This window comes from Streptomyces sp. NPDC001714, assembly GCF_042892755.1.
GTDB lineage: Bacteria > Actinomycetota > Actinomycetes > Streptomycetales > Streptomycetaceae > Streptomyces.
The window spans coordinates 402,950-518,292 of the sequence record NZ_JBIAUL010000003.1 but is presented as its reverse complement, the minus strand read 5'-3'; the positions used below and the strand labels follow the sequence as shown (position 1 = coordinate 518,292).

Genomic DNA, 115,343 nt, shown 5'->3' with positions numbered 1-115,343 from the left:
TTGCTGTTCGGCGCTTGCGCCGCCCGATGGTCGTGCCGCGAAGCGGCTCCTTCTTCACGCCCTGAGGCGCACCCAACCACCCCGAAACACCCCCTCTTTTTTCCTAAGTAGGGGAACGCTGCGTCACAGCGTCACACGATCTTGGAAAACGGCGAGTGACCTGCGCATAAGCGCGTGACGCAGACGGCCCGTCTCTGCGTCACGCCGCGTCACCTGCGTCACGCGTGACGAACGGCCTGCGTCACCCGTGACGCACCCCCGACGCTCTGCGTCACACCAAAACCGCAGGTCAGAAGCCTGGGTGACGCAGGTGACGCTGTGACGCAGAAATCCAGACCTCGGACAAACGCGTCGGCCCCTTCCTGAGGAGCCCCCGCGCCAACCAACCCCCGGCCCGCTTCTCCTCACCCCAGGGAGATCTCCGCATGACCACCGCCATGCCCCCGAGTCCCGAGGCGTTCAAGGTCCCCGAAGTCATGTCCGCGCTGCGCCTCAGCCGCAGCAAGGTCTACGACCTCATCCGCTCCAAGCAACTCGAAAGCTTCACGTCCGGGCGCGCCCGCCGCGTCCCGGTCGACGCCGTACGCCGGTACATGCAGACCCGCATTGAGGAGACCGACTGATGCCCAAGCGCCGCGCCAACGGTGAAGGAACGATCACGAGCCGTTCGGACGGTCGGTACCAGGCCGCCGCCTACGTCTACCGCCCCGACGGGACCCGCACCCGGAAGTTCGTCTACGGCCAGACGCGGCGAGAGGTCGCCGACAAGCTCACGGAGTTGCAGGAGAAGACCCGTCGGGGCATCCCGGCGGCAGAGTCCACGATGGCGTTCGGCGACTACCTGACCTACTGGCTCGCTGCCATCGCGTCGGGGCGGCTCAAGCCGTCCACGCTCAACAGCTACGAGGGTCTGACCCGTCTGTACATCCGGCCCGCACTCGGAAAGAAGCGCCTGAACCGGTTGTCGCCGGCGGACGTGCGCCGGTTCCTGTCGGAGTTCAAGGTCTCGTGCCTGTGCTGCCTCCGGGGCGCGGACCAGGAACGCCCGGAGGAGAAGCGCTCTTGCTGCGCGGTGGGGCGTTGCTGCGAGCGCCGCCCGTCGGCCCGCACCGTTCAGTACGTCCATGCCGTTCTGCGGTCCGCGCTCCAGCAAGCGATGCGCGAGGAACTGATCGCACGGAACGTCGCCCGGATCGTAGAGACCCCGACCGTCACCCCGAAGGAGGTACGTCCGCTGGACGGCGCCGAAGTCCGCCTGTTGCTCAAGACCGCCCGCCCCCACCGTCTCTACGCCCTGTGGTTGCTGCTCGTGTCCACAGGCCTGCGACGCGGCGAAGCTCTCGCACTCACCTGGGAGGACATCGACCTGAAGAACGGCCAAGTCCGCGTCCACAGGAACGTGCAACGAATCCGGCGTGAGCTGATCTTCGGCACCCCCAAGACGACTCGATCGATCCGCAAGGTGTCGCTCCCGAAGGCCTGCGTGCGGGCACTCGTCCAGCACCAGGCGCAGCAGGAGCAGGAACGCAAGGTCGCGGGGAAGAAGTGGCAGCCCGTACCGGGCCAGCCCGCCGGACTGATCTTCACCACGACAACCGGCCGCGTCACGGACCCCCGCAGTCTGAACCGAATGCTGACCATCCTGTGCCGGGACGCCGGCGTGCCGCGCGTACGCGTGCACGACCTCCGGCACACGTGCGCCTCGCTGCTGCTCGCCCAGGGCGCAGACGCTCGCACGATCATGGAAACACTCGGGCACAGCACCATCACCATGACGCTCGACACCTACGCCCACGTCATGAACACGACGCTCCGGGCCGCCGCCGATCGGATGGACGACGCTCTTGGACTGGATGAGCCGAAGGAAGATTCACCCGAAGAGCAGGAGCCGGGCACCGAGGAGTGATCGGCACTTTCACCCGCGTTGATGTCAGCGGTTGATGTCAAAGGCCCCCTGGAACAATCCCAGGGGGCCTTTGACCTGTGTGCACTCGGCAGGATTCGAACCTGCAACCTTCTGATCCGTAGTCAGATGCTCTATCCGTTAAGCTACGAGTGCTTGTTGTTTTGTTTTCCTGTCCTCGCTCCCGGCCCTTCCGGCCCGCTCGCGGCGACAGGAAGAACATTACATGACTGCCGCCGCCATGTGAAATCCGTTAGGCGCACCCCTTGTGAGCTGCGGAAACGCCGTATCGGGTGGGTTCGGGGAGCGGTGGCGGACCGGGGGGCGGGAGGGCGCGTGTGCCGTCCGGCTGACGGGTGGGTGTCGTGGCGGCGGGGCCGTGAACGCGAATCAGGGAGCCCAGACCGAAACGGTTGGACTCCCTGAGTCAGATGCGGAGGCGGAGGGATTTGAACCCTCGATGGGCTTTAAGGCCCAAACCGCATTAGCAGTGCGGCGCCATAGACCGGACTAGGCGACGCCTCCAGCACATCCGCTCGCGCGAGCGCGAGTGGTGCGTGCAGATGATGACACAGTCGAGCGTGCTGTCACCAATCGGCTCCCACGGTACTAGGCAGCCGGGCCGCAGGGCAAAGGCCTTCCCCTGGCGGGAGCGCCGCGCAACGTCCGGGTGGGCCGCGCGTTGGGCAGGGTATGTCTCACTTCGCCGTGCGGGGCGCCCTCGGGGCCGTCGCCGCCGTCCTCGGGTCCGTCCCCGCCCTGCCCGCCTCGGCCTCCGTCGGGGCCGACCACCTCACCGTCACCGTGCTCCACGCCGGGGACGGGCGGGACGGGACGTACGAGCTGTCCTGTCACCCCGGCGCCGGCAGTCACCCGGACGTGGGCGGGGCCTGCCGGGTGCTTGACCAGAACACCCGCTGGGGCCGGGACACCTTCGCGCCGGTCGCCCCGGGCACCGCCTGCACCATGCTGTACGGCGGCCCGGCCACCGCCCATGTCACCGGGAGCTGGGCCGGCCGCCCGGTCGACGCCACGTACGACCGCGGCAACGGCTGCGAGATCGGACGCTGGGACCGGATGGTGCCCCTGCTGCCCGGCCTCGGCTGACGGACAGGCGGCCGCCCCTATGGACGGCACAGGTGTTTCACGGGCGCGGCCGCGCTTCCGTAAAAGTCCCGCGAAGGGATGGCGGAGGTGAGCCCTGTCGGTCACATGTTCGCCGTCACTTCGTCGTGCGACCTCCCTCTCATCCGGCGTCGCGAGCGCAACCGGTGCCTTTAGACTCCCTCGCGTGACACGCCGCGGGCCGGTTGGCAAGATGGCCCGAGCGGTCGGCAAGGTGCGGTAACAGGGAGGAAGCGTCTCGTGAGCAGCAGGCCATCCCGAGGCGCTGCTCGCCTCGCAGCCATACTGGACGCGCTGCCGGATGCGTTGGTGCTGGTCAACGCCAACGGCACCGTCGTCAACGCGAACACCATCGCCCTGGAGGCCTTCGAGGCCCCGGGCACCGCGCTGGTGGGACGCGGGCTGCTCGATCTGCTCCCGCAGTTCGACTCCCGGCTGATCCCGGGCTCGATGCGGCGGCCCGATCACATGGATCCGCGTGGCCGGACGAAGCCGACGCGGATGATCGCGCGGCGCACCGACGGCACCGAGTTCCCGGTCGAGGTCACCAGCGCCAACCTGGAGAACGGGCAGCAGGCTTACGACGGTTACGGCTACAGCGGCGACGAGCTGCTGATGCTCGTCGTCCGCGACCTGACCGGCACCGTCGACACCGAGGCCGAGCTGGCCCGCTCGCAGCGGCAGACCGAGATGATCCTGCGGGCGGCGAGCGAGGGCGTCGTAGGGACGGACACCGACGGGCGGATCGTCCTCGTGAACCCGGCCGCCGCTCAGATACTGGGGTACCGGGCCGGTGAGCTCGGCGGCAAGGAGCTGCACAACCTCGTGCTGCACTCGCGTGCCGACGGCTCCCCCTTCCCGTACGCCGAGTCGCCGCTCGCCGACACCCTGCGTTCCGGGCGCAAGCACCGGGTACGCGGGCAGGTGCTGTGGGCCAAGGGCGACAAGAAGGTGCCGGTCGACCTGACGACCGCGCCGGTGCGCGACGGCGACCAGCTGGTCGGCGCCGTGATGACGTTCACCGACCGGCGGCCGTACGACTCCGTCGTCGACGAGAAGACGGCCCAGGAGAAGGCGCACGCCGACGAGCTGGAGCGGCTCTCCGAGGAGCACGCCTCCGACCTGACCGCGCTGCGCCAGAAGCACGTCACCGAGGTCGAGGAGCTGCTCGAACGGCACGCCGAGGAACTGGCGGCCGGCGAGGACCGGTACGCGGCCCTCGGCGAGCGCGAGAAGGACCGGTACGAGGCCCTCTCCGGGCGCCACGAGCAGCTGCTGACGCTGCTCGCGCAGTCGCTGCGCGGCCCCCTCGACGAGCTGCGCCGGGAGCTGGCCGCGCTCGCCGCCGACGACGCCGGGCAGCTGTGGCCCGAGGCCAACCAGGTGCTCCACCATCTCTCGGCCGGTTACTCGCGGATCACCCAGCTCATCGACAACGTCCTCGGCTACCAGCGGCTGGACGCGGGGTCGGAGGACATCAACCGCACGAAGGTCATGCTCGACGCCGTCGTCGCCGCCGGTGTGGACGGGGCGGTGGAGCTGATCGGACCCGGGCGGGTGCAGTTCGCCGTGCACGCGCCGCCCATCGAGGCCGAGGTGGATCCGCAGCGCCTCGCCGTCGCCCTCGCGCATCTCATCGCGGACGTGGCAGGAGTCGACGCGACCGGCAACGCGCCGGTCTCCGCGGGCGGCTACATGGACAACACCGTGGTGGTCGCGGCGGCGCAGCGCGGCGAGGTCGTCCGGATCGAGGTGCGCGGGCCGTACGCCGGGGGAGACCCGGTGCACGAGCCGATCGTGCGCGGGATCGTGCGGGCCCACGGCGGGGTGCTGCAGACCCATGAGGTGCCGGGCATGAGCGGCAGCGCGTTCGTGCTGGAGGTGCCGATCGGGGGCGGCGCCGGAGCGGTGCCCCCGCCGCCCGGTACCGAGGTGGCCATCGTCCCGGCCGCCGAGGAGACCGGTGCCGGCGGGCGGCGGCGGGCCCGGCGGTCCTCCGTGGACGCCTTCCTGGAGAGTGACGTTCCCGGCGAGGCGGGCGGCGAGGGCGACGCCCCGGTCGCGCCGACCGGGCGGCGGCGCAGGCGCGCCGCCGAGGCGGCCGGCCCGGAGAGCGGGCCCGCCGCGATCGAGAGCGCGGAGTCGGCGTCCGGCGGTACCGGACGGCGGCGCGGGCGCCCGGCCGACGGCGACGCGGGGGTCTCCGAAGGTGCCGTGATGACGGCCGCCGAGCAGGGCGCCGGGGCGGCCGCCTCGGGTACGGGGCTGGGCGGCACCGTTCCGCCGCAGGGCGTGCCCGTGCCGGCGTCGGGGCGGCGCGCCCGGCGTGAGCCCGACGAGCCGCAGGCGCTGCCGCCCGCGCTGCCCTCGGCGCCGTCCGGGCCTGCCGCCGACGAGAGCCAGTCCGGCGGACGCCGGCGCCGTGCGCTGGCCGCCGCGGCCGAGCGGGCCGAGCAGCAGCAGGCGGGCCCGCGCCCGGTCTTCGCGCTGCCGCCCGCCGAGGCCGACCGCGCCCCCGATCCGGTCGAGGCCGTCGAGGCGGTGGGCGACGAGGGCCGGCACGACGCCGTGGGGCACGACCAGGCCGAGGACCACACCCCGCCGCAGCCGCACCCCACCAGCGCGCCGACCGGCCGTCGGCGGCGGGCGGTGGGCCAGCCGCCGGCCGAGGACACCCCGGCCGCCGCGGCCGTACCGACGGTGCCCGCGCAGGCGGCCGCTCCCGGACAGCCGGTGCAGCCCCAGGGCGTCCCGGTGCAGGCCGGACAGCCTCAGGGCATCCCGGTGCAGGCCGGGCCGGCGGCCCAGGTCGCCGCGCCGGCCGGTATCCCCGTCGGCCCGGCGGCCGGCGGACAGCAGCCCGTTGCGGCGGGTCAGGGCCAGCCCGGCCTTCCGGTCCCGCAGGCGCTGCCAGGCGTGGCCGTACCGGCGCAGAACCAGCCACAACCGCAGGGCGCCGCTCCGGTGGCCCCCGGGCAGCCCGCCCCGGCCGCTGAAGCCGTCCCGGTTCCCGCCCAGCCGCTTCCGGCGGAGGCCACGCCGGTGGCGCCCGTACCGCAGCAGTGGCCGGGCGCCGACGACACCCCCGCCGCCCAATCGGCACGTGCCGCCCAGCCGTTGCCCGCCGAGGCCGCCGCGGCGACTCCAACACCGGCGCCGGTCGACCCGGACTCCACCCAGGGCCGGGCGTTCAGTGTGCGGACGCTCGGGCAGGGGGTGCCGTTCTCACGGCAGGCCGCACAGGTGCAGCAGCCGACGGCGACCCCGCCCCCGCACCAGCCGGGCGGCAACGGGCGGCGCCGCAAGCTGGGCACGCGCCCCGACCCGGGTGCCTCCGCCGAGCAGCCGGGGACCCAACAGTCCGCACAGTCCGCGCAGGCGGCCCGCCCGCATCCGGCCGAACAGCCGGTCGCCGGGCAGCCGCTGCCGCAGCCGTCGCTGGCCGGGCAGTCCCGGCTGGCGGGGGCCACCGAGGGCGGCGGACGGTCGTACGCGATAGGCGCACCGGACGTGAACGCCGCCGAGGGCCCGGAGCCGCTGGACGGTCCGGGCGGGGCGGTCGAGGTCGCGGACCCGCCGCGTCCGCAGCCGATGGACGACGAACTGCCCCCGGAGCCGCTGGACAACCCGCGCCGGCTGCTGGTGTGGCCCGCGCCGGACGTCACCACCCAGCAGGAGCTGAGCGACCGCGGCTACCGGCCGGTGATCGTGAACTCCCGTGAGGAGGTCGACGCGCAGATCGCCGCGTTCCCGGCGGCGCTGTTCGTGGACCCGCTGACCGGGCCGATCACCCGGACCGCGCTGCAGTCGCTGCGGCAGGCCGCGGTGGCGGCCGAGGTGCCGGTGATGGTCACGGCCGGGCTGGGACAGGCGACGCGCGAGGCGGCGTACGGCGCGGATCCCGCCGTACTCCTGAAGGCGCTCGCGCCCCGGGACAGCGAGCAGCATCCGCCGCGGGTGCTGCTGATCGAGGAGCACGCGGAGATCGCGCTCGCGCTGACCTCGACGCTGGAGCGGCGCGGGATGCAGGTGGCGCGGGCGGCGAGCGACGCGGACGCGGTGACGCTGGCCGGGCAGCTGCGGCCGAACCTGGTGGTGATGGACCTGATGCAGGTGCACCGCCGGCAGGCCGGGATCATCGACTGGCTGCGGGCGAACGGGCAGCTGAACCGGACGCCGCTGGTCGTCTACACGGCGGCCGTCGACCAGGCGGACCTGCCGAGGCTGGCGTCCGGTGAGACGGTGCTGTTCCTGGCGGAGCGGTCGACGAGTTCCGAGGTGCAGAGCCGCATCGTGGATCTGCTGGCCCGGATCGGTACGAACTAGGGCTCACGGAAGCGCCCCGAAAGGGGCGCTGGGGGTGCTCCCGGCCGAAGGCTGGGGGAGGAACTGCGCGACCAGCCACGACGAACCCGCGGCCGACCGACGGCAGTTCCCCGCCGTGGACCGAACCCCGTTCAGAGACTGGTGACGTCCAGCTGACCGTCGGCGTACTGCCTCCTGAGCACCTTCTTGTCGAACTTGCCCACGCTCGTCTTCGGCACCGCCTCGATCACCGTCCAGCGTTCGGGGAGCTGCCACTTGGCGATCTTGCCCTCCTCGGCGAGGAAGATGCGCAGGGTCTCGAAGGTGGCCGTGGAGCCCTCCCGCAGGACGACCGTGGCCAGCGGGCGCTCACCCCACTTGTCGTCGGGGACGGCCACCACCGCGGCCTCGGCGACGTCCGGGTGGGACATCAGCGCGTTCTCCAGTTCCACCGAGGAGATCCACTCGCCGCCGGACTTGATGACGTCCTTCGCCCGGTCGGTGAGGGTGAGGAAGCCGTCGGGGGAGATGGTGCCGACGTCGCCGGTCTTCAGCCAGCCGTCCTCGCTGAACTTGTCGTCGGGGCGCAGGGGTTCGGCGTCGGGGCCGTTGTAGTAGGCGCCCGCGATCCAGGGGCCGCGCACCTCCAGCTCGCCCGCCGACTCGCCGTCCCAGGGGAGGCGCTCGCCGCCGGGGCCGCTGAGCCGGGCCTCGACGCTCGCCGGGAAACGGCCCTGGGTGAGGCGGTACGCGAACTCCTCCTCGGTGCCCACCACATGGGCCGGCGGGCGGGCGATCGTGCCGAGCGGGGAGGTCTCGGTCATGCCCCAGGCGTGGCAGACCCGCATGCCCAGCTTGTCGAAGGCCGTCATGAGGGAGGGCGGGCAGGCGGCGCCGCCGATGGTGACCTGGGTGAGGGAGGAGACGTCCCGGGGGCGGGCGGTGAGCTCGCCGAGCAGGCCCTGCCAGATGGTGGGGACCGCGGCCGCGTGCGTGGGGCGCTCTCGCTCGATCATCTCGGCGAGCGGGCCGGGCTGGAGGAACCGGTCCGGCATCAGCAGGTTGACGCCGGTCATGAAGGTGGCGTGCGGCAGGCCCCAGGCGTTGACGTGGAACTGCGGCACGACGACCAGCGAGGTGTCCTGGTCGGTCAGGCCCATCGACTGGGCCATGTTGACCTGCATGGAGTGCAGGTAGATCGAACGGTGGCTGTACACCACGCCCTTGGGGTCGCCGGTGGTGCCGGAGGTGTAGCACATGGCGGCGGCCTGGCGTTCGTCGATCTCCGGCCAGTCGAACGTCTTCGGCTTGTCCGCGATCAGTTCCTCGTACTCGTGCACCTGCGCGGTGGCACCGGCGAGCGGCGACCGGTCGCCGGGACCGGAGACGACGATGTGCTCGACGGTCGGCAGCTTGGACAGCAGCGGCGCGATCATCGGGATCAGCGAGCCGTTGACGACGACGACGCGGTCGGCGGCGTGGTTGACGATCCAGACCAGCTGCTCGGCGGGCAGGCGGAGGTTGAGGGTGTGCAGGACCGCGCCCATGGAGGGGATCGCGAAGTACGCCTCGGTGTGTTCCGCGTTGTTCCACATCAGGGTGGCCACACGGTCGTCGCCCCGGACCCCGAGGTCGTCCCGCAGGGCGTGCGCCAACTGGGCGGCGCGGTCACCGATCTCGGCGAAGCTGCGGCGGTGCGACTCGCCCTCACCGGTCCAGGTGATCACCTGTGATGCGCCGTGAATCCTCGACCCGTGGGTCAGGATCCTGGAGATCAGCAGCGGTACGTCCTGCATGGTGCTCAGCACGGCGTCCTCCCGGGGGCGACATTGCCTACTCGGTGGTGAAGGGGCTGCGCTGATTCTGCTCACATACCAGGCGGTATGTCACTAGGAGAAAGCCAACAAAGCCTGTTCGGACGCTTCGAACGCTCCGGGCGTCCCGGCCGCTAACGGGCGAGGTCCAGCTCAGGGTCCTCGCGCAGCTTGCCGAGCGCACGCGACACGGCCGACTTCACCGTGCCCACCGACACCCCGAGCACCTCGGCCGTCTGCACCTCGCTCAGGTCCTCGTAGTACCGCAGCACGACCATCGCCCGCTGCCGGGCCGGGAGTCTCATGACGGCCCGCCACATCGCGTCGTGCAGTGCCTGCCGTTCGGCCGGGTCGTCCTCGCCGGGCACCGGCTCGGGCTCGGGCATCTCGTCGCAGGCGAACTCGTCGACCCGGCGCTTGCGCCACTGCGAGGTCCGCGTGTTGAGCAGGGCCCGGCGCACATAGCCGTCGAGGGCCCGGTGGTCCTCGATCCGCTCCCAGGCCACGTACGTCTTGGCGAGCGCGGTCTGCAGGAGGTCCTCGGCGTCGCTCGGGTTCGCGGTCAGCGACCGGGCGGTGCGCAGCAGGACGGGCTGGCGGGCCCTGACGTACGACGCGAACGACGGGTACGGTCGGGTGTGTGCGCGGGTCTGCCTCACCGAGACAGCGGCGTCCGAAGCGCTGGTGCAGACGGGTGTGGTCATGGCTCCACGCTATGAGCGGGCGGTGTCACGGCGGATCGGCCGCAGGTCCCGAAGCAGACTCCCCCTCAGGTTGTAGGGGTGGGGCTGCCTACACCTCCTGAAGGTGGAGTACCGGGTGCGGAACTCCTGCGGGTTTACCCCTGAGGGGGGAGGACACCAGGGGGCGCGACCTCACCCGTCCGAGGTCAGGACCAGCCCGGACGTCGGTACGCCCGTGCCCGCCGTCACCAGGATCCGGTCCGCCCCCGGTACCGGGTTCACGGCCGTGCCGCGCAGCTGGCGCACCCCCTCCGCCACCCCGTTCATCCCGTGCAGGTACGCCTCCCCGAGCTGCCCTCCGTGCGTGTTCAGCGGCAGCCGCGCCTCGGCCACGAAGTCCGCCGCCTCCCCCCGCCCGCAGAACCCGAACTCCTCCAGCTGCATCAGCACGAACGGGGTGAAGTGGTCGTACAGGATCCCCACGTCGATGTCGGCCGGGGCGAGTCCGCTGGTCCGCCACAGCTGGCGGGCCACCACGCCCATCTCCGGCAGCCCGGTCAGGTCGTCCCGGTAGAAGCTGGTCATCTGCTCCTGGGCCCGGCCGGCGCCCTGCGCGGCCGCCGCGATCACAGCCGGCGGATGCGGCAGGTCGCGCGCCCGCTCCACCGACGTGACGACGAGGGCCTGCCCGCCGTCCGTCTCCTGGCAGCAGTCCAGCAGACGGAGCGGCTCGACGATCCAGCGGGAGGCGGCGTGGTCCGCGAGGGTGATGGGACGGCCGTGGAAGTAGGCGGCCGGGTTGGTCGCCGCGTACCTGCGGTCGGTCACCGCCACGTGCCCGAACGCCTCGGGGGTCAGCCCGTACGTGTGCAGGTAGCGCTGCGCCGCCATCGCCACCCAGGAGGCCGGGGTGAGCAGCCCGAACGGCAGCACCCAGCCGAGCGCCGCCCCCTCCGCCGACGGCTCCCGGTGCTGCACCCCCGAGCCGAAGCGGCGGCCCGATCTCTCGTTGAAGGCGCGGTAGCAGACCACCACCTCGGCTACCCCGGCGGCGATCGCCAGTGCCGCCTGCTGGACGGTCGCGCAGGCCGCGCCGCCGCCGTAGTGGACGCGGGAGAAGAAGGACAGCTCGCCGATCCCGCAGGCCTGGGCCACGGTGATCTCCGGGCTGGTGTCCATCGTGAACGTCACCATCCCGTCCACGTCGGCCGGGGACAGCCCCGCGTCGTCCAGCGCGGCCCGCACCGCCTCCGCCGCCAGCCGCAGCTCGCTGCGCCCCGAGTCCTTGGAGAACTCGGTCGCCCCGATCCCCACGACCGCCGCCCGCCCGCCGAGCGAGTCCCGGCCCCGCACGCTCATGAGTCCGCCTCGTCGGTCACAGTGACGGTCACCAGGCGCCCGGTGAGTTCGACGGTCACCGTGCCGGTCACGTGGTTACCGATGCCGTTGGCGCCGACCACCCGGATCGTCGCCATGCGCGTCGCGTCGTCCAGCTCCTCGATCCTGCCGGTCAGCACCATGGTGTCACCGGGGTAGTTGGGCGCGCCTAGCCGGATGGCGACCTTGCGGAGCTCGGCCGTCGGGCCGAAGTAGTCGGTGATGTACCGGCCGACCAGGCCGTTCGTCGTCAGGATGTTCATGAAGATGTCCGGCGAGCCCTTCTGCCGGGCCAGTTCGGCGTCGTGGTGCACGTCCTGGTAGTCCCGGGACGCGATCGCCCCGGCCACGATCAGCGTCCGCGTGATCGGGATCTCCAGCGGCGGCAGCGCGGTGCCCACACCCGGCCGTGTCGTCTCAACTCCCACTCGCGATCAACTCCCCCAGCTCCTGGAGCACTTCGCCCCCGCTGCCCAGATACGCGTCCAGTTGCCTGCCCCACAGGAAGTGCCGGTGCACCGGATGCTCGACGTCGGCGCCCGCACCGCCGTGCAGGTGCTGGCCCGTGTGCACGACCCGCTGCCCGGCCTCGGACGCCCACCAGGCCGCGGTCAGCGCGTGCGTGGCGTACGGCAGCCCGGCGTCCCGCCGCCAGGCCGCCTCGTACGCCGTCACCCGTATCGCCTCGGTGTCCATGTGGGCGTCGGCCGCACGGAGTTGGACGGCCTGCCTGGTGGCGAGCGGGCGCCCGAACTGCTCGCGGGTGTTGGTGTGGGCCACGGCCCGGGCGAGGGAGCCCGCGCAGACGCCCGCCTGAAGACCGGCGAAGGCGGTGCGGGCGGTGGCCAGGACGTCGGGGCAGGCGTCCTCGCCGCCCAGGGTCTCGGCGGGGGCCTCGTCGAGCGTGAGGCGCCCCGCCGCCCAGGGTGCGGTCAGCTCGACCTCCTGGGTGCGGGTGCCCTCGCCGAGCGGCACCAGCCACAGCCGCCGGCCGGCGTCCGCGACCAGGACGTGCGTGGCGTCCCGCAGCCACGGGACGACGGGGACGGCGCCGCTCAGCCCGCCCCGCGCGGAGGGCCGTACCCCCGGCTGCGCGGGGAACGCCCCGGTCACCACCACCGACCCGTCCCCGATCCCCGGCAGCAGCCGCTCCCGCTGTTCGTCCGTGCCGTGCGTGGCGATCGCCAGCTGCCCGTACACACAGCTCGCCGCGTACGGCACCTGGGCCGTGGTACGCCCCTGCTCCTCCAGGAGGAGCACCAGGCCCAGCAGGCCCAGCTCCTCCACCGCGGCCACCAGTCCGGCCGCGCACAGCGCCTTCCACAACTCCGGGTCGCTGCCCGTGCCGGCCGCCCGCAGCCGCTCGTGGGTGGCGAGGTCGGCGAAGATCCTGGCGGCCAGGCCACGGGCCTCGACCTGGGCCTCGGTGGGCGTGAAGTCCATGTCAGACCTCCCCGCCGAGGACGCGGAAGACGGGCAGGGTCAACGCCCCGCCTTCGTCGTCGTACCGGCGGAACTCCACCCGTACCGGCAGCCCGATCCGCACCTTGTCGTACGGCACCCCCACCACGTTGCTCACCATCCGCACGCCCTCGGCGAGCTCGATCAGGCCGACCGCGTAGGGAGGGTCGAAGGCCGGGAAGGGCGGGTGGTGCATCACGACGTACGAACAGACCGTGCCCTCGCCGGACGACTCGACCGTGTCCCAGTCGAGACAGCCGCAGGCGTTGCAGCCCGGCAGCCAGGGGTGGCGCAGGGTGCCGCAGTCCGCGCACCGCTGGACCAGGAGGCGCCCCTCGGCCACGCCCTCCCAGAAACCGCCGTTGTCCCGGTTGACCACCGGGCGGGGGCGCGGCGGCCGCTTGCGTTCCCGGCCGCCCGGCGCGTACTTGAGGACGCGGAAACGGTGGGTGCCGACGAGGTCGTCCCCGACGCGGACGTCCGTGCGGGTGGTGACGAAGTAGCCGGTGCCCAGCTTGGTGGTCTTCCGGTCGGACACCGACTCGATCACCGTGTCGAAGGCGACCTCGTCGCCCGGCCGCAGGGGCCTGAGGTACTCCTGCTCGCAGTCGGTGGCGACGATCGAGGTGCACCCCGCCTCGTCGAGGAGGGTGAGCATCTCGTCGTACGCGCCCGTGCGGGACGTGTGGCCCGAGAGGCCGCCCATCGTCCAGGCCTGGAGCATGGTGGGCGGCGCGACGGCGTCCGGCCCCTCGTACGCCGGACTGGTGTCGCCCATCGCCTCGCACCAGTGCCGGATCATGGGCAGGTTGACCGGGTCCTTGCCGGTGCCGGCGCGGGCGGCCGGCTGCCCCTCGTAGACCTTGAGCCGCGCCCCCAGCTCATCGCTCGCCCCGGTCACGGCCACCGCCCCTCCGCATCCCGAGCCGCATCGTCGCGACGATCTCCCGCTGCACCTCGCTCACCCCGCCCCCGAACGTGTTGATCTGCGCCGCCCTGTTGAGCCGCTCCAGCTCGCCGTCCCCGAACGCCCCCGGCGAGCCGGACCGGACCAATGCCGCCTCGCCGACGATCTCCTGACACATGCGATACGTCGCGACTGCCGATTCCGTTCCCGCGAACTTCACCCCGCTGGCCTCCGCGGGGGCCACCCGGCCCGCCCCCGCATCCCCTACCAAACGCCAGCTGAGCAGGCGGTTCGCCGCCAGCCGGGCATGCGCCTCGGCCAGCCGGAGACGAATCCACGGCTCGTCAACGCGGCGCCGCCCGGTCACTGGATCGGGGGTGCGGGCGGCGGTGAGCGCGGCCGCGTAGAAGTCCTCGGCCTGCATGCCGGTCGCGGCGAGGGCGACCCGCTCGTGGTTGAGCTGGTTGGTGATGAGCGACCAGCCCTCGTGCTCGGTGCCGACCAGGTTGCCGGCGGGGACGCGGACCCCGTCGTAGTACGTCGCCGTCGTGACCTGGCCGCCCACCGTCTCGATCGGCGTCCAGGAGAACCCGGGCGCGTCCGTGGGCACCAGGATGATCGAGATGCCGCGGTGTCTGGGCGCCTCCGGGTCGGTGCGGCAGGCCAGCCAGATCCAGTCGGCGTGCTGGGCGCCCGAGGTGAAGATCTTCTGCCCGTCGATCCGCCAGCCGTCGCCGTCCCGTACCGCCCGGGTGCGCAGCGCGGCCAGGTCGGTGCCGGCCGAGGGTTCGCTGTAGCCGATGGCGAAGACGAGGTCGCCGCGGAGGATGCCGGGCAGGAAGCGGGCCTTCTGCTCCGCGCTGCCGTACTTCATCAGTGTCGGCCCGACCGTGTTCAGGGTGACCATCGAGACGGGGGCGCCGGCCCGGTACGCCTCGTCGAAGAACACGAACTGCTCGTCGGCGCCCCGCCCTTGACCGCCGTACTCGACGGGCCAGCCGAGGCCGAGCAGGCCGTCCGCGCCGATGCGGCGCAGCAGGGCACGGCGTTCGGCAGGGTCTTCGGGAGCCGGGGACGGGATCAAGGACCGGAAGTATGCGCGGAGTTCGGCACGCAGCCGCTGCTGGCGTTCGGTGGGGGCCAGATGCATGGTTTCTGACTGTCCGTCAGATAAGGCTCACTGTCAAGGTCGAACGGGCCGGCGGGAGGGTGGGCGGACGACAGAAGGGACGGCGGAGGGGACGGCAGAAGGACCGGCAGAAGGGCCGACGGAGGGGACGGCCGAAGGGGCGACAGAAGGACGGGCGGAGGGGACGACCGAAGGGACGGCAGAAGGACGGGCGGAGGGGACGACCGAAGGGACGGCAGAAGGACGGGCGGAGGGGACGGCAGAAGGACCGGCGGAGGGGACGGCAGAGGCGGCGGCGGAAGGGGCGACAGAGGGGGCCGGAAACGCCTGCGCGGCGGTGCCGAAGCACCGCCGCGCGAACGCACTGCCCATCCCCACAGACCACACCCCACCAGGGCTCAGGCGGGGCTTACCACAGCTGGGTGAAGTGGACGGCGACGTTGTCGTTGCCCTGCTGGATCGCGGTCCACACGGAGCCCTTGACCTGAGCGGTGTTGCTCTGGTTCGAGGCGCCGTTGCCCACCGCGTTCTGCTGGGTGGTGGAGGAGTTGCCGTTGTTGTCGTGACCGACCCCGCTGCCGATGATGCCGGCCGTGCCGACGTTGGCGCTCGATCCGTCGTCCGCGATCGCACCGTTGTCCGCGGCCGCTACACCGGTGAAGAGGGCGGCGGCGAGCGGGAGGGCGGAGACGGCGGCGAGAACGCGGGCGGTACGGATGCTTGCCATGTTGTTTCCTCTCAGAGCCCGGCTGTGCCGGAAGTACGTCAAGTAAGGCTTGTTCCGGGGCAGTTGGCCGACCGCCTCGGTGGGTGTCATCGACGTCGCGAGACCAGAGTTGCCCACCGAATCCCCGGCGAACCACCCCGGAAGCCGTTATTCGCCCTCAAGCGTGATGACAAGTCGATAAACCCCTTTCACCACCTTTGGTCGACTCCCACCCCAGTCGTGACCACTCGGGACATCAACCCCCATCAAGCCCGCCAAGGGAAAAACCGTTCCGGCCGCGATCCGCGACCAAGTCGCCGCCCTCGGCGTGTCACACCGGCCCCCTCTTCCCTTTTTCGAACGCACGTACGAACATGGAGGCATGGCCACCACCGATCGGCAGGCCACGACGCTGGCCCTCGCACACGCCCTGTCAGCCGCCGAGCGCGGCCTGGCCGTCATCCCCCTGTCCCGCACGAAACTCCCGGCCGTGCGCTCCCCGCACCGCCACGACCCGGAACCCGCGCTGCCGCCCTGCCACGGCGAGTGCGGCCGCCCCGGCCACGGGGTGTACGACGCGACCACCGACCCGACCCGCATCCGCGAGCTGTTCGCCGCGGCGCCGTGGGCGTCCGGCTACGGCATCGCCTGCGGGCTGCCCCCGCACCGCCTCATCGGCGTCGACCTCGACGTGAAGTGCGGGACGGACTCCACGGCCGCCCTGCGCGAGCTGGCCCTGCGGCACCTGTTCACCATCCCGCCGACGGTCGTCGTCCTCACCCCGAGCGGCGGCCGCCACCTCTGGCTGACCGGACCGCCGGACGCCGTCGTCCCCAACTCGGCCGGCCGGCTCGCCCCCGGCATCGACATCCGGGGCGCCGGCGGCTACCTGGTCGGCCCCGGCTCCCGCACCGACCACGGCGTCTACGCCACCGCCCCCGGCACCGAGCACCTGGTGCCCGCGCCCTGTCCCCCGGCCCTTCTCCGCCTCCTGCTCCCGCCGCCCCGTCCACCGCATCCCTCGACCCACCCCTCGGTCGGCAACCGCGGGCAGGGCCTGGTCCAGTTCGTCCTCTCCGCCCACGAGGGCCAGCGCAACACCCGCCTCTTCTGGGCGGCCTGCCGCGCCTACGAGAACGGCATCGGCCGGGCCCTGCGGGCCCCGCTGATCGACGCGGCGGTCCACACGGGCCTGACGGAACAGGAAGCCCGCGCCACGATCGCGTCGGCGGCCCGCATGACCGGCCGCCGCCCCTGAAAATCACCCATCGACCGCCGCGAGATCATGGAGACGACGGACGACAGGAAGTGGGAGAAGCGGATCAACGACTGGCTCCACGGCTGATCCCGCAGCGTTCAACCACTGGTGCCGGTACCGGTGCCAGTACTGGAACCGGTGCCGGTGCCGGTACCGGTACCGCTTTCCGGAGCGGCCGTCACGAAGTCGTACCCGGACCAGTCACTGAGCCGGACGTATCCGAGGCGCTGGTAGAGGGCGTTGCTGGTGGGGTTGGACAGGTCCGCGAACAGGACGACGTCCCGCGCGCCCGCGGCCAGCGCGGCCCGGCTCACCTCCGCCGCCACGGCCCCCGCGTAACCGCGACCGCGCAGGTGGGCGGGGGTGTAGACGACGTCCACCTGGATCTGGCCGCCGATCAGCGGGTTCAGGCCCGCGACGGAGACGGGAGTGCCGTCCGGGGTCTCCCAGAGCGTGTAGGTCTTGTCGGCGAAGCGCGTGCCGGCCCAGGTGCCGGCGTCGATGGCGACGTCCTCCCCGACGGCCTTGGCGAACTCGGCGCACCAGAACATGGTTTCCTCCAGATCCTGCTCACCCAGGACGCGGCCCCGGCCCGCCGGCAGCGGGTCCGGTGGCGTGAGCGTGCCGAGGCGGTACAGGCACAGCCGCGTGTCACGGAGTCTCGGCGTCGCGCCGGTGCGCCGCTGCCAGGCCTCGGCGAAAGCGGTGGCCGTGCCGTGGTCCGCGCTGACGGAGGGAAGGGAGTCCCCGAGGTCGGCCAGACGGTCGGCGAGGGAGTCGGCCTGCTCGGGCGTGAGCGGGGAGAGGCCGAACCCCCGCGGTGGAAGGCGGTAGAAGGTGGCGTGGACCTCGCCGTCCCGCTCCAGGAGCCCGAAGACGGGAACGTCGGTGCCGAACGCCGCGGCCCCCCGCGCCCGCACCCTCTCCGCCCACGTCGACTGCATGACGTGCGGGCCGGGACGAGAGCGCAGGAACTTCCCGGCCCTGGCGAGGAATTCGTCGACGTCGTGGGTCAGGTACCAGTCGGATGAGCGCATGCCCGATGCTTTACCACTCCCGCCGCGCGGGCAGTCGGATCCCGCCGGGCGAAGTGACGCGCGAACACCCGTTTCAGCCAACCGAGATGAAGCATTCTGTGGCGGGAACGCCGGTGACTTCGCACGCGGCAGCGCACTCCTCGCCCTCCGTTCGGTACTGCGCCCTCCGTTCGGTACTGCGCCCTCCGTTCGCCACTGCCGCAGATTCACCGCAGTCGCCCGGGTCCCCGCACCGAAGCGCGTCGGATTCCGCGCCACGATCAGACGTGCCACGGAGTGGAAGCCGTGTCCGTGACCATGCGCCTGCTGCTGTGCCACGAGCCCCGGTGCGCCGCGGGGTTCGCCGTCCTCGCACGTCGTCAGAGGCTGCTGAGAAGTGCCAGGCGCTCGGCGCTGGTGGAGCCCTGGTCGGCGTAGTAGACGACGATCAGTTGGCGGGCCTGCGGGCGCACCATCTTCTCGTAGTGCAGGTCGAGTTCGCCGACGAGCGGATGGACGAGCCGGGTGAGGCCGGTGTCGCGGCGGCGGACCTCGCGGCGGGTCCACAGGGTACGGAACCGCTCGCTGGCGACGGTGAGTTCGCCGATGGTCTCCAGTAGCTCCGGGTCGGCCTCGTCGACGTCGATCGTGGCGCGTAGTCCGGAGACGGCCTTCGCGGTCATGTCGTCCCACTGCGGATAGAGGCCGCGCATCTCGGGTTCGAGGAAGGCAGCCCGCAGCGGGTTGTGGCCGACGGCGAAGAAGGGGCACAGGAGCACGGCCAGCCGGTTCGCGGCGACGACCCGTCCGCTGGGCCCCTGGGCGTAGGCGGGGGTCTGCGGCCAGCTGTCCAGCAGTGGTTGCAGGTCGCCCTGGTTCGTACGGGCGCGGCTGCGCGGCCTGCGGGTGGGCGGGGCGGGGTGGGCGAGGCGGTGCAGGTAGGCGACGGCGTCCTCGTCGAGCTGGAGGGCGTTGGCCAGGGCGGTCAGGATGTGGTCGGAGGGGTTGAGGTTGCGGCCCTGTTCCAGGCGCAGGTAGTACTCGGGGCTGATCCCGGCGAGCTGGGCGACCTCTTCGCGTCGCAGTCCGGGGACCCGGCGCCGCTCGCCGGCGGGCAGCCCGACCTGGTGGGGGCTGATCTGTCCGCGCCGGGCCCGCAGGAACTCGCCGAGGGTGTCGGCCGTCTCGTGCGCCATGCTCTTGACGCTAGCCGTTCACCAGTCCGAGGCGGACCAGGCTCTCCGCGGTGGCCACGACGGCGTCCTCGTTGGACCGGGGGGACCAGTCCAGCGCCTTGCGGGCCTTCGCGTTGGAGGCGCGGCGCACCACGCCCAGCTGCGGCAGCGTCTCACGCAGCGCCGGGTTGATCGTGGCCAGCAGGCGCAGCAGCCAGGCGGGGGCCGAGCCCGTGGGGGCCTTGGCGGCGTCCTCGCCCAGCCGTTCGCGCAACGCCAGGGCGATGTGGTGGAAGGAGATCGGCTCGCCCGCGAGCGCCAGATACCGCTGCCCGGCCGCCTGAGGCGCGGTCATGGCACGGAGGTGAAGGTCGGCCGCGTCTCGGACGTCCACCGTGTTGGTCCAGATCGGAGGTGCGGCCCGCATTCCGCCGGTCAGCATCGCGTGGATGATCCGGATCGACGCGGAGTAGTCCGGTCCGAGGACCGGCCCGAAGATTCCCACCGGGTTGACGACCGTCAGCTCCAGGCCGTCGCCCTCGCTGTCGACGAAGTCCCAGGCAGCCCGTTCGGCCACCGCCTTGGACTTGACGTACGCGGAGACCCCCGGCCCGTCGGTCTGCGTCCAGTCGTCCTCGCTGAACATCTGTCCGGTCTGGCCATGCCCGTAGCCCACCGCCGCGAAGGAGGAGGTCAGCACGGTGCGACGGACACCCGCCTCCCGGGCGGCGCGCAGGACCCGCAGGGCCCCGTCACGGGCGGGGACGATCACCTCGTCCTCGTTCTTCGGCCGCGCTCCGGGAAACGGCGATGCCACGTGCAGGACGTAGTCGACTCCCGCCACGGCCCGGTCCCAGCCCCCGTCAGAGGTCAGATCCGCCTCCACATAGGAGACGCCGTCCGCGTTCGGGGATCCTGCCACCTTGAGCATCCGCTCGACGTCGGACCGCCGTGCCAGGGAGCGCACCGTGGTCGTGACGGTGTGCCCGGCGGTCAGGAGCTGCGCGATCGTGTGGGAACCCAGAAACCCGGTTCCGCCCGTGACGAGTACATGTGCCATACCTTCATGGTGGGCAGCCGGACCGACCCGTTCCAGATCTCCCCGATACCAGTACTCCCAGGGACAGGCTCGGCGACGCTGCCCCTCGAGTTTCGATGCACATGCTCAAGGTTCGGTTCGAAGGGACCCCACACGCCAACGGCCCCCGACCGTCTCACCTGGTCAGGGGCCGTGAACGTCACGCGGTGGGTGTGGGATTTGAACCCACGGTGACTCGCGCCACGACGGTTTTCAAGACCGTTCCCTTAGGCCGCTCGGGCAACCCACCCCGCGCCGACGGAGATCGGCGCGGGGAACAGAGTAACCGGTTCGCGCGGGCGGGTGCGGGTCAGTTGTCGCCGATGCGGGAGCCGAGGGTGACGGTGACCGTGTGTTCGCTGCCGTCCCGCTTGTAGGTGATCTCGACCTTGTCGCCGGGCTTGTGGGTCCAGATCTCCCCGATCAGGGTCGGGCCGCTGTCGATCACCGTGCCGTCCAGCTTGGTGATGACGTCGCCGGGCTTGAGGCCGGCCTTGTCCGCGGGGCCGCCCGACTCCACCGCGGCGGAGCCGCCCGAGCCGGAGTCGGTGATCTGCGCGCCGGAGGTGCCGTCATCCAGCGACACCGACGCGCCGATCTTGGCGTAGACCGGCTTGCCGGTCTTGATCAGCTGCTGGGCCACGTACTTGGCCTGGTTGATCGGGATGGCGAAGCCGAGGCCGATCGAGCCCGACTGCCCGGTGCTGCCCAGGCCGCCGCTGGAGGCGGACTGGATCGCGGAGTTGATGCCGATCACCGCGCCGGAGGCGTCGAGCAGCGGGCCGCCGGAGTTGCCGGGGTTGATGGAGGCGTCGGTCTGCAGGGCGCTCATGTAGGACGCCTTGCTGGTGGAGCTGCCGTCGCTGGAGGCGACCGGGCGGTTCTTGGCGCTGATGATGCCCGTGGTGACCGTGTTGGACAGGCCGAAGGGGGCGCCGATCGCGATCGTCTCGTCGCCGACGGCCACCTTGTCGGAGTCGCCCAGGGCGAGCGGCTTCAGATCCCTCGGCGGGTTCTTGAGCTTGATCACCGCGACGTCGTAGCCCTGGGCGTGGCCGACGACCTCGGCGTCGTACTTCTTGCCGTCCGGGAACGTCGCGGTCAGCTTGCCGCCGTCGAGGGAGTCCGCGACCACGTGGTTGTTGGTGATGATGTGGCCCTGCTTGTCGAAGACGAAGCCGGTGCCGGTGCCACCCTCGCCGTTGGTGCCCTCGGACTCGATGGTGACCGTGCTGGGCAGCGCGTTCTGGGCGACCGCCGCGATCGTGCCGGCGGCGCGCTTGACCTGGGTGGCGCCGCCGCTGGAGGACGCGGAGATGGTCGTGGAGCCGCTGTCGTCGTTGTTCTTCGCCAGCGTGTAGCCGAGGCCGCCGCCGAGGCCGCCCGCGACCAGCGCGGCCACCAGGACGGCGGCGATCAGACCGCCGCGCCCGCTGCCCTTCTTCGGCGCGGGCTGCGGCTGCTGGAAGGGCTGGTACTGCTGGTACTGCTGGTGCTGCTGGTCGTACGACGAGCCCCAGGCCGCGCCGGCGCCCGCGCCCGGGTCCGCGTAGGAGGGGGTCGCGGGGGGCGGGGGCGGCCAGGAGGCGTCGGGGGCCTGCGGTGCGGTCCCGTAGGGGTCGCCCGCGGACGCGCCGGGCGCGCCCTGGGACGCCGGCGGGATCGGGGCGGTCGGCGCTTCCCCGCCGTCGGACGTGGCTGCCTGCGGCGAGGCAGCGGGAGACGACGGCGGCACGGGAGGTGCGGACGGGGCCGGGGGTACCGGATTGCCCTCGTTCTCGGTGCTCACAGCTTCTCTCCTCGGTCCACGGCTTTTCTTCTCGGTCGCACTCGGTCACGCTCTTTCACGCTTGCTGTCGGTCCGGCGCGATTCAGCTGTGCATGTGCTTTTGTATGCCGTCAGCTTTTCCCACAGGCCGTCAGAGCACCATAAGCGGTGGCTGTGGGTACACGGACAACCTTTATATAGTGCTTGTCCGACAAAAGTTCTCTTTACCGGCATCCGTGATGCCCCCAGGTACCCCCGCTCGGTGGCACCATGTCGCGGTGACCCACGCACCACAGCATCGCATCCAGGTCGTCGCGCACCGCGGGGCCTCCGAGTACGCCCCCGAGCACACGCTGGCCGCGTACCGGAAGGCCATCGAGGACGGCGCCGACGCCCTGGAGTGCGACGTACGCCTGACCGCCGACGGCCACCTGGTGTGCGTCCACGACCGACGGGTCAACCGTACGTCCAACGGGCGGGGGGCGGTCTCGGCCCTCGAGCTCGCGGACCTGGCCGCCCTGGACTTCGGCTCGTGGCGGAAGGGGCCGGCCTGGCGCGGACGGGACGAGGAGCCCGACTGGGAGTTCCGGCCCGAGGACCGCGCGGACACCTCCGTACTGACGCTGGAGCGGCTGCTGGAGCTGGTCGCGGACGCCGGACGGCGGGTGGAGCTGGCGATCGAGACCAAGCACCCCACGCGGTGGGCCGGGCAGGTGGAGGAGCGGCTGCTGGTCCTGCTCAAGCGGTTCGGGCTGGACGCACCGGCCACCCCCGCCGAGTCGCCCGTGCGCGTCATGAGCTTCTCCGCGCGGTCGCTGGCCCGGGTGCGGGCGGCCTCGCCGACGCTGCCGACGGTCTACCTGCTGCAGTTCCTCTCGCCGCGGCTGCGCGACGGGCGGCTGCCGGCCGGGGTGGGGATCGCGGGCCCCTCGATCCGGATTGTGCGCAATCATCCGGCGTACGTCGAGCGGTTGCAGCGGAACGGCCACCGGGTGCACGTCTGGACGGTGAACGAGCCGGAGGACGTGGACCTGTGCGTGGAGCTCGGCATCGACGCGATCATCACCAACCGGCCGGCGGCGGTGCTGAGCCGGCTGGGGCGTTGAGGGTGCCGAAAGGCGGCGCACCGGGACCCGTCCTGACCAGGGCTCAGATAAAGAGTCGAGTAAGGACACTTCGTACCTCTTGACCCGACAGCCCGCCCACAGCATCCTCACTTCTCGGCCACACCATCGAAATTCAGCCATACGTCGCCTTATCTGGGGGATTCGGCGACGCCCCGTCACAGGGAGTGCTCCGGCGCGTTCGGCGCGTATTCGTTCGTTGCGAATGCGTCACCGGGCATTCATTGGCCGGTTTCCGGTTCAGGCCAATGGGGCATCCACACCGTGGCGTGGGGCAAAGGAGGTCTCGGGGGTGGCGTTGGTGGTGGCACAGGAGGTGCCCACGTCGTCGAGCATGGCCGTACCCCATGGCCCTGCGGGCGTGGGTAAGGCGAGACACCGTATGCGCGATCAGTTGCGCACGGGTGGAGTGTCGGAATCGGTCATCGACGATGCCGTACTGATCCTTTCCGAACTTTTGAGCAATGCCTGCAAACACGGGCGCCCCTTGGGGGACGCGCTCGCCGGGGACGGCGACGTCCGGGCCGCCTGGCAGGTCGACACGCGCGGCCGGCTGATCGTCGAGGTGACGGACGGCGGCGGCCCGACCCGCCCGGCCCCGATGACCCCGTCGGTCACGGCGCACGGCGGCCGCGGGCTGAACATCATCACGGCCCTGGCCGACGACTGGGGCGTCCGGGACGACGCCCGGGGCGAGGTGACCGTCTGGGTCGTGGTCCACAAGGACGTGCGCGGGCCGGGCACCCGGGACCGCCGCGACGCCTTCGCCACGCGCGTCATGGCGCCCTCGGTCCCGGAGATGGCCGACCTGGACTTCGCGGACGCGTTCGACGACATGGACTGAGCCTTCGACGGCCTGGACCGGCCGGACACGCGACGGCGGCTCCGTCCGCAGCGGGCCACGGCGGCCACCGAGTCCCCGGGCATACGGTCCGTGGCGGCGCCGTCGTCCACAGGTTCCCGTGGCCCAGGGTATGAACGGCTAGGCTCCCGCCCGTACGAGACGAGCCGTAACCGGGAGACACCCAGATGGCCAAGAAGCGACCCCAGACGACGGCCACGCGGCCGCAGCTCAGCGACGCCGAGATCCCGGTTGTCGGCGCCCGCGAGCCTTGCCCCTGCGGCAGCGGCCGCCGCTACAAGGCCTGCCACGGCCGCGCGGCCGCGCACGCGGCGACCGAGCTGGTGCACCGCCCGTTCGAGGGGCTGGCCGGCGAGGGCGACTGGGTGGCGCTGCGCGAGCTGGTCCCCGCCGCCACCGTCGAGCTGACCCTTAAGGACGGTCTGCCCGAGGGCGTCCCCTCGGTCACCCTCGCCACCGTGCTGCCGATGGCCTGGCCGGCGCTGCGCCGCGACGACGGCACGGTCCTGCTCGGCCTGCAGAACGACACGGCGTCCGGCGACATCAGCCGCGACCTCGCCGACACCCTCCAGCGCGCCCTCGCCGCCGAGCCCGGCACCCCGGTGCAGGGCCGCCGGGCCCCCGCCGACAGCCCCCGGCTGCAGGACCTGCTCGACCCGAAGGGCCCGTTCGAGCCAGTTGTGCACGACGGCTTCGAGTTCTGGGTGCAGGACGCGGAGAACGCCACCCCGGACGTGACCGCCTCCCTGGAGCGGGCCAACGCGGCGGCCATCCCGACGGTGAAGCTGACCGGCGTCGACTCGGCCTACTGGTGCGAGACGCCCGAGAAGAACCATCTGCGGTGGGTCATGCCGTACCCCGAGGAGCAGCTTCTGGACGCTCTCGCGCGGCTGCACGCGGCGGGCCGGTCCAGCCTCGGCGAGGGGACCCGGCTGGTCGGTTCTTTCCGTGCCCACGGCCTCACCGTGCCGGTCTGGGACCTGCCGAGCGGAGTCGGCGCGGAGGACGTGGAGAAGCCGGCCGCCGAGTTCGCCGAGCGGCTCGCGACCGCCCTGGCCTCGGAAGCACCGCTCACCGCGGAGGAGCGGCGGGCCCGCGGCGGACTGACCAACCGACAGGTCACGCTCAGCTGACGATCAGCGCGGACACAGGGGCGCGGCTGACCGGTCGGTCAGCCGCCCCAGGCGCGTCGACTCGGGTGACTCCTGTCACAACTTCCCTACACGGCAAGCAAATACGTGTCCGAATAGCCGAGATCGAATTTGCGAACCGCCGATCTCTTGTTACCGTCTCAGTAGCCCGGTTGCTGGTGCATCCCCCGTCGCCAGCAATCGGGTCTTTTCATGCCCGCGTCCGGTGTACGGACCGAAGCGACTCGTCAACTCCCGCTTGACCGCTGGGAGTTGTTGACGGAGGGGTCCCCGGAGCCGGCGTCCCCCGAGTTGCTCGCGGAGCGCAGCAGCAGGGGTCCGTCGCCGTCGCGTGCCGCGAACTCCGTGACGGCCGTGTAGGCGTCCAGCGTGCCCCGGGTGTGCTCCCGGGGCGTCTCACAGGTGGCGGGCTCGTCGTCGGCGTCCGCGGCGCAGTGCGTCTGGACGGTGCGGCCGTGCGGCCCCAGGAGGCTCAGCACGCCCTCCAGGCCCGCCCCGGTCGCGTTGCGGTAGTAGGTGCGCGCCCAGGTCTCCGCGCCCTGGGCCATCACACAGGTCTGCGCCTCGACGCCGTCGGGCGAGGTGAGTTCGGGGCCGCAGCGGGCGGCGGTGGCGAGGCCCAGGCCGAGCACCAGCGGGGACCGGACGGGCACCGGCAGCTTCTCGTCGTCGTGCCGGGCCGGGGGTACGGCGGAATCGCCCACCTGTCCTGCGGACGCCACGGCCAGCGGCAGCGCGACCGCGCACACCATGACGCCCGCGAGGGCGAGTAGACGCACGTTCATGTGCGGAGGGTAACCAGCCGGACGCGACAAGCCGGGTTCTCGCGCCCGACACCCCTACAACTCGGGTGCGCTCACACCCGTACGGGTGAGGGCGTCGACCACGGCGTCCACCACGGCCTCCACGTCGGGCACCCAGGGCTTGGCCGAGCCGGGCAGCGGGGCCCGCTCCCAGCGGATGGCGCCCTGGCCGGTCTCGGAGGGGGGCAGGGCCAGATAGCCGCCCTCGCCGTGGAAGCGGAGCGAGCCGGGGACGAAGTCCTTGGCGTAGAGCAGCTCGCCCAGTTGCTCCATGGAGTACGGCTTGACGAGCAGCGCCCAGCGGGTGGGCGCGGCGACCACCGGACCGAGGCGCATGCCACGGCGGTCGAGGAGGGTGAGGGCGCGGGAGGCGGCGAGGGCCGGCAGGCTGACCGCGCAGGGTGCCCTGCCGCCGGCGGCTCCGGTGGCGAGGACGATCGGGGCCGTCGGCCGGTTCCCCCACCACCAGCGGACCATGCGCTCGTCGGTGGTGGCGGCGAGCAGGCCGGGGTCGAAGGGGTGTGCACCGGGCACCGTGCACTCGGGGTCGGGGCACGCGCACCGGGCCCGGCCCTGAGGATCGGGAGCCACGCCCGGGAGTACGGGCCACTGCCATTCCGTCGCGAAGGTCAGGGCCGCGCCGAGAAACTCAAGCCCCTTGTCGTTCCGCCTGGACAGGAGCCTGCGTCGCCTTCCGAGGATCTCGCGCATGAGCGCTCGTTCCTTTCCGTTGCACCGCTGGCAACACCGTGGACCACATCACACCATGTGTCGATCACTTCACTGTGCGTACCTGTTGGCGCATCACACCCCTGCACCGGGCAAGGGGAACCCCATCGGGGTCGAGCGGGGGCCGCGCCCGCATTCACAAGAACTTCGTCGTACTGCTCGTACCGCGTACTGCTCGTACTACGTCTCGTACTGCGTCTATCAAAAGCACGGCCACGGCGTGGGGGTGGCGAAGTCTGGCGTTTTGCCGTTCCGAGTGTTTCTCTCCGCCTCCGCCACGGGAGGATGGGGCACGGTCGTCGGTGGTTAAGACGCCCGGGTCCGTCGCCAGGTTCCGGGTGGTCCCCAACCACCCCTGGCCTTCTCCGAGTACGTACCCATCACGACCGCTGTGACGCTCCGTGGAGCAAGGCCAGTCGACCGCAAGCAACCGTTGCCCGAGTCAGTTTTAAGCCAACTTTGCCTTTGTGCAAGTCGTCCGGGAGAACGCCTCAAGAGGCCCACGGACACCAGGAATCCCGGCAGGACAATGCTGGACATCCCCTCACGAGTGCGTGTACATGTGGAGACACTGCCAGCGGCGCAGAAGGACATGGGGGTTTGCGATGCTTTTGAGCAATACGCACAGGTCTGAAGGCCGGACGCGATGAACGCCCCGCACCCTCCGAAAGTGGCTGGAATCGATTCAACGGTCCCCACGCCCGCACACACTGTCGCGCCGGTTCCCCCCGCCCCGGCCGCACCACCCGTCCCGAAGACCCCCGCCGCCCCGGCGCCCGGCACCGTCCTCCAGGACCGGCTGGCCGGCTGGGTCTCCGACCTCACCACCCTCCACGAACTGACCGAACGGCTGGCCCGGACCGGCACACTGGAGCCGGCCCTCCAGGAACTGCTGCGCGCCGGTGCCGCCCTGGTGGGCGCCCGGCGCGGTCTCGTGGCACTGGAGCCCGCCGACGGGCTCGGCCCGCACACCACGCTCGGCCTCGGGCTCGGCCGCGCCGACCTCGGCCACCTGGAGACCGTCCCGCGCGGCGCGCTGCCCTACGACAGCGGTACCGCCGCCGAGACCGTGCACCCCGACCTGTTCGCCGAGGACGGCCTGGACCCGCGCCACCGCGAGGTCGCCGGCCGCCTCGGCTACGCCGCCAGCTACGGACTCCCCCTCGTCACCGACGCGGCCGACCTCCTCGGCGCGGTCGCCTGGCTGTACGACGAACCGGCCGAACCGCACGAGCGCCAGCGCCATCTCGTCGGCCTCTACGTCCGGTACGCGGCCGAGCACCTGGCCCGGCTGCTGGAGGTCGAGCGCACGCGTGCGTGCCTGGCGACCATCGCCGAGGAGCTGCTCCCCTCCCGGCTGCCCCGGGTGGCCGGCGTCCAGCTCGCGGCCCGGCACCGCACCGGCCCGCGCGGCGGCGGCGACTGGTACGACGCGCTGCCGCTGCCCGACGCCGCCCTCGGCCTCGCCGTCGGCTCGGTCACCGGCTCCGGACCGAGCGCGGTCGCCGCGATGGGCCGGCTGCGCGCTTCGCTGCGGGCGTACGCCGTGATGGAGGGCGAGGACCCGGTCGCGGTCCTCTCCGACCTGGAGCTGCTGCTGCGGCTGACCGAACCGGCCCGCTCCGCCACCGCTCTGTTCGCCTACTGCGAACCCGCGCTGCGCAAGGTCACCCTCGCCGGGGCCGGCCACAGCCCGCCGCTGCTGATCGGCGAGCACCGCACAGAGTTCGCGGAGACCTCGGTCTCCGCGCCGCTGGGCATGCTCGCCTGCTGGGAGGCGCCCAGCGTGGAGATCGAGGCGGAGGCCGGCGAGACCGTGCTCCTCTACACCGACGGGCTGCTGCACCGCACCGGCGACCCCATGGACCGCGCCTTCGCCCGGCTGCACACGGCCGCCGCGAGCATCCCGCGCGCGCTGCGCCACGACCCCGGGGCGATCGCCGACCACGTCCTGCGCACGGTGCTGCCGGACGGCCTGGACGAGGCCGACAGCGAGGAGGACGTGATCCTGCTGGCGGCCCGCTTCGACTGACCGGTCAGTCAGAAGGAGAGCCGGAGGACGGAGGCGGAGACACCTCACACGGCTGTGGGCCCCGAGTCCCTGGGACGCCGTTCGTTACGACCGTACGATGGACGGGATCCACTGCAGTGTCGAGGAGGATGACGTGTCCGACGAGCTCACCCCGGAAACTCCGGAGACCCCGGAGACCGAGTCGGAAGAGCCGATCAAGCAGCGCAAGAACGGCCTGTACCCGGGCGTGTCCGACGAGCTCGCCGAGAGCATGAAGTCCGGCTGGGCCGACACGGAGCTGCGCGATCTCAAGCCCATCGAGCAGGCCGGGCACACCGCCCGCCGCCGTGCCGAACTGTCCGCCCGCTTCCCGGGCGAGCGCCTGGTGATCCCGGCCGGCAACCTGAAGACCCGCTCGAACGACACGGACTACCCGTTCCGGGCGTCGGTCGAGTACGTCTATCTCACCGGCAACCAGACCGAGGACGGCGTACTCGTCCTGGAGCCGAAGGACGACGGCCATGTGGCCACCATCTACCTGCTGCCCCGCTCCGACCGCGAGAACGGCGAGTTCTGGCTCTCCGGACAGGGCGAGCTGTGGGTCGGCCGCCGCCACTCCCTCACCGAGTCCGAGGCGCTCTACGGCATCCCCGCCGCCGACGTGCGCGAGCTGGCCGACAAGCTGCGCGAGGCCACCGGCCCGGTGCGGGTCGTCCGCGGGTACGACGCCGGCATCCAGGCCGCGCTGACCGACAAGGTCACCGCCGAGCGCGACGAGGAGCTGCGGGTCTTCCTCTCCGAGGCGCGACTGGTCAAGGACGAGTGGGAGGTCGGCGAGCTGCAGAAGGCCGTCGACTCCACGGTCCGCGGCTTCGAGGACGTCGTGAAGGTCCTCGACAGGGCCGAGGCCACGAGCGAGCGCTACATCGAGGGCACGTTCTTCCTCCGCGCGCGCGTGGAGGGCAACGACATCGGCTACGGCTCCATCTGCGCGGCCGGCCCGCACGCCTGCACGCTGCACTGGGTCCGCAACGACGGCCCGGTGCGCTCGGGCGACCTGCTCCTCCTGGACGCCGGCGTCGAGACGCACAGCCTGTACACCGCCGACGTCACGCGGACGCTGCCGGTCAACGGGACGTACAGCGAGCTCCAGAAGAAGATCTACGACGCCGTGTACGACGCCCAGGAGGCCGGCATCGCGGCGGTGCAGCCGGGCGCGAAGTACCGCGACTTCCACGATGCCGCGCAGCGGGTGCTGGCCGAGCGGCTCGTCGAGTGGGGGCTCGTGGAAGGGCCGGTGGAGCGGGTGCTGGAGCTGGGCCTGCAGCGCCGGTGGACGCTGCACGGGACGGGGCACATGCTCGGGCTCGACGTCCACGACTGTGCTGCCGCGCGGACCGAGACGTATGTGGAGGGCGTCCTGGAGGCGGGGATGGTGCTGACCGTCGAGCCGGGGCTGTACTTCCAGGCCGACGACCTGACCGTGCCGGAGGAGTACCGCGGGATCGGCGTCCGGATCGAGGACGACATCCTGGTGACGGAGGACGGTAACCGGAACCTGAGCGCTGGGCTGCCTCGGCGGTCGGACGAGGTCGAGAGCTGGATGGCTTCGCTCAAGGGCTGACGTGTGCGGTGGATGGCCGGGTACCAAGGGGGTGCCCGGCCATCGTTGCGTTCTGCGGGTGGGTGGGGGCTGGTCGCGCCCACGCGGCGGCAGCCGCACATCGAATACAGCCCCGCGCCCCTAAAGGGGCGCTCCGGAGAGGGCGTCCAGAAAGAGTGCGCCGGCCATGAGTCCCGCACTACCCCTTGGGCTCCAGCCGCGTTCGCTCAGGTCGGTGTCGAGGGCTGTGAGCGCCGCGGCGCCCGCCTCCGTCGCCGTGCCGCCGGCCTCCAGTACTGCGCGGGCCCCTGCCTGGACCTGGCGGAGGCCCAGCGGGCCCGCCGTGTAGAGGAGTTCGGTGTCCTGGAGGGTGGACATCACGGTCAGTAAGGCGTCCAGGCGGGCCTGGTTCTCGGTGGCGCCCGCCTTGCGTGCCGTGGTCAGCGCGTCCAGCGCCCTGCGGACGTGCGGGAATCCGGCCCTCGCCTCGCCCCGGGCGCCGGCCGCGCCGTACTTGATGGAGATCGACGACCCCCGGGAGGGGCGCTTGGGGGCGCCCTTGTCGTTGAACGCGGCGATCTTCCGTGCGGTCACGGCGATCTCCCGGGCCTTGGCGCGGGGGTCCAGGGCGGCCGCGGCGACCAGGAAGCCGAGGGCCCACAGGGCGCCCTTGTGACCGCCGCCGGCCAGGCCGACCGAGTGCTCGGTGCACCGGCCGATCGCGCCCAGTTCCGCCCGCAGCACCGGCGTGGCTTCGCCGGTACGGCGGGCGGAGGCGGCCATCGCCGCGAGGCCGGGCGCCAGCGCCCTGGCCGACCAGCGCAGACTGTCGTGCTCCCGGCGCGTACTGCGCGCGTCCAGGTCACGCGGGTCGGGCAGGCCCGGCTTGGGGGCCAGTGCCAGCTGACCGGTGAGCGCGGCCACGGCGGCCTGCGCCAGCGCGTCGTCCTCGCGGCTTGTCATGTCCCTTACCTTATGAAGAGGTCGACGCCGAAGGGGAGGCGCTGTCGCTGGGGGCGTCGCTCGGCGGGGTGCCCGTCGGCGCGTCGCTCGGCGGGGTGCCGCCGCCACCGCTGCCGGCGCCCGTGCTCTCGGCGTCCGGGTCGACGGCCAGGGTCAGGGACCCCTTGAAGCCCTTCGAGGGATCCTTCTTGTGCACGGCCTTCAGGGTGAGCAGACCGCCGGCGGCGCCACCGCCGTCGTACACCATGTCGTCGGCGAGGACGGTGTAGTCGCCGGTGTGCTTCGCGTAGGGCTCGAGCGTGAAGATCTCCTCGGCGATGTCGTCGGCGAAGAACAGCTGGCCCGTGTAGTTGACCTTGCCGCCCTCGTAGGTGCCGTCCTCCTTCTCGCCGCCCGTGTGCACCTTCACGTGGATGTGGCAGGTGCGCGGGGTGTACCAGCCCGGGAAGATCGTCTCGAACTTGACGACCCCGTTGGCGTTGGCGATCTGGTAGCCGCGCAGATAGGTGCTGTCGTTGGCGGAGTCGCCCTCCTCGCTCTCCGCGGGGGCGGAGCCGCCGGGGTTGGCGGTGGTGTAGCCGGAGTAGTAGCCCCAGGCGTCGCAGTGCCAGATCTCGACCGCGGCGCCCTTGACCGGGGTGCAGCCGTCGGTGGCGTCCACGACGGTCAGGCGCAGGGTCAGCGGAACGCCGGCCTTGCCCTCGGTGATGTCCTTGCGCACCAAGGCACCATCCAGGTAGTACGGCCCTTCCGTGACGCTGCTCATCAGCGTCATGCACGCACTGCCGGCCGAACTCGCGGAGGCGGTGGCGTCCGCGTCGGCGCTGGTGTCGGTCGTGTCGGCGAAGGCCGACTGGAAGCCGGCGACCGCGAGGCCGCCGGCCGCCACCGTGCCGCCGGAGACCGCGAGGGCTCGGCGGCGGGTGATCGACGTGTTTTTGTGGTTTCCCGTCATGGCCGACGAAGCTAGGAACGCCGTTTGTCAGGAGCATGGGCAGAGGCTGGCAACGCCCTGTGAACGCCCAGGAAGCTGAACCAGTCGGGAAGCCGCTGGTCACAGAGCCGGTACCCGATCGTGCAGGACCCGCTGGAACAGCCGGCTGTCCCGCCATTCTCCATTGATGTGCAGATACTGCGGAGCATCCCCGATCGTCTCGAACCCGCATTTCTTCAGCACGCGTTGGGACGTCGTGTTCTCGATCAGGGTGGACGCCTCGATCCGGTGAAGTCCCACCACGTCTCGGGCGATCTCGCAGACCCGCTCCAGGGCGGCGGTGGCCAGACCGCGGCCCTGTTGATCACCGGCCACCCAATAGCCGACGTAGGAACTGCAGAAAGGACCCAGGGAAATTCCGGAAAGGGTGATCGCCCCGACGATCCGGCCGTCCTCGGCCGACTCCATGAGCCAGGGGGCCACGAGGCCGTCGGCAGCCTGTCCCAGCAGGCCTTCGATGCGCTCGGTCTGGCCCTCGACGGTGAAGAAGGACTCGGGTCTGACCGGTTCCCAGGGCTCCAGATGCCTTCGGTTGCCGACGTATGCGGCACACAGCGCTTTCGCGTCGCCGACGGCAATGGGACGCAATATCACGCCTGGGATGAGCAGGCTTTCTTTAATCTTTCTGAGAATCATGCGCGCACCCTAGCGCGGGTGTTATGCGGGGGCGAGGGTCATGCCGAAAGCAGGGAAGGATCTTTCTTCCACTTGAGAATCTTGTCGAAGCTGACCACGGTGCCGCCGCGGCCCGGCTTGTTGCCGATGTGGACGTGATCCGCGAGTTCTCTGATGAGACAGAGGCCTCTCCCGTTCTCGGCGTCGGGACGGGCGGGCCTTATGTCCTGGGTGCGGGCGAACCCCGGAGCGAGCCCCGGGCCCGAATCGGCCACTTCGATACGGCACTTCTCGCCGTCCAGATAGGCGGTCACCCGGTACGCCTCCGAGGGGCGGCCGGCCCCGCCGTGCTCGACGGCGTTCGCACAGGCCTCGCTGAGGGCGACGGAGAGGTCGTAGGAGACGTCGGGGTCGACGCCCGCCGTCTCCATCGTGCCGATCAGCAGCCGGCGGGCGAGCGGCACGCTGGCGGCCTCACGCCGCAGATGGAGTGACCACCAGATGCTCATGCTCCAGCCTCCTGGCCGCGGCTCGACATACCGATACCTATTGCCACCCGTGCGCGGGTGTAAGCACTCCGTTCATGTGAGAACGCCCATCCGGGGGATGCGTGTGTGGAGGTTTCGGTGTATGTGCGGGTGGTTCGTCACAAGGATGATCTTTCGGTTCTTTCTGTCGATCACCGCCCTCGGGCGCAACGGAATCTTCTGGACCTGGCGTCAAGCGGGTGTGGGTCCAGTGCGATGATGAGCGCGCCATGACTGCCCCCCACCCGCGCGCGGCGCGCACCGGAAGCGGACTGCGGCTCCTGCGGGCCGCGGTGTTCGCCGCGCTCTGTGTCGTACTGGCCGCGGCGGGGCACACCCTGGCCTCCTGCGCGACCGTTCCGCTGTGGACGCTCGGCGCGGGCTTCCTGGGCACCCTGGCGCTCGTCGCCCCGCTGACCGGCCGGGCCCGATCACTGCCGGGGATCGTGGCCCTGCTCGCGGTGGTGCAGACCGTGCTCCACACGCTGTTCGGACTCGGCCAGCACGCCGGCTCCGCGATGTCCGGCGGCTCGATGTCCCCGTCGTCCATGGCGTCGATGTCGTCCATGTCGTCGCTGTCTTCGCCGTCTTCGCTGTCTTCGCTGTCTTCGCTGTCTTCGCTGTCCACGAGTGACGCCTCGCTGGTGGAGCGGGCCGCACGGCTCGTGTGCGGGGCCGGGGCCGCGCAGATCAGCCCCGCCCACGCGTACAAGATCCTGACGGACGCGCACCTCAGCGCCACCGCTCCGGCCACCGGCACGAGCGAGGCGGCCCATGCCGCGGACACCACCGGGGCCTTCGGCTCGCTCCTGCCCACCGTGCCCATGCTGCTCGGACACGTGCTCGCCGCCGTCGTGGCCGGGTGGCTGCTGCGCCGGGGCGACCTGGCGCTGCTGCGGCTGATCCAGTTGTCGGCCGATTCGGCGCACGAGGTCGCCGAGGGGGCGCTGATCCGTTGCCTGCGCGGGGCGCTCGCGCTGGCGCGCGCCCTGTGCGCCGGGCTCGTGGCCGTACCCGAGGCACCCGCGCGTGGCCGTCGTAGCGCCTGGGACATACCGCCGGTCCCGCGCACCGTCGCACTCCAGCACTCCGTGATCCGGCGCGGGCCGCCGGTGGCCGCCGCCGTACTCGTTCTCGCCGCCTGACACGACGCGACCAGAGCACTCCCCGGGGTCTGCCCGGATCCGGAGGGGCCGGCCGCCGTCGTGCGGCACGCGCGCGTGCGCTTTCCGACGGCCGCTGTCGACTCTCGACTTTCGACTTTCGACTCTTGCCTTTCGGCTTTCGGCTCTCGGTTTCCCACGCGCCCCCTCAACGACAGAACTCACTCGGAGTGGAGTGCTCCCTGCCATGAAGGCTTCCGCCATGAAGGCCTCTCGCATCGCCGCCGTCGCCGCCGTCACGGGTACGGCCGTACTGGCCGTCTCCTCGCCCGCGTTCGCGCATGTCAGCGTGCAGCCCGAGGGCACCGCCGCCAAGGGCGGTTACGCGGTCATCGACTTCAAGGTCCCCAACGAGCGCGACAACGCCTCGACCACCGAGGTCGAGGTCAACTTCCCGGCCGACCACCCGATCGCGTCCGTGATGCCGCAGCCGATGGCCGGCTGGAAGATCGAGGTCACCAAGTCCAAGCTGGCCAAGCCGCTGGAGATGCACGGCGAGAAGATCGACCAGGCGGTCACCAAGGTCACCTGGACCGCCGAGGACAAGGGCATCGAGCCGGGCTACTTCCAGAAGTTCCCGCTCTCCGTGGGCGCCCTGCCCGAGAACACCGACGAACTGGTCTTCAAGGCGGTCCAGACGTACTCCAACAAGGAGGTCGTCCGCTGGATCGAGGTCCAGCAGGAGGGCCAGGACGAGCCGGAGAACCCGGCGCCGGTCCTCGCGCTGTCCGCCGCCACGGACGACCACCACGGGTCCACCACGGCCGAGGACACGGCCGAAGAGACCTCGGCCAAGACGGAGACCACCGCCTCCGACGACTCCGGCTCCGCCGGCGGCACCGACACCACCGCCCGCGTCCTCGGCGTCGTCGGCATCGTCGTCGGCGCGGCCGGGGTCGCCTACGGCGTCCTCGCCGGCCGCCGCCGGTCCACCACCGGCACCGAGGCCTGAATTCCGCGTCCGTAACGCGCACAGGGGGTCGTGCGACGCTGTCGCAGCTGGCGTACGGCTGTCGTACGGCCCCCGGAGCGCGCCGGATCTCTCACATCTGGGACATTTTCGTATGCGCAAGAAGACGTTCGCCGCGGCCGCGCTGCTCGCCGCCGCCACCCTGACCCTCTCCGCCTGCGGCAGCGGCGACGACGCGAAGTCACCCGTCACCGTGGTCTCCGGGGACACCTCGAACAAGGCCGCGACCATCCTGGACACGCCGTTCGAGAAGCCGGACCTGGTGCTCACCGACACCCAGGGCAAGAAGTACGACCTGCGGGCGGAGACCAAGGGCAGGCCGACGCTGATCTACTTCGGCTACACGCACTGCCCCGACGTCTGCCCGCTGACCATGAACAACCTCGCGGTCGCCAAGAAGGCGCTGTCCAAGGCCGACCAGGCGAAGCTGCGGGTCGTGTTCGTCACCACCGACCCGGCCCGTGACACCCCGTCCGAACTGGGCAAGTGGCTCAAGGGCATCGACCCGACCTTCGTCGGGCTGACCGGCGACTTCGCCACCATCCAGGCCGGCGCCCGCACCCTCGGCATCTCCATCGAGCCGACCCACAAGGACAAGAAGACCGGCAAGGTCGTCTCGGTGCACGGCACCCAGGTCATCGCGTTCTCGCCGAAGACCGACGGCGGATACGTCCTCTACGGCGAGAACGCCACCGTCGACGACTACACCAAGGACCTCCCCAAGCTGATCAAGGGGGAGAACCCGTGATGCCCATGAAGCCCATGGAGCCCGGGAAGCCCGGAAGGCACCTCGCCCTGACCGGGATAGCCGTCGCGGGGGCTCTTGCCCTCGCGGGCTGCGGCGGCTCGGGCTCCTCGGGCTCCTCAGGGGCCGAGCTGTCCGTCGGCGCCTCCTACATGCCCCAGCCGGTCTCCGCCGACATGGCCGCCGGATTCCTGACGATCACCAACAAGGGCGGCACGAAGGACGAGCTGACCTCCGTCACCAGTGACTCCGCCGGTGAGATCACCATGCACGAGACCAACGGCGGGGCGATGCAGGAGGTCACCTCCTTCGAGGTGCCCGCACACGGTCAACTCGTGTTCAAGAGTGGTGGCAACCATCTGATGTTCGAGAAGCTGAAGCGCCGCCCGGAACAGGGCGACACGATCACCTTGAAACTCAAGTTCGCCGAATCCGGTCCACTCACCGTCGAGATGCCGGTGAAGTCCGCCACGTACAACCCGTCGACCGGACACTGAGGGAGGACCGACCTTGACGCGGACCATCACCCCCCGCCTGCGCACCCTGGTGCTGCTGTTCCTCGCCGTCACCGGCGCGCTGCTGGCCGGCGCCGGGCCGGCCTCGGCGCACGCGGCGCTGACCGGCAGCGACCCCTCCCAGGGGGTGGTGGTCACCAAGGCGCCCGACCAGGTCTCGCTCACGTTCTCCGAGAACGTGTCGATGAACGACAACTCGATCCGGGTCCTCGACCCCAAGGGCAAGCGGGTCGACCTGGCCAAGCCGGACAACCTGAGCGGGACGACCTACGGCGTGCAGCTCAAGAGCGGGCTGGGCAAGGGCACGTACACCGTCGCCTGGCAGGTCGTCTCGGCGGACAGCCACCCCGTCGCCGGAGCCTTCACCTTCTCCGTCGGCGCCCCCTCCAGGACCGTCGCCTCGGTCGGGGACCAGGAGGCGGGCGGCGGGGTCGTCGGCTGGCTGTACGGCTTCGGGCGGTACATGTCGTACGCCGGGTACATCGTGCTCGTCGGCGGCGCCGCCTTCGTCCTCGCCTGCTGGCAGCGCGGCTCCGGAGTGCGGGCCATGCAGCGCCTGGTCGTCGGCGGCTGGCTGACGCTCACCGCCGCCACCCTCTGGCTGCTGCTCCTGCGCGGCTCCTACACGACCTCAGGCAGCGTCGGCGACATCTTCGACCTGAACCTCCTCGGCCAGGTCCTGCAGACCAAGACCGGCGCGGCCCTGGTCTCCCGGCTGCTGCTGCTCGCGGCGGCCGCACTGTTCATCGCCGTTCTCTTCGGCGCCTACGACAAGCGCGAGGAGGAGGAGAAGCGCGACCTGACCTTCGGGCTCGCCATCGGCGGGACCGTCGTGGCCGCCGGACTCGCGGCGAGCTGGGCCATGGCCGAGCACGCCTCCACCGGACTCCAGCCGGGCATCGCGATGCCGGTCGACGTCATCCACCTGCTCGCCGTCGCCGCCTGGCTGGGCGGCCTCACCGCCCTGCTGGTCGCCCTCTACCGGGCGCCCGCCGACACCCCGGTCGAGTCCACCGCCGTACAACGCTTCTCCCGCGTCGCCTTCGGGTCGGTGCTCGCGCTGGTCGCCACCGGCGTCTACCAGTCCTGGCGCCAACTCGGCTCCTGGTCGGCGTTCACCGACACGGCGTACGGCGAGCTGCTGCTGGTCAAGATCGGGCTCGTGGCGCTGCTCGTCGGCATCGCGTCCATCTCGCGACGGTGGACGGGGCGGCTCGCGGATGCGGCGGTGACGGAGACGGACACGGAGGCCGCCGAGGACGCGGGGAAGGCGAAGGAGGCGAAGGAGGTGAAGGAGACGGTCAAGGCGTCCGCCGCCACGAAGGAGGCCTCCGTCAAGGCCGCCGCGTCCGGCAAGGCCCGCAACGGCGTCTCCGGCTCGGCAGCGTCCACCGCGGAGGGCCCCGAGCGCGCCGCCCAGCTCGCCCGGCAGCAGTCCGCCATGGACACCGCCCGGCAGAAGCGTCTGCGGGACGCCGACCCGCACCGCTTCGGCCTGCGCCGCTCGGTGCTCGCCGAGGCCGGGGTCGCCGTCGCCCTGCTCGCGGTCACGACCGTGCTGACGCAGACGGAGCCGGGCCGTACCGAGCAGGACGCCAAGGCCGCCACCGCGGCCGCCTCGTCGTCCTCCACGTCGAGCTCGTCCTCGGGCGCGCTGACCCTCGACATGTCCTTCGACACCGGCGGCCAGGACGGCAAGGGTGTCGTCCGCGTCGACCTGGACCCCGCGACGGTGGGCAGCAACGAGATGCACGTCTACGTGCAGCGGCCCAACGGCCGGGCCTTCGACATCCCCGAGGTGAAGGTCGCCTTCACCCTCGACGCGAAGAAGCTCGGACCGATTCCCGTGAACCCCGACCATGTCACCACCGGGCACTGGGCGGCCAACGGGGTGCAGATCCCCATCGCCGGCGACTGGAAGATCTCCGTCACCGTGCGGACTTCCGACATCGACCAGGTGACCGTCTCCAAGAACGCGCAGATCGGCTGAACCGCACCATGCCCGAACAGTCCCAGTCCGTCACCGAGGCCCGTACCCCGACCGCCGAGGCTCCCCCGGCCGGGAGCGTGAGCCGCCGCGCGCTGCTCGGCACCGCCGGGGCCACCGGGCTCGTGCTCGGCGCGGCGGGCGCGGGCGTCGGCTATGCGGCCGCCCCCGCCCAGGCCACCCCGCTCAGCTCGGTGGGCTCCGACCGGGCGATGTTTCACGGGAAACATCAGCCGGGCATCACCGAGGGCCTCCAGGCGCGCGGCCATCTCGTCGCCTTCGACCTGGCGGCGGGCGCGGGCCGCACCGAGGCCGCCGCGCTGCTGCGCCGCTGGTCGACCACGGCCGAGCGGCTGATGGCGGGCGAACCGATGACGCAGGACGACACGGACGTGGCCCGGGACGCGGGTCCCTCGGCGCTGACGGTCACCTTCGGCTTCGGCAACAGCTTCTTCAGCCGTACCGGCCTGGAAAAGCACCGGCCGTCCGCGCTGGACCCGCTGCCCGACTTCTCCTCCGACCACCTCGACCGGTCGCGCAGCAACGGCGACCTGTGGGTGCAGATCGGCGCCGACGACGCCCTGGTCGCCTTCCACGCCCTGCGCGCGATCCAGAAGGACGCGGGCAGCGCGGCGAAGGTCCGCTGGCAGATGAACGGCTTCAACCGCACCCCGGGCGCCACCGCGCACCCGATGACGGCCCGCAACCTGATGGGCCAGTTGGACGGCACACGCAACCCGAAGCCGACGGACTCGGACTTCGACCAGCGGATCTTCGTACCGGCGAGCGGTTCGAGCGACCCTGCGTGGATGGCGAACGGCTCCTACGCCGTCGTACGCCGGATCCGCATGCTCCTCGACGACTGGGAGAAGCTGTCGCTCGCGGCCCAGGAGAACGTGATCGGGCGGAGGAAGTCGAACGGAGCGCCGCTGTCCGGGGGCACCGAGACGACGGCGATGGACCTGGAGAAGGCCAAGGCGGACGGGGAGTACGTCGTCCCGGTCAACGCCCATGCCCGGATCACCCGGCCCGACCAGAACGGTGGCGCGGCCATCCTGCGCCGCCCGTTCTCCTACCACGACGGCATCGACGCGGACGGGACGCCGGACGCGGGTCTGCTCTTCGTCTGCTGGCAGGCGGATCCGCTGCGCGGGTTCGTGCCGCTGCAGCGGAAGCTGGACCGTGGGGACGCGCTGTCGCAGTACATCCGGCACGAGGCGAGCGGCCTGTTCGCGGTGCCGGGCGGTGCGGCCGCCGGGGAGTATGTGGGGCAGCGGCTGCTGGAGGGCTGATGACCGGGTGATATCCATGTGGTCTCCGGTTACCACGGTGGTTTCTGATCACTATTGGTGCGTTTCCGGGTTTCAAACCACCCGGTCGAGTGGATCCGATGAGACAGGTGAGCCGCGTCTCTCTGCGCCCATTAGGGTGAGGGACATGCCAGCGAGCTATGCGTATCTCGGTCCCGAAGGCACCTTCACCGAAGTCGCCCTGCGCACGCTTCCGGAGGCCGCCACCCGGGAGCTGATCCCGTACGTCTCCGTGCAGTCCGCGCTGGACGCCGTACGCAACGGCGAGGCCGAGGCCGCGTTCGTGCCGATCGAGAACTCCGTCGAGGGCGGGGTCACCACGACCCTCGACGAGCTGGTCGCGGGCAAGCCGCTGATGATCTACCGCGAGGTGCTGCTGTCGATCACCTTCGCGCTGCTGGTCCGCCCCGGCACCAAGCTCTCCGAGATCAAGACGGTGACCGCCCATCCGGTCGCCCAGCCGCAGGTCCGCAACTGGCTGCGGGCCCACCTCCCGGACGCCGTCTGGGAGTCCGCCGCCTCGAACGCGGACGGCGCCCGCCTGGTCCAGGAGGGCCGCTACGACGCCGCCTTCGCGGGCGAGTTCGCGGCCGAGCGGTACGGCCTGGAGGCCCTGGAGACCGGGATCCACGACGCGGAGAACGCGCAGACCCGGTTCGTCCTGGTCGGCCGCCCGGCCCGGCCCGCGGCCCCGACCGGCGCGGACAAGACCTCGGTCGTGCTCTGGCAGAACGACGACCACCCCGGCGGCCTGCGCGACCTGCTCGGCGAGTTCGCCACCCGGGGCATCAATCTCATGCTGCTGCAGTCCCGGCCGACCGGTGCCGGCATCGGCAACTACTGCTTCTGCATCGACGCCGAGGGCCACATCTCCGACCGGCGGGTGGCGGAGGCCCTGATGGGGCTGAAGCGGGTCTGCCGCCAGGTGCGGTTCCTGGGCTCCTACCCGCGGGCGGATGTCACACCGGGCGAGACCGTGGGGCCCACCCTGCCGGGGACGTCGGACGAGGAGTTCGTGGCGGCCTCGGACTGGGTGGCGCGCTGCCAGGACGGCCGCTTCTAACCGGTCGTACCCTCACATCTTCGTTATCCACAGGAGTTATCCACAGGTGCCCATCTCGACCTGGGGACAAGTCGACAGCGGAGCATGAGTCTGTCGACAAATCGCCCTACAGACCTTCGGTGCGGCCCCACCCATCCACATCACCCTTCGTCCACTCGTTTCCCATGGTTCATCTTTTGGGGCGACGCCTTTCCACTCGAAAGAGGGTGTTGCCCCGGTTTGAGGTGGGAATTCCTCTCTTCACGCACCGCTCGGGGAGTGATCGATTCCGAAGTCCACATCTCTTCCACACACCCTGTGGATAACTCTCGCGAGAGTGCGGATCCCTGTGGACAACCCCACCCCCAAGTCCCGCTCCTCACAAGGAAATCCAGTCAACCTCGGGCCGCACGCTTGCCCCGTCCCGGGGAGTGAGACACTTTTTATTGACACACTCGGCAATTCCCCCATAACGGAGCGTAAGCCGCGATTCGGAACACGTGAGAATAGTGATTCGTGGGGGGCAACCCCGCACCGGTAGCCTTGGCTCTGTGATTGACCTTCGCCTGCTCCGTGAGGACCCCGACCGTGTGCGCGCGTCCCAGCGCGCCCGTGGAGAGGACGTCGCGCTCGTCGACGCCCTCCTCTCCGCCGACGAGCGGCGCAGGTCCTCCGGCGTCCGCTTCGACGAACTGCGCAACGAACAGAAGCAGCTCGGCAAGCTCATCCCCAAGGCCTCCGCCGACGAGAAGGCCGAGCTGCTGAAGAAGGCCGAGCAGCTGAAGGCCGACGTCAAGACCGCCGACGCCGAGCGCGACGCCGCCGACGCCGAGGCCCATGAGCTGCTGCTCAGGCTCGGCAACCTCGTCCACCCCGACGTGCCCGTCGGCGGCGAGGAGGACTTCGTCACGCTCGAGGAACACGGCACCATCCGTGACTTCGGCGCCGAGGGCTTCGAGCCCAAGGACCACCTGGAGCTGGGCCAGCTGCTCGGCGCGATCGACGTCGAGCGCGGCGCCAAGGTCTCCGGCTCCCGCTTCTACTTCCTGACGGGTGTCGGCGCCCTGCTGGAGCTGGCGCTCGTCAACGCGGCGATCGCCCAGGCCACCGAGGCCGGCTTCACGCCGATGCTGACCCCGGCGCTGGTCCGCCCGCAGTCCATGGCGGGCACCGGCTTCCTCGGCCAGGCGGCCCAGGACGTCTACCACCTCGACAAGGACGACCTCTACCTGGTCGGTACCTCCGAGGTGCCCCTCGCCGCGTACCACATGGACGAGATCATCGAAGCGGAGCGCCTGCCCCTGCGTTACGCCGGTTTCTCGCCCTGCTTCCGCCGCGAGGCCGGCTCGCACGGCAAGGACACCAAGGGCATCTTCCGCGTCCACCAGTTCGACAAGGTGGAGATGTTCTCCTACGTCGCCCCCGAGGACTCGGAGGCGGAGCACCAGCGTCTGCTGGCCTGGGAGAAGCAGTGGCTGACCTCGCTGGAGCTGCCGTTCCGGGTGATCGACGTCGCCACCGGTGACCTCGGCGCCTCGGCCGCCCGCAAGTTCGACTGCGAGGCGTGGATCCCGACGCAGGGCAAGTACCGCGAGCTGACCTCGACGTCGGACTGCACGGAGTTCCAGTCCCGCCGGCTGTCCATCCGGGTCCGCGACGGCAAGCAGGTCAAGCCGCTGGCCACGCTCAACGGCACGCTGTGTGCCGTACCGCGCACCATCGTGGCGATCCTGGAGAACCACCAGCAGGCCGACGGCTCGGTGTACGTGCCCGAGGTGCTGCGCCCGTACCTGGGCGGCCGGGAGGTCCTGGCGCCGGTGTCCCGGTGAGCTTCCCCTACGGGCTCATCGCCACCGACCTCGACGGGACGCTGCTGCGCTCCGACGAGTCCGTCTCCCCGCGCACCCGTGAAGCGCTCGCCGCGGCCACCGCGGCGGGCGCCGCACACATCGTGGTGACCGGCCGGGGGGTCCCCTGGACCCGGCACATCCTCGACGACCTCGGCTACGACGGCCTCGCCGTGTGCGGCCAGGGGGCGCAGGTGTACGACGCCGGCGCGCACCGCCTCCTCACCTCCGTGACGCTGGACCGGCAGCTGGCCGGGGTCGCCCTCGCGAAGATCGAGGCCGAGGTCGGACCGCTGTACCTGGCGGCGAGCCGTGACGGCCTCGACGGCGACGTGCTGGTGGGGCCGGGGTACGCGGTGACGGGCCGTCTCCCGTCGACCCCCTTCACGGACGCGGCCGACCTCTGGGCGGCCCCGCTGAACAAGATCTACATTCAGCACCCGGAGCTGTCCGACGACGAGCTGGCGGAGGCCGCACGGCAGGCCGCCGGGGGTTTCGTCACCGTCGCCATGGCGGGCGAGGGAATCGTCGAGCTGCTGCCGCTCGGCCTCTCGAAGGCGACGGGCCTGTCCCTGGCCGCGCGCCGGCTGGGCCTCAGGTCCGCCGACACGATCGCCTTCGGCGACATGCCGAACGACATCCCGATGTTCGCCTGGGCGGCTCGGGGGGTGGCCATGGCCAATGCTCATGAGGAGCTGAAGGCTGTGGCGGACGAGGTGACGTCTTCCAACGAGGAGGACGGGATCGCGGTGGTGCTGGAGCGTCTGCTCGGCTGAGCTTGTCAGTCGGCCGCGGGTTTGTGGGGGCTGAGCGCGCAGTTCCCCGCGCCCCTGACGGGCGCTCCAGTTCAAGTCTGTTCAATGCTCGCGGAGGATGCACGGATCGAACGTGCGCGGGCTTTCCAGGCCCGACCACGGCTTAGCAAGCCGGTGCCTTACCACTCGGCCAATCCTCCGGGTGGGCGGCCCACGCGAGAGCGACCATCGCGTGCTCGAAGCGGCCGCCCCGGGCAGCTACATGGCGATCCGCCGCAGGCTGCCCTGACGGGAGCGGGACGTACTGTCGTGCATGGACATCGTCCGGCTCCTCTCCCAGACGGTGGGGTGACACAACAACTGTGCCTTTGAGCCGAGTTGGCCGCCACTGATTAAAAAGAGGCCCGCTGAGGCGCCCCTTCGGGGGCGCGGGGAACTGCGCGACCGGCCCCCACCGGCCCGCAGTTCACAACGACGGCCTATCGCCGCCACCACTTGCGCCGGCCCTTGCTGAAGAACCACCCGGCAGGCGGCTCGTCCGACCGCCACGGCTGCGGTTCCGGTGCCTCCGCCCGCCACTTCGCGGCCAGCATCCGCGCTCGCGCGGAAGGCTCCGAAGTCCCCGCGGACCGTATGAAGTCCTCGTCCAGGACGACCCCGTCCCAGTCGCCGTCTCCGACAAGCTCAGCCATCCCCGCGCCTCCTACGCAATGCATCCCCTTTGGCCCAGTCTGCCCGGCCCCAGGTGAAGTCCCCGTCAGTAAAGCGGGCGTCTACTCCTCGCCCGCCAGCGTCAGCGAGCGCAGCTTCTGGCCGGCGTACCAGGTGGCCAGGACCGTCACCACGACCAGCAGCACCGTGCCCGTCGTCAGGGACACGTCGGACGTGACCAGGTCGCCGCCGGTCACCTTGTGGGCGACCGCCAGGGACCACTGCTGGACGCTCAGCGTCCGCGCTCCGGGGACCAGGGAGCCGAACAGGGCCTCCCAGACCAGGGCGTAGACGAGCCCGAAGACCACCGCGTGCCGGGACACCGTCCCGAGCAGCAGGAAGAGCGCGGCGTAGGCGATGGAGGCGACCAGCGCGGCGACCGTGTAGGCGACGGCGATCTGCTGGCCGTTGCCGTTGAGGATGAAGCCCGCGATCAGCGTCGGCAGGGCCGAGAACACCATCGTCACGGCGATGGCCACGATCAGCTTGGTGAAGATGATCGTCGGCCGCTTGATCGGTTTGGACAGCAGGTACACCACCGAGCCGTCGTCGATCTCCGGGCCGATGGCGCCCGTGCCGGCGATGACGCCGATGATCGGCACCATGGTGGCGAGCCCGAGGCCGCCGAGCAGGTCGGCGGCCGTCTGGTCGTCGGCGCCCGCGAGGCCGCGGACGACGACGGAGATCGCGATCAGCAGCAGCGGCAGGGCGCCCAGGATGAGCGCCCGGCGGCGGCCGAGCAGGGCCCGGTAGGTGAGCCGGGCGACTGTGGGGTCGTACATCTTCGGCCTCCTACGCCGCGACCAGATACGAGAACACGGATTCGAGGGACTCGTCGGACGGCGAGACCGTGAGCAGCCGGATGCCGTGGTCGCGGGCGACCTTGGGCAGCAGGGCGGTGAAGCGGCCGAAGTCGACGGCCTGGATGCGCAACGCGCCCTCGGCGAGGTCGACTTCGATGCCCGAGGTGGACGGGTCGGCGATGAGGGCGGCCGCGAGGGCGCGGTCGTCGCTGGAGCGGACCAGGTAGCGGTGCGGGCGGTCGGTCATCAGGCGGCGGATCTTGCGGAAGTCGCCGCTGGCCGCGTGCCGTCCGGCGACCACGACCTCGATGTGCCAGGCGAGCTGCTCGACCTCTTCGAGGATGTGGGAGGAGAAGAGGACCGTGCGGCCCTCGTCGCCCATGCGCCGCAGCAGCTCCATGAGCTGCATGCGCTGGCGCGGGTCCATGCCGTTGAAGGGCTCGTCGAGCAGGAGCAGGGACGGGTCGTGCACCAGGGCCGACGCCATCTTCACGCGCTGGCGCATGCCCTTGGAGTACGTCGAGATCTTGCGGTCCTGCGCGTACTCCATCTCGACCGTGGCCAGGGCCTTCTGGGCGGCCTTGGCGCCGAGGCCGTGCAACTCGGCGTTGGCGACGACGAATTCGCGGCCGGTGAGGAAGTCGTACATCGCCTCGCGCTCGGGGACGATGCCGATGTGCTGGTAGATCGTCTCGTTGCGCCAGGTCGGCTGCCCGTCGAGGGTGACCGTGCCGGTGGAGGGGGCGAGGAAGCCGCCCATCATGTTGATGAGGGTGGACTTGCCGGCGCCGTTGGGGCCGAGGAGGCCGGTGACGCCGGGGCCGATGGTCATGGTGATGTCGTTGACGGCGACCACGTTGCCGAACCAGCGGGAGACGTGGTCGATGGAGAGCGTGGTCACAGTCCCACCTTCTTGTAGCGGCGCAGCAGAAGGCCGTAGCTCGCGGCGATGAGGCCGAGGACGACGAGCAGGTACACCGCGCCCTGGGCGTGGGAGGGGCCGTCGCCGCCCGGGAAGGTGTTGGTGCCGCCGAGCAGGGCGGTGCTCAGGCCGCCGATCAGGGTGACCGGCGAGAACAACCCGATCCACGCGATGGCGCCGGTGCTGCCCTGGGAGTCGGCGATGGCCTGGAGGGTGGAGACCGCGCCGTAGGAGATGGTCAGTACGGCGATCACGGCGGCGATGCCGAAGCCGCGGCGCGGGGTGACCGCCGCGATGACCAGGCCGATGCCGGCGAAGAGGAGGGACAGCAGGGCCACGGAGAGCAGTCCCTGGCCGAACCCCTTGGTCTGGTGGGTGAAGTCCATCTTGGAGAGCAGGGCACCGACGTACAGCACGAGCAGCGGGGCGCCGGTCAGGATGAACATCGCGGAGGCCAGGGCCGCGAACTTGGCCTGGACGTAGTCGGCTGTCTCGATGGGCCGCGAGAAGTACAGCGGGATGGTCTTGAAGCGCAGGTCGCGGGAGACGGCCTGGGGTGCCTGCGAGGCGACGTACAGGCTGATGACGGCCTGCATGATGATCGCGTACCGCGTGTAGGTCACCGGCAGGTCGTGCGCCTTGGTGGCGACGGCGACGGCGACCATGATGGCCGCCGGGACGCACATCACCGCGAACAGCAGCATCGGCAGGACCTTGGACTTGACCGAGCGGCCGAGGCCGTAGGAGCCGCGCAGGGTCTGCGAGTAGAGGGACAGGCGGGCGTACGCGCGGCCGAGGCGCGGGCCGTCGTAGCCGCGGTAGCCGATGTCGTGGATGCGGGACTGGTCACCCGGTCCCGCGATGGGCTGGTCAACCGCCATGGACGGTCGCCTCCTTCCGCTGCTCGTCGTCGCTGGTGAAGACCTCGGAGATGTGGTGCCGGCGCTGCTCCATGCGCACCAGGCCGAGGCCGAGGTCGGCGACGACGTCGCGGACGAGGTCGTACGTCTCCTCGCCCTGGGCGGTGAGCAGCAGGATGTGGCCGGCGCCGGGGAGGCCGCCGCCCTCGTGGTCCGTCTCCACCCCGCGCGCGTGGAGCGCGTCGCGCACCGCGCGGGTGCCGTCCGGGTGCTCGTCGCTGTCGGTGACCTCGATGGCGAGGGTGGTCGTGGACTGCGTGAAGTCGGTGGTGGAGCTGGAGCGCAGCAGCTTGCCGCCGTCGACGACGACCACGTGGTCGCAGGTGCGTTCCAGCTCGCCGAGCAGGTGCGAGGTGACCAGGACCGAGATGCCGAAGTCGGTGTGGATGCGGCGGATCAGGCCGAGCATCTCGTCGCGGCCGACCGGGTCGAGGCCGTTGGTCGGCTCGTCGAGGAAGACCAGCTGCGGGTCGTGCACCAGTGCCTGTGCGAGCTTCACGCGCTGCTTCATGCCGGTCGAGTAGCCGCCGATGGGGCGGTACCTCTCCTCGTAGAGGCCGACGTGGCGCAGGGTGTCGGCGGTGCGCTCGCGGGCGGCGGCGGGCGGCAGGCCGGACATGCGGGCCATGTGCACGACGAACTCGGTGGCCGAGACGTCGGGCGGCAGGCAGTCGTGCTCCGGCATGTAGCCCACGCGCTCGCGGATGGCGGCGCCCTTGGTCGCGACGTCGAGGCCGAGCACTTCGGCGCGGCCCTCGGTCGCGGGGGACAGACCCAGCAGGATCTTGATCAGGGTGGACTTGCCGGCGCCGTTGGCTCCGACGAGTCCGGTCACACCGGGTCCGATGTCCACGGACAGCCGGTCGAGCGCGGTCACCCGGGGGAACCGCTTGCTCAGGCTTTCGGTCGCGATCACAGTCACGCCATAGAAGGTAGTGATACGGGCCACTGCGGTCGTCAGACCCTGGAGCAGTCTTCGCGTCACTCTCGAGTATTACGGCGCCCTAGGGGATCCCCTGCTTGAGAGCTACGCAGAGTTATCCACAGGCCCCGATCCCGCCTATTGACGTTCTCTCTAACAACTGTCACATTCGCCAGTGTCAAGTTACGGGCACGTACCGCAGTCGACGGAGACGGGGCGGATGACGACGGCAGTGGCATCGAAGGAAGAACGCGCCACAGAGCTCGAGGGTTTCCGGCGGGTGCAGCGGCTCGCGTACGAGTGCGCGGAGGCGGTCGCGGCCCGGCTGGAGCCGGGGGTCACCGAGCGCGAGGCGGCCCGGATGCAGCGCGAGTGGCTGCGCGCGCGGGGCGTGCGGGACTGGTTCCACCTTCCCTTCGCCTGGTTCGGCGACCGCACGGCGTTCACGGGCTTCCGCATACCGCTGCAGTTCTTCCCGACCGACCGCCGCCTCGAGCCCGGGATGCCGTTCATCCTGGACCTGGCCCCGGTGTACGAGGGCTGCACGGCCGACATCGGCTACTCGGGCTCCCTCGGGCCCAACCCCGTCCAGGACCGGCTGCTGACCGACCTGGAGGCGCACCGGGAGCTGATCCTGCGCGAGGTGCGCGAGCGGCGCCCGCTGCGCGAGATCTACGAGGACGTGGACCGCCTCATGGTCCGCCAGGGCTACGCCAACCGGCACCGCGCGTACCCCTTCGGCGTGATCGCCCACAAGGTGGACCGGGTGCAGCAGCGCCGCTGGTCACCGCATGTGTTCGGGTTCGGCACCCAGTCGCTGAAGGGCCTCGCGGCCGACGCGCTGCACGGCCACCGTGAGGGCTGGTCGCCCCTGTGGTCGCCGTACCGCTTCTCCGACCATCCGCCCACGCCGGGCCTGTGGGCGGTCGAACCGCACCTCGGATTCCGGGGCACCGGCGCGAAGTTCGAGGAGATCCTCGTGGTCACCGACTCCCGGGATCCCGAGCAGAGCGCCTTCTGGCTGGACGACGATCTGCCGCACGGGCGGCGCTGGGCGGAGGACAAGTGACCGAGATCGAAGGCGCGCGCGAGCGCCGGGTGCGTACCGGGGGCGTCGACCTGTGCGTGGCGGAGCTGGGCGACCCGGCGGACCCGACGGTCGTCCTGGTCCACGGCTACCCGGACAGCAAGGAGGTCTGGGCCGGCGTCGCGGCCCGCCTGGCCGAGCGCTTCCACGTCGTCCTGTACGACGTCCGCGGCCACGGCCGCTCCACCGCCCCGAAGCCGCTGCGCGGCGGCTTCACCCTCGCCAAGCTCACGGACGACTTCCTGGCGGTGATCGACGAGGTCAGCCCGGACCGCCCGGTGCACCTCGTCGGCCACGACTGGGGCTCGGTGCAGTCCTGGGAGTTCGCCACGGTGGGGCGCACGGAGGGCCGTATCGCCTCCTTCACGTCGATGTCCGGGCCGTCCCTGGACCACTTCGGGCACTGGATCAACGCACGCGTGCAGCGGCCGACGCCCCGCCGGGTGGGCCAGCTCCTCGGCCAGGGCGCCAAGTCCTGGTACGTGTACCTGCTGCACACCCCCGCCCTGCCCGAACTGGCCTGGCGCGGCCCCCTCGGCAAGGCCTGGCCGAGGATCCTGCAACGGGCCGAGAAGCTCCCCGCGGGGGATTACCCGACGGCCTCCCTGCCCTCCGACGCCGCACACGGCGCCTGGCTGTACCGCGACAACGTACGGGCCCGGCTGCGCCACCCGCGCGAGGACGCCTACGCGCACGCGCCCGTGCAGCTCATCACCCCCCTCGGTGACGCGTTCCTCTCCGAGCGGCTGTACGACGACCTGGAGCGCTGGGTGCCCCGGCTCACCCGCCGCACCCTGCCCGACAAGCACTGGATCCCGCGCACCCGGCCGGACCAGGTGGCGGCCTGGATCGAGGAGTTCGCGAGGTCGGTGGAGGACGGCCGGTCGGAGCCGGCGGGTGCCGACCGCCATGCCCAGCGGTTCGGAGGCCAGTTGGTCCTGGTCACCGGTGCGGGCAGCGGCATCGGGCGGGCGACGGCGTTCGCGTTCGCGGAGGCGGGCGCGCGGGTGGTGGCGGTGGACCGGGACGCGGAGGCGGCGGCCCGCACGGCCGAGCTGTCCCGGCTGGTCGGCGCGGCGGACGCGTGGGCGGAGACGGCCGACGTCTCCGACGAGCAGGCCATGGAGAAGCTCGCGGAGAAGGTCCACCGCGAGTACGGCGTCCTGGACGTGCTGGTCAACAACGCGGGGATCGGCCTGTCGGGCTCCTTCTTCACGACGACGACGGAGGACTGGCGGCGGGTCCTGGACGTCAACCTCTGGGGCGTGATCCATGGTTGCCGGCTCTTCGGGGCACGGATGGCGGACCGCGCCCAGGGCGGCCACATCGTGAACGTCGCGTCGGCGGCGGCCTACCAGCCCTCCCGGGCCCTGCCGGCCTACAGCACCTCCAAGGCGGCCGTCCTGATGCTGTCCGAGTGCCTGCGCGCCGAACTCGCCTCCCGGCGCATCGGGGTGACGGCGATCTGCCCCGGCTTCATCAACACCAACATCACGTCGACGGCCCGCTTCACCGGGGTCGACGAGGAGGAGCAGCGCCGCAGGCAGAAGCGCTCCGCGCGGCTGTACGGCATGCGCAACTACCCGCCGGAGAAGGTGGCTTCGGCGATCCTGGAGGCGGTGGAACACAACCGCGCGGTGGTACCGGTGACGCCGGAGGCGCGGGGGGCACGGTGGCTTTCGCGAGTGGCGCCGGGGCTGTTGAGGAGGATCGCCCGGGTGGAGCCGAGGTTGTAGGGCGTAGTTGTTCGGCCGAGCCCCCAAGAGCTCGCCGTGGCAGCCGAGTTGTACGCGGCCGGAGTTCCCCTCCTCGCGATCTCCGAGCGTCTGCGGGAGTTGAGGCTCCACGTCGAGCACATCGCCGCCCGTTTCCTGGAGTTCACCACCGAGCACGTCTTCGCCCGCCACCTCGACGACCCCGACCACCGCACCGACGCCGGTGCGGCCGAGGCGGCCTCGCTCGGACAGCGCCTGCGTCCCCTGGCCCAGCAGAAGGTGGTCGCCGAACTGGCCCGGGCCATAGGCCTGTTCGCGACCCGCGAGGTACGCCGGCAGCTGGGCGCCGGGGAGCAGCCGAAAGCCCCGGAGAAGAAGCGTCCCGTGTCCCTCACGGCCGGCACGATTCAGGCCGCACGGCGTCTCGTTGGCCCGGAGCGCATCGCGGAGTTCGTCGCGCCGGCGGCCGAACGCGAGCTCAGAGCCCGGCACTTGGACACCCTCACCGCACATCACGGCCCTGTTAACGATCTTGACGAACCACCGCGAAATACCCAGCAGTTATCCACACCTCGGCCAATTTCCTTGTGGAAAACCTCACTTGGTTGTGGATCAAACCTGCGACGAAAAATATCTGCGTGATCCGCGTCTCCCCGGCACTCTGATGGCATGAACGCGCGACACAACGAAGGAGCACAGGACGAGCGGCGCACCGTGAAGGTGTCGAAGTACCTCTCGAAACACCTGCGCCACCAGCCCGAACGCATCGGGCTCAGCCTGGACGAGGCGGGCTGGGTGGAGATCGACACGCTGCTCGCGGCGGCAGCGGCGCACGGTTTCCCGGTCAGCCGCGAGGAACTGGACCACGTCGTCGCCGCCAACGACAAGCAGCGGTTCGCGATCGAAGGCACCCGGATCCGCGCCAGCCAGGGCCACAGCATCGACGTCGACCTCGGACTGCCCCCGGCGACCCCGCCGCCGTACCTCTACCACGGCACCGTGGCACGCAACCTGGAGGCGATCCGGAGCGAGGGCCTCAGGCCGATGAACAGGCACGACGTGCATCTGTCGGCGGACCGGGAGACCGCGACGCGGGTCGGTGCCCGGCGCGGGCGCCCGGTCGTGCTGTCGGTCGACGCGGCCGCGATGCACCGGGACGGGCACGTCTTCCACATCAGCGCGAACGGGGTGTGGCTGACGCGGGCCGTACCGCCGCGCTACCTGCGCTTCCCCGCGCCGCACTGACCCCGGCATCATGAGTGGTATGGACCACTCCGGGCGCAGGGAACACCGCGAGCACCTTCCGACCACCGAGGCGGCCGTCGGCGCGCTCCATGCGATCGCCGCCGAGCACGGACGCCGGATCGAGGTCACGCACGACATCGGCGCCGACCGGACCTCGCGGCGCGGCGCGGCGGGCTTCGGTGTCACCACGGACCCGGACGGTTCACTGCCGCACGAGGCGTACGCCGAGTTCGGCGGGGTGCCGAGGGTGAGCGTGCGGCTCCACCCGGACGACGACGCGCTGATCACGGTGGAGGGCGTCGAGTTCCACGACGTCCCGCGCGACGACGTGCCCGCCTTCCTGCACTCCGTCCTCGGCGGCCTGGCCCACGTCCGGGCCCGCCGCTTCCCTCCCTCGGCCTCGCTGGTCGTACCACTGCCCGGGGACCGCACGTACCGGGAGCAGCTGGCCGCGTACCTGCTCACGCCATGGCTGAGCAGCCGCATGCGATGACCGTTCCGGCCGGACCCGAACAGCTATTCTGAGGCCCGCATCAGACAAGGTGAGAGGAAGTCCAGGTGGCGGGTCCGACTGCGCTGAACTCGGTGATCGACGGCAAGGAGACCACCGGGAGTGAGGTCACCTACGAGTCCCGCAACCCGGCACGCCTGAGCGACCTCGTCGCCGAGGTCCGGCTGGCCGACACGGACACCTTCCAGGAGGCCTGTGCGGCGGCACGGCGGGCACAGCACGAGTGGGCACGGGTACCGGCCCCCGTGCGCGGACAGGTGGTCGGGGCCTTCGGCCGGCTGGTGCAGGCGAACAAGGAGAGCCTCGCCCGCCTGGTCACCCGCGAGGTGGGCAAGCCGTACGCCGAGGCACTTGGCGAAGTCCAGGAGATCATCGACACCTGCGAGTTCTTCCTCGGTGAGGGCCGGCGCCTGTACGGGCACACGGTTCCGTCCGAGATGCCCGACAAGCAGCTGTTCACCTACCGGATGCCGGTCGGGGTGGCGGTCATCGTGACCGCGGGGAACTTCCCGGTGGCGGTCCCGTCGTGGTACCTGGCCCCGGCTCTCCTGTGCGGCAACGCGGTGGTGTGGAAGCCCGCCGAGTACGCCGCGGCGACGGCGCGCGCCCTGGCCGAACTCGCCTGGCGGGCGGGGGTGCCGGCCGGAGTCCTCAACCTGGTCTACGCGGACGGTGAGACGACGTCCGCCGGGCTCGACGCCGCGCTGGGCCGCGGTCTGGTGGACAAGGTCGGATTCACGGGTTCGACCCTGGTCGGCCGGACGATCGGCGAACTGTGCGGTCGGCACCTGCAGACGCCGTGCCTGGAACTGGGCGGCAAGAACCCGATGGTCATCGCGCCCGACGCGGATCTGGACCTGGCCGTGCAGGCCGCGCTGTTCTCCGGGTACGGCACGGCAGGGCAGCGCTGCACCTCGCTGGGCACCGTCATCGCGCACGAGGACGTGCACGACGAGTTCCTGCGCCGGTTCGCCGAGGCGGTGCAGGGCGCACCGGTGGGCGAGCCGTCCGCCGACGTCGTCTACGGCCCGCTGCTGGACGAGAAGTTCGCGCGCTCCTACGAGGACACGCTGGGCTGGATCGCCGACCACCACACGGTGCTCGGTTCGAGCGCCGTCGGCAGGATCACGGCCGGGTCGCCCCGCGAGGGCTTCGTCGGCGACCCCTCGGACGGCCTGTACTACCACCCGGTGCTGGTGGACGGGGTCCGCCCCACGGACCGGATCTTCCTGGAGGAGACCTTCGGGCCCCTCGTCGGGGTCACCACGTACCGGACCCTCGACGAGGCGATCGAACTCGCCAACACCCCCGGGTACGGCCTCTCCGCCGCCGTCTGGACCCAGGACCCGGCCACCGCGTTCCGCTTCCGGCAGGGCGTCGGTGCCGGAATGGTCAGCGTGAACAACTCCACCTCCGGCGCCGAGGCACACCTTCCGTTCGGAGGGAACGGCAAGTCCGGCAACGGCAGCCGCCAGTCCGGGGTCTGGGTGCTCGACCAGTTCACCCGGTGGCAGTCGGTGAACTGGGACTTCTCCGGTTCCCTGCAGAAGGCCCAGATGGACGTGGCGACCGTCGAGGCCGACCTGACCTACCGGCTGCCGGCCGCCTGGACCGAGGCCTGAGACGGCCGGTGGCGCCGGCGCGGATGGTCGTACCACCGCCGCCGGCGCCACCGCCGTACCGGACGTGATTCAGGACCGCCGGTCCTTCCAGGTGCGCTGGACGACCGTCCGCGCGTCGCCCATCGTCCACTTCGGCAACGCCGCGAGGGCCCGTTTCGCGTCCTTCCCCGTCTGCAGGAAGACCTGGTCGACCTGGATCCGTACCGGTCCGGAGCGGTTGACGGTGACGGTGTCGCCGTCGAACCGGCCCACGAGGTCGACGACCGCCTCGCCGCCGTCGAAGGACCGGCCGTCGACGGAGACACCGGAGCCCGTCACGGTGATCCTGATCAGCTGGGCGCCGTTCGCGCCGATCCTGACGCGGACCGGCGCAGTTGTTCCGGCGGTGTCGAAAGCCACGGGCCCGGACGGCACGGACACCTTCCGTGCCGTGAGCGCGCCGTCCCGGACCGGCAGCCCGGAATCCTTCGCGACCTGGTCAAGGACGCCCAGTTTCTGGGGCGTGAGGTAGTCCCTGCCCTCGAGTTCGATCCGCGCGTCCTTGCCTCCGGTCTGCTCCTGGAACAGGCTGACCAGCTTGGGGTGCGCGGCGTCGTAGGGCGAGACCAGGCCGACGACCAGCAGTCCGCAGGCGACGAACGCCGTCAGGGCGAGGCCGGTGCGCCGTGGCGGCCGGCCTGCGTGCATCGCGAACGGCGCGACGACCAGGGACAGCGGGACGGCGACCACGGCGGCGGCCACCGCGATCACGGCGTCCATCGGTATCGCGGTAGGCAGCCGGCCCATCATCGGGATCGCCAGCCCGAACAGCTCCTGGGTGAACTGCGCGATCAGCACGAACGACACGAACATCGTCACCAGCGGCGGCACCGCCCGCCAGCGGCCCGGCACCACCAGGACCAGGGCGATCGACACGACCAGCAGCGCCGAGGTGACCCACAGCAGATAGCCCGGCCCCACCCCGAGCCAGGCGGTGACCACACCGAGCACGCCGGTCGCCGCCGCGTTGCCCAGCAGGGCCGTACGGGCCGCCGTGCCCGGCCGGGCCGAGCCGCGGCGAACGCGCCGGCGCTGCAGCAGGAGCTGGGGGGCCAGCGCCGCGAGGACGGTGACGGGCAGCGGCACCAGGTAGACCAGCCACGGGTGCGCGAACCAGGCGTGCGGGCCGATCAGGGACTGGGCACCGCCCACCAGGGCGCCCGCCAGCACGGCCGCCGGAACGCCCAGCAGCGCGCCGCCCGCGGTGGCGGCCACCTGCCCGGGCCGCAGGTGCCAGACCCGGCAGGCGCGCCAGGCCAGCCCCGCCAGGGCGAGCAGCAGCACGAGCGTGCCGATCCTGGTGAGCAGCGGGTCGAGCGTCACCCACCACCGCGACAGCACGTCGAAGTAGTACGGGGCGGGTGCGCGGCTCACGTCCGCGGTTCCGGTCACCTTCGACGCGATGTGCACGGTCAGGTCGGTGACCGCCTGCGCCGAGCCCGGGTCGATGCGGTCGACCCGGTCGTTCGGGGTGTGGTACCAGTAGCCGTTCTCGAACAGGGCGTAGTCGAGACCGGACCAGCCCTGTGCGCGCCACACATGGCTGTCGGTGTCCGAGTTGATGAGCCCCGCCTGGAACAGCCACTGGCCGAGGACCGACCCGTACGGCCGTGAGGTGGTGCCCACCAGGTCGATCAGTTTGCCGTCGTCCTCGCCCGCCTGGAAGAGGATGGGCAGTCCGCCCGACCCGGCGGCCTCGAGGTTGAGGAACCAGCGGACCTGCTTCGCCCAGGGGTGCTTGGTGAAGGCGTCCGCACCGGTGAGCCCGACCTCCTCGCCGCCGTTGAACAGGTAGATGACGGTGCGGTGGTGCTCCCTGCCGGCCAGTTGCCGGGCCGCCTGGAGCACCGCGCCGACGTTGACGCCGTCGTCGGCGGCGCCGGGTCCTTCCATCGCCGAGTCGACGTGGACGTTCACGAGCAGGGCGTCGTCACTGTCGCCGGGCTGACGGGCGATCACGTTCTCGACGCTGTAGTCGACGTTCCGGTCGGTGTAGTGGTACGAGCCCGAAGCGCGCTGCCGTTGCACTTCGAGGCCCGGGATGGTCCTGAGCTCGCCGGCGACGGCGTCCAGTCCCCTCTCCAGCTGCGGGCTCGCGGCGACGTGCGGGCCGAGGTCCTGCAGCTGCCGTGCCGTGGCCAGCGCGCCGCGGCCGGCCGCCCGGTCGGGGGCCGGCCGGGTCGCCCAGTGCGCGAGCGAGAAGGAGACGGCCAGCAGCAGACCCACGGCCGCCCAGGTGGCGGCGAACCGTCCCGCACGGAGCCGCCGCGCGCCGGGCGCGGCCGGCGTCGACGTCTCCGTACGGCTTATGACACTGGTCATTCGTCCGTCCCCCGTGTTCCTCTTACGTCCTGCCAGAACGTGCGCAGTTCGCGTTCGACCGTCTCCGGGTGTTCGAGGGTGAGGGCGTGCGCGGCGTCCGGCACCGTGCCGAGCGTGGCCCGCGGGCAGGCCTCCTCGACGGCCCGTGCCATGGCCTGGAAGCCGACGGTGTCCGCGTCCCCGACGAGCACCCGGACCGGGCAGCGGATCTCGGACAGCCGGGTGGCCGCGGGTTCGGGTTTCACGAAGTCCGGGGTGTCGCGCTGCTGCCGGTAGTTGAGGCGCGACATCTCGGCGACCGCCGTGCGCACGGCGGCGCGCTCCGCCGCCGGTGCGCGCCCCGGTCCGTCGACGAACAGCCGTACCTCGTGCGCGATGAGCTCCTCGACGGACCACGAGTCCTCGGCGGCCTCGATCGCGTCGAACAGCGGGCGTTCGTGGTACGTGACCGGGGCGTCGAAACCCGAGATGTCGGGGGCGAGCAGGAACAGACCCCGGACCCGACGGGGATGCGCCAGCGCGAAGTCGATCGCCAGTCGCGCCCCTCGTGACTCTCCCACCAGGACCGCGGACTCCAGTCCGTAGGCGTCCAGGACGCTCGCGAGATCGTCGATGTCGGAGAACTCGCCGTCCAGGGTCGTCGTGGACCCGCCGAAGCAACGGCAGTCGTAGGCGACGGCGAACATCTCCTCGCGCAGCGCCCGCATCAGCGGGGACCACATCTGCGCGTGGGCGATGCCTGAGTGGACCATGACGGCGGCGGGGGCGGCCGCCGCGCCGCTGCTGTGGGCCTGGAGCGACCCGCCCGGAACTGCGATCATTCGCGTCTGCATGTGTTCATCCTCCGATCGGCTGCTGATGGCAGGCGATCACGAAACCGGCAACTTCTTCGACCTGGTCCAGCAGATACATGTGGCCGCCCTGCCACATCCGGGTGCGGCAGCCGTCGTCCGACTCCTCGGCCCAGGCCGCGAGGCCTTGGGCCGGCACCGCGGAGTCGTCGGTGCCGCCCATGGCGAACACCGGGGCCGAGAGCTTCGGGCCCCGGTGGTACCGGTAGCCCAGCGCCATCCGGTAGTCGGCGCGCAGACCGGGCATGACGAGCTCCAGCAACTCGGGCTGCCGGAAGAACTCCTCCGGTGCCACACCGTGCGAACGGAGGCTGGCGAGGATCTCCGCGTCCGTGGGTGCGGGCCTGTCCGGCAGCGTCCGCGGTGCCGTCATCCCGGACACGGCCAGACAGCGGACCGGGTGCGGGCCCCGCTGCAGGCTGCGGGACAGTTCGAACGCGACCAGCGCGCCGAAACTGTGCCCGAACACGGTGGTCGGGCGGTCGTCCGAGCTGAGCTCGTCGGCCAGGGTGCCGACGAGCAGCTCCATGTCCTCCACCGGCGCTTCCAGCATCCGCTGTTCGCGGGCGGGAAGGTCCGGTGCCCACAACTCCACCTCAGGGGGGAGCCACTTGGTCCAGCTCTCGTAGATGGTCCCGTTGCCGCCCGCATAGGGCAGGCAGACGAGGCGGCTGGTGCCGACACCGACGTTGAGTTGTCTGAGCCACGTCATGACGGCCGGTCAGCTCCGGACGCTGCGCGGACGCATGTCGGTCCACACGGTCTCGATGTGGTCCAGGCACTCGTCCTTGCTGCCGGTGAGCCCCTCGGCCCGCCAGCCGGCGGGCAGTTCGCGGTCGCTCCGCCAGATCGAGTACTGCTTCTCGTCGTTGACCACGACGGTGTACTCGGTCTCTGCAGTGGTCACAGTCATTGCGGTACCTCTTCGGGTGTCAGGGATGATGCGGGACGGGTCGGTTCGGGGATCACGGAGAGTCGCCGGCCGCGGCCGGCGAAGGCGATGCTGATCACGATGCAGGCGATCGCGATCACGGCGAGGGTCACGGAGCCGGAGGTCGCCTCCAGGGCGATGCCGGCCACCAGGACGGACAGGGGTTTCAGGCCCAACGCGGCGACCTGCGCGGTCGTGGTCACCCGGCCGAGGAGTTCGTCCGGGATGAGCCGCGCCCGGAGCGTGCTGTAGAGGATCGCGGCGACGGATTCTCCCGCGCCCGCGACCAGCACGACCCCGAGGGCGAGCGGCAGTGAGTCGGTGGAGCCGAGGACGAGCAGCGCGACGCCGCCCAGGACCGTGCCGCCGCACATGCCCGCGACGGACGCCCCCTTGAGGCGGGGCGCGAGCACGGCACCCGCGATCGCCCCCACGGCGTAGACCGCGATGACCGCCCCCAGCACCCCGGGCGACCAGCCGAGGTCCTCACGCACGAAGTACGTGGCACACAGGATGATCGGCGCGGTGAAGAAGGTGATCGCCGCCCAGTAGAGCAGCGCCGCCCGCAGCAGCCGGTGACCGGCGATGAACCGGAAGCCCTCCAGGATCTGCTGCCTCATCGGGGTGGGCGCGTACTCCCGCGCGCTCTGCAGCGGGCTGCGGACCGCCGTCAGGGTGGCCGCCGACACCGCGAAGGTCAGCGCGTCGACCCCCAGGGTGCCGGCCCCGCCGATCCACGTCACCAGCACACCGGCGAGGGCCGGCCCGGCGACGTAGCCGAGCGCGTTGCCGATCGACAGCAGCGAGTTGGCCTCCCCGAGCCGCTCCCGGCCGACCAGCGACGGCAGACAGGACAGGCAGGCCGCCTCGAACACGGCGTACAGCACACCGACCGGCACGGCGACCGCGTACAGCACCGGCAGCACCGGCACGTCCAGCACCGCGGCCAGCGGTACCGCGCCGACCAGCAGCGTGCGCCCGACGTCCGACCAGAGCATCATCCGGCGCCGGTCGAAGCGGTCGGCCCAGGCGCCCGCGGGGACGCCCAGCACCATCATGGGCAGCGCCGACAGCATGGCGATCACGCCCATGTGCAGTCCGGACCCGGTCAGGGCCAGGACCAGCAGCGGCAGGGCGGTCTTGCTCAGCGCGTCACCGACCGCCGACGCGCCCTGACCGCCCGCGAACAACAGGAAGTCGCGGTCCCGCAGCAGGTTCCGGCCCGCGGGGGTGGCCGTGCTCGCAGGTGTGCTCACCGTCAGGCCCAGTCGTCCCAGTCCTTGGCCCCGGTGACGTTGCGCAGGCCGCCCTGGGACTTGAAGTACAGCTGGGCCAGGTAGCGCTCGGGGATGCAGGTCAGCCAGTCGAGCGCGTTGTCGTCGCCCACGATCTGATGGCTGTAGGAGATGGAGGTGTCCATGGCCTCGATGGCGTGCCAGTAGCCGCTCGGCACGTACAGCGTCTCGCCCGGGTGCAGGACGGTCTCCTCCACGACCACGTCGCGGAAGCGCGGGTGGCGGTCGAGGTCGGGGCGCCGGTAGTCGACCTGGGCCATGCCGAACTGGCGGCGGAACGGGCGCGGGTAGAGCTTCGCGTGCTGGTCGGGGGAGACGAAGTAGCAGCGCTTGCGGCCGACGACCTGGCTCAGGTAGGCCGCGGTCTGCATGCCGTCGCTGTGGAACGGGGTGACGGTGCCCTTGCTGCCGATGAACATGACGGCCGCGACCCGCGAGGAGACGGTGGCGCGCGTTACGGGCCTGTTGCTGCCCCGGTTGAGGAAGGTCTTGGCGAGGTACAGCCCGAGCAGCCTGGCGGGGTTGGCGGTGCCGGTCCGCCAGTCGGCCGGGAAGCGGATGTCGGCCCAGTTCGGGGCGAGGTCGGGCAGGTCGTAGTCCTCGGCGAGCTGCGGGTAGTGCTCGATCATCCGGTGGACGGGGTAGGCGCGCAGGTAGTAGGCGCGGCCGGGGTCGGTGTTCTTCTCGATCTCGTCGAGCAGGGCGGCCAGCTTCATCCCGCGGAACCCGCCGACGTTGCCCAGGATCAGTTCGTTGTCGAGCCGCTGGAGGTTGGCGTGGATGTCCAGGTCGCCGAAGTGCTCGCGGAAGTAGTCGAGGTCCCAGCGCTCCATGGCCGGCCAGGAGTCCATCAGGCCGGTGATGACGGCGGGCTTGCGCTTGTAGACGTACTCGCGCTTGAACTCCTCGGGGGAGGGCGCGTGGATCCGGTCGATCGCGTCGGTCTTCACCGTGGCTTCGGAGAAGATCGTGCCGGCGACGGTCTCGTCCTTCTCGGCCGGGTTGATGGTCATCGCGTGTCCTGTTCGTGTGTCCTGTGGTCTACGGAAGTCGGGAGGTCCGCCGGGGTCGGCGGGGCGGAGCGGTGAGCGCGGGGGTCAGTGGGACAGCACCGTGCGCAGGGCCTCGTGGATCAGCTCGCAGCCGTAGCGGAGCACGTCGAGCTCCATGGTCAGCGGGGGCAGCAGCTTGAGGACGGCCTTGTCCCGGCCGGTCGACTCGACGATCAGGCCGCGCTCGAAGCACCAGGCCACCACGTCGTCCGCGGCCTGGCGGCCGCCCGCGTGGGTGAGGTCGATGCCGATGGCGTGGCCCTCGCAGCGCACCTCGACGCCGGGCAGCGGGTGCTCCTGCCAGAAGGTGCGCAGCAGTTCGGCGCCGTTGCGGGCCAGGTCCAGGAAGGCCGGGCTCTGCCACAGGTCGAGGGCCCCGCAGGCGGCGACGAACGCCAGCTGGTTGCCGCGGAAGGTGCCCGGGTGGTCACCGGCCTGCCACGAGTCGAGGCCCTCGCGGATGAGCAGCAGCGACATCGGCAGGCCCAGACCGCTGATGGACTTCGAGACGGTGATGAGGTCCGGGACGACCCCGGCCTGCTCGAAGGAGAAGAAGCCGCCGGTGCGGCCGCAGCCGGCCTGGATCTCGTCGGCGATCAGCACGATGCCGTACCGGTCGCAGATGTCGCGCAGCCGCCGCAGGTCCACGTCGGGGATGCGGTAGACGCCACCCTCCATCTGGACGACCTCGAGGATCACCGCCGCGGGCAGCTCGACCCCGGACAGGTCGTCGGTGAGGTACTGCTCCAGCAGCTCCATGGTCGGGAACGGGCCGCGCGGGCCGACCGGGAAGGGCAGGTGGGTGACCTCGCCGAGGGGGGTCCCGGCCACCTTGCGCAGCGACAGGTCCGCGGTCGCGGCGAGGCTGCCGCGGCTGACTCCGTGATAGGCGCCGGAGAAGGCGACGACCTGGGAGCGGCCGGTGTGCTTGCGGGCCAGCTTCAGCGCGGCCTCGACGGCGTCGGTCCCGGTGCTGCCGCAGAACTGGACCCGGTGGCGCAGACCGCGCGGCTCCAGGATCTCCCAGCCGAAACGGTCCAGGAACTCGCGCTTGGCCGCCGTGTGGAAGTCGAGCGCGTGCAGCAGCCCGTCGCCCTCCAGGTGCGCGATGACCTGGCCCTTGATGTGCTCGTGGTTGTGGCCGTAGTTGAGGGCACCGGCGCCGGAGAAGAAGTCGACGTACTCCGTGCCGTCCTCGGCGACCAGCGTGGTTCCGTGGGCCGAGGTGAGCAGGGCCGGGAACGTACGGCAGTACGACCGGACAGCGGACTCTCGGGTCTCGAACACCTGGGTGGCGGTGGGGAGAGCTGCCATGACCGTCATCGGGGGTCTCCAATCGGGCGGTGGGAGAGCGTGAGCACCTGGCCGACGGTGGCGGCAGGTGTGCGGGCGACGGCGGCGAGCAGTGCGAGGTAGTCGTCGAGCAGCCGTCGGGCGTCGGTGTCGGCGATGCGGTCGCCGTAGTACGAGAGGGCGATACGGGGCTCGGGGTCGTCGGTGATGTCCAGGCGGAGCGAGAACTCGGTCTGGTTGCGGGTGCCGTCGCTCTCGGCGTCCTCCCGCGCGCTCGTGGACTGCTGGGCGCGCAGCGCGGACGAGACCGGGTAGTTGGCGACGACGACGACCGAGTCGAACAGCGGGCCGTCGCCGGCGCCCATCCGCTGGAGCTCGCCGGTGGGGACCGAGGTGTGTTCGGCTCCTTCGACACGGGCGAGCTGGAAGCGGTCGAACAGGGCGGTCAGGGTGTTGCCGGGTTCGACCTCGACCCGGACGGGCAGGGCGGCGATGAACAGGCCGACCGCGCGTTCCAGGCCGTCGACCGCGCGGTCGCGGCCCGCCGAGACCACGCCGACCGTGACGTCGGTGCGCTCCAGGCGGGTGGCGGCGAGCAGGGCCCAGCCGGCGCAGGCCAGGGTCGAGAACGTGTGCCCCTGCTCGGCCGCCCGCTCGCGCAGCGCGTCGGCGACCGCCGGGTCGATCCGGTCCGTCACCCGGCTGAAGCGGGACGGGCCCAGCCGGCCCGGCTCCGCGGCCAGCCGCGAGGGGAGCGCCCCGGCGAGCCGGTCCTGCCAGAAGGCGGTGTCCGCCTCGGGGTCGGCGGCCTCGGCGGTGCCGAGCTCGGGGACCGGCGGGAGGTCGGCCTGCCGTCCTTCGAGCGCGGCGAGGTACAGCGCGAGGAGTTCGTCGAGCAGCACCAGGTTGGACCATCCGTCGGCCAGCAGATAGCTCTGGATCTGGCCCAGCCACCAGGTGGACCGGCCGCGTACCAGCCACACCCGCCACAGCGGCGGCTCGGTCACGTCGAAGGGTGCCGAACGCTCGGCCTCCAGGAGGGCGATCAGTTCGCCGGCGACCGCGTCCGGCGCGTGGTCGCTCCAGTCCAGCACCTCGATCACCGGGTCGATCCGGTCGGCGACGACCGGGCTCCAGGCGCCGTCCCCGTCCCGCCGGAAGCCGGTGCGCAGGGCCGCGTGGCGGGCGCCGAGCTCCTGCCAGGCGCTGCGGAAGCAGTCGGGGTCGATCTCGAAGGGCAGCTGCGTCGTGGACTGCATCTGGTACAGACCGGGCACCCAGGCGCTCTCCAGCATGTCCAGCATGTGCCGCTGACCGGGCGTCACCACGGGTCCGGCAGGCCCGGTCCGGACCGGTTCGACGGTGGTGGCGTCGGCCTCGCGCTCGTCGATCGCCTTCGCGAGGGCCTCGATGGTCTGATGGGCGAACACCATCCGCGGTGTCATCTCCAGGCCCGCGCGGCGGCCCGCGCTCACCATCCGGATGACCGCGATGGAGTTGCCGCCCAGCGTGAAGAAGCCGATGTCGACCGGGACGTCGTCCCGGCCCAGCGCCTCCCGCCACAGCGTCACCAGGGCCCGTTCGGTGTCGGTGCCCGCGGCGCGCCCGGTGAGGGCCGCCACCGTCGGCGCCGGCAGTTCCCGGCGGTTGACCTTGCCGTTGTGGGTCAGCGGGAACGACTCCATGCGTACGAAGGAGGCCGGCACCATGTGCTGGGGCAGCTTCGCCGACAGCTGCCGCTTGAGCTCCGCGTCGTCGGGGATCCGGCCGCCGCCGGGCGCCACCAGGTAGGCCACCAGCGTCTTCGCGCCGTCACGCGGGCCGTGCGCGGCGACCAGGCAGGAGCCGCCGCCGATCACCTCCCGCAGGGCCGCCTCGATCTCCCCGGTCTCGACCCGATAGCCGTTGATCTTGATCTGGAAGTCGATGCGCCCGAGCAGTTCCAGATTGCCGTCCGGCAGCCAGCGGGCGCGGTCCCCGGTGCGGTACATCCGGGCCCCGGGCACCGGGCTGAACGGATCGGGCAGGAAGCGCTCGCCGCTCAGCCGGGGCCGGTTGTGGTAGCCCCAGCCGACGCCGACCCCGCCGAGGTACAGCTCGCCCGGCACGCCCACGGGCAGCGGGGACAGCGAGGCGTCCAGGACGTAGGAGGTCTGGTTGGCCATCGGGACGCCGTAGGGGATGCTGCGCTGCTCCGGCAGGACCTCGCCGATCAGGTGGATCGTCGAGTCCATGGAGACCTCGGTGGCCCCGCCCATGCTCACCAGCTGCGCCGACTCGATCAGTTGCGCGGCGCCCCGCTGCGGGAGCGCCAGCGGGATCCAGTCGCCGCCGAGCAGCACCAGCCGGATCGGCAGCCGGTCGCCGCCGCGGACCTCGGCCTCCTCGACCAGCAGCCCGAACAGTGCGGGGACCGAGTGCCACACCGTGACGCCCTCGCGCTCGATCGTCTCGATCCAGCGGTGCGGGGAGCGTTCGTCCTCGGGCGTCGGGAACACCACGGTCGCACCCGCCATGAGCGTGCCGAACACGTCGTACGCGCTCATGTCGAAGGCCAGTGCCGAGACACCGAAGACCTTGTCCCCGGGACCGACGAGGAAGCGCCGGTTGAAGTCGGAGAAGTTGTTGACCCGGCCCCGGTGGTCGAGCAGCACGCCCTTGGGCAGACCGGTCGACCCCGAGGTGTAGATCAGGTACAGCAGGTCGTCGGGGCGGACGTCGCGCTCCGGCCGGGTCTCGGGGAACGGCCCGGCGGACGCGGGGTCCACGGCGGTGACGCGGTCGCCCGCGAGCCGGCCGTCGCGGGTGACGACGACGCGGGCGCCGGAGTCCGCCAGCATCCACTGCAGGCGGTCGGCCGGGTAGGCCGGGTCCAGCGGGACGTAGCCCGCTCCCGACTTGGCGATGGCGAGCTGGGTGACGACCAGGTCGATGCCGCGCTCCAGGCAGACCCCGACGCGTTCGTGGCGCCCGCAGCCCTGGGCGAGCAGCAGATGGGCGAGCCGGTTGGCGCGCGCGTCGAGCTCGGCGTAGCTCACCGCCTCGTCGCCGCAGGCCACGGCGACGGCGTCCGGCGCCAGGTCGGCCCACTCCTCGAACAGACCGTGCGCGGTGGTGTGTTCGGGGTACTCCTCGCCGGTGCGGTTCCACTCGTCGACGACGAGTTCCCACTCGGCCGGGGTGAGCAGGTCGGCGTTGTCGACACGGACGTCCGGGGTCTCGCACAGGCCGGTGAGCAGCTGCCGGTAGTGGCCGAGGAGGCGTTCGGCGGCGGCGGTGTCCAGCACCGACTCGTCGAACTCCAGCGACACCATGACCTCGTCGCCCGTCACCGCGCAGGACAGGTCGAGGGGGAACTTGGCGGTGCCCGAGTGCAGGTGGGTGGGGGTCAGGGCCAGGTCCCGCAGCCGCAGTTCGTGGGCCGGACCGTTGTTGAAGACGAACATGGCCTCGAACAGCGGGCTCTCGGCCAGCGTCCGCTGCGGGGCCACCTTGTCGACCAGCACGTCGAAGGGGATCTGGTGCTCACGCGCCCACAGCGACTCGCGGGTGATCCCGGCCAGCACGTCGCCCAGGCTGCCGTCCTCGGCGGACAGGTCGGCGACCACGGGGACGGTGTTCGCGAAGTAGCCGACCAGGCGCTCGGTCTGGCGGTTGCGGTTGGCCATGACCGTGCCGATGGCGAACCGGGAGGTGCCGGTGTACCGGTTCAGGAGCACCGCGAACGCGGCGAGCATGACGTTGAAGACGGTCGTACGGTGCGCCTCGGCGGTGCGCTTAAGGTCGCGGCCGAACTGCGCGTCCCACTGGCGGCGGATGCGCCGGCCGGTCCTGGCGGTCGCCCGGTCGCCGTTCGGCGCCAGCCCGAGCGGCTGCGCCCAGGCCAGCTGCTCGCGCCACTGCGCGACCAGCCAGCCGTAGTCCTCCGGCTCCTGGGCCCGTTCGTGCGCGGCCGCGTCGGCGTAGTCGACGGCGAGCTCGGGCAGCCGGGGCGTACGGCCCTCGCGGGCCGCGTCGTACAGCTCCGCGAGGTCCTCCAGGAGGACGCCCACCGACCAGGCGTCGGTCGCGATGTGGTGCACGACCAGGGCCAGCAGATGGTCGTCGGCGGTGATCCGGAACAGGCGTCCGTGGATCACCGGCCCCGAGGCCAGGTCGATCGGCCGGGCCGCCTCCGCCTGCGCGGCGGCGACGGCGGCTTCCTCGTCGGCGGCCTCCTCGACCGGCAGCGCCACCGGCTCGGCCGGCCGGACCAGCTGCTCCAGGCCGCCGTCCGGGCGCTGCCGGTAGACGGTGCGCAGGACGGCGTGCCGGGCGACGAGCCCGTCGAGCGCGGCACGCAGTGCGGCGACATCGAGCACACCGCGCAGCCGTACGCCGTAGGGGACGTTGTACAGCGGCCGGCCGTCCGCGAGGGACTCGGCGACCCACAGCTGCTCCTGGCCGCGGGAGAGCGGGCTGGGCCGCTCGGGGTCGCGACGGCGGATGGTCCGCGCCGAGGCCCGCTGCCTGCCGCGGGCCAGCAGCAGCGAGGCCATCAGCTCCCGCTTGGCCGCGGACAGGCTCTCGAACGTGTCCCGCCCGGTGGCGGTTTCCCGGATCATGCGTCCTTCTCCTCGCCGGCCGCGAGCAGCTCGCGGGCCTGGTCGTCGGTCACGCCGTCGAGCAGCACCTCGAGTTCGAGGAGCTCGGCCTCGCTGAGCCCGGAGAGCTGGAGCTCTTCCAGGGCCTGGGCGACGCCTCGCACGGTCGGCTGCTCGAAGACGGTGCGCAGCGGCAGTTCGATGTCCGTCTGGGCGGCGAGTTCGGCCACCAGGCGGGTGGCGAGCAGCGAGTGGCCTCCCAGGGTGAAGAAGTCGTCCAGCGCGCCGACCGCCGGGGCGCCGAGCAGTTCCTCGAAGGCCGAGGCCACGAGCCGCTCGGTCGGGCCGGACAGTTCCTCGAAGCGCCGCCTCACCCGCTCGACGGTCAACTCGTCGCGCTGCAGCGCGGCCCGGTCGACCTTGCCGTTCGGGGTGCGCGGCAGCCGGTCGGCGAACACGAAGCCGGTGGGGACCATGTAGCGCGGCAGCCGGGCGCCGAGCGCGGCGGCCAGTACGGCCGGGTCACGTTCGGTGCCCGCGACGCAGGCGACCAGGGTGGGCTCGCCGTCGCAGTCGCGCAGGACGACGGCCGCCTCCCGCACGGGCGCGAGTTCGCACAGGGCCGTCTCGACCTCGCCCGCCTCGATACGGAAGCCGCGCACCTTGAGCTGGTCGTCGAGCCGCCCGAGGAACTCCAGCCGGCCGTCGTCCAGCAGCCGGACCCGGTCTCCGGTGCGGTACAGCCGGGCACCGGGGACCGCCGAGTACGGGTCGGGGACGAACCGCTCCGCGGTGGCCCGCGGGTCACCGAGGTAGCCGCGGCCCACCACCGGCCCGCCGATGGCGAGCTCGCCCGGCACGCCGAACGGCAGGCGCCGTCCCTGCGCGTCCAGGACGTAGGAGGTCACTCCGGCGACGGGGCTGCCGAGCGTGACCGCGCGGTCGGTCGGCGGCGGCGTGGACAGCACCGCGAGATGGGTGTCGTCCGAGCATTCCGCGGGACCGTAGGCGTTGACCATCGGGATCCCCGGGAAGCGGCGCAGCCAGTCGGCGGCGAGGTCCGGCGGCAGCGCCTCGCCGGTGGCGAGCAGGAAGCGCAGGCTCGCCAGCTCGCTGCCCCTGGCGTGTTCCAGCAGCGCCCTGATCATGCCGGGCACCAGTTGCAGCACGGTGACGCCGCGTTCCCGGACGAGGTCGAGCAGCGCCTCGGCGTCCCGGCTGGTGCCGTCGTCGCAGACCACCGTGGCCGCGCCGCGCATCACCGCGACCAGCATCTGCCAGACCGAGATGTCGAACGACTGCGAGGCGGTCTGGGCGATGACGTCGCCCTCGGACAGCTCCAGGTCGTGGGCCATCAGCTCGAGATGGTTGAGCAGTCCGGCCTGTTCGATCTCCACGCCCTTGGGCTCACCGGTCGTACCGGAGGTGAAGATGACGTAGGCGCGCTCTGCCGGGTTCCTCGGGTGCCCGTCCAGCGGCCGGTCGGCCGAGGCGGCGTCGTCCAGCACGAGGTGGGTGCCCCGGGCCGCGCCGAGCAGGCCGGCGACGCGCTCCGCCTGCTCCTCGTCGGTGACCGCGACGACCTCGCCCAGCCGGTCCAGCATGGTGGCGATCCGCCGGTCCGGGACGGCCGGGGAGACCGGCACGTACGTCGCGCCGACCGCACCGCAGGCGAGGGCGGCGGCGATGTGCCGAGCCGAGCGGGCGGCGCACACCACCACGGCCGGCTCGGGGCCGGTCACCGCCCGGGACAGCCGCTCGGCGAGGGCCGCGACCCGGTCGCGCAGTTCGCGGTAGGTCCAGACGGTGGCGCCGTCGATGACGGCGGGCGCGTCCGGGGTGTGCCGGGCCCAGTGTTCGAGCGCCTCGGCCGTGGTCCGCGGGACGAAGGCCTGCGGGCCGGTGCCCAGGGCGTCCTGGGCCGCCGCCTCGGCCGCCGAGCGCAGTTCGAGGTCGGCCAGAGCCCGCTGCGGGGCGGCGGCGATGCTGCCCAGCAGGGCCTCGAAGTGGTCCAGGAGCCGCTCGCCGGTCGCCGCGTCGAACAGGTCGGCGTTGAGCTCCAGCGTCGCGTGCAGCCCGTCCCTCTCCTCGGCCAGGTCGAGGCTGAGGTCGAACTTGGCGGTGCCGGACGGTGCGTGCAGCCGCTCCAGCCTGAGGTCGCCGAGGTCGATCTCCGAGTAGGGCGCGTTGTGCAGGGTGAACATGACCTGGAACAGCGGGCTCATGCTCAGGTCCCGGTTGGGCTGGAGGGCGTCCACCACCCGGTCGAAGGGAACGTCCTGGTTGGCGTAGGCCGCCAGGGTCGTCGAGCGGACGCGTTCGAGCAGCCCGGTGAACGACTCGTCGGCGGACAGCCGGTTGCGGAAGACGATCGTGTTCACGAAGAACCCGACCACGTCCTCGATCTCGACCGACCGGGTCGACACGGGGGTGGCGACCGCGATGTCCGCCGCTCCGCTGTAGCGGTGCAGCTGGGCGTTGAACGCCGCCAGCAGGGTCATGAACAGGGTCGCGTTGTGCTCGCGGCCCACGTGCCGGACCCCGCCCACCAGTTCGCCGTCGATCACCCGGCGGACCGTCACCCCGCGGCTGCTCATCGCCGCGGGCCTCGGCCGCTGCGCCGGGAACTCCAGCAGGGGCGCCGGCTGGGCCAGGGTCTCGCACCAGAAGTCGAGCTGGCCCTGGTAGTCGCCGCCCTCGACGCGGTCGCGCTGCCAGCTCGACCAGTCGGCGTACTGCACCTCCAGCTCGGGCAGCGGGGAGGCCGTGCCCTGGCGGCGGGCCCGGTACAGGGCAGCGAAGTCGCGGACCACGATCTGCAGGCCCCAGCCGTCCGCGACCACGTGGTGCACGGCCAGGACGAAGACGTGGTCCTCGGCGGAGAGCCGGATCAGGGTCGCCTGCTCCAGCGGGGCCGCGGCGAGGTCGAAGCGGTGCCGGGCGGCCTCGTCGACCAGCTGCGGCCAGCGCTGCTCGGCCGCCTCCTCGGGCTCGCCGCTCAGGTCGACGAACGCGAGCGGCATGGTCACCTCGCCGGCCGGCTCGACGATCTGGCTCACCCGGCCGTCGTCCATGACCAGCCTGGTGCGCAGCACCTCGTGCCGGGCGACCAGCTCGTCCAGCGTCGCGGACAGGGCGTCGGTGTCCAGCGGGCCGCGCATGCGGACGACCGTGGCGCTGTTGTAGGCGCCGGTGTCGCCCTCGAGCTGGTCGAGGACCCACAGGCGTTCCTGGCCGTAGGAGGCGGGCAGCGCGCCGGTGCGGGGCAGGGCGAGGACCGGTTCGGTGACGGAGCCGCCGCCGGCCATGCCGTCGATGTGCGCGGCGAGTTCCCGCACGGTCTGCTTCTCGAAGAGGGTGCGCAGCGCGATCTCGCAGCCGAACACCCGGCGGATCCGCGACACGACCTGGGTCGCCATCAGCGAGTGCCCGCCGAGGTTGAAGAAGTTGTCCTCGGGTCCCACCTTGGGCGCGCCGAGCACGTCCTGCCACAGACCGGCCACCAGTTCCTCGGTGGGCGTCAGCGGCGAGCGCGGCCCGTCCTCGTGGGCGCCGGTCACCGACGAGGGCTCGGGCAGCGCGGCCCGGTCGATCTTGCGGTTGGGGGTCAGCGGGAAGGCGTCCAGGGCGACGACGAACGACGGGACCATGTAGTCGGGCAGCCGCTTGCGGACGAAGGACTTCACCTCGTTGCCGGCCACCTTGGTGCCCGGCCGTGCCACCACATAGGCGACCAGCGCGGTCTCGCCGCTCGCGTCGGAGCGCGCCATGACCAGGGCGTCCTGGACGTCCGGCGCCGCGCGGATCACGTTCTGCACGCCGTCCGTCTCGACGCGGTAGCCACGGATCTTGACCTGGTTGTCGGCACGGCCGAGCGGGGTGACGGAGCCGTCGGGCAGATGGCGGCCGAGGTCGCCGGTGCGGTACATGCGGTCGTCGTCGGCGTCGCCGAACGGGTTGCGCACGAACTTGGCGGCGGTGAGTTCCTCGTCGTGGGCGTAGCCGAGCGAGAGGTGCGGGGAGCGGATGACGATCTCCCCGCGCTCGCCGATGCCGGCCTGCTGCCCGGCCTCGTTGAGCACCAGCAGCTGGACGTCCTGCATGCCGCGGCCCAGCGGGTAGGTGACACCCGGGTCGGTGTCGGCGGCCGCGTGGGCGTCGGGGACCACGTAGTAGCCGACGGCGCGCTGCGTCTCGGTCGAGCCGTACAGGTTGACGCAGGTCGCCGAGCCCGCCATGCGGGTGATGGCCCGCACGTCACGGCTGGTCAGCGTGTCACCGAGGAAGAACACCCGCTCCAGCAGCGGCAGTGTGCCCGGAGCGACCGACAGCTGGTCGAACAGCCGCGCCATCGGCGGCGTGAGGTGGCTGACCGAGACCTGCGCGGTGCGGAACCACTGCGCCAGCCGGCCCGGGGTCTCGACGTCCAGCCGGTCGGGCACGCAGATCGTGGCGCCGGTGACCAGCGGCGTGAACACCTCGCGGTGCAGCGGGTCGTGACTGATGCCGGAGAGCATGCTGTAGCGGTCGGTCTCGCGCAGCCCGAACGTCTCCACCATCCAGGGCACGAAGTGGGTCAGGGACCCGTGCGCGCCCCGGATGCCCTTCGGCTTCCCGGTGGAACCCGAGGTGAACGCGATGTACGCGCAGTCCCGCGGCCCCACCTGGACCGCCTCGGCCGGTTCGGCGCCCCGCGGCACCAGGTGCTTGGCGTCCGCCAGCCGGGACGGCAGCTCGAAGCGGCAGCGCAGGGACGTCGCCTGCAACGCGGTGTCCACGGCGAGCGGCACGGCCCCGGCCGCCTCCAGCTGGAGGAAGGCGCTCGGGCGGGCCACCGCCAGGCAGTCGGCGATGCGGTCGGCCGGGTAGCTCGGGTCGAGGATGGCGAACGAGGCGCCGGTGCGCAGCACCGACAGGATCGCCCAGACCAGCGACGCGCTGCGCTCGCCGTAGATGGCGACCACGTCGCCCTTGGCGACGCCGTGCTGCGCCAGTACGCCGGACATGGCCGCGGTCGCCCAGGCGAGGTCGCCGTAGGTGAGGTCCTGGCCCGGTTCGCTGATCGCGATCCGCTGGGGCTCACGGGCGGCCCGGCGCTCGAACTGCTCGACCACCGACCCGTACCAGGTCGCGTCCAGCGGTGCGGACGGGTCGGGCAGCTCGCGGCGCGCCTGCGGGGTGTCCAGCCGCAGCATGTCGATCGGGCTCGCGCTGTCGGTGACCGCCTGCTCGGCGACCCGGATCCACTGGGCGAGCAGCTCGTGCATCGCCTCCTCGTCGAACCGGTCGCCGGCGTACATCAGGTCGAGCGTGAGGCCGGGCCCCGCGGGATCCACGTAGAAGGTCAGGTCGAACTTCGCGCCCAGGTCCGGGACGGCGAAGGTGTCGACGGTCAGGCCCGGCAGCTCGGCACGGTGCGCCGGGATGTTGAGCAGGTTCAGGTAGACCTGGAACAGCGGTGTGGTGGTCAGGTCGCGTTCGGGGGCGAGTTCGCCGACCAGCGTCTCGAACGGGACGTCCTGGTGCTCGAAGGCGTCGAGGGTGGTGGTGCGGACGCGGCCCAGCAGGTCGGCGAAGGTCGGGTCACCGGACAGGTCGGCGCGCAGCACCAGCGAGTTGATGAAGAAGCCGATCAGGTCCTCCACCTCGCGGTGGCGGCGGCCCGCGATGGGCACGCCGATCGCGAAGTCGCGCTGCCCGGCCAGCCGGCCGAGGGTGAGCTGGAGGGTCGCCGCCAGCACCATGAACAGGGTCGCCCCGGACTCGGCGGCGAGCCGCTCCATCGCCTCGCGCAGCTCCGGCGTGACGGCCGCCCGGACCCGGTGGCCCTGGGTGGCGGGGGTCTCGGAGCCGGTGCGGGCGAACGGCAGGGTGAGCGAGGGCAGCGCGTCGAGCTGCTCGCGCCAGTACGCGACGGAGGCGTCGAGTTCGCCGGAGTCGAGCTGGTGGCGCTGCCGGCGGGAGAACTGTTCGTAGGTGACCGGGAGCGGGGGCAGCGGGGCGGCCGGCTCGTGGCCGGTCTCCTCGGCGTAGAAGTGCGTCAGGTCCCGCTTGAGGATCTCCATCGACCAGCCGTCACCGACGATGTGGTGCAGCGTCAGCACGAGCACCGCGTCGTCGCGGCCGAGTTCCAGCAGCCGTACCCGCAGCAGCGGGCCGTTCGCCAGGTCCATCGGCTGCGCCGCCTCGCGTTCCACCACGGCGCGGGCCTCGAAGACGCGCTCCTCGGCGGTCACGCCGGTCAGCTCGGTGCGCGCCAGGGTGACGTCCGCGCTGTCGAGGACCTGCTGGGTCAGCACGCCGTCCTGGTGCGACACCACGGTGCGCAGCGTGGTGTGACGCGCCACCAGGCGGGTGACGGCCCGTTGCAGCGCGGCCTCGTCGAGCTCGCCGGTCAGCCGGATCGCGCCGGCCAGGTGGTAGCGCCCGGTGTAGGCGTTCTGGCCGGAGCCGTTCTCGATCTCCTCCAGCAGCCACAGCCGCTCCTGCATCACCGACAGCGGTGCGTCGGCGCCGCTCGCGGCGTGCGCGACGATCCCGCCCGAGGTGTCCCGGGCGGCCGCGCCGTCGCACAGTGCGGCGTAGTCCCGCAGGACGGGCGCCTCGAACAGGGCCCGCAGCGGGACGTCCCGGCCGAGTTCCTCGCTCACCTGCGAGGTGATCACCGTCGCGAGCAGGGAGTGGCCGCCGATGGTGAAGAAGTCGTCACCGGCGCCGACCGCGTCGACGTCGAGCACCCGCGCCCAGACCCGGCCGACCGTCCGCTCGGTCTCCGTCTCCAGCTCGGCGAAGTCGGCGTGCGCGAAGTCGGCGCGGCGCGGGCGGCCGAGGCGGTTCGGGTCGATCTTGCCGCCGGGCAGCCGCGGCAGTTCCGCGCGGGCCACGAACGCGGCCGGCACCATGTGCGGCGGCAGCTCGGCCGCGCACAGCCGCGCCAGCGCCTGCGGTGTCAGCTCCGGGTCGGCGGTCTCGACATGGGCCACCAGGACGCCGTCGACGCCCTTGACGACGGCCTGTGAGACGGTGGGCAGGGCCAGCAGCACCGACTCGATCTCGGCCGGCTCGATGCGGTAGCCGCGCAGCTTGATCTGGCTGTCGCGGCGGCCGCAGTAGTCCAGGGTGCCGTCGGCGCGCAGCCGGACGAGGTCGCCCGTGCGGTACATCCGCGCGCCGGACACGCCGGAGAACGGGTCGGGCAGGAAGTGCCGGGCGGTCAGGGCGGGCCGGTCGTGGTAGCCGAGGGCCAGGCCCGCGCCGCCGACGTACAGTTCGCCGACCGCGCCCGCGACCACCGGCCGCAGCTCCGTGTCCAGGACGTACGCCGTCCCGCCGGGCAGCACCGCGCCCAGCGAGGCGGGCCGCCCGGGCTCGCACTCGGCGGCCGTGATGACGACCGTGCACTCGGTGGGACCGTAGGCGTTGACGAAGCGCCGGCCCGGCTGCCACTGCTCGACCAGCTCGGCACGGCAGGCCTCACCGCCCGACACCAGGGTCTTCAGCCGCGGCAGTGCGCGCACCGGCAGGGACGCGATCACCGACGGCGGCAGCAGGCAGATGCTGACGTCGCGCCCGGCGAGGATGTCCGCCAGCGCCTCGCCGACCAGGGCGTGCTCGCGGCCGGCGACGCACAGGGTGCCGCCCGCGGCGAGCGTGGAGAAGATCTCCCAGACCGACGCGTCGAAGCTGAGGCTGGCGAACTGGAGCATGCGCGAGGTGCCGTCGATCCCGAAGACACGCGCCTGCTGGGAGGTGAGGTTGGCGAGGGCGCGGTGGGAGACCAGGACGCCCTTGGGGCGGCCGGTGGAGCCCGAGGTGTACATCAGGTACGCGGGCGCGTCCGGGTCGGCCTGCGGCAGCGCCACGTCCCCGTCGGGTGCCTCGCCCAGCGCCTCCTCGACGAGGTCGCGGGTCACCAGACCGCGCGCCCCCGAGTCGGCCAGCATGAAGTCCCTGCGGTCGGCCGGGTAGGCGGGGTCGATCGGCAGGTACGCGGCACCGCAGCGCTGTGCCGCCAGCACGGCGACGACCGCTTCGATGGAGGGTTCGACCGCCACGGCGACGACGTCCCCGGGGCGCACGGCGAACCGCCGCGTGATCGCCCGGGCGACCTGCTCGACCTGCGTGCGCAGCTCGCCGTAGGTCACCGCACGTTCGTCGCCCTCCAGCGCGACCGCGTCGGCACGGCCGTCGGCGATCCGCTCGAACTGCGCCCAGAACGTGTCGGGTTGCCGTCCGGCGTCCGGCTCGGACGGCCAGCGGTCGAGGGCCGCCGCCGCTGCGGGGGTCTCCACACGCTCGTCCGGCCGCTGGGCCATCGCGCGGGCCGTCTCGCAGAACAGCCGCGCGACGAGCTGCGCCGTCTCGGGCCGGAAGAGGTCCGAGTTGTACTCCAGCCAGCCCGTGAGCGGACCGCCGTCGTCGGTGATCTCGAAGGTCAGGTCGGTCTTGGCGGTGCCCGTGTACAGCGGGGTCGTCTCGACCCGCAGGCCGGGCAGGGCCGGCGAGGGCAGCGCACCGCTGCGCACGTCGAGGATCGCCTGGAACACCGGGCTGCGGCTCGGGTCGCGGTCCTGGCCGCCGGCCTCCACGATCGCCGAGAACGGCACCCACTTGTACGGCATCGCCTCCAGCGTGGTGGCCCGGGCGCGGTCGACGAGGGCGCGGCCGGTGGCATCGCCCGGCACCTCGAAGCAGAGCGGGAGGGTGTTCACGAAGAAGCCGACGACGTCGTCGTATGCGCCGTCGTCCGGGCGGTTGGCGTCGGGTACGCCGATGACCACCCGCTCCTGGCCGGTCAGCCGGGACAGGGCCTGGGACATGCACGCGGCCAGCGTCATGAAGACGGTCGCCCGCTGGTCCCGGGCGAGCGAGCGCAGCAGGTCGGAGTCGGCCTGGCTCAGCGTCAGCGGCACCCGCAGGCCGTCGAAGGTCTGCACGGCCGGGCGGGGCCGGTCGAAGGGCAGGTCGAGGGCGAGCGGGGCACCGCTGAGGTGCTCGGTCCAGAAGGCCAGCCCCTGCCGTCCCTCCGGCGAGTTCAGCCGCGCGCCCTCGTCGAGGGCCCAGCGCGCGTACTCGTGGACGACCGCGGGTGGTTCGCCGGCACCGGCACCCGAGCGGTGCGCGTACAGCCCGGCCAGCTCACCCGCGATGACCTCCATCGAGCGGCCGTCGAAGACGATGTGGTGGAAGGCCAGCAGCAGGGCGTGCTCGTCCGGCCCGAACTCCACCAGGGCGGCGCGCATCAGCGGCGGCTCGTCCAGCGCGAAGGGCCGGCGGGCGTACTCGGAGACGAGAGCGGCCAGTTCGGCCTCGCGCCGGGTGGGCGCGACCGAGCCCCGGTCGAGCACCTCGAAGGGGCAGGCCGGGCCGGTGTGCACGAAGGGCACGGGCTTGCCGCCCTCGTCCCGGAAGCCGGTGCGCAGCGCGGGGTGCCGCTCGACGATCGCGTCCAGCGCACCGCGCAGCACCTCCGGGTCGAGCGCCCCGTACAGCCGCAGGACGCCCGGCACGACGTAGGTGGACGAACCCGGGGCGAACTTCTCCAGGAACCACAGGCGCCGCTGGCCCAGCGAGAGGGTGGGCCCGGCCTCGGCGGGGGCGGCGCCGACCGGGGTGCCGGCCGGTTCCGTGACGGCGAGTTCGGCGATCCGCGCCGCCTGGGCGCGTACGGTGACGGACTCGAAGAACATCCGCAGCGGCGGCTGCACGCCGAACTCCCGGCGCACCAGGGTGTTGAGTTCCGCCGCGCGCAGCGAGTGCCCGCCGAGCGCGAAGAAGTCCTCGTCGAGCCCGACTCCGGCGACCTCGAGCACCTCGCGCCAGACATCCGCGAGCCGGCTCTCGAGCGGGGACATGTCCGCCGCCTCGGCCGAGCGGGACACCTCCAGGGCGAGCTCGCGCAGCGCGTGCGCGTCCACCTTGCCGTTGGAGGTGAGGGGGATCCGGTCCAGGACCAGCAGCCGGCTCGGCACCATGTAGCTGGGCAGCTCGCGGTTGAGCCAGTCGCGCAGCCGCTCGGCGTCGAGGTCCCCGCCGGTGACGGCGGCGATCAGCTCGGTCTCGCCCGCACCGCGGGTGGCGACCACGGCGGCCTCGGCGACCTCGGGGTGACGCCGCAGCGCCACGTCGACCTCACCGAGCTCGATGCGGTAGCCGCGCACCTTGACCTGCTGGTCGGCGCGGCCGACGTAGCGCAGCTCGCCGTCGGCGGAGCGGCGCACCAGGTCGCCGGTGGCGTACAGGCGCCGGCCCGGCTCGGTGGTGAACGGGTCCGGGACGAACCGCTCGGCGGTCTTGCGGGGCTGGGACGCGTAGCCGCGTCCGACGCCCACACCGCCGATGTACGCCTCCCCCACGACCCCGTCGGCGACGGGCCGCAGCTCGGCGTCGAGGACGTGGATCACCGCGTCGGTCATGTCGGCGCCGATGGACACGTCGCGGGCGCGGGTGACCTGCCCGGACTCCGGGCCCAGATGGGCGACGGTGGAGCACACCGTGGTCTCGGTGGTGCCCCAGCGGTTGTACAGCTCGACGTGTCCGCGGTCGGCCGCGAACCAGCGCGCGAGCTTGTCGGGGTGCGCGGCCTCGCCGCCGATCAGGATCGAGCGCAGCGCGGACGGCACCCGCGCACCGCTGTCCAGCGCGGTGACCAGCACATGGAAGAAGGCGGTCGGAATGTCGACCAGGGTGAGGCGCTGCTCCTCGCACCAGGCCCAGAACCGCTCCGGCGAGCCCAGTACCGACTCGTCGCGCAGCACCAGCGTCGCGCCCCGGGTCCAGGCGGAGAAGATCTCCTCCAGGCAGGGGTCGAAGGTGAGCGGCGCGAACTGCAGCACCCGGTCGCCCTCGGCGACGTCGAACGCGTCGAGGAAGGACAGCAGGTAGCTCAGCAGCGCCCGGTGCTCGATCTGCACGCCCTTGGGGCGGCCGGTCGAGCCGGAGGTGAAGATGACGTACGCCAGGGTGTCCCCGGTGGCGACGAGCGCGGGCCGGTCGTCGGGAAGGTCCGCGCCGCTCTCCTCGCTCTCCTCGCTCTCCTCGTCGACGCGGGTCGCCACGCCCAGGGTGCCCGCGAGGTCCGCGGTCGCGCCGTGGCACAGGATCCGCGCGCACCGCGCGTCGCCGACCATGTCGGCGAGGCGGGCGGCCGGCAGCGCCGGGTCCAGGGGGACGAACGCGGCCCCGGACTTCATGACCGCGAGCATCGCGACGATCAGCTCGGCGGAGCGCTCCAGGCACAGCCCGACGGTGTCCTCGGGCCCGAGTCCGTCCCGCCGCAGCCGGTGGGCGAGGCGGTTGGCCATCCGGTCCACTTCCGCGTACGACAGTTCCACTCCGCCGGCCGAGAGGGCGACGGCGTCGGGGGTGCGGTCGGCCGTCGCCTCGAACAGCTCGTGCGCGGAGGTGACGCCCGGCAGGGTGCGGGCCGGGACGTCGGCCCGGGCCAGGGACTCGGTCGCGCCGGCCAGCCGCAGCGCCGAGACCGGCGTCCGGCCGTCCAGGGCGATCTGCTCCAGCAACTCCAGGAACTGCCGGCCCAGTTGCTCGGCGAGGGCCGGGTCGAAGCGATCGGAGCGGACCAGCATGTGGGCGAGCAGACCGCCGTCGGCCGGTACGGCGTGCAGGGTGATGTCGAACTGGGTGGCCAGCTCACCGGCCGGGAACGGGGCGAGCTTGAGGTCTCCCAGCACCGCGGTGTCGCGGCCCGCGCCGAAGAGCACCGAGGTGACCTCGTCGGCGATCTCGTTGTGCGGCCGCTCGAAGACGACCGCCGTGTTGATCGCGGCCGAGGTGTTGCCCCGGGCACGCAGCAGCTCGACGAGCCTGCTGACCGGGAAGTGCTGGTGGCCCAGCGACTGCCGCAGCTGCTGCCCGGTGCTGCGGATCAGCTCGGCGACGGACGCGTGGGCGCTCGGCTCGGCGCGTACCGGAATGGTGTTGACGAAGTAGCCGAGGGTGCCCTTGAAGCGGGCCTGCGGGCGGCCGGCCGTGGTGGCGCCGACGACGAAGTCCCGGGTACCGCTGTGCGCCGCGATGAGCACCTCGAAGGCCGCCATCAGCACCGAGAACACGGTCGTGCCGCTGTCTCCGGCGACCCGCTCCAGCTCGGCGAGCAGCTCGGCGTCCACCGTCACCCGGTGGTTCGCGATGCCGTGGTCCGGCTCCGGGCGCTCCCGTACCGGAAGCGTCGGCGCCTGTACGTCACCGGCGAGCAGGTCGAGCCAGTAGCGCTCGTCGGCCTGCCACTGCGGGGAGCGCTCGTAGTCCTGCTGCCAGCGGACGAACTCCTCGTAGCCGACGGCCGGCAGGAGCTCGGAGGCCCGCCCGTGCAGCAGGTCGCCGTAGAGGGCGGCCAGTTCGTCCAGGAGCGTCACCACCGACCAGAAGTCCGTGATGGCGTGATGCTGCGCGAGCACCAGCACCGGTGCCCCGCACCCGGTGAACAGCTTCGCGCGGGCGACGTCGCCGTGCTCGATGTCGAAGGGGGCGAGGGCGCAGTCGTCGACCCGGGCCCGCAGCACGGTCTCCGCCTCGCCGCTCAGGTCGACGACGTCCAGCTCGAACGGGACGCGGGGGTCGATCAGCTGCGAGCGCCGACTGCCGTCGGAACCGAAGCTGGAGGTCAGGATGGGGTGCCGGGCGCCGACCCGGCGCACGGCGGCGGAGAGCACCTCGACGTCGACGGGCTCCAGGAGGCGTACGGCCACCGAGACGTTCTGCCGCGAGTGCGGACCTTCGAGCTCGCGCATGAACAGCAGGGCCTGCTGCCCGGCCGACAGCGGTCCGACGCCGCCGCTCCGCCCGGGCTCCGGCCGCACCGCCGCCTCGGGGGTCTGCCGCATCAGGTCGTCGATCGCCGCCGCCACTTCGCGCAGGCTGGTCGGCTGGAGCAGCAGGCCCGGGTCCACGACGACCCCGAGCTGCTCCTCGATCCGGAAGGCGAGGTCGACCGCCGCCAGCGAGTCCAGGTCCAGCTCCGCGACCATGGTGGCGGGCGCGCCGTCCTCGCCGCGGCCGGCCAGGGCCAGTCCGCGTTCGATCGCGTCGACGCGCTGGTCGCGGGCGAGCGCCGCCAGTTCGTCGCGTGCCGGGAAGGCGACCTGCCGCTGCCTGCCGTGCACCGCCGCGGACTTGGAACGCCGGAACAGCTCGCCCTCGACCTGGCCGGCGTGGTACGCCGTCCGCCCGGCCAGTCGCTGGATCTTGCCGCTGGAGGTCTTCGCCAGGCTGCGCGCACCGAGCAGGACCACGTCGAACAGGGCCACGCCGTGCTCGTGCCGGACGGCCGCGGCGATCGCGTCGGCGATCCGGGGGAGCTGCTCCTCGGGGGTGTCGACGGCGACCTCGTGCAGGATCACGCACTCCTCGCCGTCGGCGGTCTCGACCGAGAACGCCGCGCCGCAGCCGGGGCGGGCCCACTCGGACGCCGCTACGGCCGTCTCCTCCAGGTCGTGCGCGTAGAGGTTGCGGCCGCGCACGACCATCGTTTCCTTCAGGCGGCCGGTGACGTGAACCTGACCATCCAGGACGAAACCGAGGTCGCCGGTGCGCAGGTAGGGCTGCGGGTCGTCGGCCAGCCGGGCGCCGAACGCGGCGGCGGTCGCGGCCTCGTCCTCCCAGTAGCCGGAGGCGACGGAGGTGCCGCGCACCCACAGCTCGCCGACCGCGCCGGGTGCGACGCGCTCACCGGACTGCGGGTCGACGACGGCCAGTTCGTGCCCGTCCGCCACCAGGCCGGAGGAGACCAGCGGGTCCCCGTCCGCACGCGCTTCGGCGCGGCCCTGCTCCAGGGCCGCGCGGTCGATACGGGTGCTGTGCGCGCCGCTGCCGCGACCGCTGCCCGCCACGAACAGGGTGGCCTCGGCGAGGCCGTAGCAGGGCAGCAGCGCGGACCGGTCGAAGCCGCTGACGGCGAACGCCTCGGCGAAGCGCTCCAGCGTGCGGTGGCGGACCGGCTCGGCTCCGCAGAAGGCGACCCGCCACGAGGACAGGTCGAGGTTCTCCCGCTCGGCGGGGGTGCTCTTGTTGACGCAGAGGTCGAAGGCGAAGTTCGGGCCACCGCTGACGGTCGCCCCGCGCGCGGCGATGGCCTCCAGCCAGCGCATCGGACGCCGCATGAACTCCAGGGGGGACATCAGGACGTTGGACATGCCGGAGAGCATCGGCTGCAGCACACCGCCCAGCAGACCCATGTCGTGGTAGAAGGGCAGCCACGAGACGGTGACGTCGTCCTTGCCGAGACCGAAGTTCGAGGCGATCGCCGAGCCGTTGGACAGCAGGTTCCGGTGCGTCACCACGACACCGCGCGGGGTGCCGGTGGAGCCGGAGGTGTACTGGAGCAGGGCGAGCGAGTCGGGCGTCAGCTCGGGCCGGCGCCAGTCGTCGGCGCCCTCCAGCATCGCCTGTTCGGTGACCACCCAGGGCAGCCGTGCCAACTCGGGTGCCTGGTCGAACAGCTCATGGGTGAAGGCCTGCACCAGACTGTCCGACAGGACGATCTCGGCACGCGAGCCGCGCACCACCGCGCGCAGCCGGGGCAGCGTGCGCGCGATCCGCATCGGATCCGGCGGGTAGACGGGGACGGCCACCATGCCGGCGTAGAGCGTGGCCACGAAGCCCACGACGAAGTGTTCGCCGGGTGGATACAGCAGCATCACCCGCGCGCCCGGTCTGGCCCGCTCCAGCAACGAGACGGCTATAGCGCGCGCACGCCGGTCGATCTCGACCAGGCTGAGCTCGGTGTCGACGCCGCCGGCGTCGGCGAGGAATTCGTAGCTTACGTCTCCACCGCGCTCGGAGACGTTACGGCGGATGACATCAACGACAGAGTTGTTTGCGTACATAGACCGTTCTCGCATCGGCGTCGGGTTCTGAAGTCCGGACGGGGTGGAGCGGACCTGCGGGCACACCACACAGGCGGAACCGGCGCACAGGGCTGTCCGGCCGGTCCGCCCGGGGAGAATCGCGGTCAGTAACCGGCGATGGGCCGGCGGTGGCAGATGTTCCTGACCCGCTCCTGCACCCCTGCCTGCACCGCGGGGTCGAGCGCGTACGTCGTGTTGGACGTGTTCTGGGTGGCGGTCAGCACCTCGATGACGAGGTCCGCGACCTCCGCGACATCACCGACGTCGAAACTGCGGGCCGCCATGCTGTTGCTGCCGAAACGCACACCCGACGTCACCCGGGCGGAGTGGCGGTCGCCGACGATCCGGTTCTTGTTGACGAGAATGCCGCACTGCTCGAGCGCCTTTTCGGCGTTCACACCGGTGACGTCGAACGACGTCAGGACGTCGGCCACGACGATGTGGTTGTCGGTGCCGCCCGAGATGACCCGCACGTCGCGGCCCATCAGCCGCTCGGCGAGCGTGGCGGCCAGCGTGCGCACCCGGTCGATCGTGGCGGCGAAGGCGGGCGTGGTCGCCGCCCCCAGGGCGTAGGCCTTGGCGGCGATGCTGTTGACCACCGGAGCGCCCTGGATCAGCGGGAACAGCCCGCTCTGCAGCGTCTGCTGGAGCGTACGGCCGCTCGGCAGCACGGTGTCGGCCGAGTCGCCGAGCAGGATCAGACCGCCGCGCGGACCGTAGAGCTGCTTGTGCGTGCAGGTGGTCACCACGTGGGCGTGCGCCAGCGGCGACGGGTGCAGGCCGGCCACCACCAGACCCGCGATGTGGGTGATGTCGGCCAGCAGGTACGCGCCCACCTCGTCGGCGATGGCACGGAACGCGGCCCAGTCGAGGGTGCGCGGGTAGGCGGTGGTGCCCGCGATGATCAGGCGCGGCCGGTGCCGCAGGGCCTGGGCCCGGACCTCCGCGTAGTCGATCAGTCCGTCGGGCCCGAGGCCGTAGCTGTGCGCCTCGAAGATCCGGCCCGAGATGTTGACCGAGGCGCCGTGGCTGAGGTGGCCGCCGGCGTCCAGGTCGAGGCCCAGGATCGGGTCGCCGGGCTTGAGCAGGGAGTTCATCACCACCTGGTTGGCGGTGCTGGCCGAGTGCGGCTGCACGTTGGCGTAGCGGGCGCCGAAGGCCTGCTTGGCACGCTCGACCGCGAGTTCCTCGACCTTGTCGACGTTCACGCATCCGGCGTGGAACCTGCGGCCCGGGTACCCCTCGGCCGTGACGTTGGCGAAGAAGCTCCCCTCGGCGAGCAGCGCCGCGGGGGTCACCGGGCTGCACGAGGCGACCAGGGCGAGGGTCTCGCGCTGCCGGTGCAACTCGTTGTCCAGCAGGCCGTACAGAGCCGGGTCCTCGAGCTCCATGGTGTGCAGAGCGTTCTCGTAGAAGGACGACAGCGGAGCGGTCGAAGCGGTCGGAGCGGTGAGTGTGGGCAGACCGACGGCGTGAGCCATGGAGTCGAATCCAAACTGTGAGTGCGGCGGACGGCAGGGGAGGGGGGAATCAGAAGTTCGGCGTCGAGAGCATCGCCGCGACCTTGCGGTCCGGGTCTTCGAAGCCACGCCGGCCGTGCATCACACGCTTGTTGTCGATCATGACGATGTCGCCGGACTGCCACGGGATGTCGACCCGCACCTCCTCGGTGGCGTCGAGCGCGTCCCAGCGGCAGTGCTGCGGGATGGACGAACCGTCCTCGAAGGACACGAGCGCGCCCGAGCCCAGGTAGCTGTTGCACAGCGTGGGGGCGTCGACGTAGCGGGCCTGCGGGACCGCGGAGACGGTCCACTTCCAGTTGAGGTTGCCGGCCTCGTCGAAGTCGTACTCGAAGTCGTCGAACGTGGCGAACAGGGCCTCGAGTTCGGCGCGGTCCGCGGTGCCGAACACACGCTCCTGGTGCTCGGGGGCGGTCGGGAACGGAAGCCGCCAGGTCAGCCGGAGCCGGTCGAACAGCTCGCGGGTCTCCTTCGCGAGCCGCTTGTACGCCTCGACGCCGTCGTAGACCGTCGTCTCACCGCCCTCGTCGGCCGGCCGCACGCAGTAGAACCACTGGATGTCCGGGTGTAGCGGGCAGTAGCTCATCTCGGAGTGGGCCGGGATGGGGTTCCGGTGCGCGTCCACCAGCAGCACCGCACCGTCGTCGGAAATCGTCTCGCGGTTGGGGTTCTGGTGGAAGAAAAGCTTCGAGGAAAACCTCTGCACGAGTGCCCGGAAATCATCGGCGGTGGCGCCGAAACCGCGGAACATCAGCGTGCCGTGCTGCTTGAAAAGGTCCGCTACCTCGGCGTGCGGAAGTTCCGCGAGCGGGAGATCCGCGTTCTCGATCACCAGCCCGTGATGATCGGAGAGAGGAGAGGTTTTGAAGGGGGTCGTCCCCATGGGAATTCCTCCGTGATTAGAGGCACTGACTTTCGATCACGACCGTGACATTAGAGGGGCGCCCAACTGGCGGGCAATATCCGGATGCTGGACTGATCCGGTCAATGCCGGGGGCGTGCAATTCCGTCCAATGACGGTTTTCCGCGCTGTCCCCTGAACAGGTGTCACGGCTTTCGGGGGCGTGTGTTCGCACCCTCCCGCGGTGACCATGGGAGGCCGACCGGTACCTGTGGTACCGCCCGTTCCCGGCAGTGGAAGGAAACGCGGTGAAGGATGACCTCGGGCTCGATGCCGTACGCGGCCGGCTCGCCGGAATCTGGTGCGAGGCGCTCGCCGTCGACCACGTCGAGGACGGCACGGACTTCTTCGCCGTCGGCGGACGCTCCATGCGCGCGGTCCAGCTGTGCGCGCAGGCCACCGAGGCCTTCGGGGTCGAGGTGAGAAGCACCGACCTGGCGGTCGACGCCTCGTTCGGCTCCATGCTGGAGCGCATCACCGGGGCGCTGTCGTCCGCCACGGGGAGGGCCCGTGCTGCTTGACGCGCCCCCGGCGGTCCCGCTGCTCGGCCCGGCCGACTGCCACATCTGGTGGGCCGATCCGACGACGGTCACCGACGCCTGTCTCGCCCTGCTCGACGGGGCCGAGCAGGAACGGATCCCGCAGCTGCGCAAGGAGGAGGACCGGCGGCGGTTCATCGCCGGCCGGGCCCTGCTGCGCACCACCGCCGGCGGCTATCTCGGCGTTCCTCCACGGCGGCTGGCGGTGGTCGCCCGCTGCCCGGACTGCTCCAGGAACCACGGGAAACCCGAACTGCCCGGCACCGGGCTCCAGGTGTCGGTGTCGCACTCGGGCGACCGGGTCGCGGTCGCCGTCACCCGGGCGGGCCCGGTGGGCATCGACGTGGAGGAGATCGGCGCCTCGGTCGCACCCGCCGACCTGCTTCCCCACGTCCTCGGGCCGGCCGAGCCGCGCACCCCCGCGCACGCCACCGGGAGCGGCTTCCACCGGATGTGGACCCGGAAGGAGGCCGTGCTCAAGGCGACGGGCCAGGGGCTGCGCGTGCCGTTGACCGAGATCGGGGTCTCGGCCCCGGAGGACGAACCACGGGTGCTGTTCCTCGGCGGACCCGCCGCCAGGCCCGCCGAGGACTTCCTGCTGGCCGACCTGGAGGCCGGGGCGGGCCGCGCGGCCGCCGTCGCGGTGATCGGTGGCGGACCGCTCGCCTTCACCGCCTACTCCAGGAACCACCCCTCGGCGGCCGGCTTCGGTTCGGGGCCGCCGCGGAGCGCGAGGACCGGGCGCTGAGCGGCCTCATGTCCGTCCACACCTGCTCGACGCGGTCCAGGCACGGCTCGCGGTCGCCCCGGAACCCGGCCGGCCGCCGGCCGGCCGGCACCTCGCGGTCGGCCGGCCAGAGCGAGTACTGCAGTTTGTCGTTGCGGACCACGAGATGGATGCCGGTGCCTTCGGGCCTCACGTCTCCACCTGCTGTCGTTGTCGGTGTCCGGGGTGCGGGGACTGGGCGCGTGGCGCGCCGAGGGCCGCACGGACCAGTTGCGCCTTGTTGCTCGCGCCGAGCTTGGAGCGGATGCGCTTCACGTACGTGTCGACCGTGTGCTGGCTGATGCCGATCCGCCGGGCCGCCTGGTGGTGCGTGCAGCCCTCCACGAGATGCCCCAGCACCTCCCGCTCCCGCGGGGAGAGCGTGGCGACCCCCTGCCGGACGGCGGCCTCCGGGCCGCCCGCGGCCGCCCCCGGACCGGCCACCCGCCGGATGGCGTCCACCAGCAGCAGCGGCGCGTCCTCGATCGGATGAGTCTCACCGAGCCGGTCCGGCGCCACGCCACGCCCCGGACCGGCGCCGTCGCCGGTCAGCACGACCGTCCGGGCGGCCGGCAGCCCGGCCGTCCCACGCGGAGGCGCGGGCAGCTCGTCGAGCAGATCGAGTTCCAGTACGAGACAGTCGACCGAGTCGGCCGCCACCGCGAAAGGCGTGCTCGTCGCGAACACGACCTGGATGTCCGCCTCCGCGTCCAGCAGATAACGGATGCCCAAAAGGGCGAGCTGATTCCGGAGGAAAATGCCGGCACGCACCATGTCGACTCCCCGTCTGCGCCATTCCCGTCCACTTCTGCCTTACGACGGCCAATCTCCATGATCGGCGTGCGTATCGGAAGAGGAATTCGCTGGCCCGTTGGGGCCCTGGACGCAACGGGACATCGGCCGCACGCGGCTCACCGCCGCGGAGGCCCGGTCAATGGTCGTCCGACAGCCAGCCGTTCTGCACCGCCCGCACGCCCGCCTCGAACCGGCTGCGCGCCCCGAGCCGGGTCATCAGCTCGGACGCCAGCCGCCGCGCGGTACGCGGCGACACACCGAGCCGCTTGGCGATCGTCTCGTCCGTGTGCCCCTCGGCCAGCAGGATCACCACCATCGACTGCTGGTCGGTCAGGCCCTGGTCGTCGGCCCTGCTCTCCTCGTTCAGCGGGCGGGCGCTGTGCCAGACGCTGTCGAACAGCGCGCACAGCGCGGTCAGCGTCCCGTGGCCGGTCAGCACCACCGCGCCCTCGGCGCTGTTGTCGCTGTTCACGGGGATGACGGCGGTGGTGCGGTCCACGACGATCATCCGGGTCGGCAGCGTCGGCACGGTGCGCACCTGGCCGCCGAGCCGGGACAGCCAGCTCACGTACTCGAGCGTGTGCACGCTGTTGCGGGCACTGTTGAGATAGACCGTCCGCATCCGGACACCGCGGTCCAGCAGATCCAGGTTGAGCGGTTTCGCGGCCTCGATGTGCTCCGGCCGCTGGGGACCGTCCGGGGCGAAGGTCATGACCTCCTCCCGGGTCTCCCGCGTGAGCGCGGCGAGCCGGTCACGGATCTGGTCGATCCCGTTCAGCAGTTCGCTGTTGGGATGGGGATCGGCAGGCCGCATCGCCGCGTAGTCGGCGATCAGCCGGGTGGCGGCCTCCCGGGACTCCTCGAGGCGCTGGTGATGCGCGGCGAGCTCGGCCTGCTGACGTGCCATCAGCAGTTCGAGGCCGACCTCGGGCGAGACCGGCCACAGCTCGCCCTCCCGGTCGTAGGAGGGTCTCAGCAGCGCCAGCTCGCTCAGGGTGTCCAGTCCTTGGCGGACCTGCTCGGGGGTTATTTTCAGCCGCTCGGCGAGTTCTGCCACACCGTCTCGCGGCTGTGCCAGCAGAGCTCGGTAGACGGCCTCGGCTATGGAATCAAGGCCAAGTGACTTCAGCACGGCGCATCTCCCCCCACAGATACTCGCTGCAAAGACGCTACACCATCACCCCTCACCCGCGATTTATGTAGAGGAAGTGCGTGGACTGTACCGGCCATTGCCGGAATAGGCCTGCTCACTCCCTTCCTCCCCCGTTCGCCCTTTTGGGAAAGTCGGACGCGTGTATCTCGTCCACACCGAACTCCTCCACAGAACGGCGGACTCGTGTTTCCCCCAGGACCTCGCGGACCTCCTTCGATCCCTGACCCACCCCGGTGACGGCGTGGAGCACGTGGTCATCCATCCCCACCCGGGACACGGGATGACGGTGGGCGTCTATGTGCTGGCCGACCGCCTCCAGGACGCGGAGGAGACGGCAGCGAGACTGTGCCGACGCGCGGTTGCCGAGAACGGGCCGCTGCGAGGATGGCTGGTCGGACGCTCCGAGGCGCCCCTGCTGGCCCCTTTCGGCCTCGACGGCCTCATGGACTGAGCCCGGCGGCGCGACCCGCTGGCCGGTTCGGTCCAGGGCCCGTTCCGTCCACCTGATCTCTCTTCCGACGGTCTTCCCGCCTGACGATGCTTTGTGTCGCAGAGGAAATAACTGACCCGCTCTGGAAGGGATTCCTACGTTGCTTCGCATTCGTCCCGCCCGCTGGGCTGTGGTTCTCCTGACGGCCTTCGCTTTCCTGATCCCGGCGTTCGACGGGTCCGGCAACACTTCGGAGTCCGCGGTCGTCGCCGACGCCTCGCCGGGCGACATGATCTGGGGCTGACATCCGCCTCGACGCCATGCGTCGACCGTCGGCGCGGGATGTGGGTGTCTCGGCGGCGGTGCTTTGCCCAGGAGCAGGCCGACGGCCTGGCGGCCCCGCCCAAGGCCCTCCGCCAGGGTGGTTCCAAAAGTCTTGTCGATCAAGAATCCGTGCTGGTCACGGCAGCACGACGACGGGTGGCGAGCCGCCACCGGTCCACCGAAGCTCCGGTTGATGCCGGTGACCAACCAGGTCGCCCGTGTCGCCCGGAGCTTCGATACGTCGCCGGACCGCCACCGCGTGTCCGGCCGCATCACCCTCGCGTCAGCACCGCGTGATCGGCGCCCTGACGTCCAGGCCGGCGGTCTTGTCGATCGTGGGTTCCCGGTGTTCGGCGCTCTCCGGACACGTTCCTGCCGATCGACGCTGGGCCAGTCGTCATCCTCGGCCCGGGATTCCCTGGAGCGGAGAGCCGCGCCCGGGTTCCCGGCAGTGGAGAGCCGCGCCCGGGAATCCCGGCGGTGGAGAGCCGCCGACTCAGCCGGCACCGGGCCCGTGATCCACCGGCCCATTCCCGAGTCGGACGTCGCGGCCGAGCAGAAGTCTTCGAGCGGACCGCCATGGAGACCCTGGCCCGACTCGGCCGAGGCGCGGTCGGGGACGCCGCGGAGTCGTCTGTGTCTCATCTGTGCGCCCGACCGCACGGCCGTGCGGGCATATGCGCGAGAATGGCCCGGTGACCTCAGCGACCCGACAGCCCGAGACCCCTGCCTTCGCGACCCCGCCCCGGCTGATCGCCACCGATCTCGACGGCACCCTGCTGCGCGACGACAAGTCGGTCTCCCCGAGGACGGTCGCCGCGCTGGCCGCCGCCGAGGAGGCGGGTATCGAGGTCTTCTTCGTCACCGGCCGCCCGGCCCGCTGGATGGACGTGGTCGGCGACCACGTCCACGGCCACGGCCTGGCGATCTGCGGCAACGGCGCGGCCGTGGTCGACCTGCACGGCGGCCCCGGCGCCCACCGCTTCGTGAAGGTGCGCGACCTGGCCCGGGAGAACGCGCTGGACGCCGTACGACTGCTGCGCGAGGCCGCGCCCGGCACCGTGTACGCGATCGAGCAGACGTACGGCTTCCACCAGGAGCCCGCCTATCCCAAGCTGCACCTGGAGATACCGGACCACCTGCTGCCCGCCGAGGCGATCCTCGCGGCCGACGGTCCGAGCGCCGGCGAGCCCGTGCTCAAGATCCTCGCGTACCACCCCGACCTCGACCCCGACGCCTTCCTCACCCTCGCCCGCCTCGCCGTCGGCGACCGCGCCACCGTCACCCGGTCCAGCCCCAGCGCCCTGCTGGAGATCAGCGGCCCGGGCGTCTCCAAGGCCAGCACGCTCGCCCTCGAGTGCGCCGAGCGCGGCATCTCGCACGAGGAGGTCGTCGCCTTCGGGGACATGCCCAACGACGTCGAGATGCTGACCTGGGCCGGCCAGTCGTACGCCATGGGCAACGCCCACCCCGCCGCCGTCGCTGCCGCCTCCGGCCGGACGGTCGCCAACAACGAGGACGGGGTCGCCGTCGTGATCGAGAAGCTGCTGGCCGCGCGCGCCTGAGACCGCCCGCGGCGCCGGGCTACCGCACTCCCACCAGCGAATCGGCCGCCGCCTCCCGCTCGGCCATGCCGCGCAACGGTCCGGCCACGGCGGCCAGCTCCGCGTAGCTCCCGCGCTGAACCACCCGGCCCTCGTCGAGGACGATCACCTCGTCCACGGCCTCCAGGCCCGCGAGCCGGTGGGTGATGAGCAGCGTCGTACGGCCCTCGGTGGCCGCCAGCAGATCCGCGGTGAGCGCGTCCGCCGTCGGCAGGTCGAGATGCTCGGCCGGCTCGTCCAGCACGAGCACCGGGAAGTCCGCGAGCAGCGCCCGGGCGAGCGCCAGCCGCTGCCGTTGCCCGCCGGACAGCCGGGCCCCGTGCTCGCCGACCAGGGTGTCGAGCCCGTCGGGCAGCGCGTCCACCCAGTCGAGCAGCCGCGCCCGCCCCAGCGCGTCCCGCAGGTCCTCCTCGCCGGCGTCCTTCCGGGCGAGCAGCAGGTTCTCGCGTACGGAGCTGTCGAAGAGGTGCGCGTCCTGGGCGCACAGCCCGACGAGCCGCCGCACGTCGTCGCCGTCCAGGCCGTACGCGTCCACGCCGGCGAGCGTGTAGGAGCCCGCGTCCGGGTCGAGGAACCGCAGCAGGACCTGGGCGAGGGTCGACTTGCCGGCGCCGGAGGCACCGACCACGGCGATCCTGCGCCCCTCGTGCAGGGTGAGGTCGAGCCCGCCGAGCGCCTCCCGCACCTGCCCCGGGTACCGAGCCGTCAGGCCCTTCAGGACGACAGGGAAGGGCGCGGCGGGCGCCTGACGCGGCCGCTCCGGCTCACGTACGGGCTCGGGCGCGTCCAGCACCTCGTAGATGCGCTCGGCGCTCCTGCGCACCCGCTGCCGGTGCCGCACGGCCAGCGGCAGACCGAGTACGGCCTCGAAGGCGGCCAGCGGGGTGAGCACGAGGACCGCCATCGCCACGCCGCTCAGCCGACCGTCGGCGACACCCTGGGCACCCAGCAGCGCGGCCGCCGCGACGGTCAGGCCGGTCAGCAGTGCGGTCAGCCCGTCACCGAGTGCGGTGGCCGTGGCCCCCCGCGAGGCGATCCGGGTGAGCGTGCCGTCGGCCCGCCGGGCCTCGTCGGTGCGGGCCGGCAGCGCGCCGGCGACGGCCAGTTCGGCGGTGCCGGTGAGCAGGTCGGTGACCCGGGTGGCGAGCAGGCCGCGGGCCGGTGCCAGCCGGTGCTCGGCGCGCCGGGCCACGGCGGAGGTCACCAGCGGAACACCGACACCGGCCGCCAGCAGCCCCACCGCGAGCGCGGCCCCGGCCTCGGGCAGGAGCCAGGCCGTGAAGCCCACGGCCCCGGCGGACACCGCCACCGCGACCCCGGCGGGCAGCAGCCACCGCAGCCAGTAGTCCTGGAGGGTGTCCACATCGGCGACCAGCCGGCTGAGCAGATCGCCCCGCCTGGTCGTCCGCAGCCCGGCGGGTGCGAGCCGCTCCAGCCGCCGGTACACGGCGACCCGCGTATCGGCCAGCATCCGCAGCACGGCGTCGTGCGACACCAGCCGTTCGCCGTACCGGAACACGGCCCGCCCGATCCCGAAGGCCCGCGTGGCCGTCACGGCGACCATCAGATACAGCACCGGCGGCTGCTGCGACGCCCGCGAGATCAACCACCCGGAAGTCGCCATCAGCCCGACAGCACTGCCGAGCGCAAGGGCCCCAAGCAACAACGCAAGCAACAACCGCCCTCGCCGGGCTCCAGAAGCAGCGCGAACCCGGCCGAGAACACCCTGCCGACGCACAGTCACCGACTCCACAGCACGCCCTGCAGCCTGCCCGAGCACTTCCCCCCGAGCACCGTCCACCTCCCCAATCCGCTCCCCGCCCCCACTCCCCAACCCACCGAGCGGCCCCACACCCTCCCCTTCCGGCCGCCCGAGCCGACCCCCGACCTCCCCTTCCAGCCGCCCGAGCCGCCCCGCAACCTCCCCTTCCGGCCGCCCGAGCCGACCCCCGACCTCCCCTTCCAGCCGCCCGAGCCGCCCCGCAACCTCCCCTTCAAACTGACCGAACCGCCCCCCGACCTCCCCTTCAAACTGACCGAACCGCCCCGCAACCTCCCCTTCAAACTGACCGAACCGCCCCCCGACCTCCCCTTCAAACTGACCGAGTCGGGTGGTGGGTGGGCGAAGGGGCTGGGGGTCCAGGGGGCGGAGCCCCCTGGGGGCCTCGCCGCCGGAGACCCGCACCACCCGGTCCGCCGCCGACAGCAACGCCGGCCGATGCACCACCAGCAACACGGTCCGCCCCTCGGAGAGCCGCCGTACCGCCGCCACGACCTCCCCCTCGGTCCCCCCGTCCAGCGCAGCCGTCGGCTCATCCAGCAACAGCACAGGCCGGTCGGCCAGAAACGCCCGCGCCAACGCCAGCCGCTGCCGCTGCCCCGCGGAAAGACCGGCCCCGTCCTCCCCGAGAACCGTCTCCGCCCCCTCCGGCAGCGCATCCACGAACTCCAGCGCCCCGGCATCCCGCAACGCCCCCCGGACGGCGTCGTCGTCCGCGTCGGGACGCGCGAGCCGTACGTTCTCGGCGATCGTCCCGGCGTACAGATGCGGCCGCTGCGGCACCCACGCGATCCGCGACCGCCACTCCGCCAGGTCGACCTCGGCGAGATCGGCGCCCCCGATCCGCACCCGCCCCCGCGTCGGCCGCACGAACCCCAGCAGCACGTTCAGCAGCGTCGACTTGCCCACCCCGCTCGGGCCCACCAGCGCGACGGTCTCCCCGGGTTCGACCGTGAACGACACATCGGTCACCGCGTCCGCCGAGCGCCCCGGGTAGCGGACCGTCACCCCCTCGAAGGCCAGGGCAGCGCCGGAAGGCACCGCACCGGCCCCGGACACCGGCACCGGCGTCTCCAGCACCGCGAAGATCTCCTCCGCCGCCGCCAGCCCCTCCGCCGCCGCATGGAACTGCGCTCCCACCTGTCGCAACGGCAGATACGCCTCGGGCGCCAGCACCAGGACGACCAGCCCGATGTACAGGTCCATGTCGCCGTGGACGAGCCGCATGCCGATGGTCACGGCGACCAGCGCCACCGACAGCGTGGCGAGCAGCTCCAGCGCGAACGAGGAGAGGAAGGCGATCCGCAGCGTGCGCATCGTCGCCTGCCGGTACTCGCCGGTGATCCGGCGGATGGACTCGGCCTGCGCCTTGGCCCGGCCGAACACCTTCAGCGTGGGCAGCCCGGCGACCACGTCCAGGAAATGACCGGAGAGCCGGGACAGCAGCCGCCACTGACGCTCCGTCCGGGACTGGGTGGCCCAGCCGATCAGGACCATGAAGAGCGGGATCAGCGGCAAAGTCCCGACGATGATCGCTGCGGACACCCAGTCCTCGGTGACGATCCGCGCCAGCACCGCGACCGGCACGACCACCGCCAGCCCCAACTGCGGCAGGTAGCGGGAGAAGTAGTCGTCGAGGGCGTCGACACCGCGGGTGGCGAGGGTGACCAGTGAACCGGTCCGCTGGTCACTCAACCAGCCGGGGCCGAGCGCCACCGCCCGGTCGAGAAGCCGGCCGCGCAGCTCGGACTTGACCGCTGCGCTCGCCCGGTGCGCGGCCAGCTCGGTGAGCCAGGAAACCAGCGCTCGACCGACCGCCACGGCCACCAACAGCAGCAGGGGGGTGCGGAGTTCGGAGACGGAGTGACCGTGCTGGAAGGCGCCGACCACCACTTCGGCGATGAGCATGGCCTGGGCGACGACCAGCCCGGCACCGACGGCACCGAGGCCGACGACGGCCACCAGGAAGACGCGGGTGGCACCGGCGTAACGCAGCAGACGGGGATCGATTGGTTTCACGTGAAACATGCCCTTCGGCCCGGAGAGGGTGTTTCACGTGAAACACCCCCCTCCTCGGACTCAGTGCGCGGCTTCGGTCGCGATGTGCTGCGTACCGATCCGCTTGCGGAACACCCAGTAGGTCCACCCCTGGTAGAGCAGGACGAGCGGCGTCGCGATCGCCGCCAGCCACGTCATGATCTTCAGGGTGTAGGGACTCGACGAGGCATTGGTGACCGTGAGGCTCCAGTCCCCATTGAGCGACGACGGCATGACATTCGGGAAGAGCGACAGGAAGAGCATCGCCACGGCGGCCACGATGGTGACGCCGGACAGAGCGAACGCCCATCCCTCGCGGCCCCGCAGATTGGCCCCGAGGGCGGCCACCAGCGCGACGACCGCCACGACCAGGGCCACCAGGCTCTTGCCGTCACCGCTGTCGGCCTGGGTCCACAGCAGGAAGACCAGCGCCAGTGCGGCAGTGAGGGCACCCACCTTGGTCGCCAGCTTCCGCGCCCGTACCCGGATGTCCCCGACCGTCTTGAGCGCGGTGAACACCGAGCCGTGGAAGGTGAACAGGGTCAGGGTCACCAGCCCGCCGAGCAGGGCGTACGGGTTGAGCAGGTCCCAGACGGTGCCGACGTACTCGAAGTTCCGGTCGATCTTCACGCCGTGCACGATGTTCCCGAAGGCCACGCCCCACAGGAACGCCGGGATCAGCGAGGTCCAGAAGATCGCGGTCTCCCAGTTGCGCTGCCAGTTCTCCTCGGGCCGCTTGGCCCGGTACTCGAAGGCGACGCCCCGGACGATCAGGCAGACCAGGATGACCAGCAAGGGCAGGTAGAAGCCGGAGAAGAGCGTGGCGTACCACTCGGGGAAGGCGGCGAAGGTCGCACCGCCCGCGGTGAGCAGCCACACCTCGTTGCCGTCCCAGACCGGACCGATCGTGTTGATCAGCACCCGCTTCTCCAGGCGGTCCCGGGCGAGCAGCTTGGTGAGGATGCCCACCCCGAAGTCGAATCCCTCCAGGAAGAAGTAGCCGGTCCACAGGACGGCGATCAGGACGAACCAGACGTCGTGAAGTTCCATGACTGCGTCTCCCTCGGCCTAGTACGAGAAGGCCATCGGCTTGTCGGCGTCACGCGCCTCGCCGCCGATCTTCGTGGGCGGGTTGAGGTCGTCCTCGGTGAGCTCGGGCGGGCCGGCCTTGATGTACTTCACGAGCAGCTTGACCTCGACGACGGCGAGGATCGCGTAGAGCGCGGTGAAGGTGATCAGCGAGATGAGGATCTCGGTCTGGGAGACACCGGGGGAGACCGCGGCACTGGTCTTCAGGACGCCATAGACGACCCAGGGCTGGCGGCCCATCTCGGTGAAGATCCAGCCCCAGGAGTTGGCTATCAGCGGGAAGCCCAGGGTCCATATCGCCACCAGCCAGTACAGCCTGCCGAGCTTGGGGCTGAGCGCCTTGTTCTTGAAGAGGACCAGGTTCGGCACCTCGTCCTCACCGACCCGCAGGTGCTGCGGCAGCATGAACTTCTTGCGGGTCAGCCAGAGTCCGGCGAGGCCGATGGCGAAGGACGCCATGCCGAAGCCGATCATCCAGCGGAACGCCCAGAAGGTGACGGGGATGACGGGCCGGTAGTCGCCGGCGCCGTACTTCTGCTGCTCGGCCTTGTTGGTGTCGTTGATGCCGGGGACGTACGAGGTGAAGTCGTCGTCGGCGAGGAACGACAGCAGGCCGGGGACGGACAGCTCGACGGTGTTGTGGCCCTTGCTGACGTCGCCGTAGGCGAAGATCGAGAAGGGCGCCGACTTCTGGCCGTCCCACAGGGCCTCGGCGGCGGCCATCTTCATCGGCTGCTGCTTGAACATGACCTTGCCGAGGGTGTCACCGCTGATCGCGGTCAGCATGCCGGCGATGACGACGGTGACCAGGCCGAGCCGCAGCGAGGTCTTCATCACGGTGATGTGCTTCTTGCGGAACAGGTGGAAGGCGGCGATGCCGACCATGAACGCGCCACCGGTCAGGAAGGACGCGGACAGCGTGTGGAAGGCCTGGGCCAGCGCGGTGTTCTGGGTGAGGACGGCCCAGAAGTCGGTGAGCTCGGCCCGCCCCCTCGCCTTGTCGATCTTGTAGCCGACGGGGTGCTGCATCCACGAGTTGGCCGCGAGGATGAAGTACGCGGACAGGATCGTGCCGATGGAGACCATCCATATGCAGGCCAGGTGGATCCTCTTGGGCAGCTTGTCCCAGCCGAAGATCCACAGCCCTATGAAGGTGGACTCGAAGAAGAAGGCGATCAGTGCCTCGAAGGCGAGCGGGGCACCGAAGATGTCACCGACGAACCGCGAGTAGTCGGACCAGTTCATGCCGAACTGGAACTCCTGCACGATGCCGGTGACCACGCCCATCGCGATGTTGATCAGGAAGAGCTTGCCCCAGAACTTGGTCGCCCTGAGGTACTTCTCCTTCTCCGTGCGCACCCAGGCGGCCTCCAGACCGGCCGTGAGGGCGGCCAGCGAGATCGTCAGCGGGACGAACAGGAAGTGGTAGACGGTGGTGATGCCGAACTGCCAGCGCGCCAGTGTCTCCGGCGCCAGAGCCAGGTCCACGTCGTCAGTCTCCTTACGTCGCCGTGGTACAGCGGCATGTGCCCCCTTTGTCACGTACATCACGGAGCAAACGGGACGCGCTTGTGAATGCATTCACATTCACAAGCCATTATGGCGCACTCACTCTCGAACATCGAAGGGGGGTCGCACTTGGGCCGTCCGGCCCCTCCTGGACATGCGAACGGGGCCGCTCGGCCCTGATCCTGGCCGTGCGACCCCGCACACCTGACACCCTTTGATCGCGGGGAGCCCGCCGGCGCCCCGCGGACGCTACAGCTCCTTGCGGAACGCCTCCGTCACCTTCAGGAAGATGTCGTTCGCCTCGGTCTCGCCGACCGTCACCCGCACACCCTCGCCCGGGAACGGCCGCACGACCACGCCGTGCTCCTCACTGAGCTGCGCGAAGGCGGTCGTACGCTCCCCCAGCCGCAGCCACACGAAGTTGGCCTGGGTCTCGGGCACCGTCCAGCCCTGGCCGCGCAGCGCCCCCACCACGCGCTGCCGCTCGCACACCAGCGAGCCGACCCGGCCGAGCAGCTCGTCCTCGGCCCGCAGCGAGGCGATCGCCGCCTCCTGCGCGAGCTGGCTCACGCCGAAGGGCACCGCCGTCTTGCGCAGCGCCGCCGCCACCGGCTCGTGCGCGATCGCGAAGCCGACGCGCAGCCCGGCGAGACCGTACGCCTTGGAGAAGGTCCGCAGCACGCAGACGTTCGGCCGCTGCCGGTAGATCTCGACACCGTCGGGCACCTCGGGATCGCGGATGAACTCCCGGTAGGCCTCGTCGAGGACCACCAGCACGTCACTCGGCACGCGGTCCAGGAACCGCTCCAGCTCGGCCCGCTTCACGACCGTACCGGTCGGGTTGTTGGGATTGCAGACGAAGATCAGGCGGGTGCGGTCGGTGATGGCGTCCGCCATCGCGTCCAGGTCGTGCACATCGCCGGGCGTGAGCGGCACCTGGACCGACCGGGCACCGCTGATCTGCGTGATGATCGGGTAAGCCTCGAAGGACCGCCACGCGTAGATCACCTCGTCGCCGGGGCCGCTGGTGGCCTGGATCAGCTGCTGGGCGACACCGACCGACCCGGTGCCGGTGGCCAGATGACCGAGTGGAACGCCGAAGCGGTCCGAGAGCTCGTTCACCAGCCCGGTGCACGCCAGGTCCGGGTAGCGGTTGAAGGAGGAGGCGGCCGCGGTGACGGACTCCATCACGCCGGGCAGCGGGGGGTACGGGTTCTCGTTGGAGGAGAGCTTGTACGCGACCGGGCCGCCGGCCGCCGCCGGCTTGCCCGGCTTGTAGGTGGGGATACCCTCCAGCTCGGCGCGCAGCTTGGGGCTCGTCTCGCTCACCGCAGTCCTCCTCGCGACCACCGGCGGACCGTCCGCGCCGCCGACATCCAATACTCCTCACCTTATGAGGATTCGGCGCCACTGCGTACAGCGGAAGAGGGCGCGAAGAGCCGGACCGGCACAGCGGCGGGAGGGCGAGGAGCCGGAACGGCGAACCTCATCCGTCCCACTGGCATCACGGGCATCACCGTACGAAGGCGCATTTATCCGGGGCGCGCCCTACATATATCTACGCGCCGGTGGCTCACGCCGTAGCGCGCATCACCCGTGCAGGTGAGTTGAGACCTCTTCGAAACATCGGGCACTTGGCAGGTCCATCCGTGCCGACAAGCCACGTCTCACCATTGGATCGTTCAACTGACTTTCTTTCTAAGGCAGTTGACCCGTATTGACCTTGCAGAAACGTGCCTGTCAACGCGTGCATATGCGTCCGCACTACCCCACCGCATGAGCCCTACTATCGGCTCGCCATGACAGCAGCAGGGAAGCACCAGGTGAGCCGCGCGGAAACCTCTCGGCGAGGCAGCCGGCCGGGCCGGGCGGGCATCAGAGACGTGGCCGCCGCCGCCGGAGTCTCCATCACGACCGTCTCCGACGCCCTGAACGGCAAGGGCCGACTCCCGGATGCCACCCGCCGCCATGTCAGAGAGGTCGCCGACCGGCTGGGGTACCGCCCCTCGGCCGCCGCCCGCACCCTCCGTACCGGCAAGTCGGGACTGATCGGCCTGACCGTGACGACGTACGGGGATGAACCTTTCACCTTCACCGAGTTCGCGTACTTCGCCGAGATGGCACGGGCCGCCACCTCGGCCGCGCTCGCCCGCGGCTACGCCCTGGTCATCCTGCCCGCGACCTCACGGCACGACGTGTGGTCGAACGTAGCCCTGGACGGCACGGTCGTCATCGACCCCTCCGACCAGGACCCGGTGGTCAGCGAACTGGTCCGGCAGGGCCTGCCGGTGGTCTCCGACGGCCGCCCGGCCGGCTCGCTCCCGGTCACCGCCTGGGTGGACAACGACCACGAGGCCGCCGTACTCGGCATCCTCGACCACCTCGCCGCCGCCGGCGCCCGCCGGATCGGCCTGCTCACGGGCACCACGACGGACACGTACACGCACCTGTCGACCACCGCCTACCTGCGCTGGTGCGAGCGCGTCGGCCAGGACCCGGTCTACGAGGCCTACCCCGCGCACGACCCGTGCGCGGGCGCCGTCGCCGCCGACCGGCTGCTGGCCCGCCCGGACCGCCCCGACGCCGTCTACGGACTGTTCGACCCGAACGGCACCGACCTGCTCGCCGCCGCCCGCCGCTACGGGCTGCGCGTCCCCGACGACCTGCTCCTGGTGTGCTGCAGCGAGTCGACCGTGTACGCCAACACCGAGCCGCCCATCACCACGCTCTCCCTGAAGCCGCGCCGGATCGGCACGGCGGTGGTGCAACTGCTCATCGACGCGATCGAGGGGGTCGAGTCGGACCAGCCGGTCGAGCAGGTGATACCGACCGAACTGATCGTGCGTACCTCCTCCCAGCGACGCGCGCAGCGCACCACGGTCAGCCCGCCGCGGGCACCGGAGTAGGAGTAGCACGGACGTGCGGAGAACGCGGCGGCGCGGCTGCCGGGCGTCTTCGGACGACGGCCGGCAGCCGAACGGCGGGTGGTCGAACCCCTGCCCAACCGGGGCGAAAGCCACGCTGAACTGGAGTCCTGCCCGGATTCACCACCCCTGGGTCATCACACGGCGCGACGGGCATTCCTATGATGGGCCCACGACACCGCGGGCCGCTGCGACCAGGCAGTCCGAAGCGGTGCAGATGCGGCGCGATGGTGGAGGGGTCTGATGACTCAGGGGGCCGGTCAGGGACCCGAGGCGGAGCGGACGGCGACGTTGCGCGACTTCCGGGTGCCCGGGTACGTCAACGAGACCGGTCCGTACGCCCCCCGCACCCACCCCGGCGACGTCGTCCCGCCGCTTGACGACATGTACCCCGAGGGGTATCCGGACGGGTACACGCCCACCCAGCGCGACCTGCCCGTCATCAACCGCGGCGACACGCTGCAGGTGCCCACCGAACCGGCCACCGCCCCGGCGGTGCAGCCCGCCGACGGCCCGGGCCCGCTGTACGTCGTCGGCGATGTGCACGGCTACTTCGACGAGCTGGTCGCCGCGCTGCGCGAGCAGGGCCTGATCGACGCGGACGGGCACTGGTGTGGGGGCGTCGCCCGGCTGTGGTTCCTCGGCGACTTCACCGACCGGGGTCCGGACGGTATCGGCGTCATCGACCTGGTGATGCGGCTGTCCGCCGAGGCGGCAGCGGCCGGCGGCTACTGCAAGGCCCTCATGGGCAACCACGAGCTGCTGCTGCTCGGCGCCAAGCGGTTCGGCGACACCCCCGTCAACTCCGGCGCGGGCACCGCCACCTTCCAGGCGGCCTGGCTGCTCAACGGCGGCCAGAAGACCGACATGGACCGGCTCCAGGACCACCACCTGCAGTGGATGGCCCGGCTGGACGCCGTCGAGGAGGTCGACGGCTATCTGCTGGTCCACTCCGACACCACCGCCTACCTCGACTACGGCGACTCGATCGAGGCGGTCAACGACACGGTCCGCGAGACCATCACGCGTAATGACGCGGACGAGGTGTGGGACCTGTTCCGCAAGTTCACCAAGCGCTTCTCCTTCCGCGACGAGGGGGGTGCAGACGCCGTCCGTTCCCTTCTCGATACGTACGGCGGTACCCGGATCGTTCACGGGCACAGCCCGATTCCCTATCTGCTGGGCGAAGTCGGCTCCGAGGAGGGCGAGGAGGGCAGCGGCCCCGTCGTGGAGGGACCGCACGTCTACGCCGACGGGCTCGCCATCGCCATGGACGGCGGCGTGACCATGGCCGGAAAGCTGCTGGTGAGACAACTTCCGCTGGATGCCTGAGCGTTCGCCGGGCTGTTCGATCCCCCCGGCGTCACACGCAGGCCACCCCCAATTTCCGGCAACCCCCTGTCACCGCGTGCCGTAACGGCTCTACCATCGGTTTATCCGTAGCAGGCTCCCCTCCGTTTCTGCCCGACGGCTCGCCGGCGTGCGAGCCACCAGCCCTACGGAGCATCGGGGGATGCACATGAACAGCGTTCCGCAGCACCTGCACAGCGAGGACCGCCAGGAGTACGAGCGGATCCTCGATGAGGCGCTGCGCTCCGCCCCGTACCGTCCCGAACTGGCCGGTATAGGCCAGCATCTGAACACCGAACAGCTGCGCACCATGGCGCTCAACGCCACCGCACTGATCACGGCGGCCGCGGCGTCCGAGTACCAGCACTATGTGAAGGTTCGCGAGGAACTGCGCAATCCGGCGCGGTCCACCCCGCCCACCGTCCAGGAGACCGGCTCCGCAGAGCCGGGCACGGGCGGCGCGATGGGGCTCGCCACCACTCTCGGCGAGGCCGCCGAGACCACCGGCGCCGGAGGCTTCGCCCTCGCCCTGGTCCTGGCGCCGGTGCTCGCGGGCACCGCCGCCGCTATCTTCCTGCTCGTCGGCTACGTCCTGAAGATGCTGGACCCGGCCCCGGCGTTCGCCCAGACCATGCTCACCGCGGGCTGGGTGTTCGGCGTCGTGACCGCGGCCGCCATCCTGATGGCCGGCGCGGGACTGCTGCTCACCGCACTGCGCAACAGCCCCTCGCTGGAGGCCGGAGCCTACGGCGAACCCGGCGGGGAGGTGGCCAAGGCCCGGGAGGCCTGGCGGGACGCCCTGCTGGAGCGCGGCATCCTGCCCTTCCTGCGGGAAGCACTGGCCGCCGACTCCGGCACGGCCGGACTGCGCCGCACCGCGCCGTCGGGCCCGGCGGGCCGGATGCCGCGTCTCGGTTACGACCGTCCCGGCTTCAGCACCGACGACGGCGCCGCACCCGCCCCCCGCCCGAGCTTCACCAGCCCGGACTACACCAGCCCGGACTTCGGAGGCCCGGAACACCAGCCGGAATAACCCGGCTTGCGCCCCCTGGCCGGGGGCGCAGGCCGGACACCCGGCCTACGAGGCCGCACCGGGGAGCAGACGGGCGGCACGACCGCCGAACTCCTCCCACGCCGCCGGCATGGCGGCCCTGTCTTCATCCGTACGGACTTCTGCCCGTAGAGGGCGCCGCAGAGGCAGTCGGTGTCGGCTTCACGGTATCGGTCGCCGCTCTGACGAAGGCGCGCACCCGCTCCGTCGTGTTGCCCTCCGGCCACACCAGTCCCCGCTCGATCGGCGGAGTGTCGTGGAGGGGCACATAGGCGATATCGGGTCGCGGGTAGTACTGCCGGGAATGCTCTCCGACCGGGAGGACACCTCTGTCCATCGCGACCAGAGTGAGCATCTCGGAGAACGACCCGCCGGCCGGCCCCTTCGGAACGGGCCTGCCCGACGGCGTGCGGTCCGGTGTGCGGTCCCTCTTGAAGCCCGCGGAGGTCACGTCGGGGTACTGCACCACCGGGTACTGAGCCAGTACTTCGGCCGACACCGACCGCTCCCCGGCCAACGGATGCCCGGCGGCCACCGCGAGCACCCGCTCCTCCCTCAGCAGCACCGGTCCGCAGGCCATGCCGTCGAACGGGTAGGAGGCCAGGAGGATGTCGATCGAGCCGTCCAGCAGACTCGCCCGGGAGTTGGACAGCTGAACCTCCCGCACGTGGACACGGCAGTCGGGGTGGCGTTCGGTGAACAGGCCGACGGCTCTGAGCAGTGCCGGCGCCGTCCACTCGCCCAGGAAGGCCACCCGCAGTTCTCCAGTGACACCACGGCTGGCGTCGCCAGCTCTGCACAGTGCCTCCTCCATGGCGGTGACCAGGGGACGCAGGTCTTCGGCCAACTGCCGTCCGACCGGGGTGAGACGGACGGTACGGCTGTTGCGTTCGAACAGAGCGCCACCGACACGGCGTTCCAGTTTCTTGATCACCTGGCTGACCCGCCCGGTCGTGATCTGCAACCGCTCGGCGGTCCGCCCGAAGTGCAGTTCTTCGGCAAGCGTCAGGAAGATCTCGGTCTCCAGCCGCTCCAGCATGACGCCCCCTTGGCGTTGAGCGTGGCTCAACGGTCGTGTTCCGATCATGGCTTGATGGCATCCACCCCGCGGTCGATCGTTGAAGGCGTCCCCCCATCACCCGCGACACCCGGTCCGACTCCGAGGAAGCCCCGTGAACACCCCTGCCATGCCCAGTTCCCCGACACCGCGACGGCGTTCCGGAGACAAGGTGCCTCCCGTGCGCGTAAAGGCATTCGACCACCTGGTCCTCAATGTCGAAGACGTCGAACGGTCGCTGGACTTCTACGCCGGAGTCCTCGGTCTGACACCGGTCCGTCTCGCGGAGTGGCGGGCCGGCACGGTCCCCTTCCCCTCGGTGAGGGTCACGCCCGAGACCGTCATCGATCTGGTCGTCCGCCCCCGGGGCGAATCCAATGTCGACCACATCTGTCTCACCGTGGAACCGGTGGACTGGGACGGGATCATCCGCTCAGGCGCGTTCGCCGTCGTCGAGGGACCCGTGGAGCGCTTCGGCGCCCGGGGCACTGCCACGTCGGTCTACGTCCAGGACCCGGACGGCAACACGGTGGAACTGCGCTGGTACCCGCAGGACCTCGCAGGGTGAGCGAGCCGAGGGTGCCGGTCCAGGTACTCGACGCCCCGGACCGGCACCCTGCGGAAGGGCTCAGTCCGCCATCGGCAGGTACACCCGGTTCCCGCTCGCCGCGAACTCCTTCGACTTCTGCAGCATCCCCTCAGCGATCTCCTCCGCAGACGCCCCTTCGGCCGCCCCACCGCCGAACCGCTCCGAGATGCTCTGGCTGATCTTCATCGAGCAGAACTTCGGCCCGCACATCGAGCAGAAGTGGGCCGTCTTCGCCGGCTCCGCCGGAAGCGTCTCGTCGTGGAACTCGCGGGCCGTGTCCGGGTCCAGGGCGAGGTTGAACTGGTCCTCCCACCGGAACTCGAAGCGGGCGTCGGACAGCGCGTCGTCCCACTCCTGCGCACCCGGGTGGCCCTTGGCGAGGTCGGCCGCATGGGCTGCGATCTTGTAGGTGATGACGCCGGTCTTGACGTCGTCCCGGTTGGGCAGGCCCAGGTGCTCCTTGGGCGTGACGTAGCAGAGCATCGCCGTGCCCCACCAGGCGATCATCGCGGCGCCGATGCCGGAGGTGATGTGGTCGTACGCCGGTGCGACGTCGGTGGTCAGCGGGCCGAGCGTATAGAACGGAGCTTCATCGCAGATCTCCTGCTGAAGGTCGATGTTCTCCTTGATCTTGTGCATCGGGACGTGGCCCGGGCCTTCGATCATGGTCTGTACATCAAAACGCCTGGCGATCCGGTTGAGTTCCCCGAGCGTGCGCAGTTCCGCGAACTGGGCCTCGTCGTTGGCGTCCGCGATGGAGCCGGGGCGCAGGCCGTCGCCCAGCGAGTACGTGACGTCGTAGGCGGCGAGGATCTCGCAGAGTTCCTCGAAGTTCTCGTACAGGAACGACTCCTTGTGGTGCGCGAGGCACCAGGCCGCCATGATCGAGCCGCCGCGCGAGACGATGCCGGTCTTGCGGTTGGCGGTGAGCGGCACGTACGGCAGGCGCACGCCCGCGTGGACGGTCATGTAGTCCACGCCCTGCTCGGCCTGTTCGACGACCGTGTCCTTGTAGATCTCCCAGGTCAGCTCCTCGGCCCTGCCGTCGACCTTCTCCAGGGCCTGGTAGAGCGGCACCGTGCCGATGGGGACGGGGGAGTTGCGCAGCACCCATTCGCGGGTGGTGTGGATGTTGCGGCCGGTGGAGAGGTCCATGACCGTGTCGGCACCCCAGCGGGTCGCCCAGGTCATCTTCTCGACCTCCTCCTCGATGGAGGAGGTGACCGCGGAGTTGCCGATGTTGGCGTTGACCTTCACCAGGAACCGCTTGCCGATGATCATCGGCTCGATCTCCGGGTGGTTGACGTTGGCGGGCAGCACGGCCCTGCCCGCCGCGATCTCCTCACGGACCACCTCGGGAGAAACGTTCTCGCGGATGGCCACGTACTCCATCTCCGGGGTGATCTCGCCCCGGCGGGCATACGCGAGCTGGGTCACCGCCTCGCCTTCCCGGCTGCGGCGCGGCTGGCGCGGGCGGCCCGGGAAGACCGCGTCCAGGTTGCGCAGGCCACCGCGCGGCGACGTGTGCTTGATCCCGTCGTCCTCGGGACGGACGGGCCGGCCCGCGTACTCCTCGGTGTCGCCGCGGGCGACGATCCAGTTCTCCCGCAGCGGCGGCAGGCCCCTGCGGACGTCGGTCTCGACGAGCGGATCGGTGTACGGGCCCGAGGTGTCGTAGAGCGTGACCGACTGCCCGTTGGTGAGATGCACCTGACGGACCGGCACCCGCAGGTCGGGGCGGGAGCCCGCGACATACCCCTTGTGCCAGCCGATGGACTTCCCGGCCCCCGACGACGATTCGCCCGCAATGGGCTGTTCGTCCTGGCTGAAGGCAGGCGTGCGTGCGTCCTTGTTGGTCATGAGACCTACTCCCTACGCCGGCATTACCCGGTAACAGGTTCGGCGGTCGACGCAGCGGCTTCCGTCGGGCGGCGTTTCCTGTGAAACAGCACTCGTTCCACGTGAAACATCGCGAATACGGAGGTCAGCGCCCTCTCAGCCCGGTGCTCCGAGCTCCCGCGTGTGCAAAGGTGCCTCCACGCTAGCGTCAATTCGGGCGCGGTGAACAGAGGGCCTCTCCCGTTCTTGCGATGATCGGGCGGTGACCTCGACGCAGCAGCACCCCTATCCGCCCCCCGACCCACGGCGCGGCAACGGCGCCACGCAGGGCGGCGAATCCGGCCACGGGGGCCATGGTGCCGGTGACGGACACATCCACAGGCAGGGCGAGCAGTACGACCACGGGCAGGCCCTCAGCCACGCCCACCATCACGACGACAGCCATGCCCACGGCCACGGCCAGGCCCATGGCGAATCGCCCCACGGCCAGGCCCATGGCGAATCGCCCCACGGCCAGGCTCAGGGCCGTTCGCCCCGCCCGGGCCAGGACAGCTCCCGGCCCGGCGGCGGGCACGGCCACTCGCACGGACACAGCCACAGCCACGGCCCGGCCGCGCCCGTCTCCAAGCATCTGCGCAAGGTCATCGCGGCGATCCTCATCCCCTTCACCGCCGCGGTGGTGGTCGGCCTGGTGGTGCTGTGGCCCGGTGGCGCCCCGCCGCACGAGCGCACCGGCGTCGGCTTCGACCGCCAGACGCAGGCGGCGACGGTCACCAAGGTCGTCTCGGTCAGCTGCAAGTCGGTCAACGCCTCCGGGGGCGGCTTGACCGCCGACACCTCCACCGCCGACGGCACTTCCTCGAAGGAGGAGGACGGCACCTGCAAGAAGGCCACGGTCCGGGTCGACACCGGCAAGGACAAGGGCCGTACCTTCACCGAGATCGTGCAGCCCGACCAGTCCCGGCAGTTGCACGAGGGCGAGCAGGTCGTGGCCGCGTACGAGCCTTCCGCTCCCAAGGACCTGCAGTACTCGGTCACCGACGTGAACCGGAAGTTCCCGATGGCCCTGCTGGCCGGGATCTTCGCACTCGCCGTCGTGGTGGTGGGCCGGCTGCGCGGTGTGATGGCGCTGGTCGCGCTGGCCGTCAGCTTCCTGCTGCTGACCCTGTTCATCCTGCCGGGGATCCTGCAGGGCTCGAATCCGCTGCTGATGGCGGTGGTCGGGTCGAGCGCCATCATGCTGATCGCCCTGTACATCTGCCACGGGCTGTCGGCCCGGACCTCGGTGGCCGTGCTCGGCACGCTGGTCTCACTGTGTCTGATCGGCCTGCTCGGCTCGGAGTTCATCGACTGGGCCGCGCTCACCGGCAACACCGACGACAGCACCGGCCTGATCCACGGCCTGTACCCGTCGATCGACATGAGCGGTCTGCTGCTGGCCGGCGTCATCATCGGTTCGCTGGGTGTCCTGGACGACGTGACCGTGACCCAGACCTCGGCCGTCTGGGAGCTGCACGAGGCCAACCCCACGATGGGCTGGCGCGGGCTGTACCGGGCCGGCATCCGCATCGGCCGCGACCACATCGCCTCCGTCGTCAACACCCTCGTGCTGGCCTACGCGGGCGCCGCGCTGCCCCTGCTGCTGCTCTTCTCCATCGCGCAGAGCAGTGTGGCCACGGTGGCCAACAGCGAGCTGGTGGCCGAGGAGATCGTGCGCACCCTGGTCGGCTCGATCGGCCTGGTCGCCTCGGTGCCGGTCACCACGCTGCTCGCGGCCCTGGTGGTTTCGGCCGACCGGCCGGGCACCGGGACGGCCGTGTCCGTGGAGGCCGCGCCGGCCATGGCTGCCGCGGCCCGCGGCGGACGGGGGCGGCGCCGGAAGCGGTGAGGCGCGGTGGACGGCCCGGAAGGAGGCCGTCCACGAGGCTGGGCGGGGACGGTGCGGAGAAGGGTCCCGGCAAGAGCCGCCCGAGGACGCGCAGAAGCGTTCCTGCGTGTCCTCACACGGCTCGGACGAGCGGCGCGCGCCCCGTGCCGTAACGCTTCAGCCGGCGCTCTGTTCCTCGGCCAGGATGCGGTCCAGGGCCTCGTCGAGGTGGGCGTCGAAATCGGCGAGCGAACCCTCCTGGCCGAGCGGCACCAGCTTGTCGGTACGGTCGAGGAAGGCCACCAGCGGGGGCGCGGAGGACCGGAACACCGCCTGGTCCCCGCCGACCTGAAGCCGGATCAGCACCTCCCCCAGCACCTCGGAATCGGCGGGCGCGATGTGCACATCGCCCTCCCCGCACGGCCGCCCCACCCCGTCGATCAGCAGCTCCCGGCCGAAGGCCCAGGTCACCGGTGCGTCCCCGGGCAGGTGAAAGGTGAGGCGGACGGCATAGGGATCACAGGTCTCGTAGCGCAACTCCACGGGAATGCGGAAGGAGAGCTCCTCCGAGACGAGAAAGCTCATCATGACTTCTGCTTGTACGGACTCGCGCATTGCCTACCCCGTCATATGACACCGACTGGCCGGGTTTTATCCCTTTGATGGTGGTCAAATCTTGCTGAACGTACACGAGAGATCACAAGGAGTGAGTTTTCAGATACTGATAGCGATGGCCAGGGACCCCAGATGCCGGCCCACTTCGGTCTGCAGCTGCCGGACCGCCGGCAGCAGCCGTTCGGCCTGGTGGAGGGGGAGGGAGATGGCGATCGTGGCGGCCGTGGTGCCTACGGTGAGGGGGATCGCCGCACATACCGTCCCGAGCGCGTACTCCTGGCGCTCCACCACCGGCTCCATCCGCCGCGTCCGCTCCAGCCGTCGCAGCAGCATCTGGTCGTCACGGACCGTGTACGGGGTGAGGGGCCGCACAGGATGGCGGCCGAGATGGTCACGGCGGACGTCCTCGTCCAGCTGGGAGAGAAGACACTGGCCTACGGCGTGCGCATGCCCCGTCTCGCGGAAGCCGGCCCACTCCTCGACCGCCGGGGCGGCCGGGGAGTCGGAGACGCTCATGACCTCGATCTCGCCGTCCCGGTACATGGCGTAATACACCGGGACACCGATCGAGTCCCGCCAGTGGGTGAGGGTGTCGACGACCGCGCTGCGACGTTTCTGCTCCGCTCCGCTGCTGCTCAGCCGCTCCGCCGCCTCACCGAGGAAGAACAGCCCCTTGTCGCGGCGCAGGTAACCCTCGTGGACCAGGGTGCGCAGCAGGTGGTAGGCGGTGGGCAGCGCGAGGCCGGTCTCGCGGGCCAGTTGTTTCGCGGGTGCGCCGTGGTCGTGTCCGGCGACGCACTCCAGCAGGCGCATCGCGCGCTGCACGGAGCCGATGAGGGTGGCCGAATGCGGCTGGGCGGGGACGGCCGGGGAGGCCGGCCGCTGCACGGGGGGTGTGCCGGAACTGCGTTGGGTCGGGGGTGGGGGGTGTTCCGTGGGTGCGGAGGTGGCGTCAAGCGTGGGCAAGGTCACTCCCGGAGCGCGAGGGGGTCAGCGACTCTAACCGTCCACCGCCGCTCCCGGTCGGCCCGTGCGGGAAACTTCCCTCCCCCGAGGGAACCGGTGATTCCTGTTACCGGCCGCCGATTCCCACGGGCCTCACCAGTCGCTCTTCGACGAGGAGTTCGACATGAACTTGCGCACGATGTAGATCAGTCCGCCGACCAGCGCCACGAAGATCAGCAGTTTGAAGAGCAGGAAGACCACCCAGCTGATCACTGCGGTGATCAGACCGCCGAACACCACCAGCGCGATGACCGGCACCGCGATCCACTTCACCCACCACGGCAGACCCGTGAAGATCTCTCGCATTGCCCTGTCCTCCGCTTTCTCGTGCGCTCCGGCACGTACGGTCTCGTGCGTCCCGCACGATGCGATGTCCTGCACCCGATGCTAGAGCCGCGAAGGGGCCCTACGGGGGCCCAGGATCCCTTGTCCTCCCCTGACCCGTCCCCTAGGGAACCCCGAGGCCCGGGGTCAGGCCTCGGGGGGAGAGAAGACGACCAGGACCCGCAGATCCTCGCTGACGTGATGGAACTTGTGGGCCACCCCTGCCGGTACGTACACCACGCTGCCCCGCGCGACCTGCGTGGTCTCCATGCCGACGGTGATCGCCGCACGGCCGCTGACGACGAAGTAGACCTCGTCCTGGTTGTGCGGCTGCTGCGGGTCGTGCGAGCCCGCGTCGAGGGCATAGAGGCCGACCGACATGTTCCGCTCCCGCAGGAACTGCAGGTAGGCCCCGTCGTTGGCGGCGCGCTCCGCCTCCAGTTCGTCCAGCCGGAATGCCTTCATCGCCTTCGTCGCCCTCGCCCCACTGCTCGTATCCGATCTCTTCTGCCACGATCAGACACATGAAGAATTTCGTAGTCAAGACGATCGCCAACGCGGGCGCCCTGGCGGTCGCCGTGTGGCTGCTCGACAAGATCACCCTGACCGGCGACAGCACCACCAAGAAGGTCTGGACGCTGATCCTGGTCGCCCTGGTCTTCGGCCTGGTCAACTTCCTGGTCAAGCCGATCGTGAAGGTCCTGACCTTCCCGCTGTTCATCCTCACTCTCGGCCTGATCACCCTGGTGGTCAACGCGCTGATGCTGCTGCTGACGTCCTGGGTGTGCGACAAGCTCGACCTGAGCTTCCACGTGGAGGGCTTCTGGACGGCCGTCCTGGGCGGTCTGATCATCTCGATCGTGTCCTGGGCCCTCAACATGATCCTTCCCGACACGGACTGAGCGCCCGATGACCTACCGCGTCTGCTTCGTCTGCACGGGCAACATCTGCCGTTCCCCGATGGCCGAATCCGTCTTCCGTGCCCGCATAACCGAGGCCGGGCTCGACGACCGCGTCGAGACCGACAGCGCCGGCACCGGCGGCTGGCACGAGGGCGACGGCGCCGACCCGCGCACCGTCCGCGTCCTCGAGGAACACGGCTACGACAGCGAGCACACCGCCCGCCAGTTCCAGGCGTCCTGGTTCGCGCGCCTCGACCTCGTGATCGCCCTCGACTCCGGCCATCTCAAGTCCCTGCGCCGCCTCGCCCCCACCGAGGAGGACGCGCGCAAGGTGCGGCTGCTGCGCTCGTACGACCCGGCCGCCAGTGACGACCTGGACGTACCTGATCCGTACTACGGCGGTCTGGACGGCTTCGAGGAGTGCCTTGAGATGGTGGAGGCGGCGAGCGAGGGCCTGCTCACCGCGGTACGGACCGAAGTGGAGGGAACGGCGGCATGAGCGAGGCGAGCATGGGCGAGGGCACGCGCGCGGTGCGCGCGGGGCTGCCCGAGCCGGTCAAGAACGAGCCGACCCTGCCCGGGCCGGTCTTCGCCGCGCACTTCCATCTGCCCGGCGAAGTGAGCGGACCGTACGCCTACGGCCGCGACGAGAACCCGACCTGGACCCATCTGGAGCGGGCCATCGGCGAGTTGGAGGCTCCCGGCGAGGACGTGGAGACGCTGGTGTTCGCCTCCGGCGTGGCGGCCGTCGCGGCGGTGCTCTTCTCCCAGCTGAGCGCCGGGGACGCGGTCGTGCTGCCCTCCGACGGCTACCAGGTGCTGCCGTTGGTCCGCGCCCAGCTGGAGGCCTACGGCATCGAGGTGCGCGCCGCGCCGACCGCCGGCGACGCCCAGCTCGACGTCCTGGACGGCGCGAAGCTGCTGCTGATCGAGTCGCCGTGCAACCCCGGCCTCGACGTCTGCGACATCCGGCGGCTCGCCGGGGCGGCACGCGCGCGTGGCGCCCTGGTCGCCGTCGACAACACCCTCGCCACCCCGCTGGGCCAGCGGCCGCTGGCGCTGGGCGCCGACTTCTCCCTGGCCAGCGGCACCAAGCAGCTCACCGGCCACGGGGACGTCCTGCTGGGGTACGTCACCGGGCGCGACGCGGCGGCCATGGCCGCCGTACGCCGCTGGCGCAAGATCATCGGGGCGATCTCGGGCCCCATGGAAGCCTGGCTGGCCCATCGCTCCCTCGCCACCCTCCAGTTGCGGGTGGACCGGCAGAACGCGACCGCCCTGCTGCTCGCCGAGGCGCTGCGCGAGCGGCCCGAGGTGACCGCCCTGCGCTACCCGGGGCTGTCCGACGACCCCGCGCACAAGATCGCCTCGCAGCAGATGCGGCGCTACGGCTCGGTGCTCTCGTTCACGCTGGCCACGCGCGCGCGTGCCGAGCGTTTTCTCGAGTCCCTGCGGCTGGTCGACGATGCGACGAGCTTCGGCGGGGTGCGTTCCACGGCCGAGCGGCGGCGGCGCTGGGGCGGGGACGACGTACCGGAGGGCTTCATCCGGCTGTCGGTCGGGGCCGAGGATCCCGAAGATCTCGTGGCCGATGTGTTGCGCGCGCTCGACGAGTCGGGCCGGTGACCGGATTACGGACGCCCCCACGGGTCCGGCTACGCATAACGAACGGTCCGAGCCTCCCCCCTCGTGGCTCGGACCGTCCCGGTTCTCGCGCGCCAAGAACCGCGCGACCAAGGCTAGTTGACTCTGCGTCAGTGTCCAATCACTGTAGCGACAGAGACCTATCGACTTATTTATAGTTGAAGGCCTGCCCAGGGGCCGGAAAAGGGCAGTCCGAACGGGAGGGCGTGCGATGGATCTGGCCTTGCTGCGCACCTTCGTCACCGTGCACCGGGCCGGCTCCTTCACTCGGGCCGCCGCCCTGCTCGGCCTCTCGCAGCCGGCCGTGACCTCCCAGATCCGGACCCTGGAACGGCAGCTGGGCCGGCCGCTCTTCCTGCGCCAGGCCCGCGGGGTGACCCCCACGACCATCGGCGACGAACTCGCCCACAAGGCCGCTCCGCACCTGGACGCCCTCGTGGAGATAGCGGAACGCGGCCTCGACGACGACTCCTCGGTGCGCACCCTGCACCTCGCCGGCCCGCCCGAGTTCACCGCCGAGCGCGCCCTTCCCGCTCTCGCGGAGCTCGCCGGAGACGACGGCCAGGGCTTCGCGCTGCGCGCCTCGTTCGGGAACGCCGAGGAGACCCTGGAGGGACTGTCCGCCGGCCATCATGACCTGGCCATCAGCACGGTCCGGCCACGCGGCGCCCTGCTCACAGCCGCCGCGCTCTGCGACGAGGAGCACGTCTTGGTCGCCGCTCCGCGCTGGTCCGAGGAGATCGGCGCCGGCACGGTACGCGACAAGGGCGCGGCCGCCCTGGAGAACCTCCCGGTCGTCGAGGTCCATGAGTCACTGCCGTTCGTCTCGCGCTACTGGGGCTCCGTCTTCGACACGCGTCCGGCCGCCTCGGGCACGGTCGTGGTGCCGGATCTGCGCGCGGTTCTCGCCTGCGCGGTCGCGGGTGCCGGCCTCGCCGTGTTGCCCCGGTATCTGTGCACGGCCGCCCTGGAGCGCGGCGAGGTCGTGGCACTGCACGATCCCGCGGTGCCCCCGCTGCGGACGTACTTCCTCGTGGTGCGGACCGGCACGCTCGCCATGCCGCATGTGGCACGGGCGCACGAGTGGCTCCAGCACGCTTCGGCGGACTGGAGCTGAGTACGTGCAGGGTTAACGCAATGCGGCCGCACGGTGGCGCTTCGCGATGTTTCACGTGGAACCAGCTGGGCCACATTTCTCCCATGACCGTCCGACCCGTGGTCAAGCGCACCGCCCGTGCCGTTCTCCTGGACGGCGACGACCTGATTCTGATCAAGCGCACCAAGCCCGGTGTCGATCCCTACTGGGTCACGCCCGGTGGCGGGGTCGAGCCGGAGGACACCACCGTCGTCGACGCCCTGCACCGCGAGGTGGACGAGGAACTCGGCGCCAAGATCACCGATGTGGTGCCCTGCTTCGTGGACACCGTGGAGCACATCGGCGACAGCGGCAGCGCGACCGGTGTGAAGGTGCAGCACTTCTTCGTCTGCCGGCTGGAGTCCATGGACCCGGCCCTGCGGCACGGCCCCGAAGTCGACGAACCCGCCGGCGAGTACGAGATCGTGCGCGTCCCCTTCACCCGTGTCGGGATCGCCTCCGTCCACCTCGTACCGCTGTCGCTGCGGCACTACCTGGACGGCAACATCGAAGGCGTGCGAGCCATGCACGCCCCTGATCTCGGGTGACGGATCAGTCGCCGACGACGACCAGTTCCTCGACCGAGTCGTGCCGGATGCGGTGCGGAGGGATGCCGGCGTCCCGCAGCGCGGTGATCCCGTTGCGGATCATGCCGGGCGGGCCGGAGAGATAGGCGTCGTACTCGATCCACGGGCCGTATCCGCGGATGGCGTCGGGGAGCTGGAGGTGCGCCTGCTGGTCGACGACCGCACGGACCGCGAGCCAGGGGTGGCTCTGCTGGAGCCGGAGCAGGGTGCCGATGTCGTACAGGTCGTGGTCGGTACGGGCGCCGTAGAACACCTCGACCGGGCGTCGCGAGCCGCGTTCGGCGATGTCCTCGACCATCGCCTTGATGGGTGCGATGCCGGTGCCGCCACCCAGGCAGAGCAGTCCGTTGTCCCTGGTGTGGTCGACGGTCATCGAACCATCGGCCGGACCGAGGCGGACGACGTCACCGGGGCGGGCGCGGTGGACCAGCGAGTTGGAGACCCAGCCTGCCGGAACGGCCTTCACATGGAAGGTGAGCAGGCCGTCCGAGCGGGGCGCGGAGGCGAAGGAGTAGTGCCGCCACACCCGGGGCCACCAAGGTGTCTCCAGACTCGCGTACTGGCCGGCGAGGAAGGGGTACGGCTGGTCCGGACGGAGCATGAGCACCGCGACGTCGGCGGTCCTGAGCTCGTGGGCGACGATCTCCGCGTGCCACCACGCCGGGGCGCGCAGTTCGTCCGTGGCCGCCGCGTCGATCATCACCTGGGACATCGTCCTGTACGCCCGTACCCAGGCCGCCTCCGTCTCGCGGTCCCAGATGCCCGTGGCGTACCTGCTCAGCGCACCGATGAGGCACTCTCCGACGGCCGGGTAGTGCTCGGGCCGGGTGCCGTACTTGCGGTGGCCGCGGCCCAGGTTCTGGAGGTACTCGACCAGGACGGGCGTGTTGTCGATGTGCTCGGCCGCGGTGAGCAGCGCCTTCAGCAGTCGGTCCCGCTGGGTGTCCATGGCGGCCGGGAACAGCGAACGCAGTTCGGGGTGGCGGACGAAGAGCAGTGCGTAGAAGTACGAGGTGACCTTGTCGGCGATCGGACCGATCTCGGCCATGGTGCCGCGGATACGGTTCGCGTCCGGGGAGGCGTCCTGCGGCTGCTGTGCGCTGCGCTGTGGCGGGACGCGCTGTTCGAAGGTGCCGGATGCGGGATGCCCGGTCGTGGGGGCGAGGGGGCCGGGCGCCACGTGCTGCCCGACGGGCGGCGCCTGAGCGGGCCCCTGACGGCCCGTCGGCTCCCCCGTGGGCCGTATTCGCTCCCGGGGCTCCGCGGGCACGGCAGGGCGGCCCTGGGGCGTTTCCTGCCAGCCGCCCGGCGCCACGACCGGAGGCTCGGCGGAGTCGAACGCGGGCCCGTCGTGGGGCGTGAACCAGTTGCCCCCGCCGGCCCCGTCGTTGCCCGCCGACGTGGTGGTCGGAGCGTCCATGGTGTGCCCTCGCCTAGAACATCTTGCGGTCGGTCTGCGCACTTCACTCGGAAGGTGCTTGCTTTCCCCCGTTGACGGCTAGCTCTCCCCGGTCAGGCCCCGTGGCCGACACGACCACATTCAACCCGCGATTCTCCCGTGTACGGACAAGTAAGGCGAGAGTGTGACAGGGGCCGCATTCGCTCCCACAGGGAGCGTCCCACCCCGGACGTTAACCGGAGTCGACCCTACCGGCCGTCGCCGCCCACACAAGTCCCCCCTGCCTCCCCCGTGAAACTGGCAACGGGCGAACCATCGGTTCCCTCAATTACCGGGCGCCGCACGCCAATTCATAGGCATCCCACAGATCCCGGCCCGTGTAGGAGAACGTCGCGAGACCGGCGAGATGTCCGTCGGCATTGACCGCCACGGACACCGGAACCGCGCCGAACAAGTCCCGGTCCGACATCGAGTCGCCGTAGGCGACGCAGTCCGCCCGACCGACCCCGAACTGCTCGCACAGGCTGTCCGCGATCACCACCTTGGCAGCGGCAGTGAGCACTCCCGCCGGGTCGACCGGCTCAGCGAACGGCACCGCCGGGAAGCGCGAACCGAAGGCCGCATGTGCTCCCCAGTCCAGCAGACGCTCCACGAAGAACGAGGGTGAGAGCGAGACCACCGCGCAGTAGTCCCCCGATCCCCGGATCTCGGCCCAGACGTCCCGGATACGGGCGAGCCACGGCGCACCGTCGAATGCCGCCTTCACATGTGCTTCGGTCAGCTCGGTCCAGAGGGCATACACCCGCGCCGCGTACTCCGGCGGATCTATCCGGCCTGCCGAGATTGCCCGATCAAGATCCATGGTCTCTGCTTCCAGACCGAGTTGACGGGATATCTCGACGGGTGCAGTGGTGCCGTGCAGCAAAGTGCCGTCGAGATCGAAGAGGTGAAGTCTCGCCATGAGCCAGAGGCTAACGGGCAGCGCACATGACCCCTTGGTGCGGCACCGCGCGGGGGTCATACGGCGATGTTTCACGTGAAACGTCCCGCCCTTGTCCAGGGGCTGAGCCGAGGGCTACGGCATGGCCAAAAGCGCGTGCGTCTGCCCTGAAACGGGTGGACGCCGGGGGTACCGGTCGGCAAGCCTGACCTGCGTGTCAACTCCTTCCGACGCCCATCTGCCCATTCGCCGACTGACGCCACGCGATCTCAGCGCCTGCGCCGACTTGTCCGAGGATCGGGGGTGGCCCCGTGAGGAACACAAGTGGCGCTTGCTCCTCACGGCCGGGACGGGATACGGCATCGACGACCCCGGCGGAGGCCTGGTCGCCGCCTGTGTCGTCACGGAGTACGGCCCGAGGGAACGCCCGCATCTCGGCGCGGTCGGCATGGTCCTGGTCGCCGAACGGCATGCCCGCCAGGGCATCGGGCGTCGGCTGACGCGGCACGTCGTCTCGGCGATGGGCACGACTCCGCTGACCCTCTATGCGACGCCGTAC

The 115,343-nt window shown here is 71.3% G+C and carries 90 protein-coding genes, 4 tRNA genes and 1 riboswitch (1 of these 95 cut by a window edge); of the genes, 41 read left to right on the top strand and 53 right to left on the bottom strand.

Features of this window, described 5'->3' with window-relative positions:
• Positions 1-425: 425 nt before the first annotated feature.
• Both ACFY0P_RS11040 and ACFY0P_RS11035 read left to right on the top strand, forming a co-directional pair.
• Complete coding sequence (locus tag ACFY0P_RS11040; RefSeq protein WP_388909773.1) at positions 426-623, top strand: helix-turn-helix domain-containing protein; 198 nt, start codon at positions 426-428, stop codon at positions 621-623.
• Entirely contained in the window at positions 623-1,906 is a 1,284-nt protein-coding gene (locus tag ACFY0P_RS11035; protein ID WP_388909770.1) for a tyrosine-type recombinase/integrase, read from the top strand. Before ACFY0P_RS11040 ends, ACFY0P_RS11035 begins: the two co-directional genes overlap by 1 nt.
• An 80-nt stretch (positions 1,907-1,986) precedes the next feature.
• Here the strand turns inward: ACFY0P_RS11035 and ACFY0P_RS11030 are convergent.
• Both ACFY0P_RS11030 and ACFY0P_RS11025 read right to left on the bottom strand, forming a co-directional pair.
• Positions 1,987-2,059, bottom strand: a tRNA-Arg gene (locus tag ACFY0P_RS11030).
• A gap of 278 nt (positions 2,060-2,337) precedes the next feature.
• Positions 2,338-2,428, bottom strand: a tRNA-Ser gene (locus ACFY0P_RS11025).
• Positions 2,429-2,596: 168 nt separating this feature from the next.
• On the opposite strand from ACFY0P_RS11025, the gene ACFY0P_RS11020 reads away from it, so the two are divergent.
• On the top strand, positions 2,597-3,010 hold the full coding sequence (locus ACFY0P_RS11020) for an SSI family serine proteinase inhibitor (RefSeq protein WP_388909768.1): 414 nt from the start codon (positions 2,597-2,599) through the stop codon (positions 3,008-3,010).
• A 258-nt stretch (positions 3,011-3,268) separates the two neighbouring features.
• Positions 3,269-7,354: a PAS domain-containing protein gene (locus tag ACFY0P_RS11015; protein ID WP_388909765.1), complete on the top strand. Its 4,086-nt coding sequence runs from the start codon at positions 3,269-3,271 to the stop codon at positions 7,352-7,354.
• Between the two features lie 131 nt (positions 7,355-7,485).
• On the opposite strand, the gene ACFY0P_RS11010 is transcribed toward ACFY0P_RS11015, so the two are convergent.
• The 8 genes from ACFY0P_RS11010 to ACFY0P_RS10975 form a co-directional block, all read right to left on the bottom strand.
• Complete coding sequence (locus ACFY0P_RS11010) at positions 7,486-9,141, bottom strand: long-chain fatty acid--CoA ligase (protein ID WP_388909762.1); 1,656 nt, start codon at positions 9,139-9,141, stop codon at positions 7,486-7,488.
• Positions 9,142-9,281: 140 nt separating this feature from the next.
• Positions 9,282-9,851, bottom strand: coding sequence for a SigE family RNA polymerase sigma factor (locus ACFY0P_RS11005; protein WP_388909759.1), 570 nt, complete (start codon positions 9,849-9,851; stop codon positions 9,282-9,284).
• 171 nt (positions 9,852-10,022) lie between these two features.
• Entirely contained in the window at positions 10,023-11,189 is a 1,167-nt protein-coding gene (locus ACFY0P_RS11000; RefSeq protein WP_388909756.1) for a lipid-transfer protein, read from the bottom strand.
• Positions 11,186-11,635 carry a MaoC family dehydratase gene (locus ACFY0P_RS10995; protein ID WP_388909754.1) on the bottom strand — a complete coding sequence of 150 codons (450 nt, stop codon included), beginning with the start codon at positions 11,633-11,635 and terminating at the stop codon, positions 11,186-11,188. Before ACFY0P_RS10995 ends, ACFY0P_RS11000 begins: the two co-directional genes overlap by 4 nt.
• Positions 11,625-12,650: an acyl-CoA dehydrogenase family protein gene (locus ACFY0P_RS10990; RefSeq protein ID WP_388909751.1), complete on the bottom strand. Its 1,026-nt coding sequence runs from the start codon at positions 12,648-12,650 to the stop codon at positions 11,625-11,627. Before ACFY0P_RS10990 ends, ACFY0P_RS10995 begins: the two co-directional genes overlap by 11 nt.
• A 1-nt stretch (position 12,651) precedes the next feature.
• A complete protein-coding gene (locus ACFY0P_RS10985; protein ID WP_388909748.1) occupies positions 12,652-13,575 on the bottom strand; it encodes a bifunctional MaoC family dehydratase N-terminal/OB-fold nucleic acid binding domain-containing protein in 924 nt (307 codons plus the stop codon).
• A complete protein-coding gene (locus tag ACFY0P_RS10980) occupies positions 13,550-14,725 on the bottom strand; it encodes an acyl-CoA dehydrogenase family protein (RefSeq protein ID WP_388909745.1) in 1,176 nt (391 codons plus the stop codon). Before ACFY0P_RS10980 ends, ACFY0P_RS10985 begins: the two co-directional genes overlap by 26 nt.
• Before the next feature lie 388 nt (positions 14,726-15,113).
• Positions 15,114-15,431 (bottom strand): hypothetical protein, encoded by a 318-nt coding sequence (locus ACFY0P_RS10975; RefSeq protein ID WP_388909742.1) that lies wholly within the window; start codon positions 15,429-15,431, stop codon positions 15,114-15,116.
• Positions 15,432-15,792: 361 nt separating this feature from the next.
• Here ACFY0P_RS10975 and ACFY0P_RS10970 point away from each other — a divergent pair, with 361 nt between their 5' ends.
• Complete coding sequence (locus tag ACFY0P_RS10970; RefSeq protein WP_388909739.1) at positions 15,793-16,668, top strand: bifunctional DNA primase/polymerase; 876 nt, start codon at positions 15,793-15,795, stop codon at positions 16,666-16,668.
• A 98-nt stretch (positions 16,669-16,766) separates the two neighbouring features.
• Here the strand turns inward: ACFY0P_RS10970 and ACFY0P_RS10965 are convergent, their stop codons facing one another.
• The 5 genes from ACFY0P_RS10965 to ACFY0P_RS10945 form a co-directional block, all read right to left on the bottom strand.
• Entirely contained in the window at positions 16,767-17,705 is a 939-nt protein-coding gene (locus ACFY0P_RS10965) for a GNAT family N-acetyltransferase (RefSeq protein WP_388909736.1), read from the bottom strand.
• 359 nt (positions 17,706-18,064) lie between these two features.
• The gene (locus ACFY0P_RS10960) at positions 18,065-18,880 is read right to left on the bottom strand and encodes a helix-turn-helix domain-containing protein (RefSeq protein ID WP_388909733.1); all 816 of its coding nucleotides are present in this window, start codon (positions 18,878-18,880) and stop codon (positions 18,065-18,067) included.
• A 10-nt stretch (positions 18,881-18,890) separates the two neighbouring features.
• Positions 18,891-19,919, bottom strand: a complete 1,029-nt coding sequence (locus tag ACFY0P_RS10955; protein ID WP_388909730.1) for an SDR family oxidoreductase — start codon at positions 19,917-19,919, stop codon at positions 18,891-18,893.
• A 183-nt stretch (positions 19,920-20,102) separates the two neighbouring features.
• Positions 20,103-20,187: transfer RNA gene (locus tag ACFY0P_RS10950), tRNA-Ser, on the bottom strand.
• A gap of 60 nt (positions 20,188-20,247) precedes the next feature.
• Positions 20,248-21,726: a S1C family serine protease gene (locus ACFY0P_RS10945; RefSeq protein ID WP_388909727.1), complete on the bottom strand. Its 1,479-nt coding sequence runs from the start codon at positions 21,724-21,726 to the stop codon at positions 20,248-20,250.
• Between the two features lie 257 nt (positions 21,727-21,983).
• Here ACFY0P_RS10945 and ACFY0P_RS10940 point away from each other — a divergent pair, with 257 nt between their 5' ends.
• The 3 genes from ACFY0P_RS10940 (at position 21,984) to ACFY0P_RS10930 (ending at position 24,824) form a co-directional block, all read left to right on the top strand.
• Positions 21,984-22,811 carry a glycerophosphodiester phosphodiesterase gene (locus tag ACFY0P_RS10940; protein ID WP_388909724.1) on the top strand — a complete coding sequence of 276 codons (828 nt, stop codon included), beginning with the start codon at positions 21,984-21,986 and terminating at the stop codon, positions 22,809-22,811.
• Positions 22,812-23,034: 223 nt separating this feature from the next.
• On the top strand, positions 23,035-23,673 hold the full coding sequence (locus ACFY0P_RS10935; RefSeq protein ID WP_388909721.1) for an ATP-binding protein: 639 nt from the start codon (positions 23,035-23,037) through the stop codon (positions 23,671-23,673).
• A gap of 185 nt (positions 23,674-23,858) precedes the next feature.
• The gene (locus tag ACFY0P_RS10930) at positions 23,859-24,824 is read left to right on the top strand and encodes a DUF5926 family protein (RefSeq protein WP_388909718.1); all 966 of its coding nucleotides are present in this window, start codon (positions 23,859-23,861) and stop codon (positions 24,822-24,824) included.
• A 245-nt stretch (positions 24,825-25,069) separates the two neighbouring features.
• On the opposite strand, the gene ACFY0P_RS10925 is transcribed toward ACFY0P_RS10930, so the two are convergent.
• Complete coding sequence (locus tag ACFY0P_RS10925) at positions 25,070-25,627, bottom strand: hypothetical protein (protein WP_388909715.1); 558 nt, start codon at positions 25,625-25,627, stop codon at positions 25,070-25,072.
• A gap of 54 nt (positions 25,628-25,681) precedes the next feature.
• The gene (locus ACFY0P_RS10920) at positions 25,682-26,356 is read right to left on the bottom strand and encodes a bifunctional DNA primase/polymerase (RefSeq protein ID WP_388909712.1); all 675 of its coding nucleotides are present in this window, start codon (positions 26,354-26,356) and stop codon (positions 25,682-25,684) included.
• Between the two features lie 664 nt (positions 26,357-27,020).
• Here ACFY0P_RS10920 and ACFY0P_RS10915 point away from each other — a divergent pair.
• The gene (locus ACFY0P_RS10915) at positions 27,021-28,406 is read left to right on the top strand and encodes a PP2C family protein-serine/threonine phosphatase (protein WP_388909709.1); all 1,386 of its coding nucleotides are present in this window, start codon (positions 27,021-27,023) and stop codon (positions 28,404-28,406) included.
• A 133-nt stretch (positions 28,407-28,539) separates the two neighbouring features.
• Positions 28,540-30,009, top strand: coding sequence for an aminopeptidase P family protein (locus tag ACFY0P_RS10910; RefSeq protein WP_388909706.1), 1,470 nt, complete (start codon positions 28,540-28,542; stop codon positions 30,007-30,009).
• 120 nt (positions 30,010-30,129) lie between these two features.
• Here the strand turns inward: ACFY0P_RS10910 and ACFY0P_RS10905 are convergent, their stop codons facing one another.
• The 4 genes from ACFY0P_RS10905 to ACFY0P_RS10890 all read right to left on the bottom strand — a co-directional run bounded on the left by ACFY0P_RS10905 (position 30,130) and on the right by ACFY0P_RS10890 (position 33,069).
• The gene (locus tag ACFY0P_RS10905; RefSeq protein WP_388909703.1) at positions 30,130-30,951 is read right to left on the bottom strand and encodes a triphosphoribosyl-dephospho-CoA synthase; all 822 of its coding nucleotides are present in this window, start codon (positions 30,949-30,951) and stop codon (positions 30,130-30,132) included.
• A gap of 10 nt (positions 30,952-30,961) precedes the next feature.
• Entirely contained in the window at positions 30,962-31,906 is a 945-nt protein-coding gene (locus ACFY0P_RS10900) for an intradiol ring-cleavage dioxygenase (RefSeq protein WP_388909700.1), read from the bottom strand.
• Between the two features lie 99 nt (positions 31,907-32,005).
• The gene (locus tag ACFY0P_RS10895) at positions 32,006-32,581 is read right to left on the bottom strand and encodes a GNAT family N-acetyltransferase (protein ID WP_388909697.1); all 576 of its coding nucleotides are present in this window, start codon (positions 32,579-32,581) and stop codon (positions 32,006-32,008) included.
• 38 nt (positions 32,582-32,619) lie between these two features.
• Positions 32,620-33,069: an ATP-binding protein gene (locus ACFY0P_RS10890; protein ID WP_388909694.1), complete on the bottom strand. Its 450-nt coding sequence runs from the start codon at positions 33,067-33,069 to the stop codon at positions 32,620-32,622.
• A gap of 248 nt (positions 33,070-33,317) precedes the next feature.
• Between ACFY0P_RS10890 and ACFY0P_RS10885 the strand changes: the two genes are divergently transcribed.
• The 9 genes from ACFY0P_RS10885 (at position 33,318) to ACFY0P_RS10845 (ending at position 43,442) form a co-directional block, all read left to right on the top strand.
• Entirely contained in the window at positions 33,318-34,232 is a 915-nt protein-coding gene (locus tag ACFY0P_RS10885) for a hypothetical protein (protein ID WP_388909691.1), read from the top strand.
• Between the two features lie 220 nt (positions 34,233-34,452).
• Positions 34,453-35,202, top strand: coding sequence for a YcnI family protein (locus ACFY0P_RS10880; RefSeq protein WP_388909689.1), 750 nt, complete (start codon positions 34,453-34,455; stop codon positions 35,200-35,202).
• 112 nt (positions 35,203-35,314) lie between these two features.
• A complete protein-coding gene (locus tag ACFY0P_RS10875) occupies positions 35,315-35,968 on the top strand; it encodes an SCO family protein (RefSeq protein ID WP_388909687.1) in 654 nt (217 codons plus the stop codon).
• Positions 35,969-35,973: 5 nt separating this feature from the next.
• Entirely contained in the window at positions 35,974-36,462 is a 489-nt protein-coding gene (locus ACFY0P_RS10870) for a copper chaperone PCu(A)C (RefSeq protein ID WP_388910107.1), read from the top strand.
• A gap of 13 nt (positions 36,463-36,475) precedes the next feature.
• Positions 36,476-38,470 (top strand): copper resistance protein CopC, encoded by a 1,995-nt coding sequence (locus tag ACFY0P_RS10865; RefSeq protein WP_388909684.1) that lies wholly within the window; start codon positions 36,476-36,478, stop codon positions 38,468-38,470.
• Positions 38,471-38,478: 8 nt separating this feature from the next.
• Positions 38,479-39,759, top strand: a complete 1,281-nt coding sequence (gene efeB, locus ACFY0P_RS10860; protein WP_388909681.1) for an iron uptake transporter deferrochelatase/peroxidase subunit — start codon at positions 38,479-38,481, stop codon at positions 39,757-39,759.
• A gap of 145 nt (positions 39,760-39,904) precedes the next feature.
• Entirely contained in the window at positions 39,905-40,840 is a 936-nt protein-coding gene (pheA, locus tag ACFY0P_RS10855; RefSeq protein WP_388909679.1) for a prephenate dehydratase, read from the top strand.
• Positions 40,841-41,370: 530 nt separating this feature from the next.
• A complete protein-coding gene (gene serS, locus ACFY0P_RS10850) occupies positions 41,371-42,648 on the top strand; it encodes a serine--tRNA ligase (protein ID WP_388909677.1) in 1,278 nt (425 codons plus the stop codon).
• Positions 42,645-43,442 carry an HAD family hydrolase gene (locus ACFY0P_RS10845; protein ID WP_388909675.1) on the top strand — a complete coding sequence of 266 codons (798 nt, stop codon included), beginning with the start codon at positions 42,645-42,647 and terminating at the stop codon, positions 43,440-43,442. The genes serS and ACFY0P_RS10845 overlap by 4 nt, the downstream gene beginning before the upstream one ends.
• Positions 43,443-43,533: 91 nt before the next feature.
• Here ACFY0P_RS10845 and ACFY0P_RS10840 read toward each other — a convergent pair.
• The 6 genes from ACFY0P_RS10840 to ACFY0P_RS10815 all read right to left on the bottom strand — a co-directional run bounded on the left by ACFY0P_RS10840 (position 43,534) and on the right by ACFY0P_RS10815 (position 47,693).
• A tRNA-Ser gene (locus tag ACFY0P_RS10840) sits at positions 43,534-43,621 on the bottom strand.
• Positions 43,622-43,900: 279 nt separating this feature from the next.
• Positions 43,901-44,113 carry a hypothetical protein gene (locus ACFY0P_RS10835; RefSeq protein WP_388909673.1) on the bottom strand — a complete coding sequence of 71 codons (213 nt, stop codon included), beginning with the start codon at positions 44,111-44,113 and terminating at the stop codon, positions 43,901-43,903.
• An 81-nt stretch (positions 44,114-44,194) separates the two neighbouring features.
• Positions 44,195-44,914, bottom strand: coding sequence for an ABC transporter permease subunit (locus ACFY0P_RS10830; RefSeq protein ID WP_093500942.1), 720 nt, complete (start codon positions 44,912-44,914; stop codon positions 44,195-44,197).
• 10 nt (positions 44,915-44,924) lie between these two features.
• Positions 44,925-45,836 carry an ABC transporter ATP-binding protein gene (locus ACFY0P_RS10825; protein ID WP_388909670.1) on the bottom strand — a complete coding sequence of 304 codons (912 nt, stop codon included), beginning with the start codon at positions 45,834-45,836 and terminating at the stop codon, positions 44,925-44,927.
• Positions 45,833-46,738 (bottom strand): ABC transporter permease, encoded by a 906-nt coding sequence (locus ACFY0P_RS10820; RefSeq protein WP_388909667.1) that lies wholly within the window; start codon positions 46,736-46,738, stop codon positions 45,833-45,835. Before ACFY0P_RS10820 ends, ACFY0P_RS10825 begins: the two co-directional genes overlap by 4 nt.
• Complete coding sequence (locus ACFY0P_RS10815) at positions 46,728-47,693, bottom strand: ABC transporter ATP-binding protein (RefSeq protein ID WP_388910105.1); 966 nt, start codon at positions 47,691-47,693, stop codon at positions 46,728-46,730. Before ACFY0P_RS10815 ends, ACFY0P_RS10820 begins: the two co-directional genes overlap by 11 nt.
• 226 nt (positions 47,694-47,919) lie before the next feature.
• Between ACFY0P_RS10815 and ACFY0P_RS10810 the strand changes: the two genes are divergently transcribed.
• The 6 genes from ACFY0P_RS10810 (at position 47,920) to ACFY0P_RS10785 (ending at position 53,879) form a co-directional block, all read left to right on the top strand.
• The gene (locus ACFY0P_RS10810) at positions 47,920-48,768 is read left to right on the top strand and encodes a M24 family metallopeptidase (RefSeq protein WP_388909665.1); all 849 of its coding nucleotides are present in this window, start codon (positions 47,920-47,922) and stop codon (positions 48,766-48,768) included.
• Positions 48,765-50,522, top strand: a complete 1,758-nt coding sequence (locus ACFY0P_RS10805) for an SDR family oxidoreductase (RefSeq protein WP_388909662.1) — start codon at positions 48,765-48,767, stop codon at positions 50,520-50,522. The genes ACFY0P_RS10810 and ACFY0P_RS10805 overlap by 4 nt, the downstream gene beginning before the upstream one ends.
• Positions 50,523-50,558: 36 nt before the next feature.
• Positions 50,559-51,143: a hypothetical protein gene (locus tag ACFY0P_RS10800; protein WP_388909659.1), complete on the top strand. Its 585-nt coding sequence runs from the start codon at positions 50,559-50,561 to the stop codon at positions 51,141-51,143.
• 27 nt (positions 51,144-51,170) lie between these two features.
• On the top strand, positions 51,171-51,746 hold the full coding sequence (locus ACFY0P_RS10795; protein ID WP_388909657.1) for an RNA 2'-phosphotransferase: 576 nt from the start codon (positions 51,171-51,173) through the stop codon (positions 51,744-51,746).
• Positions 51,747-51,765: 19 nt separating this feature from the next.
• Positions 51,766-52,239 (top strand): hypothetical protein, encoded by a 474-nt coding sequence (locus tag ACFY0P_RS10790; protein WP_388909654.1) that lies wholly within the window; start codon positions 51,766-51,768, stop codon positions 52,237-52,239.
• Between the two features lie 65 nt (positions 52,240-52,304).
• Positions 52,305-53,879 (top strand): aldehyde dehydrogenase family protein, encoded by a 1,575-nt coding sequence (locus tag ACFY0P_RS10785; protein ID WP_388909651.1) that lies wholly within the window; start codon positions 52,305-52,307, stop codon positions 53,877-53,879.
• Positions 53,880-53,948: 69 nt separating this feature from the next.
• On the opposite strand, the gene ACFY0P_RS10780 is transcribed toward ACFY0P_RS10785, so the two are convergent.
• The 11 genes from ACFY0P_RS10780 to ACFY0P_RS10730 form a co-directional block, all read right to left on the bottom strand.
• On the bottom strand, positions 53,949-56,240 hold the full coding sequence (locus ACFY0P_RS10780) for a M28 family peptidase (RefSeq protein WP_388909648.1): 2,292 nt from the start codon (positions 56,238-56,240) through the stop codon (positions 53,949-53,951).
• Positions 56,237-57,073: an alpha/beta fold hydrolase gene (locus tag ACFY0P_RS10775; protein ID WP_388909645.1), complete on the bottom strand. Its 837-nt coding sequence runs from the start codon at positions 57,071-57,073 to the stop codon at positions 56,237-56,239. Before ACFY0P_RS10775 ends, ACFY0P_RS10780 begins: the two co-directional genes overlap by 4 nt.
• 4 nt (positions 57,074-57,077) lie before the next feature.
• A complete protein-coding gene (locus tag ACFY0P_RS10770; protein ID WP_388909642.1) occupies positions 57,078-57,803 on the bottom strand; it encodes a thioesterase II family protein in 726 nt (241 codons plus the stop codon).
• A gap of 9 nt (positions 57,804-57,812) precedes the next feature.
• Positions 57,813-58,004, bottom strand: a complete 192-nt coding sequence (locus ACFY0P_RS10765) for an MbtH family NRPS accessory protein (protein WP_351706155.1) — start codon at positions 58,002-58,004, stop codon at positions 57,813-57,815.
• Entirely contained in the window at positions 58,001-59,278 is a 1,278-nt protein-coding gene (locus ACFY0P_RS10760) for an MFS transporter (protein WP_388909639.1), read from the bottom strand. The genes ACFY0P_RS10765 and ACFY0P_RS10760 overlap by 4 nt, the downstream gene beginning before the upstream one ends.
• Positions 59,279-59,280: 2 nt before the next feature.
• The gene (locus ACFY0P_RS10755) at positions 59,281-60,330 is read right to left on the bottom strand and encodes a cupin-like domain-containing protein (RefSeq protein WP_388909636.1); all 1,050 of its coding nucleotides are present in this window, start codon (positions 60,328-60,330) and stop codon (positions 59,281-59,283) included.
• Between the two features lie 84 nt (positions 60,331-60,414).
• The gene (locus tag ACFY0P_RS10750) at positions 60,415-61,683 is read right to left on the bottom strand and encodes a diaminobutyrate--2-oxoglutarate transaminase (protein WP_388909633.1); all 1,269 of its coding nucleotides are present in this window, start codon (positions 61,681-61,683) and stop codon (positions 60,415-60,417) included.
• Positions 61,684-61,688: 5 nt separating this feature from the next.
• Positions 61,689-66,266, bottom strand: coding sequence for an amino acid adenylation domain-containing protein (locus ACFY0P_RS10745; RefSeq protein ID WP_388909630.1), 4,578 nt, complete (start codon positions 66,264-66,266; stop codon positions 61,689-61,691).
• Positions 66,263-81,088: an amino acid adenylation domain-containing protein gene (locus ACFY0P_RS10740; protein ID WP_388909627.1), complete on the bottom strand. Its 14,826-nt coding sequence runs from the start codon at positions 81,086-81,088 to the stop codon at positions 66,263-66,265. Before ACFY0P_RS10740 ends, ACFY0P_RS10745 begins: the two co-directional genes overlap by 4 nt.
• Before the next feature lie 125 nt (positions 81,089-81,213).
• Entirely contained in the window at positions 81,214-82,590 is a 1,377-nt protein-coding gene (gene glyA, locus ACFY0P_RS10735) for a serine hydroxymethyltransferase (RefSeq protein ID WP_388909624.1), read from the bottom strand.
• 49 nt (positions 82,591-82,639) lie between these two features.
• Positions 82,640-83,512, bottom strand: coding sequence for a TauD/TfdA family dioxygenase (locus ACFY0P_RS10730; RefSeq protein ID WP_388909621.1), 873 nt, complete (start codon positions 83,510-83,512; stop codon positions 82,640-82,642).
• Positions 83,513-83,778: 266 nt separating this feature from the next.
• On the opposite strand from ACFY0P_RS10730, the gene ACFY0P_RS10725 reads away from it, so the two are divergent.
• Both ACFY0P_RS10725 and ACFY0P_RS10720 read left to right on the top strand, forming a co-directional pair.
• Entirely contained in the window at positions 83,779-84,051 is a 273-nt protein-coding gene (locus ACFY0P_RS10725; RefSeq protein ID WP_388909618.1) for a phosphopantetheine-binding protein, read from the top strand.
• On the top strand, positions 84,041-84,817 hold the full coding sequence (locus ACFY0P_RS10720; protein WP_388909615.1) for a 4'-phosphopantetheinyl transferase family protein: 777 nt from the start codon (positions 84,041-84,043) through the stop codon (positions 84,815-84,817). Before ACFY0P_RS10725 ends, ACFY0P_RS10720 begins: the two co-directional genes overlap by 11 nt.
• On the opposite strand, the gene ACFY0P_RS10715 is transcribed toward ACFY0P_RS10720, so the two are convergent.
• From ACFY0P_RS10715 to ACFY0P_RS10705, 3 genes are all read right to left on the bottom strand, one after another.
• Positions 84,738-84,989 carry an MbtH family protein gene (locus tag ACFY0P_RS10715; protein ID WP_388909612.1) on the bottom strand — a complete coding sequence of 84 codons (252 nt, stop codon included), beginning with the start codon at positions 84,987-84,989 and terminating at the stop codon, positions 84,738-84,740. The genes ACFY0P_RS10720 and ACFY0P_RS10715 overlap by 80 nt on opposite strands.
• Complete coding sequence (locus ACFY0P_RS10710) at positions 84,986-85,609, bottom strand: response regulator transcription factor (protein ID WP_388909609.1); 624 nt, start codon at positions 85,607-85,609, stop codon at positions 84,986-84,988. Before ACFY0P_RS10710 ends, ACFY0P_RS10715 begins: the two co-directional genes overlap by 4 nt.
• Before the next feature lie 157 nt (positions 85,610-85,766).
• Positions 85,767-86,762 (bottom strand): helix-turn-helix domain-containing protein, encoded by a 996-nt coding sequence (locus ACFY0P_RS10705; protein WP_388909606.1) that lies wholly within the window; start codon positions 86,760-86,762, stop codon positions 85,767-85,769.
• A 160-nt stretch (positions 86,763-86,922) separates the two neighbouring features.
• Between ACFY0P_RS10705 and ACFY0P_RS10700 the strand changes: the two genes are divergently transcribed.
• From ACFY0P_RS10700 to ACFY0P_RS10690, 3 genes are all read left to right on the top strand, one after another.
• On the top strand, positions 86,923-87,234 hold the full coding sequence (locus ACFY0P_RS10700) for a hypothetical protein (RefSeq protein ID WP_388909603.1): 312 nt from the start codon (positions 86,923-86,925) through the stop codon (positions 87,232-87,234).
• A gap of 139 nt (positions 87,235-87,373) precedes the next feature.
• Complete coding sequence (locus ACFY0P_RS10695) at positions 87,374-87,517, top strand: hypothetical protein (RefSeq protein WP_388909600.1); 144 nt, start codon at positions 87,374-87,376, stop codon at positions 87,515-87,517.
• Positions 87,518-88,214: 697 nt separating this feature from the next.
• On the top strand, positions 88,215-89,102 hold the full coding sequence (locus tag ACFY0P_RS10690; RefSeq protein WP_388909597.1) for an HAD hydrolase family protein: 888 nt from the start codon (positions 88,215-88,217) through the stop codon (positions 89,100-89,102).
• A gap of 19 nt (positions 89,103-89,121) precedes the next feature.
• On the opposite strand, the gene cydD is transcribed toward ACFY0P_RS10690, so the two are convergent.
• From cydD to hisC, 4 genes are all read right to left on the bottom strand, one after another.
• Entirely contained in the window at positions 89,122-92,940 is a 3,819-nt protein-coding gene (cydD, locus tag ACFY0P_RS10685; RefSeq protein WP_388909588.1) for a thiol reductant ABC exporter subunit CydD, read from the bottom strand.
• A gap of 60 nt (positions 92,941-93,000) precedes the next feature.
• A complete protein-coding gene (gene cydB, locus ACFY0P_RS10680) occupies positions 93,001-94,008 on the bottom strand; it encodes a cytochrome d ubiquinol oxidase subunit II (protein WP_388909582.1) in 1,008 nt (335 codons plus the stop codon).
• An 18-nt stretch (positions 94,009-94,026) separates the two neighbouring features.
• Positions 94,027-95,535 (bottom strand): cytochrome ubiquinol oxidase subunit I, encoded by a 1,509-nt coding sequence (locus ACFY0P_RS10675; protein WP_388909579.1) that lies wholly within the window; start codon positions 95,533-95,535, stop codon positions 94,027-94,029.
• A 270-nt stretch (positions 95,536-95,805) separates the two neighbouring features.
• On the bottom strand, positions 95,806-96,885 hold the full coding sequence (hisC, locus tag ACFY0P_RS10670; protein ID WP_388909576.1) for a histidinol-phosphate transaminase: 1,080 nt from the start codon (positions 96,883-96,885) through the stop codon (positions 95,806-95,808).
• Between the two features lie 470 nt (positions 96,886-97,355).
• On the opposite strand from hisC, the gene ACFY0P_RS10665 reads away from it, so the two are divergent.
• The 3 genes from ACFY0P_RS10665 to ACFY0P_RS10655 all read left to right on the top strand — a co-directional run bounded on the left by ACFY0P_RS10665 (position 97,356) and on the right by ACFY0P_RS10655 (position 100,863).
• Entirely contained in the window at positions 97,356-98,462 is a 1,107-nt protein-coding gene (locus ACFY0P_RS10665) for a LacI family DNA-binding transcriptional regulator (protein ID WP_388909573.1), read from the top strand.
• A gap of 261 nt (positions 98,463-98,723) precedes the next feature.
• A complete protein-coding gene (locus ACFY0P_RS10660; RefSeq protein WP_388909570.1) occupies positions 98,724-99,812 on the top strand; it encodes a metallophosphoesterase in 1,089 nt (362 codons plus the stop codon).
• A 181-nt stretch (positions 99,813-99,993) separates the two neighbouring features.
• A complete protein-coding gene (locus ACFY0P_RS10655; RefSeq protein ID WP_388909568.1) occupies positions 99,994-100,863 on the top strand; it encodes a hypothetical protein in 870 nt (289 codons plus the stop codon).
• 124 nt (positions 100,864-100,987) lie between these two features.
• On the opposite strand, the gene ACFY0P_RS10650 is transcribed toward ACFY0P_RS10655, so the two are convergent.
• Complete coding sequence (locus tag ACFY0P_RS10650) at positions 100,988-101,920, bottom strand: LysR family transcriptional regulator (protein WP_388909565.1); 933 nt, start codon at positions 101,918-101,920, stop codon at positions 100,988-100,990.
• 199 nt (positions 101,921-102,119) lie between these two features.
• Here ACFY0P_RS10650 and ACFY0P_RS10645 point away from each other — a divergent pair, with 199 nt between their 5' ends.
• On the top strand, positions 102,120-102,506 hold the full coding sequence (locus ACFY0P_RS10645; protein ID WP_388909562.1) for a VOC family protein: 387 nt from the start codon (positions 102,120-102,122) through the stop codon (positions 102,504-102,506).
• A 60-nt stretch (positions 102,507-102,566) separates the two neighbouring features.
• Here the strand turns inward: ACFY0P_RS10645 and thiC are convergent, their stop codons facing one another.
• Entirely contained in the window at positions 102,567-104,387 is a 1,821-nt protein-coding gene (thiC, locus tag ACFY0P_RS10640; protein ID WP_388909559.1) for a phosphomethylpyrimidine synthase ThiC, read from the bottom strand.
• Positions 104,380-104,557, bottom strand: a riboswitch (TPP riboswitch). (Overlaps the previous gene by 8 nt.)
• Before the next feature lie 71 nt (positions 104,558-104,628).
• On the opposite strand from thiC, the gene ACFY0P_RS10635 reads away from it, so the two are divergent.
• Entirely contained in the window at positions 104,629-106,254 is a 1,626-nt protein-coding gene (locus ACFY0P_RS10635) for a YibE/F family protein (RefSeq protein ID WP_388909556.1), read from the top strand.
• A 156-nt stretch (positions 106,255-106,410) separates the two neighbouring features.
• Here ACFY0P_RS10635 and ACFY0P_RS10630 read toward each other — a convergent pair whose 3' ends face one another.
• The 4 genes from ACFY0P_RS10630 to ACFY0P_RS10615 all read right to left on the bottom strand — a co-directional run bounded on the left by ACFY0P_RS10630 (position 106,411) and on the right by ACFY0P_RS10615 (position 108,642).
• Entirely contained in the window at positions 106,411-106,848 is a 438-nt protein-coding gene (locus tag ACFY0P_RS10630; protein ID WP_189262811.1) for an SsgA family sporulation/cell division regulator, read from the bottom strand.
• A gap of 99 nt (positions 106,849-106,947) precedes the next feature.
• A complete protein-coding gene (locus tag ACFY0P_RS10625; protein ID WP_388909553.1) occupies positions 106,948-107,820 on the bottom strand; it encodes an IclR family transcriptional regulator in 873 nt (290 codons plus the stop codon).
• 126 nt (positions 107,821-107,946) lie between these two features.
• Positions 107,947-108,159, bottom strand: a complete 213-nt coding sequence (locus ACFY0P_RS10620) for a DUF5326 family protein (protein ID WP_089100495.1) — start codon at positions 108,157-108,159, stop codon at positions 107,947-107,949.
• Positions 108,160-108,324: 165 nt separating this feature from the next.
• Complete coding sequence (locus tag ACFY0P_RS10615; protein ID WP_093500906.1) at positions 108,325-108,642, bottom strand: cupin domain-containing protein; 318 nt, start codon at positions 108,640-108,642, stop codon at positions 108,325-108,327.
• 59 nt (positions 108,643-108,701) lie between these two features.
• On the opposite strand from ACFY0P_RS10615, the gene ACFY0P_RS10610 reads away from it, so the two are divergent.
• From ACFY0P_RS10610 to ACFY0P_RS10590, 5 genes are all read left to right on the top strand, one after another.
• Positions 108,702-109,079: a phage holin family protein gene (locus ACFY0P_RS10610; protein ID WP_388909549.1), complete on the top strand. Its 378-nt coding sequence runs from the start codon at positions 108,702-108,704 to the stop codon at positions 109,077-109,079.
• A 7-nt stretch (positions 109,080-109,086) separates the two neighbouring features.
• A complete protein-coding gene (locus ACFY0P_RS10605) occupies positions 109,087-109,578 on the top strand; it encodes a low molecular weight protein-tyrosine-phosphatase (RefSeq protein ID WP_388909546.1) in 492 nt (163 codons plus the stop codon).
• A complete protein-coding gene (locus tag ACFY0P_RS10600; RefSeq protein WP_388909543.1) occupies positions 109,575-110,705 on the top strand; it encodes a cystathionine gamma-lyase in 1,131 nt (376 codons plus the stop codon). Before ACFY0P_RS10605 ends, ACFY0P_RS10600 begins: the two co-directional genes overlap by 4 nt.
• Positions 110,706-110,934: 229 nt before the next feature.
• Complete coding sequence (locus ACFY0P_RS10595) at positions 110,935-111,840, top strand: LysR family transcriptional regulator (protein WP_388909540.1); 906 nt, start codon at positions 110,935-110,937, stop codon at positions 111,838-111,840.
• 83 nt (positions 111,841-111,923) lie between these two features.
• Entirely contained in the window at positions 111,924-112,406 is a 483-nt protein-coding gene (locus tag ACFY0P_RS10590) for an NUDIX domain-containing protein (RefSeq protein ID WP_294011603.1), read from the top strand.
• Positions 112,407-112,410: 4 nt separating this feature from the next.
• Here the strand turns inward: ACFY0P_RS10590 and ACFY0P_RS10585 are convergent, their stop codons facing one another.
• Together ACFY0P_RS10585 and ACFY0P_RS10580 are read right to left on the bottom strand one after the other, a co-directional pair.
• On the bottom strand, positions 112,411-113,865 hold the full coding sequence (locus ACFY0P_RS10585) for a globin domain-containing protein (RefSeq protein WP_388909535.1): 1,455 nt from the start codon (positions 113,863-113,865) through the stop codon (positions 112,411-112,413).
• A 307-nt stretch (positions 113,866-114,172) separates the two neighbouring features.
• Positions 114,173-114,805: an HAD family hydrolase gene (locus ACFY0P_RS10580; RefSeq protein WP_388909532.1), complete on the bottom strand. Its 633-nt coding sequence runs from the start codon at positions 114,803-114,805 to the stop codon at positions 114,173-114,175.
• 193 nt (positions 114,806-114,998) lie between these two features.
• On the opposite strand from ACFY0P_RS10580, the gene ACFY0P_RS10575 reads away from it, so the two are divergent.
• Positions 114,999-115,343, top strand: the 5' end (the start) of a protein-coding gene (locus ACFY0P_RS10575) for a GNAT family N-acetyltransferase (RefSeq protein ID WP_388909529.1). The gene runs 522 nt beyond the window's last position; only the first 345 of its 867 coding nucleotides appear in the window; its start codon is at positions 114,999-115,001; its stop codon lies off the right edge, out of view.

What these genes read in the sequence shown, in the direction of transcription:
- ACFY0P_RS11040 (WP_388909773.1), top strand. Translation starts at nt 426, where the DNA reads ATGACCACCGCCATGCCCCCGAGTCCCGAGGCGTTCAAGGTCCCCGAA.
- ACFY0P_RS11035 (WP_388909770.1), top strand. Translation starts at nt 623, where the DNA reads ATGCCCAAGCGCCGCGCCAACGGTGAAGGAACGATCACGAGCCGTTCG.
- ACFY0P_RS11020 (WP_388909768.1), top strand. Translation starts at nt 2,597, where the DNA reads ATGTCTCACTTCGCCGTGCGGGGCGCCCTCGGGGCCGTCGCCGCCGTC.
- ACFY0P_RS11005 (WP_388909759.1), bottom strand. Translation starts at nt 9,851, where the DNA reads ATGACCACACCCGTCTGCACCAGCGCTTCGGACGCCGCTGTCTCGGTG.
- ACFY0P_RS11000 (WP_388909756.1), bottom strand. Translation starts at nt 11,189, where the DNA reads ATGAGCGTGCGGGGCCGGGACTCGCTCGGCGGGCGGGCGGCGGTCGTG.
- ACFY0P_RS10990 (WP_388909751.1), bottom strand. Translation starts at nt 12,650, where the DNA reads ATGGACTTCACGCCCACCGAGGCCCAGGTCGAGGCCCGTGGCCTGGCC.
- ACFY0P_RS10980 (WP_388909745.1), bottom strand. Translation starts at nt 14,725, where the DNA reads ATGCATCTGGCCCCCACCGAACGCCAGCAGCGGCTGCGTGCCGAACTC.
- ACFY0P_RS10975 (WP_388909742.1), bottom strand. Translation starts at nt 15,431, where the DNA reads ATGGCAAGCATCCGTACCGCCCGCGTTCTCGCCGCCGTCTCCGCCCTC.
- ACFY0P_RS10970 (WP_388909739.1), top strand. Translation starts at nt 15,793, where the DNA reads ATGGCCACCACCGATCGGCAGGCCACGACGCTGGCCCTCGCACACGCC.
- ACFY0P_RS10965 (WP_388909736.1), bottom strand. Translation starts at nt 17,705, where the DNA reads ATGCGCTCATCCGACTGGTACCTGACCCACGACGTCGACGAATTCCTC.
- ACFY0P_RS10960 (WP_388909733.1), bottom strand. Translation starts at nt 18,880, where the DNA reads ATGGCGCACGAGACGGCCGACACCCTCGGCGAGTTCCTGCGGGCCCGG.
- ACFY0P_RS10955 (WP_388909730.1), bottom strand. Translation starts at nt 19,919, where the DNA reads ATGGCACATGTACTCGTCACGGGCGGAACCGGGTTTCTGGGTTCCCAC.
- ACFY0P_RS10935 (WP_388909721.1), top strand. Translation starts at nt 23,035, where the DNA reads ATGCGTCACCGGGCATTCATTGGCCGGTTTCCGGTTCAGGCCAATGGG.
- ACFY0P_RS10930 (WP_388909718.1), top strand. Translation starts at nt 23,859, where the DNA reads ATGGCCAAGAAGCGACCCCAGACGACGGCCACGCGGCCGCAGCTCAGC.
- ACFY0P_RS10925 (WP_388909715.1), bottom strand. Translation starts at nt 25,627, where the DNA reads ATGAACGTGCGTCTACTCGCCCTCGCGGGCGTCATGGTGTGCGCGGTC.
- ACFY0P_RS10920 (WP_388909712.1), bottom strand. Translation starts at nt 26,356, where the DNA reads ATGCGCGAGATCCTCGGAAGGCGACGCAGGCTCCTGTCCAGGCGGAAC.
- ACFY0P_RS10915 (WP_388909709.1), top strand. Translation starts at nt 27,021, where the DNA reads ATGAACGCCCCGCACCCTCCGAAAGTGGCTGGAATCGATTCAACGGTC.
- ACFY0P_RS10905 (WP_388909703.1), bottom strand. Translation starts at nt 30,951, where the DNA reads ATGACAAGCCGCGAGGACGACGCGCTGGCGCAGGCCGCCGTGGCCGCG.
- ACFY0P_RS10900 (WP_388909700.1), bottom strand. Translation starts at nt 31,906, where the DNA reads ATGACGGGAAACCACAAAAACACGTCGATCACCCGCCGCCGAGCCCTC.
- ACFY0P_RS10895 (WP_388909697.1), bottom strand. Translation starts at nt 32,581, where the DNA reads ATGATTCTCAGAAAGATTAAAGAAAGCCTGCTCATCCCAGGCGTGATA.
- ACFY0P_RS10890 (WP_388909694.1), bottom strand. Translation starts at nt 33,069, where the DNA reads ATGAGCATCTGGTGGTCACTCCATCTGCGGCGTGAGGCCGCCAGCGTG.
- ACFY0P_RS10885 (WP_388909691.1), top strand. Translation starts at nt 33,318, where the DNA reads ATGACTGCCCCCCACCCGCGCGCGGCGCGCACCGGAAGCGGACTGCGG.
- ACFY0P_RS10880 (WP_388909689.1), top strand. Translation starts at nt 34,453, where the DNA reads ATGAAGGCCTCTCGCATCGCCGCCGTCGCCGCCGTCACGGGTACGGCC.
- ACFY0P_RS10875 (WP_388909687.1), top strand. Translation starts at nt 35,315, where the DNA reads ATGCGCAAGAAGACGTTCGCCGCGGCCGCGCTGCTCGCCGCCGCCACC.
- ACFY0P_RS10870 (WP_388910107.1), top strand. Translation starts at nt 35,974, where the DNA reads ATGAAGCCCATGGAGCCCGGGAAGCCCGGAAGGCACCTCGCCCTGACC.
- efeB (WP_388909681.1), top strand. Translation starts at nt 38,479, where the DNA reads ATGCCCGAACAGTCCCAGTCCGTCACCGAGGCCCGTACCCCGACCGCC.
- pheA (WP_388909679.1), top strand. Translation starts at nt 39,905, where the DNA reads ATGCCAGCGAGCTATGCGTATCTCGGTCCCGAAGGCACCTTCACCGAA.
- ACFY0P_RS10835 (WP_388909673.1), bottom strand. Translation starts at nt 44,113, where the DNA reads ATGGCTGAGCTTGTCGGAGACGGCGACTGGGACGGGGTCGTCCTGGAC.
- ACFY0P_RS10830 (WP_093500942.1), bottom strand. Translation starts at nt 44,914, where the DNA reads ATGTACGACCCCACAGTCGCCCGGCTCACCTACCGGGCCCTGCTCGGC.
- ACFY0P_RS10820 (WP_388909667.1), bottom strand. Translation starts at nt 46,738, where the DNA reads ATGGCGGTTGACCAGCCCATCGCGGGACCGGGTGACCAGTCCCGCATC.
- ACFY0P_RS10810 (WP_388909665.1), top strand. Translation starts at nt 47,920, where the DNA reads ATGACGACGGCAGTGGCATCGAAGGAAGAACGCGCCACAGAGCTCGAG.
- ACFY0P_RS10795 (WP_388909657.1), top strand. Translation starts at nt 51,171, where the DNA reads ATGAACGCGCGACACAACGAAGGAGCACAGGACGAGCGGCGCACCGTG.
- ACFY0P_RS10790 (WP_388909654.1), top strand. Translation starts at nt 51,766, where the DNA reads ATGGACCACTCCGGGCGCAGGGAACACCGCGAGCACCTTCCGACCACC.
- ACFY0P_RS10780 (WP_388909648.1), bottom strand. Translation starts at nt 56,240, where the DNA reads ATGACCAGTGTCATAAGCCGTACGGAGACGTCGACGCCGGCCGCGCCC.
- ACFY0P_RS10775 (WP_388909645.1), bottom strand. Translation starts at nt 57,073, where the DNA reads ATGCAGACGCGAATGATCGCAGTTCCGGGCGGGTCGCTCCAGGCCCAC.
- ACFY0P_RS10770 (WP_388909642.1), bottom strand. Translation starts at nt 57,803, where the DNA reads ATGACGTGGCTCAGACAACTCAACGTCGGTGTCGGCACCAGCCGCCTC.
- ACFY0P_RS10765 (WP_351706155.1), bottom strand. Translation starts at nt 58,004, where the DNA reads ATGACTGTGACCACTGCAGAGACCGAGTACACCGTCGTGGTCAACGAC.
- ACFY0P_RS10755 (WP_388909636.1), bottom strand. Translation starts at nt 60,330, where the DNA reads ATGACCATCAACCCGGCCGAGAAGGACGAGACCGTCGCCGGCACGATC.
- ACFY0P_RS10750 (WP_388909633.1), bottom strand. Translation starts at nt 61,683, where the DNA reads ATGGCAGCTCTCCCCACCGCCACCCAGGTGTTCGAGACCCGAGAGTCC.
- ACFY0P_RS10745 (WP_388909630.1), bottom strand. Translation starts at nt 66,266, where the DNA reads ATGATCCGGGAAACCGCCACCGGGCGGGACACGTTCGAGAGCCTGTCC.
- ACFY0P_RS10740 (WP_388909627.1), bottom strand. Translation starts at nt 81,088, where the DNA reads ATGTACGCAAACAACTCTGTCGTTGATGTCATCCGCCGTAACGTCTCC.
- glyA (WP_388909624.1), bottom strand. Translation starts at nt 82,590, where the DNA reads ATGGCTCACGCCGTCGGTCTGCCCACACTCACCGCTCCGACCGCTTCG.
- ACFY0P_RS10730 (WP_388909621.1), bottom strand. Translation starts at nt 83,512, where the DNA reads ATGGGGACGACCCCCTTCAAAACCTCTCCTCTCTCCGATCATCACGGG.
- ACFY0P_RS10710 (WP_388909609.1), bottom strand. Translation starts at nt 85,609, where the DNA reads ATGGTGCGTGCCGGCATTTTCCTCCGGAATCAGCTCGCCCTTTTGGGC.
- ACFY0P_RS10690 (WP_388909597.1), top strand. Translation starts at nt 88,215, where the DNA reads ATGCGCGAGAATGGCCCGGTGACCTCAGCGACCCGACAGCCCGAGACC.
- cydB (WP_388909582.1), bottom strand. Translation starts at nt 94,008, where the DNA reads ATGGAACTTCACGACGTCTGGTTCGTCCTGATCGCCGTCCTGTGGACC.
- ACFY0P_RS10665 (WP_388909573.1), top strand. Translation starts at nt 97,356, where the DNA reads ATGACAGCAGCAGGGAAGCACCAGGTGAGCCGCGCGGAAACCTCTCGG.
- ACFY0P_RS10660 (WP_388909570.1), top strand. Translation starts at nt 98,724, where the DNA reads ATGACTCAGGGGGCCGGTCAGGGACCCGAGGCGGAGCGGACGGCGACG.
- ACFY0P_RS10655 (WP_388909568.1), top strand. Translation starts at nt 99,994, where the DNA reads ATGCACATGAACAGCGTTCCGCAGCACCTGCACAGCGAGGACCGCCAG.
- ACFY0P_RS10650 (WP_388909565.1), bottom strand. Translation starts at nt 101,920, where the DNA reads ATGCTGGAGCGGCTGGAGACCGAGATCTTCCTGACGCTTGCCGAAGAA.
- thiC (WP_388909559.1), bottom strand. Translation starts at nt 104,387, where the DNA reads ATGACCAACAAGGACGCACGCACGCCTGCCTTCAGCCAGGACGAACAG.
- ACFY0P_RS10630 (WP_189262811.1), bottom strand. Translation starts at nt 106,848, where the DNA reads ATGCGCGAGTCCGTACAAGCAGAAGTCATGATGAGCTTTCTCGTCTCG.
- ACFY0P_RS10620 (WP_089100495.1), bottom strand. Translation starts at nt 108,159, where the DNA reads ATGCGAGAGATCTTCACGGGTCTGCCGTGGTGGGTGAAGTGGATCGCG.
- ACFY0P_RS10615 (WP_093500906.1), bottom strand. Translation starts at nt 108,642, where the DNA reads ATGAAGGCATTCCGGCTGGACGAACTGGAGGCGGAGCGCGCCGCCAAC.
- ACFY0P_RS10610 (WP_388909549.1), top strand. Translation starts at nt 108,702, where the DNA reads ATGAAGAATTTCGTAGTCAAGACGATCGCCAACGCGGGCGCCCTGGCG.
- ACFY0P_RS10605 (WP_388909546.1), top strand. Translation starts at nt 109,087, where the DNA reads ATGACCTACCGCGTCTGCTTCGTCTGCACGGGCAACATCTGCCGTTCC.
- ACFY0P_RS10600 (WP_388909543.1), top strand. Translation starts at nt 109,575, where the DNA reads ATGAGCGAGGCGAGCATGGGCGAGGGCACGCGCGCGGTGCGCGCGGGG.
- ACFY0P_RS10595 (WP_388909540.1), top strand. Translation starts at nt 110,935, where the DNA reads ATGGATCTGGCCTTGCTGCGCACCTTCGTCACCGTGCACCGGGCCGGC.
- ACFY0P_RS10590 (WP_294011603.1), top strand. Translation starts at nt 111,924, where the DNA reads ATGACCGTCCGACCCGTGGTCAAGCGCACCGCCCGTGCCGTTCTCCTG.
- ACFY0P_RS10585 (WP_388909535.1), bottom strand. Translation starts at nt 113,865, where the DNA reads ATGGACGCTCCGACCACCACGTCGGCGGGCAACGACGGGGCCGGCGGG.
- ACFY0P_RS10580 (WP_388909532.1), bottom strand. Translation starts at nt 114,805, where the DNA reads ATGGCGAGACTTCACCTCTTCGATCTCGACGGCACTTTGCTGCACGGC.